Raw genomic sequence first — 115343 nt, 5'->3', positions numbered from 1 at the left:
GCTGCGACAATATAACGAAAGATATATTCAGCTAGTTCAACATGGTTTTCGGCGGCTTCTGGAGAAGCAGCCCAAACCGTTACTCCGTGATTTCTAATTAATAATGCGGGTACATCAGGAGTCGTATTCTTAAACCGTTGAATAATATTTTCTGCAATGCGAGGAACTTCTAAATAATTCTCAAAAACAGGCATATAAACTTTAGGGTTTTCTTCCCAAATCCCTAACCCTTTTAACATTTCAATGGGAGGTAAAGGCAGTTGTTCATGATCAATAAAATTGGATACTAATTTTGCTTCCACCGAATGAACATGATAACAAGCATTGGCTTCAGGAAATAAAGAATAAATCGCTTGATGAATACTGGTTTCTGCGGAAGGTTTATTCTGAGGAGAGGGATTTTCTAAGACTTCTCCCGTTAAAGAAATTCTCACAAAATCTTCTACAACTAATTTACCTTTTTGTTTACCACTGGCGGTAATCCAAAAACTATTATCGGGCATTTTAGCCGAAAGATTTCCAGCCGTTCCCGCCATCCAACCCAGTTGATAAAATTGGCGAGACGCATGAATTAAAGCTTGACGTGGATCGTTCATGAAATCAGTTATCAGTTATCAGTTATCAGTTATCAGTTATCAGTTATCAGTTATCAGTTATCAGTCGGGACAATTGATGAATTATCCTGACTTAGGGAGGGGTTGGGTTCTGTATTTTATTATTGATCAAATCATAGGGTTTTCAACCTGCCCCTATAAGGGATTACGATTGGTTAAATTTTTCTAAGGCGCGACGCAGGGCACTGTCGGGTAAGGTTTCCCAATTGAAAGATTGATCAGCCTGATAATAATCTAACGCTTGAAAGAACGCTTGAACCCCCGCAGAGGGGCCATCGGGATGATCCATAATTCCCGTTCCCGCATTGAGAATCACATCTTGGCCATAATCGTTGAGTGCTTGGGGGACAATTCCGGGGTGAATTCCCGCCGAGGGAACCGGAAAAACGTTGCGCGATCGCAAAATATCCCTAATTTTCTGTTCTTCGATTGGATCAAAGGGTAAACTGCCATAATGGGCCGGATATAACACCGCATCCGCCCCAGCATGGGCCATCAATGTTCCGAGGACGACGGAATAGGAAAAACCCGTATCACCAGAGGCACATAACGCCCCCGCCAAGGCAGGATGGGCGAAAATGGGAACATTTACCTCTGGATCGGCGGCAAGGGCTTCTAAGACCGAAAAACCGTAGGTGAGAACATTTAATAACAAAGCATTTGCCCCTTCTTGAACCAGAATTCGAGCTTTTTCTAATAGGGTTTGGGCGTTTCCAGTAACATTAATAGCATACAAAACCGTGCGTCCGGTTTCTTGTTTAATTTGGTCTAAAATTGGGCGACAAGCTCTTAACCGTTCTAGGGTGGGGGCTGTGTCTAAATCCCCCATAATTTCATCATCTTTAATAATATCTAATCCCGCCGTTGCCACTTGTTCTAAAATAGTCGCATGATCTGTAGCTGATAGTCCTAAAGCGGGTTTAAAGATTGCCATAATTAAAGGACGATCAACAACATTTAATTGTTGACGAATTCCGGTTATCCCAAATTTAGGGAACTGACCATAATTATTATCGAGTCTAACCGCAACTATTTTACCAACTCCAGCCATTGAATATTTACCAAAAATCATGGTTAACAAGCTGGAAATATCATTTTCAACGTTAATTTCAGGAAATCGAACCGTTGCAATATTATAACCTTGTTCATCGGTTTTAACGTTAATGACTTCGGCTAAATGCGATCGCAAACTATCTTCTCGATGGCTAAATCTTTCGTCCCAGGTTCCTGCGGTTTGTCCAATAGCAATCACTTTAGCCTGACGCAACGCATCAATATGAGGAGGAAAACGATAATCTACTTCAATCGTCATTGTTTTCTATTTTGGCAATTATTATCATTGCAGTAGAGACGTTGCATGCAACGTCTCTACAAATTAATTCAAAGCTAAGGTTTTTTTCGGTCTTCTGGAAAAAATTCTAATTTCTGTATCGGTATATTCAGGAGTCCAACCTTTTGTTGTGGTAAAATAACGAACAGCTTTAATCCGCCGAGTTTCTGTTAAGTAAAACCAATGTTCTGTATTTGCAGGAACGTTAATATATTCTTCCGCTTCAACGGTTAATTCTACTTGACTTCCATCGGGACGGACAAAGCCAAACACTCCTTCTCCATCAATAATATAACGCACTTCATCATCAGCATGAATATGACATTGTTCAAATTTTGCTAATAATACTTCTAAGTTAGGGGTATCAGGGTTAAGAACAATTAAATCACGGGACTGATAACCTGCTGTTTGTTTTAATTCTTCAAAATATTGATCTAAACCTTGCAAAACATCTTCTTTTTCTTCATCGTTTAATGCAGGTTGATTCAATAATTTAATTAATTCTGGATCTGTACCGACAGACCAATGGTTTAAATGAATATTCAGACCAGCTAATTCTCGCTGAATTTCATCTAATTCGGTGTAAGTTGTTCCGTCTTCTAATTGTAAAACTGCCATGTTTCACCTCGGTAGTATGAACCGTTTTTAATCATAAACTATTATACTAGCAAAAAAATTATGGTTGTTGGGCTTGAGTCCCTAGAAAGATAGGCTGAAGCCCAACAACAGACGAAGGTAGTTTATTGATAGCAGTTCAGACGTTCGGATAAATTACTTTTAAGCTTTGTGTAGCTAGACATTTTTGCTTACTTCCTAGGTTCTACTAGGGAACCCTGTTAGGTAGAACCTAGCAATGAGAAATACTCAATTAAGCCAAATTTTGGCTAAAAAACTTAATCATTTTTTGCTTTTCTTCAGAATTAACTGTTTCCCACTCCCTAGCAATATTCAAATCTTTATTAACCTTAGATAATTCCAATAAATTCTGCTTAATTCTATTTCGGTAATTTTTCTCGTTACATAACCAGTGCAATATATCGGATAAGTGCCAGATTGAAGGAGTTCCCCCATAGATAGGTTGTGGAGATTTGAGTTCATCCTTCATCATTAAATTACGAATATTTTGCCGCGTACATCCGAGCAATTTAGCAACCTCGGTTAAACTCACAAAATCTGGGCTAACTTCAGTCAAAACTGCCTGGGGAATAGCCCGTTTCACATCCCGAATTGCACTATAAACCGCTTCTGTTGCTGATGAAGATTCTCGGATAAAGTTGAGAGCAATTCTCCCCTTTTTCCCAATTCCAATTAAGGCATCATCACAACCTTCTGTTGCTAAAGTCTCTAAATAATGATCGAGATTAATTTGACTATCTGGAAGATTAAAGTTTAAAATAAAATCATATTCTGGCATTTGTTAATTCTCCTCTTCCTCTTGTGTTTGATGATGAACGGTGCAGTTATCAATAACACGACGAATTAGTTTAGCATGATTGCCTGCATTTTTAGGGGTACTCCAAACGCTGACAATACAAAATTCTCCACAGCGACAATCCTTGTTATTATAAGGACAGTAAATTTTTCCCCACGCATGAGATCCACCCACTTCAATACGCCATCCATTTTGTTCAGCATATTTCAAGGCTGCTTCAATATCTGGTTTAGGATGTTTTTTCCTAGACATAAAAGTTTGAGCTTGTATAAATTATAGTTTATTGTGTTTAAATTGTCAAGTGACAACTTATTATAACTGGGATGGAGTGAATAATTTTGCCCGGTTTTGTCTGGTTCCCTGGTAGAACCTAGCAACAAGAAAATTTAGGCAACTGACCATAATTATTATCAAGTCTAACCGCAACTATTTTACTAACTCCAGCCATTGAATATTTCCCAAAAATCATGGTTAATAAGCTGGAAATATCATTTTTAACGTTAATTTCAGGAAAACTAACTGTTGCAATATTATAACCTTGTTCATCGGTTTTAACATTAATAACTTGGGCTAAATGCGATCGCAAATTGTCTTCCTGATGGCTAAATCGTTCATCCCAAGTTCCTGCGGTTTGTCCAATTGCAATCACTTTTGCCTGACGTATTATATAGCGGTGTGTTGTCGGGTGAGGTACAACGCAAAAACCCGGTGTCTTAAACAATACCTGCGCCAAAATCCTAGAGAGTTGCGTAATTGTTGCCATTACCAGCGATATAATAATTAAACTGCGAGTTAAGTCAATATGCGAAAGAATATTTGGGCGAATCTACCAAAGGACATCTTGCTAGTCGGTGTTCTGAGCGTGGGGATGGGGACAGCCGCATCAGTGGTTTTTCCTGGGGGTGGTCTCGGAACTCCATTAATGGGAAGTACCGCCGGGGCGTTGGTTGGGACGGCGGTTTCTAGTAAACAGAAAGAACAAGAGCTTAAACGGAGTCTACAAGATTCCCAAGCCCAAAAAGATAAAGATTATCAACTGAGTTTACAAGACTTAAGCAAACGGAAAGACCAAGAGTATCAATTTCGTTTACAAGCACTGGAAAAACAACTCGACACACAACGAAATTGGCAAGAATATCAGACTAAATTGATTAGATTAAAAGATCAGGTAGAAAGTCTGGAACAAAAACAAACAAATTTAGGGGAAGTTCAAGGGAAGTTAACGCAAAAACAATCAGAATTACAGGAAGTTCAGGAGAAATTAACCCAATTAAATCAAGAAAAACAAGATTTAGAAAATCGTGTTTATACTTTGCGTCAAAATCCTCCTAATTTATCAGAATTAGAACAATTAAATACTCAAGTAGGTCAGTTAAGGCTAGAAAAAAGTCAATTAGAGGGTCAGATTACTGGTTTACAATCTCAGAATCAATATTTACAAGAAATTGAGCGATCACTTCGTGAAATTCAAGCTAATTATATTGTAAAAAATGCCGAATTGCAACAATTAATTGCTGATATTGCCAAAAAACAAGAGGAAACAAAAACCCTGGAACAAAGAACCGTACAATTAGAATTAATCCGAGCAACCTATGATAGTTTATCTCTGGAAACACAACAGTTTGAAACTCGAATTAAGCAACTCCGTCCTGAAATTGATACTTTAGAAGCAGAGAAACAAAGAATTCTGCAAGCAATTCAAAATCACACATTAGATTATCAACAAATAGAAAGAGATAGACAAAGAATTAGAAATTTGAGTTTTGAACTTCGAGAAAAAGAATCTCAAAAACGAGAACTTGAACAAATTGTACAGGAGTTAGAAGGACAGCAATCAGTAGTATTGGGAAAAATTCAAGGTCTCAAAGCAGAGAAAGAGGAACTTCAAGAAGAAATTAATCTGATGAAAAATTTGAGGGAAAGTACAGAAAATACGGCGGATTTTGCTTTGCGATCGCTAAAAGATCATCTATGGACACCGAATTCAAATCCAGAGTGGAATCCAAATCCAGCAGAAAACGTTTTTTTAGATGGGTTTATGCGGCATTTAGAAGCCAAAGGATTAGCATTTCCTCGGCGGGTTGTTTATGCGTTTCATACCTCTTTAAAAGTGCAAGATATTTCTGCTTTAGTGATTTTAGCTGGAATTAGTGGAACTGGAAAAAGCGAACTTCCCCAACGATATGCAGACTTTATAGGCGCACAACAGTTAACTTTAGCAGTTCAACCTCGATGGGATTCTCCTCAAGATTTGCAAGGGTTTTATAACTATGTGGAGAAGAAATTTAAACCGACTGATTTGATTCGAGGAATTTATCAATATAACCATGATCAAGCGATGAATAATCGGATTGTTTTGGTATTATTAGATGAAATGAACTTAGCCCGTGTAGAATATTATTTTAGTGATTTTCTCTCGAAATTAGAAAGCCGTCGTTCGAGTCCTACCTTTTTAGAATTAGATGTGGGTAGTTTACCAATTTCTGAAGCACAAAGAAAGTTAAAAATTCCCAAACAATTTTTATTTGTGGGAACTATGAATGAAGACGAAACGACTCAAACGTTATCGGATAAAGTGTTAGATAGGGCTAATGTTCTCACCTTTGGAAAACCTAAAACTTTACAATTAAGCAAGACGAGGACTACTGAAGGTCAACGTCCTGTGTATGTCAGCTATTCAAGCTTTGAACAATGGTTCAAAACGCCGGATCAAAATTCTGAGGTGGTTCAAAAAGTTAAAGATTATTTAGATCAGGCGAATAACATTATGGAAAGCATCGGACATCCTTTCGCCCATCGAGTCTATCAAGCAATTACTCAATATGTGATTAATTATCCTGGGGTTTCTGACTCAAATTCTGAGAAATTTCGCTTTGCTTTAGTCGATCAATTTGCTCAAAAATTGTTACCAAAACTTAGAGGATTAATGATTGATGATTACCCGGAAGAATTAAATAAATTTGCTAGTTTAATTGAACAATTGGGCGATACTTCCTTAACAGAAGCATTTATAAAAGCGCGAGGTTCACGTTCTCGTCAGTTTGAATGGAAAGGATTAATTTATCCAGAGGAGGAGTAAAGGCAAATGAAGTTATATTCTAGTATTTTTGATTATTTGAATCAACAACGTGAAGTTAGTATTGATCATCTTTTTGAAGCCAAAGATCGCCCCTATTTGGTATTGGAAACAGATGATATTTTATCCCGATGTCCTATGTTAATTGACCAAACCAATCAGGTCTATGAAATAGGTTTTCCTTGGTTAAATCCAACGGATTTAAAACATAATAATTGCCAACTTGAAACTCAGTTGAACTTGGAAATTAACTTGCAATTATCTGTTTTAAAAATTCGAGGTGAAGTGTTAGATCGTGCTACTATTGAAGAGGACAAGCAATTAGAAGAATGTAAAGATAAATTAGGCGATCGCTTAGATGACAAAGTTGCTCAACTATTACAAATTTTTACGGGATTATGTGAAAAGATTTTCACTGAAAAAGTAGGAAAAAATCAAAAAGTTCGAGTGCTGGAGTTACCCGAAAAGTTTCAACAATTCCAGACTGCTGATGCTGTTAAACCTTTAATTATTGCTTTATTAAATAAGTATAATTTAGACAAAAACTTACAAATTATTAGCCCTAAACTGAGACAACAACTCAGACGAAAAGCCGAATTAATGCCTGTTGGAAAGATTCAAGAAATGGATGCTTATTGTTTAAGAGATTATACCCGTCGTCCGGGTTTAACCGCCGCAGAAAAAGCCGGATCTCGACAGGAATTAATGGGGATAAAACGTCACCAAGATTATAATACACCTGAAAATCAGTTTCTGATTTATTTTGCCGGAAAAGTTCTTTACCGAGAATCAAATCTTTATAAAATTTATCCAGAATGTGAAAAATTTTATCAAACAATTAAACAGTTTAGACAACAACCAACTGTTCAACCGATTTTAAAAACTTTACACCGTTTTAAACCAGGTAAACCCAATTATGTGTTATTACAAAATCCCATCTATCATGGTTTTTATCAAGCCTATTTAGATTATATTGCCAAACGGTCAGAAAAAGAGAAGTTATGGACAGTCAGAAATCAACTGTTAAAGGATGTGATTTATTTAGCATTTACCACAACATTTTTGCGATTTAAAGATTCTTATGTTGAACCTTTAAGCTATTTAACAGGTTCTCTGAGTCCTAAACAGGGACAATATTTAAACCATCATGATCAATTTTTCCCTAAAATTCGTGTGTTTTTACGAGATAAAGTCTATGTATTTCAGATTCAAAAATCCAGAAATATCAAATTAGGAGATTACTTAATGACGGTGGAAGTTCATGATTTAAAAACATCGGAACTAAAAGTTAAAAAACTGCGATTTCCCATCTGGATATTCTGGTATTTTCCCTCACAAGAAATTCGGAAACAAGCTGCTTCATATATTAAAAGATTATCAGATATTGAATCAGCGATTATCTTGTATTTACATAAACCGCCTAATTCTGCATTAGAAAAAGGTAAAATTCAACGAATTACTAATCAAAAAATTTGGGTTTGTCAAATTCCTGACCCGATGTTAGCTAATGGGTTTGAGCAAACATTAAAATTAATAAGTATTTTAATCAAAAATAAATTATTAAACCATGATCAATAAACAGCAATTTTGGCAAGGATTAAAAGCACAAATTAACGATTTTGGAAATAACCCAGAATGGCGTTTAAGGTTGTTAGAACAGTTGGTTAAAACTCAAACTGAGTTAACATTACCGACGGAATTAATTGTTGAAACAATCTGTAACTGTGCGGTTTATTTACAAGAGCGATCGCAACTTAATTTTACCACAGTTCATCCCGTTTTACCGCTTTCTCCTCAACAAATCCAATCTTTAGAAATGGGATTATCTAATAGTCCGATTACGGTGATTTCTGGTTTACCCGCAACGGGAAAAACTCGCATAGCGTTGAATCTTGCGGATGCTGCGATTAAAGATGAAAAACGTATTTTAATTTTAAGTCATTATCCGAGTACATTAACTGCCTATCAACAATTACCTGGATATCCTTATTTATTGTCGAAAAATTCGAGGAATCAATCAGCAATAATTGAACGGATTTGCCGCGATCATTTAGCACAACCAAAACTCAATTATTTACCACTTTACTGTTTACCGGATACTGAACTAGAACAGTTGCGATCGCCTGCTAAACTAGAAAGATATTTACCCTTAATTACTACCCAATCTATCCCGCAACTCGCCCAAACTTTGAGCTTAGAATTTCCTGATTTAAGTGAATCAAGGTTAAATTGGTTTGCTTATCAACTCAAGAGACTAGAACCCTTATTAAGACAGCAACTTACTTTAGTTCAATCCTACCAAAATCTATCAAAAAATGCAAGAGAAACTCTGGTGCAGTATCTAAGTAAAAATCTCCTTAATCCTTGTTTAGCAACGGTTGAAGAATTTATGGGTGTTACTGGTCAAACCCTCTGGCAAAATTTCTATGATTTAATTATTATTGAAGAATCTCAACAGTTAACTTGGGTTGAATTAATCTTAATTTCAGGATTAACCAATAAATTAGTATTATTAGGTGATGAAAATACCGGGTTTATTCCTGCTTCTCGGAATCGAAAATTTTTCCAGCGTATTCTCTATGGTTTTCCTTGGTTATTGCAATATTTACTTCCTACTTATACTCTGCAACTTTCAGAACAATTTCGTTTACATCCCGAACTAGCAACTACAATTTATGACACCTTTTCCCCTGAATGGATACAAACAAATTTTCAACAGATGAGTGATTATTTTCCACAATGGGAATATCGGTTATGGTGGGAAGATATTCCTAATCAACAGGAAGGAGAAAAAATCTTAGAATTTTTAAAAAGTTTGGATTTAGAATTAATTCCCAAAATCGGAATATTAACCTTTTCGGAAACTCAGCGAGATCAGTTAATTGCTAATTGTCCGATTGAGTATACTTCTGTTATGATTAAAACAGTTACAGAATGGCAAGGAAAAGAAGCATCTATTGTCTTAATTTGTTGTAGTGGAAACCCTGAAATTATTCCTATAGAACATTGGAAAATTGCCTTAACCAGAGGACAAAGTTACTTAATTTTATGGGGAGACTATGAAAAATGGACTCATGCAGTTTCCCGATTAAAACGAATGAAATTACCTAGAATTCGTCAAGGAGTATTATCATGAAAATCCATTATCAAATTCAGGGAAAATTTTACCGTCAATTGGTAGAAGGAAACCTTTTATCTGATGTATCTTTATGGCAATTATTACAAGAAATTCAAGCAGTTGCTACCCAAACTCATCGACGAACTCCGCAGCTTTTACGTCAATCTTTTGGGTTAGAATTTATCCCTAATTCAGTCTTAACGGATTTATTAAAAATTGCTAATGGACTCACTCAGGAGGATCAACTTTATCAATCTTCTAGTTTAAAACTATTATTTTCTAGGGTGTCTAACTTAAAAGAAAGCATTGCTAACCGTTATATTTATCAATTTATTAGTTCAGAAATTACCTTGGATTTGTTAGCTGATGATCCTCAATTTCCTCTATTTAATGGCAGTGAAACTCAACAGGATGGGAGTTATACTGTTGTTTTAGATCAATCTTATTATCCAGGGTTATCCTTAGAAATAGCCGAAAAAATATGGCAAGAAGCAGAAACTTTTTGGCAGAATTTACCCAATTATCAAAAAATTGATCGTTTCTTGAGAAGCATTGATACTCAGGAGGCAGTTTTTAGAATTAATGACCAATTAAGATTAGGGATAAATTGGCAAGAATTACCCTTGAGTTTAAGAGAAGCAATGATTAGTTTACGAGAAGGAAATACGGACATTTTTGATCAGTCAGAATTAACTCAACAATTGATTCAAGAATATCAAGAGCATTATAGGATTATTGTTAGTCATTTTCCTGAAAATCCTCCTCTGAAACCTAATCTTTCTCCTGTCAATGAAATTTGGGTAAGTCGAAAAAATCGTCCTCTATTTCAAAAAATAATTGCTCAAGCGGAGAAGTTTTTACTAATTTCTAGCTATATCCTCGAAGATGAAGCATTAATTCATCAAATTTGTGAAAAATCAGCAACTCTACCGCAAGGAGTCTGGATATTAACAGATTTGCGGGATGAAGTTGTGGATAGAATTGATCAACAAGTGACGATTTCTAAGTATTTACCTGAACATTTTAAACGTGCTGATGAACGCAAAAAAGATTGTCTACGTCAATTGTTAGATGCTAAAGTTAAGATCAGAAGCGGTGCATTTCATTTAAAAACTTGCATTTCTGAAAATGATGGTTACTTAGGATCAGTGAATTTGACAAAAGGCAGTTTAGATGTTAATTTAGAATCAGGAATTATCTTTAAAAACAATGAAACTTACCAACAACTCATTAATGTATTTCGTTATTTTTGGCAATCTTCTAGTCGAGATCATGTAATTCCTGTATTGGGTTTTGATGGGTTTGAATTGCGAACTATCAAACGTTATCGTCAAGAACCTTATCCGGCTTCTTCTACTTTACTAACTCCCTCTCAATATTATAATGATCTTTTAAAAGAGTTAAGTGATTTTGAAGGAAAAGTCATAATTTTTAGTCGGAGTTTTCAAGCAACTGCTGAATTAAGATCCCAATTACAGCGTTTAAATAGTATAATTTATATTGACCAAGAAATGAGATTTTTAGATTCCACTATCAATATTAAAAGAGTGAAAAATATACACGCAAAAATCACAATATTAGGAAATAAAATCGCTTATATCGGCGGAATTAACTTTAATTTTTCTCTAAAACATCAAAAAAGTTATGATTTAATGTATAAAACTAAAGATTCTCAAGAAATTAGTCAAATTATTAACACATTAAAAGGTTCAAGATCATGACTCAACTCTTTAATTTAGAATCCTATATTAAATTATGTCAATATGCTTATCGGTTTGATAAAAATCCTGATGAGTTAATTCATTCTATGGGAAACTTACCCAGAAAATATAAACAAGAATTAATCACAGAATATGGAATGATTCCCTACCGAGTTGAGTCCGTTATTTTGAATCACCGTAGTCAACAATTAGAAATTAAAACTAATGAAAATAATTTTCTGGGTGAGAAGTTAACCCAAACCGGAATACAACGGTTATTTATTATTAGAGATACAATTGACTTGTTAACTTTAAGTACCAGTCAATTTTTAAATTATCAAGAAACTTATTTATATCAAAGTGCCTATTATTATTGGAATTATTATCAACAATTTAAACATCTAAATCCTGATAAACCGTTAATATTTATAGATTTAGATTGTTTGGAATGCGATCGCTTAATTCCCATTCAACGAGATCAGCAGAGAATTCCTATTCTTAATACAAAAGAACCGTTATTCATTCAAACGCCTTTTAATACTGTTGAAACATATAATCAAATTTGTAGAGATATTGCTATTAAAATTTTAACTAACTTTTTCCCAGATGGTAATTTAGAAGAAACTGCGATCGCTCATCTACAAAAATATTTACAAAAAATTGCAATAATTGAACAAATTCCCTATGGTTTAAAGACAGAATCAATACCTATTATTGTTGAAATTATGGATTCTGATCAAATCTATTATAAACAAGTCCAGTTAAAGCTGGCAGATCTTGAAAATATTGTTAATAATAGAGTTGATTTTTCCAGCTTAGAAAAAATAGTAGATCCTAATTTTCACTGGATTTTAATTTCTCAATATAATCGGTTTCCCATTATTAAACAGCGACTTCCGCAATTTTTATGTGTCAGTTCTGATCATCAAACTTTTCCTAGAGTATGGGAAATGAAACAAAACTCTAATTTTCCCTTATTTGGGATTTATTTAGATACCATTGAATTTGAAATTGGAAACAAAGATAAAAATAATAATCCTATTACCCAGTGGATAAAATTATCAGATCAAGCTATTTCCTATGAAGGTACTCAACAAACATTAATAGGAATTATCCCCGAAACCAATCAAAAAGTATTCCGTATTCCTAAAAATACTAATCCAGCAAGACTTCCCATCAAAGTTAATGGTAAAGACTATTTAAAAAATCAAGTTCCTCAAAGTTATGAAATTTTTATTGAAAACTTTCCGGGTACAGAAGATATTGAAATTGAAATTAAATTTATTCTCAAACCTGATGCACCTCCTAAACTTGAAGTCAGTGATATTAGCGAAACTTATAAAATTACCTCTAAACTGGTAGATCGAAAAGAAAAAGAAGTTAAATCTTTTAGTTATATTCCTTCTAAAGAGATTGATTCGACTAGAGAAAAAAAATCTTCAGAACAAATTAAAAAAATCACTAAAAGTCATCTAATTGCTCAATTAAAACCTGTTTTAGAGGAATTATTTAGTGAGTTAGAAATATTTGCTAGTAATCCATCGAGACCTATTAACTATAACACTATTACTCAAAAAATACAACAAGTTTACATGGCTATTCCTAAAAGGAAAAGCTTTCAATATATTAACGTTTTTTCTTCTGAAGCTGAAATCAAAGATTTAAGACAAATGTTTAACAATCCGATTTTAAAAAGAATTCCTGCTTTAATTATTCAATCCTATCCTAAACAGAAGAAGTTTATTGGTATATCTATAAAATTTATTGAAAAACTCTATGGTTTTTCAGAAACTTGTTCTTTATATGAAAATTTTAAAGATTTTATAGATATTAATATTTTAAGTAATAAAGAATTTAATTCTAAATATTCAGAATCTTTGGCTAGAACAGCTATCAGTGAATCTCAACAGCAACAATATTTTAGTCTATTTGATTCTAGCTATCGCTCCTCAAGTAATCAATATTTATGGGGATATGCTCGAATTTTATTGTGGTATTATAACTTTCAAGCAAAAGCTGAGAAATTCAACTATAAAAATCATTTTTTGTTAATAACTAACTATCTCCTGAGTAAACCCGCTAACCAATTTCCTTATCAATATAAACAAAATGCCTTTTTAGCTTTATGTTATTTGCTGACATTTCAAGAAATTGATCAAGATTTTTTTACAGCAGATTCTCAAGAAAAACAACAAGCAATTCAAGTCATTAAACACTTTGAGAATGAAAAACTGATGTTAAATCAAGTTAGTCGAAGAAAATCTTTAAATCAACTATTTTCCGAACTAATTGAAGGAAAAGCGTCTCAATCCGATATTGACGGAATGATCCAAGCAAGTTAAGTTGTAATTAATAGGGAAACTACACCGAAGTAGAACCTAGCAACAAGAAAACAGTTTGTTGTTGGGCTTTAGCCCCTAGAAAGATAGGCTGAAGCCTAACAACAGGCGATCGCTTTTCAACTACGTTACAATAAAATCCTGATCAAGATGTAGGTTATAATTATGACCCAAACTTCGTTAAAAACACTTTATGATATTGATTTTGCGCTGTGGATTGAAGATACCGTTAATCAGTTAAAATCTCGAAATATTGAAAATTTAGATTGGGAAAATTTAATTGAGGAGATTGAATCTTTGGGAAAGCGGGATAAACGGGAATTAGAAAGTCAGTTAACGGCATTATTTGAAGACGCTTTAAAACGGAATTATGTACTGTTACCAGATTGTTATCGAGGATGGGAAGTCACAATTAATAGAACTCAATCCAATTTAAGAGATATTCTTGCAGATTCACCGAGTTTGAGGAATTATTTACAAGAAATTTATTTTAATTGTTACCTGGAAGCGTTGAATAATATGCAGGTTGAATATGATGTAGAATTTCCTGATGTTTGTCCGTTTCCCCAGGATGTAGACAGTTTATTAACGGGGAAATTTTGGGAAACACCCCTATAAAACCCCTAATTCAAGGATTCTAAAAATGCTTGAACACTCCCATCCGGCTGTAAAACTAACCGAATTTTAGGGGTTTTTCCTGACTCCAAAGGAGACACAAAGGGTTTTCCTATTTCTGGGAAATCCAATTGTTTTTGACGATTAACCGCAGGTTGACCCACCGGGTTAATACTTTGTAAAGAACCATCCGAATTAAGGGTTAAACTATATTGTAATGTGCGTTTTAAATGTTTAGGCGGATACCAAATATTTTGGAAATAGTTTCTAACTTCTGCCACTTGCGGAATTTGATCAAATAGGGTGGTATCCTGTTGACGAGTAGCGGCAATACTGCGCGGACGTTTATTCAATTGAGCTAAATAATTTTCTTCATCAGTATTAGAATTTTCAGCAGAAAGATTTGACGGTTTTTCAGACGTTTTTTCAGGAGAAGGAACTTCTAAAATAATCGGGGTTTGTGCATTTTTTAAAGTGGGTAATTCAATGGTTTGGGGTGCAAAGAGTACCGGGGGAGATGGAGGCGGCGTTTGAGGTTGAGTAACTGCGACGGAGGGCGGTGGGGGTGCGGGTGCGGCGAGGGGTGGCGGTGGGGGAGGTACAGACCCATCCCTTGCTGGAGAGTCCTGGGGAATAATGATTAACCCTGGTTCCGAGGGGGTTAGGTTGGGGAAGGTTTGGGGGGATACTGAGTTGGGAAATAGGGGGGCGGGGACGGGGAGAGGGGCGGTATTGACGGGGGGTAAATTGGGGGCGACTTTGACTTGAGGCGCAGGGGGAACAGAGGGAACAGGAAGGGGGGCTAAGGTGGGAGGGGGTAAGGGAACAAGATTAGGGGGCGGAATTTGAACGGTTTGGGACGGTTGGGTGGCGGTTTGAGTTTGAGGTTGGCGATAGAGATTAATCAGTCTAATTAAACCTGTTAAACAACTAATAGAAATTATAATAAATAAAATCGTTTTTAACCATTCCGGTGTGGTTTTTTCTAAGGATTTTAGATTCGGTAATTGTTCGGCTTCCGTTGCATATTCGTCTAAGGCGGTGGCGAGATCAAAGAGTTGTAAAACGCTTAAATGAACTAAAGACTGGGCAGAATTATCGGATAAATTACCTAAAAATAAATTATGATATAATAAGCCATCGGGTTTAATGGTAATTTCAGAAGGTTCGCCGTCAAAAATTACATAAGCTGGGGTATTTTTAGTGGAAGAAGTCAGGGATAAAGTTTCAGATTGATGAGTAGATTTTGGAGAAAAATTAAGAAAATTTTGAATATAATTTTTAATAACTGTATAGAGGGTTTCTAGTTGGGTGCGATCGCCTTCAATGGTAATATGATCGGCATCGGGTAAACGCGGATCATCAAAGCAAAGTTTAAATTTAAACTGTTCTAAAATCGGTTGTTGTTTCAGACGAGATAGAAAAGAACGTTTCGCCTGAACTTCTAAGGTGCAAGTTGGGGGGGTATAGCGTCGAATAATCATCATAATATCTTAACCATTAAGGATAAACTAGACTGGCGACTCTATCAATGTTAACCATAATTGTTCATGGCTATCGGGTTTACTATAAAATAATAAATCAATCAGTAATTTAATGGCTAGGGTATCAAGGTCTAAGGGGGTTTGAGGGTTTGAGGTCATCCATTGTTGATAACTGTCATTAAAGGTATCTAAATATTCCCGTAGCAAGGTGACTTGACGAAATTCTGTTTTTTGATGTGCCATTTGTTCCACTAACCCTAATGCACGGCGAATTAACACTTGATCCTGTTGAGCAATATAACAAATAATCAGAACCAGCGATCGCATTTCTTCAATGGATAGAGGATTTTGGTCTGAATGTTTTTGTAATAATTGAATTTGATCAGGAACAGAAGCCTCTATTTTTAGCAGAGTTCCGACTTGTAAAATAGTTTCTAAGGCTATTCCGGTTAAGGCTTCAATGGCTAATAATGATAACTGAATTTTAACCGTAATTTCACCCCATTGTTCGGGTTGGGGATCAAGGTTTAAATCGTCTCTATTTGGGTTTGATTTTTGCTCATCATTAGCATCAGAATTTAGCATGGACTCAGGGAAAGAATTGTACAACAACCTCTTTTAATGAAAGGGTCGCCGTAGAGACGCGCCATGGCGCGTCTCTACAGGGGTTAACATCAATCATGGACATTTTACCCCTAAACAGTCAATGATTTAACCCAAAAATTAGCGATTTACTAAATAAGCAATTGTAACACCAACGCCCCCGTCATTTTGTGGAGCTAATTCAAATCGTTCTACTAATGGATGGTTGGTCAAAAATTCATGAACTCCCTTTCTCAGTTGTCCGGTTCCTTTGCCATGAATAATCCAAATTGCTCCAAAATCATGAATTTGACCTAACATTCGATCTAGTTCGATTTCGGCTTCCGAGGTACGTTTTCCTCGAAGATCAATTGTATTTTTAGACGTTCTAACAATAGGTTGTTCTGGTTTTTGTTCCTTTTCAGGAGTGGGTTCTTTTTTCCGTTCTGGGGGTTTAGGAATAGTCGGTTTTAACCCTTCTAAGGACTCAATTTCGGCTAACCCTACAGTCATTTTCATGATGCCAAAACGCACGGTAATTTCACCATCAGAAGTCGGTTCACTTAACACCTCAGCCGTTTGACCAAACCGGGGAATTCTAATCCGATCTCCGACTTTCGGTTTAAACTCTGGGGGCGGTTTAGGGGGTTCTTTTCGAGAGGGTAAATACTGTTGGGAAATTTGATTTAAAGCCTCCGTTGCTTGGGTGGTATCTTGACCCGTTGGGGTTCCTTGTTGTAAGCGCCGAATGACTTTGGCAATTTCCGCTTTTGCTTGAATTAATGTTTCTTGAATTGCCTGTTCTTGAACTTGCTTTAACTCCCGTTCTCGTTGTTTTAATGCGGCTGCTTTTTGGGCTAATTCCTGATGCAAACGTTCTGTATCTTTTAATAACTGACTAGCGGCTTTAGCTTTGGTTTCCTGTTGACGACGTTGGGCTTCTAACCCCGCAATAACTTGATTAACTTCCTCGGAACTTTCCCCGACATAACTCGCCGCTTGTTCGACAATTTCTGAGTTTAATCCTAAACGTTTGGCAATGGTTAACGCATTAGAACGCCCTGGAATTCCCCATAATAATCGATAGGTGGGTTGTAAGGATTGTTCATCAAATTCAACGGAGGCATTTTCAAACCGTTCATCTTCATATTTTAACGATTTCAGTTCGCCAAAGTGAGTGGTGGCAATAGTTAATAAGCTATGATCCGCTAAATATTGTAAAAGGGCGATCGCTAAAGCACTGCCTTCCGTTGGATCGGTTCCTGCCCCCACTTCATCTAATAGAATTAAACTCGAAGATCGAGTCTTTTCTTCAGTCTCACCTTGAGAATTAATCGCAGCTAAAATCCGGCTAATCCTGCGAATATGACCGGAAAATGTTGATAAACTTTGCTCAATGGATTGTTCATCTCCAATATCGGCTGAAACTTGCTCAAACCAAGGTAATTCTACGGGTTCTCTGGCTGGAATAAATAACCCCACTTTTGCCATTAATGCTGCTAATCCAATAGTTTTTAAAGTAACCGTTTTACCCCCGGTATTAGGGCCAGTAATGGCTACAACTCGAATTTTGGGATGAATTAAAACATCAATGGGAATAACAGGGAAGCCTTGTTCCTGTTGCTGTTGCCACACTAATAAAGGATGGCGAAGTTGTCGGAGGTTAATAGGATTTGAAGTTGCCTCTTCTGAGGATTCTACATCAATAAATTTGGGGGGATTCGCTTCTAACCACAGGCTATAACGAGCTTTAGCAACGGCTAAATCCAAAGTAGTGACAATGATTAATAATCGTTCTAAATCAGGTTTAACCGCTCCAACTTGTTCGCTTAAAGCTTGTAAAATAATTTCTTCTTCGGCTTTTTCTTGCCGTTGAATTTGTCGGAGTTGATTATTGAGATCAATGGTGGCTTTCGGTTCAATATAGAGGGTTGAACCGGTGGTTGAGCTATCATGAACAATCCCTGGAATTGCATCTTTTTGAGACGCTTTTACAGGGATAACAAAGCGATCGCTCCGTTGGGTAATTAATTGTTCTTGAACTGCATTAGATTTTCGTTGAATAATATTTTGTAGAATCCCATAAATTCGATCTCGAAGACTGCGTAACCGTCCCCGAATTTCTCCTAATTTAGGGCTGGCGCGATCGGCAACATCTCCCCGTTCATCAATACAGCGATGAATCTCCTGTTCTAATTCAGGATAGGTTCGCAATTCTGAGATTAAGTCTGTTAAAATAGGAATATCAGATTGGTTATCAATACTACGTCTTAACTGCCTTGCACCTGCTAAAGTCGTTGCAATATTAAGCAGTTCATTTCCTGATAACATTCCTAGGCGTTCTACCCGTTCTAAATAAACGCCAATGTCTTCAATTCCTTCAAATTTTAAACCCGTTTGTCGCAGTTCTAAGGTGTAAGCTTCTTTAGTTTGAGCTAACAGTTGCAGGGTTTGGTGTACAGTCGTGGGAATCTGTAAATGCTGCGCCGCCACAGCACCGAGTTTTGTCGCCGTAAAGGTGGATAAATGGCGACATAACCGTTCCCATTCTAATAGATCTAGGGTTTCTGTTTGAATCAATGCCTCAAAATTTAAAAGTGTAATGTTGACATACTACATCATTGTAACTGATTTGGGAATTTTCTTCAATCCTCCCTAGGAAGAGATAGGGTGGAAAGGCGGAAATCACGATGATTTTAACCTTAAAATTCTTTCTGCAACGGCGGGTAAAACTGGGATGACGGATAAACGATTTCCCCGTTTTACAACGCCAAATTCTTCAGAATTAAAGGTTTGTTTCAGGGTATTTAAACTAATCATACGCTGAAATTGCTCCACAAATTCAACTTTCACCGTATACCATCTCGGAGAATTGGGCATAGCTTTCGGGTCAAAATAGGGACTCTGAGCATCAAATTGAGTGGGATCAATCAGATGATTTTCAATAATTTTAGCGAGTCCCACAATTCCGGGAAGTTTAGTATTAGAATGATAAAAAAACGCCAGATCCCCAATTTGCATTTCTTTAAGGAAATTTCGCGCTTGGTAATTTCTAACCCCATCCCAGAGGGAAATGTGATCGCGTTTTAAATCCTCAATACTATAAACATCCGGTTCAGATTTCAGTAACCAATAATTCATCATCCTTAACTTTTTAAAGCCGTCTCCATTAAAATATCATGGGCGCATAATTCGGGAGCATTTTCAGCAGGACGACGTTGAATATATTGACCATCAGGTTGTAAATCCCAAGCTTTACGATTATCGGATAACATAATTCCTAAAATCTCTTCTAACTCTTTAGCAATATCAGGATCTTGAATGGGAGTTATCGCTTCAACGCGGCGATTTAAGTTGCGGGGCATCCAGTCGGCTGAACCAATATAAACCTCCTCCTGTCCGCCATTATTAAAATAGAAAATCCGAGAATGTTCTAGGAATCGTCCAATAATACTAATCACCTTAATATTATCACTAATTCCTTCTAAACCGGGACGCAAACTACACATTCCTCGGACAATTAAATCAATCCCCACCCCCGCTTGAGAAGCTGCATATAAAGCTTCAATAATTTCCGGGTCAACTAAGGAATTCATTTTAGCAACGATTCGACCTGTTTTACCTTGATGAGCGTGTTCGGTTTCTCGATCAATTAAGTCTAAAAATCGTTGTCGCATATTCACAGGCGCAACCAACAATTTCCGATAGGATTGTTGACGGGAATATCCGGTTAAAAAATTGAATAAATCTGTTAAATCTGCTCCCAGTTCAGGTCGGGCACTTAATAATCCTAAATCGGTATACAGTTTAGCTGTTTTATAATTATAGTTTCCGGTTCCAATATGAACATAACGGCGAATTCCGTCCGCTTCCTGACGCACGACCATCACAACTTTAGTATGGGTTTTTAGTCCGACTAATCCATAAACAACATGAACCCCCGTTTGTTCTAGTTTTTTCGCCCATTGAATATTATTTTCTTCATCAAATCGAGCTTTAATTTCGACTAAAACCGCAACCTGTTTTCCATTTTCTGCCGCATCAATTAAAGCCGTGATAATCGGAGAATCCCCGGAAGTACGATATAAAGTCATTTTAATCGCTAAGACATTCGGATCATGGGCAGCTTGATTAATAAACTGTTGAACTGTTGCCGAAAACGATTGATACGGGTGATGCACTAAGACATCTTTTTGTCGTAAAATCGCAAAAATATCTTTTTCATCTTCTCCTGATGTCGTTGGAATAATATCTTCACTATCCTTCATCCAACGCGGTAAAACCGCACTCCAAGGTTTATCTTTTAATTCGGGTAAGGGTAAACTGAGAAAAAACATTAAATCCCGGAGTCCCATTAACCCATCTACCGTATAAATATCTTCTGATTCTAATTCTAATTCATCGGCTAATAAACTGCGTAAATAATCGGGCATTGAACTATTAATTTCCAGACGAACAACAGATCCTCCAACGCGGCGTTTTCGCAATTCTTGTTCAATGGCTAATAATAAATCATCCGCTTCATCTTCTTGAACCGCTAAATCAGCATCCCGTGTAATCCTAAAAATGTAATAATCTTGAATATCCATTCCGGGAAATAACGATTCTAAATTATGGGCAATTACTTGACCAATGGGAACCCCAATCCAAGCCGCAAATTCCCCATTGGCTTGTCCTCGTAATTCTTTAGGTAAGGAAATAAATCGCGGAAAAGAACTCGGTACTTTCACCCGCGCAAATAATTCTTCTTTGGTTTCGGGATTTTTGAGAACAACCGCTAAATTTAAACTCAGATTTGATAAATAGGGAAAGGGATGGCTGCGGTCGATGGCTAAGGGCGTTAAAACCGGGAAAATTCCCTCTTCAAAATAACGCTGTAAATAGGTTCGTTGTTCTTGATTGAGATCAATATAATTTAATAAGTGGATTCCATTTTTAGTTAATTCGGATTTAATCTGTTGTTCAAAATATTGATGCTGTTCCGTGACCATCGGTAACAACCGTTCATGAATGGCATTGAGTTGTTGTTGGGGTGTCCGACCATCGGGAGTAACTTTATTCACTTGAGCTTCAATTTGTCGCTTAATTCCAGCAACGCGCACCATAAAAAATTCATCTAAATTAGAACTAAAAATCGCTAAAAATTTCAGTCGTTCTAACAAAGGTGTTCGAGGATCTAAAGCTTCTGCTAAAACGCGACGGTTAAACTCTAACCAACTCAGTTCTCGGCTGAGATAATATTGAGGAGCTTTAAGATTGATGTCTTTGGTAATTTTTGGCTCGGTTTTTTTAGATTTGGACATAATTGAAGATTTCAGATCGGGTAAACCTAACCTTTATTGTAATTCTTTAGGGTCAGAACCGTCGCAAAAACCCAGTTTTTTAAGAGAATGAAGTGATGGCAGATTCAGGAAGAGAATAAAAAGCTCAGTTTTTCGGGGTTAGTACGTCAGTTCTGAGGGTAAAAAGGGGCAAACATGAAGTTGACTTGAGAAAACTAGATCTATCTTAGTTAGATTCTGGTTAATAGGTGTTTAAATTTAGCAGGACATTACAACTTAAAATTCATCCCCACTATTTTATCAATGCTAGTTCAGCCAATTCAAAGCTTGACTAATTTGTTCGGCTAATTTTAAGGGTCGAAAAGGTTTTGCAAATACAGCCGCTACCTCCATTCCTGAAAAATTTTCTCGTTCCCACTGTTGAGCTTTTGCGGTCACTAAAATCACCGGAATATTTTGGGTATGGGGATTAGATTTTAAATATTCTAGTGTCACCCTGCCATCCATATCAGGCATCATCATATCTAATAAAATAGCATCGGGTTGATGGTTAGCAGCAAGGCTTAATGCTTCTTCGCCACAACAAGCCGTAATCACCTGCCAACCTGCCCCTAGTTCTAATCCTAATTTAGCGATCGCCCGGACATCGGGTTCATCATCTACAATTAAAATTTGTTTGTTCAGCATAACATTTATCCCTGTAATCTGATTAGTTTGCGTCCTTATTGGTGACAGAGTTAACTCCATATTTTAACTCAAAATCGAGAAAATATCGAGAATTTGTTTAGAGTTAATTCTAGGAGTGATTTTAACAGATAGGAAGCATCACATAAAATATACTTCCCTGCCCTAAATGACTTTCAGCCCGAATTTTTCCTTGATGTTGTTCAACCATCAGGCGACAAATTGCTAATCCTAAACCTGTCCCATTCTTGGTTCGAGAATCAGAAGCATCCACTTGTTCAAAGCGCTCAAAAATGATTTCTAGTTTATCAGTAGGAATTCCTCGACCCTGATCTTTAACTTGCAAACAAATGTAAGAAATTTGTGAGCCATTTTCCTTTAATTTTACCACTTGTGCGCTCATCCAAACCTTCTGTTTCGGTTCAGAAAATTTAATGGCATTACTTAATAAATTTGTTAAAATTTGAACGATGCGATCCGGATCTACCCACAGATAAAAATCAAACGGATCAACCTCAAATTTAATTTGAGATTGATCTGCTATGACTTGCATTGCTTCTTGAGCTTTAATCATTAAATCTGCTAAATTACAGTAAACCTTTTGTAAGGAAATTTTACCCGATTTCATTCGTTCTAAATCCAGAATATTATTCACCAGTCGAATTAATCGTTCTGTATTATTAATCGCAATGCTTAATAAATTTTTCCCTTGTTCTGTTAGCAGTCCTAACTGTCCCGATGCTAATAAATCTAATCCCCCCACTAAAGAAGTTAATGGAGTTCTTAATTCATGACTGACTAAAGAGATAAATTCATTTTCTAAACGGCGACGTTCATTAATATTTCGGGAAACCCCGACCACTAATTGATCTCCCTGAGCATCTTGAGAAACAGACCAATTTGAACTATACCAATTCCAGGTTCCATCTTGATGTTTAACCCGAAATTCAATATCGAATTCTTGTTTTCCGCTTGTAATGACCATTTGAAAGACAGTAAAAGTTTTCGATATATCCTGTGGATGGATAAAGAGTGTAAAGAGTTGTCCTTCAAGTTCATGAGGGAAATAGCCAGTTAATGTTAATAAATTAGGCGCGATATATAATAATATTCCTTCGGCATTCATTAAATAAATTATATCATGAGCCGTTTCAACAATTCGTCTAAATTTTTCTTCACTAGCTTTTAAATCCGCTTCGGCTCGTTTTTGATCAGTAATATCTCGAAAACACCAAACTCGACCAATAATCGTTTGACCCAACTTTTGAGGACAAGAGTAACGTTCAAAAACGCGACCATCCTTTAATTCTAATAAATCATAACTATCTTGTTCTGGTTGAGAATATAACTCCTTAACCTGTTGAAAAAAAATCTCTGAATCTTTAACTTGATTCGCTAAATATTGTACTCGTTTATAATGATTTTGTTCCTGAAAAAGCTCAGGATGAATTGACCACATTTCTAAAAAATGGCGATTATAGGTAATAATATTACCTTGATTATCAACCGCTAAAACTCCCTCTTGAATTGATTCAAAAGTCGCTTGTTGTAAGGATAGAGAATGTTTAAGAGCATCTTGAGCTTGTCGCCGTTCCGTCGCGTCGGTTCCAACGGACAAAATTTCTATCAGTTCACCTTTGGCATTAAAAATTGGTCGATTTGACCAAACAACCCAAGCGCGTTCACCCTGTTTACAACTATTTTCATTTTCATTTAAACTATAATTTTCACGATGATGACAAATATCATCCATTAAAGCCTGTAAATCCCGTCCTGATGTTTCCGTTTCAGGAACAATTGTTCCAACTACATTTTGACCGATAATTTCTTCAAGTTGGAATCCAAAAAAATTTTGTCCATAATTATTTAGAAATTTAATATTACCTTTTGCATCCCATCTCAAAATAATACAATTTGCGGTTTCGACTAAATCTCGATATTGAGATTCTCGTGCTTTTAACGCTTCTTCTGCTTGTTTTTTCTCAGTAATATTCCGTCCTAAAACTACTAATCCTTTACGCTTGCCATCCTGTTCAAATAGGGGGACTTTAATCATATCCCAAATCGTCAGATAACCATCGGAACGTAGAACTTTTTCTTCAATTCGATAAATATCAGCATTTTGCCAAGCTTGTTCATCAGTTTTTTGACAATGTAATAATGCCTCTCGATAATTGGGTTTTAACTCTGCTAATTCCAAATCCGTTTTGCCTTGATAAGGTACATTTTCTAGGTCTAAAAACTTTAAGTTTGCTTGATTAGATTCTAACCAATGCCCTTCTCCATCCTTAAAACAAATAATATCCGGTGTTGAATTAATCAAAGTCCGTAATCGTTCTTCACTTTCTCTTAAGGATTTTTCAATTTTTATCTGTTGAGTAATATCCCGAAAACTTAAGACTCGACCCATTATGTGTTCTCCCTGCCATTGCAGTTGACCATAACGCTGAAAAATTCGACCGTCTTTTAACTCAATGCGGTCTAAAATAACGGTCTGTGAGGGTTGAGTTGAAAAGTTTTTAATTCGCTCAATAAACCCCACTGGATCTAAGGTTTTTTCTGCTGCAAATTGTACTCGTTCTTGACTACGGTTTGGTTGCATTAAGGCTTCAGGCATTGACCAGATGTCTAAAAACTTTTGATTATAAACGGGAACGTCACAATCTTCCCCCACCACTAATATTCCATCGGCGTTTGCTTCTAAGGTAGCTCTTAATACTGCTTCGGTTTGGCGTAGAGATTGTTCTTTTTGTTGATATTGAAATTCTAACTGTTTAAAGGAAGTAATATTACGAATCCATAAAATTATGATTTCCTGTCCCTGAAGATTTAAAACCTTTCCTGAAATCCTTAAAAAAAATAGTTCTTCTCCTCGTTGTAGTTCATAATTGATGGGACAATGATTGCCCTTTTCTATTTCTGGGTTAAGATAAGTTGATGTTGAAATCGGTTTTCCGTTTTGGGTGAAGGGCAGACAATCATTTAAGGAAAGATCCACAAGAGAATTGAATGCAAAGGAATGATTTTCTCTACAGTCTAAAACCAACTCTTTAAAGGCTGTATTATAACCTTGAATTCGAGCCTCTTTCGTTAGCCAAACGCAAGCATCTGTTAGATAATCTAAGCTGATACTGAGAAGGGTTAAAATAGAGGATTCTGTTGCACATAAATCGGGCGATAAGGTAATCATAAATTTGACCCTGTTCATAGAGGTTCAAAATCAATTCCTGGTTTCTCAGAGTCTAATTTATTCCTCAATCGGTTTAGCCTGATTTATTAAGATCTGGGATTCTGACAAACAGATCCATTCTAATAATCTTGAGCTAAAATTCCACAACTTGCCACAGTCGAAGTACCATAGAAATTAGGGTTTATGTCAAACCAACCCCACTGAAAATCTAAGGTTTGATGACGTTGGCGGAGGATGAGATGGCAGTTAAATTGGAACGCCCAATTTTAATGGGAGGGATTGGACTTTCGTTAGGTCTGTGGCTGTTGCAAAGTCTTCAGCATTCAGCGTCCGAATTCGGACAAATGATGCTGTTTAGTTTAGCGTTAGGAAGCGCCGGACTGTGGTGGTGGAAGCAACAAGGGACAGAACCTCTGCAATTGTCGCCTCCTCCAGAATCGTTAAATCAGGAATTAGTGGAAAAAGCGATCACCCAAACCCGAGCTCTGATCCAACGTCTAGCCACTGAAACGGCAACTCAGGACAGCCGTTTAGAAGCCCTACAGCAGCAAACAGAACAACTCAAGACTCATCTGCAACGAACAAACCTAAATATCGCCCTGGTGGGTAACAAAGGCGTGGGAAAAACAGCTTTGTTACAACGGTTGCAGTCGGACTGGCTGACTCAACAGTCTCAAACTTTAAGTTTGACAGAAGTTTCAGCAACCGATCTCAATTCTCCTATCCCCAATTTAACGACTGCGGATGTGGTTTTGTTTGTGACCGGGGGAGATTTAACTGACCCGGAATTTAAAATTCTTTCTGGACTGGTGGCAAATTACCATCGAGTTATTTTAGTGTGGAATAAGCAAGATCAATATTTAGTCGGTGATCAACCTGTAATTTTGCAACAGTTAAAAACCACATTAACTGGGGTGTTATCCTCGGATGATATTATTGCGATCGCAGCGTCTCCAAATCCCGTCAAAGTTCGTCAACATCAAGAGGATGGAACCGTTCAAGAATGGCTAGAAGCGCAATCACCGATTCTCGATTTGTTAACAAAACACCTTGATTTTATTGTCACTCAAGAACAGCAAGCCTTAGTATTAGCAACAACCTATCGGGAAGCATTAGGATTGCGACAAGAGGCGAAAGAAATTGTTAATCAATTACGTCGAGAACAGGCGTTACCTTTGATTGAACAATATCAATGGATTGCAGCGGCGGCAACAGTAGCGAATCCAGTTCCAGCTTTAGATATGTTAGCAACGGCGGCGGTTAATGCTCAATTAGTCATGGATTTAGGGGCGATTTATCAACAAAAATTCTCCCTTCAGCAAGGTCAAGAAGTTGCAACGACGATTAGCACTCAGATGTTGAAATTAGGGTTTGTGGAAATCTCCACCCAAACTTTAACCTCATTGTTGAAAAGTAATACCGTGACGTTTATCGCCGGAAGCCTAGTTCAGGGGGTCAGCGCGGCTTATTTAACCCGAATTGCTGGGTTGAGTTTAATTGAGTATTTCCAAGCGCAGGATATCCAGTTAGAAGCCCCTGAAAATCCAAGCCTGAATTGGGATAACCTCAAGAAAACCCTGCAAACGGTCTTTCAGCAAAATCAACAAGCCAGTTTATTACAGTCCTTTGTGACACAGGCGATCAATTATTTTACGGTGCAATTCAAACCCAAGCAAACTGTTGAATCCTCCGTGTCTTAGGTTGTTTCCCCTCTGTGTTCCCCAGTCCTCAAAAAAAGTTTGGGAACTGGGTTTACATTTCTGGAGTTTATGCTATAGTTAGAAATTGTGAAACGCACTGCGGGTGTAGTTTAGTGGTAAAACTATAGCCTTCCAAGCTATTAATGCGGGTTCGATTCCCGCCACCCGCTTTCCCAAACACTATATCTATTCATTCCCTCTAACCCCTACGCTATATACAGTGCAGGGGTTTTCAGTTGATGGAGAATCCTTTGCTGTAGGGATAGATTGATGTCTTAATTTGATGTCTATTATGTATAACCCTTTCTCTTCTGCTTTGGGATCCCCCTTCCCATCCTGAAAAAATCCGTTATAATAACTTGTAAGGTTGTGCTGCGACGTTGGTGGCTTGCCGATATGTTTTTTTGATCTATAGCTTTAAGAATACGGGAACTAAGAAAGTTACAGACGGCAGTAAACCGAGCTTGTACTCGGAAACTTTAAGTCTGGTCGAGGTGCCCACCTGGTTTTAACCAGGTCAAAAGCTGAGGCGACACGGCGTTGCGGTTAACCTTATCAGAATTTTATAGCCTTGATCAGAGGGTTAGGTTTAGCAAGAATACCCAACCCTAGACTGTATTAAAATAAGAAATAACGCTGTGCCATCGGTAATATAGTTGCAGGTTCACAGGTTAATAATTGCCCGTCTGCTTTGACTTGATAGGTTTCAGGATCTACGTCAATTTTCGGTAAGGCATTATTTAATTTCAGATCCGCTTTACTAATATTTCGAGTTCCTGAAACCGCTACGCATTGTTTTTGTAACCCCAATTGTTCAGGAATTTTAGCGTCTAAAGCGGCTTGAGAAACAAAGGTTAAAGATGTCGAGGCGATCGCTTTTCCAAAACTTCCAAACATGGGGCGACTATGGACAGGTTGGGGTGTAGGAATACTTGCATTCGCATCTCCCATTTGCGCCCAAGCAATTAACCCCCCTTTAATCACTAATTCCGGTTTAACCCCAAAAAAAGCGGGTTTCCATAAACATAAATCGGCTAATTTTCCTTCCGCAATTGATCCGACATAATCAGAAATTCCATGAGTAATTGCTGGATTAATTGTATATTTAGCAATATAGCGTTTTACGCGAAAATTATCATGGGTTTCTTGAGAGTTTTTAGATTCAGGTAAAAGCCCCCGTTGCACTTTCATTTTATGGGCGGTTTGCCACGTTCTAATAATACTTTCTCCCACCCGTCCCATGGCTTGGGAATCAGAAGAAATCATACTAAATGCCCCTAAATCATGCAAAATATCTTCAGCCGCAATGGTTTCTCGACGGATTCGAGATTCTGCAAACGCGACATCCTCTGGAATATTTCGATCTAAATGGTGGCAAACCATTAACATATCCAGATGCTCTTCTAAAGTATTCATCGTATAGGGACGAGTGGGATTCGTAGAAGAAGGTAAGACATTTTCAAGACCACAAACTTTAATAATATCTGGCGCATGACCGCCTCCTGCCCCTTCCGTATGATAGGTATGAATCACCCGATTTTTAAACGCTTCAATGGTGGTTTCTACGAATCCTGCTTCGTTTAATGTATCCGTATGAATGGCAACTTGAACATCATATTCATCCGCAATATTTAAACAAGTATCAATTGCAGCAGGTGTAGTTCCCCAATCTTCATGGAGTTTTAAACCCATCGCCCCCGCAACAATTTGTTCAACTAAACCTTGGGGTTGACTACTATTTCCTTTCCCTAAAAATCCTAAATTCATGGGAAAGGCTTCCGCCGCTTCTAACATTCGATAAATATTCCACGCACCCGGAGTGCAAGTGGTGGCATTTGTTCCCGTTGCGGGGCCAGTTCCACCGCCGATCATTGTGGTAATTCCTGATGCAATGGCAGTCTCTATTTGTTGAGGACAAATAAAGTGAATATGACTATCAATTCCTCCCGCCGTGAGGATCATTCCTTCCCCTGCGATCGCTTCCGTTGCAGGGCCGATAATAATATCAATATGATCTTGAATATAGGGATTTCCAGCTTTACCAATTTTATAAATTTTCCCATCTTTTATCCCTACATCCGCTTTAACAATGCCCCACCAATCAACGATTAAAGCATTAGTAATTACTAAATCAACTGCACCATTTTCACGGGTAATGGGTGACTGTCCCATGCCATCTCGAATCACTTTTCCGCCCCCAAATTTTACCTCATCTCCATAGGTTGTATAGTCTCTTTCTACTTCAATGATTAATTCTGTATCCGCTAATCGAATGCGATCGCCCACCGTAGGCCCAAAGGTTTCTGCATAAGCCTGCCGATCCATTTTATAACTCATAAATCTTCCTGGGGTAATGATAAGTTTTCTAAGAATTCAACGAAGGGTTTAAAGCATTGAGGACATCTTTCAGCAAGATCCTGATAATTAGCTTTCCCTAAAATCAACGTTGAATCTACTGTTTTTTGATAAGTTTTATTATACTCTTTAAATAATCTTTCTACAATTCTACTCGGTGGCTGATCATGATTTTGATCTTCTACAGGAATTGTCCAAGAAATAGGGAAGTTCTGATCTTTTCTTAAGCCTAGACGAGTTTTAAGTTTAGTCTCCGAGGCTAAAACTAAGGTCTCTAAGTCATATTTAAAGCAAAAAACCTTAAATCGTTCTATTAATCGCTGATCATTAAGTCCTTTTTGAGTTAGTTCTTGATTAAACTTAGCTATTATCCCTGCTTTTAATTCTTGATAAGTTTTATGAGGAAACCCTTTATTGGGAGGGTATAAGTCAGGAATAACGGCAACAATTGAATCAGGATTATTTTTTAAAACATTAATTGCTTTTTTAGGAATTACTTCTAATAATTCTTTTTTAGCATCTCCGCCTCTTTGATTATCGCTTCCTTTGGCTGCAAAGAATTGAATTGTAATTCCTTGAAATTGCTGATTTTCAATTAAATCTTTTAACAGGGATTCCATTGCTAACTTATCTGATTTTCCTTCTACATAAACTATTACCTTCATATCAATTGCTCCAATTCATCAGAACGATGCAATTTTTCAATTTCATCTGCTCCAAAATCTTCTAACATATCAATTAATACGGGAAATTCGCAGGGTTTAAAAAATTTGGCTTCTCCCTGTTCTTTACGAATCACGGCAATTTTAGATAAATCAAACTGACTTAGGAAATAGGAAGAATGGGTTGCTAACAAAATTTGAGTCCGTTCTGATGCTTTCTCAAATAGTCCTGCTAAAATCGATAATGTCCGAGGATGTATCCCTTGATCCGGTTCATCAATACAGATTAAACTGGGCGGTTTAGGATGTAAACAAAGGCAAACCCAACAAATCAAACGTAAAATTCCATCGGATAAATCCGCTAAACTAATAGTTTCATCAACTCCCTTTTCTTGCCAAAATGCAATGACCTCGCCAGGGCCACCTCGCGCTTTTACCATTAAATTTTTAAACCCTGGAATCATTAATCCTAAAAACAACTGCAATTCATTAAAAATTTCTTGATGTTCCATTTGTAAGTAAAATAAAACAGAACTCAAATTTCCTGCATCTTCATGAAGAATCGGTTCCTGCTCAATTAACACTGATTTACGGATTTTCTGATTAGCAATATTAAAAGAGCTATAAAATCTCCAATTCTGAATATATTCTCTTAATTCAAATAATAATTCTAAACGTGGATTAGTGATGGTACTTAAAGCTAATTGATTGCGTTTAGATTGAATATCTTGCCCAATTTCTGTAGTGTCAAACCTCCCCGTATCTGGATTTTGAACTCGCCCTTGATTTCCTCGAATATCCATGAAAATATAAGGGTTTTTATATTGATCGTCAAAGGGTTTAGAGGAAACAACTGTTTCATGGGTAATTTGTGTTTTCCCCACAGGGCCGACCAGTTCACCTTGATAGAGCATAGAAACAGGTCTATTGGTATCAATTTCTAAATTCCATGTAAACTTTTCTGGCCCGGTCAGATGAAAAATTTGTTGACCGATTGATCCCTCTATAATTTCAGTGGGGATCTCTCGATACATACCATCTCGGAGAAATTTCAAAAATTCAAACAAACTGGATTTTCCAGCCCCATTAGCACCTACAATCACTTCTAAAGATTTAAAGTCAGCTTTAAAGTCTTTAAAAGGACGATACCCTTTAATATCAATCGATAATAATCTCATCATCAAAATTTCCAGAGACAATCAATTATTAAAGTTTAACTCATCTATTCTACTTCTTTTTTTTACCTTTTTTGGTTTTATCTTTCTCTTTCTTAGATTTTTTATCGGATGGTTCTGATGGGATGTTTTCGAGTTGACCTTCCACTAACTTATTAAACCCATAAATTTCTCGACTTCCGGCTATTGTCACTAACTCGATTTCCCGTTCATCTCCGGGTTCAAATCTAACCGCAGTTCCGGCTGGAATATTTAACCGCATTCCTTTGGTTTGTTCCCGTGTAAATTTTAAGGCTTCATTAACTTCATAAAAGTGATAATGTGATCCAATTTGAATCGGGCGATCGCCTGTATTCGCTACTTTAACCTTTAAGGTGGGACGACCAACATTGAGTTCAATTTCACCTGCTTTAACAATCAGTTCACCTGGAATCATGGGTTATTGCCTCTTGTGATGATTAATATTCTTAATTACCATACATTAGGGACAACTAATAAGGTGTTCTCTATCTAAATTTAATACAGCCTGACTCCCCACACTCACTCACGCCCCACCCCATAACCAATCTCAACATTAAGTTTTGATGAGTAGCAGCTTAGGATTTTTCCCACTCCTGTCTATTTTCTGATGAATACATCATTAGCCTCTAAGCCTTTCTGAATATGCGTTTGAGAAGTTTGTCGTCTGCTGAATAAATCAAAATTTTGCAGAAATTCGACTCGGTGCAGCCAATTTAAAAAAAAATCGCTAGGATAGAAATCAGGGTACTCAATCACTGAAAGTGAACTGAACCTTAAAAGTCAGTTGACACCCAGGTTGGTTGCCCCAAAGGTACTTTATTCAAGATTAATTATGGAATATTCCGATAAAAGGACAGACTGTCTGAAAGAGGTGGCAAAAAAATGTGATGTCCCAACATTTAACAAGCTGGATAATATTATCCCCGACTTAATTCGGTCAGATAATGATGTGCCCATGTTAGCCAGAACAGAAAAACAAACCTATCAACTGATAGACAACGCAATAAATCGTCTTAATATTGAATTAGATTCTCCCGTGGCAATGTCCTATATGTCTGCACACCCTATCGAATTATTAGAAGATTGCTTGAATTTGGAGAGCATATCTTGGCGTGGGCAAATTTTTATGAAGTATTTTAGCCAACAATTAGCTGAAGATGTGAAGCAAAGAATCAAGAAAGCAATTGACTGTTCCTTTGATCTGTCGGTTTTATATGGGAAAGAAGTACCCTCGCTCAGTCGAATTATTCTTGAACTTCTTACGATTGATCCCAAATTGGAGAAGTTAATTTTGGAACGTGCGGTTAAAGTTCATAAGGAATGTCACGTCTCAGAATTTCAACCTGAATATGTCATAGAGGGTGAAGAGTGGGGATTCCATTATCAAATAGTTATAGAAGGGTTTGCTAATGAATTTCGGCAGGATTTGATCGATGCAGTTCAAAATCATAATTTAACAGTTTTCAAAGAATTATTGTCTCGTGTTCCCTTATTGAAAAGTTTACCTCAGTTTAACTACAAACCTCAACGTCTGTCTTCTGTCTGATGAATCAATATTAATTCCCATCGGGTGCGTAAGCACCCGCCGAGAGTAAGGAGCGTAAAGTAGTAGGGTGCATAAGCACAGCGCACGCACCAAAAGTTTATTAATCAATCTATAAAGTAAGCGTAGCGCACGCACCAAAATGTTTGTTGTTAATTCATAAAAAATTGGTGCGTGTGGCTTTGCCTGACGCACCCTACAAATTGGAAGGATTTAAGGGAGTGCCACATCGTTTACAAAAACGGGCATCTTTATCATGAACTGACCACCCACAACCGACACAAATCGTATCAATATGATTAGCAGTTTTGACTAATTGTTTAATTAAATCTCCTAATTGCCAAGGGATTAAAGCAATTCCGGTTAATATCATTAATATGGTTAAAAATCGCCCCATTTCTGATAGGGGGGTAACATCTCCAAAACCTACGGTTGTCATGGTGACGACAGAAAAATATACTGCATCTAAGAAGGTTTTAAAGATTTCAGGATTAACAGGATGTTCAACTTGATAAATCAAGCCAGAAAATATAAAAACAATCGTTAATAGCGTAAAAATAATCCGAGCAAAAATCATCCCATCTTCAGTTTGAATTCTGAAAACAGATATTTTTACATCAATAAATCGGATTAATCGGAGAACTCTAAACCAACGGAAAATCCTTAAATAACTAATATTTAAAAACCTTAAAGATCCTTGTATTATAATCAATAAATCAATTAATGATAAAGGATCTAATACAAATTTTTTTTTATTTTCAGCCGCCCAAAATCGAATAACATACTCAATGGTAAATAAAATTAAAATAATAAAATCTAATAATTCTAAACGAGAACGAACATTCGGAGAAAGGGGATAGGTTTGAGCAATAAAACTAGCTAAGGAAATTAATATAATTCCCGTTAAGGTTAAATTTATAGTTTTCCCCAGGGGCGTTTCAATATCTTCTAAATAAAAGGCTACTTTCTTTCGTGTCTCTTCCCAAAACTCTAAATTAGATGGGGATAATTGTGGATCTTCCATAAATTTAAAGGATGCGATCGCCTATACAAACCGCTTTTGATCTTTGTTAATAATCTTTTTTCTTAAAAGCATGATGATTTCCTTCAGGATCTTCATCTTCTAACTCAAAGTTTGCCTCAGAATAAAGTTCCAAGCGTTGAATATTTCGCTCTCTGAACTGATGAGAACTTCTACTTCCTGACAAACGATTTCCTGATCGGCGTTGGGACTCAGAGGGGGACGTTTTGCGGGTAAAGGTTTTCCACGCCACGCGGATTCCGGTGAAAATACTTCCTGTGGTAGATTGCAATTTTCTGGCTTGTTGTTTAGCACTATCTAAGCCTAAATCCACTTGTTTAACAACTTGGCTGGCACTTTGTACCCCTTCGCTAACATCCTCCGTCAGTTCGGTAATTTCTAATCCAGTTAAACGAATCGATTCCAAAGTCGGTGGAAATTCACGCGAGAGGGTATCGGCTAATTTTTCCACACTTCTGGCTGCCCGTGCAATAGCTTGCACGGCAGGTAAGGCAACAACAACAACAGCAGTAAGGCTGACTGCCACAAAAAATAGTGACAGTGCAAGCCAAAACAAAGGTTCAGTCACTTGATTTCCATCAATAACAGTTTGGGGTTTATTCGCCTTCAAAGTATAGCGATTTTTAGGCGCAATCCCCCATTGTTAACGTTCCCGTATGATTTTTTGAGACTCTGGTAGATGGTTTTCAACTTCTAACTTCTGTTGGGTTTGTCGCTGTTGTTGGCTGGCTTCTAACCCGGCTGCAATGGATTCTTTAAGCCGAATTAAGGTTTCATCCCAATTGCGTAATGCAGACCCAGACAGTCGATTGGCCTGTAACTGAACGTTAGTGGATAGATCTTCTGCAAGTTCGGGTAAGGCATCGGCTGATTTTTTGAGTAACTGTCTCGTTTCTTTCCCAGAACGAGGGGCTACCAACAAACCGGCTACCGTACCCACGACAGAACCTAAGACAAAACCACCTAAAAATTGTCCTAACCGTTGATTTGACATATTGAACCGCAGTACAAATTCTATCCCCGTACTCTATTTATTCTATTAAGAAAATGGTTATAATAACCACTAATCCCTGAAAGGGATTGAAATTAATCAAAATCAACAGACAAGATTACCGATTAGGGGGAAGGGAGATTTTAAACCCCCAACTCCCCTTAAAAACCGCCACCATAACACCTATAACTTGGATTTAGTGTGTTGGCAATTGGGACAGCTTATAGTTTGTTCTTATCACCATAACAGTTGCTATCATTAAGCAACTTCCAGACGATGGGGTGTTAAAGTTCGGGTTGTTAAAGTCATGGAATGATTATTTAAAATTTGATGGAGTTGTTCAGCTTCTTCATCGGTAAATTTTAGAGTTTGATCACCCAAAAAATTGACAACTAACGGACTGCCCATTTCATGAGTTAAACGTTGCCAACAAATCACTGCATCAAGGCTAAATCCAAAATTTTTAACTTGAATAAAACGTGACATAGTTAATCTCCTATTTATAAAGTTATAGGGCAGATTCCTATAAAAATTAGGCTATGAATCTGTTAGCATTCTCTCCTAATAGAAAGACTTCTAAACAATTCTTATCTTGCTTTCCTATTCTTCCTAATTGTCACAGATATACACATCTAACTTAGGAAAGATTTTCCTTCACTTCCTGATTAGAATCTTAAAAACTCTCAGACAATACAATCTCAACGTTGTTAAATTATGTTTGTGAATAAAAATGTATTTCTAAGAAATTGTATTAAAAAATACAACAGGATTTGGAAAAACCTATTGGCTTATGGTCTGAAGACAGCTATACTGGCAACAGTAATGAATGATCAATCCATCTAGTTAGTAGCCCTCTATACTAAGGGTTCTTTCCGTTTTATGGTTTAATAACAGACTCAACTTGTCGTTAGTTGGAATGGTGTATTGCGCTTACAAGGTCTATGAAAAATATTCTGGTTATTATTCATCAACCTACCACCGAAACAGGGCGGGTGGGACAAATTCTAACATCCTATGGTTATAAATTGGATATTCGCCTTCCCAGTCAGGGGGATGCTTTACCCCATCATTTAGAAAAACATGAAGCTGTGATTGTTTTTGGGGGGCCAATGAGTGCCAATGATGAAAATACGTTACCTTATATTCGGACTGAACTGAACTGGATTTCCCTGGTTTTAGAGTCCCAAAAACCCTATTTAGGCATTTGTTTAGGGGCTCAACTATTAGCCAAAGTGTTAGGGGCAAAAGTCTCGTTTCATCCTGAAGAAATTCGAGAAATTGGCTATTTTCCCATTACTCCAACCGTCGAAGGACAAGGTTCTTTTAACGCTCTACAATACGTTTATCAATGGCATCAAGAAGGGTTTGAATTACCGTCTGGCGCAGTCTTATTAGCAACAGGAAACTATTTTCCTAACCAAGCATTTCGTTATGAAAAAACGGCTTATGGTCTGCAATTTCACCCGGAAATGACTGAAGAATTAATGAAACGGTGGATAGAGCGAGGAAGGGAACAATTAACCTTACCCGGAAGCCAATCTCTAACGGAACAACTTCATAAACATCATTTGTATGGAACTCAGGGGGAAAAATGGTTAAAAACCTTTCTTCCGAGTTGGATAAATTCGATTCACCCAGAACAAAACTTGCTGTTAGAACGACGCTCGGCTTAATTTAAAATAAAATTAGATCAGTTATTAGTTATAGCAGTGGTGGCAAAAACTAATACAGCAAACCTAGACTTGTGTTCCTCTTTTCCCTCCTGTTCCCTGTTCACTAATATAATGTAAACACCATTGGTTTTTGCCATTATTTTTAGCTTTATAAAGGGCTTTATCCGCTTCATAAATTAACACTTCAGGAGAAGAGTGTAACTCAGGAATTTGACTAGCAACGCCTAAACTCACTGTAACATATTTCTCGACTAAAGAAGTCTTAAGCTGTTGTGTATTTAAACTGTGATTATAGCATTACCTTTGTTTTTAAGTTTACGTCCCCATTTAATAGATAACTGTCCTTCATTTAAAAGCTGATGTAATAAACACTCTAGCTCATCAACTGATTTAAAGAGTCGATGAGCTATATATTCTTTAGCTGAATGCCAGACTAATTCAATTAAATTATAATCTGGACTATATGCTGGAAGAAATTCTAAATAGACATTCGGCATTTCTGCTTTAATTTTTTCTAGGTACTCTTCTTTTTTGTGAAAACTTGCATTGTCAAGAATAATCAGGATCTTAGCTCCTTTTTCTACAAATTCTTCTGCTTGATTTCCCGCTAATACCCATTCATAAATTAGCTCTTGATAAAAACTTTTTAACACTTGATAAAAATTATCTGCATTTCCTTTATCCAGAAATTCTACAAATCTTTTTTTATCCGAGTACCTCAATCCTCCCATCACATTAACTCTTCCTTTCCTCCTGTCTCCTCTAATCTGTTTCCTCTTCCCTTTTTTACACCAATTCTTTCTTTTTATCACTCTTAAATTAAATCCACTTTCATCCCAAAACCATACCTGTAATTGTTCTGGACTTTCTTTTGCTATTTTCAAATATTCTTCTATTTTATCTTTAAATAATTTTCTTTTTTCTGGATCTCTTTTCTCTTCTAAGCTATACTTTGCCCACAAATAAACATACTTTTTTTCCTTTAATATCTTTCTCACTTGTGAACTACTTAATTTGATTCCTGTGATTTGTTCTAAATAAGTTGCCAATCTTTCTCCTGTCCATCTCCCAAATTCATATCCTAATTCTTCCGGTTCTTTTTCTACTGTTTCTAATAATATCTCTATATATTTGTCTGTGGCTTTTCTATAATTTCCTTTCATTCTTTCATCTTTTAGGCTTTCTAATTTGTCAGGGTCTCCATGTACACACCAATAACATACTTTGTTTAATGAGCAGCCCAAAAACTTGGCAATTTCACTTTGCTTTTTACCATCATTTAGCAATAATAAAATCAAGATTCTTTCTCGGATTTGTCCATTTTCTTCCTCTTTCAATCTTTTCTGTAGTTTCTCTACTTGCTTTTCATTTAAATGATTTTTAGCAGGCATCTTTTGATTGATTTTTCTAAACTTGGTTTTTCATTATACCCTATTTAGATGCTTAACAGCTTATGAGGGATCTGAAGTTGTTGCACTTCCATATTAATTCGAGTTGCTACTTGTGAGGCATCAAATAAGGCGGTGTGGGGTAAAATAACCGCAAATTCTTCTCCACCATAACGCGCCACCACGTCAAAACCATTTCTGACAGCCGTTTTAATCGCTTGAGCTACTTGTTGTAAACAGTCATCTCCTTTTTGATGGCCGTAGGTGTCGTTATAGTTTTTAAAGTAATCAATATCGCATAAAATTAATGCTAAAGTGGTTTCAGTTATTAAATGTTGATTCCATACAGATTTCAGACATTCATTAAACCAATATCGATTTGCTAATTTAGTTAAACTATCTGTAATTGCCATGTGTTTTAATTCTTTATTGACCTCTTGTAACGTAATTTCAATCCGTTGACGTTCTTCAATTTCGGTTTTTAATTGTTGCATAGTCAATTCTAAGCGTCGGCTATTGGCTTCTAATAAACAACTATATTGAATCCCTTGAGAAACTTCTGCTAACATATCAATCACTAAATCCGCTTGCGGAAAATTTTTTAACTCCTCCACTCCTAACCAAGGTAAAGGTTTAATTAAATCGGGACTTTTCCAAATAATTTCAAACTGTTTAGATTCGGTTACTCGACCTATATAACAATGTTTCCATAAATGATGATTAGATTCAATTTTAACCAGTCCTCCCGGTGCTTCAAAGGTTTGATCATAAGCGGCTTTTTTAACGAAATTTGTTTCAAAACTATTGGCTTTTTCTACAGCATTTTTCCAAAGATAAACTTGAAAATAAGCAGCTTCAATGGGGTCAGAAGTAACTCTCTCGGTTCCATATAAAGCTTTAAAATTATTCACAAATTCTTGATTGTGGGGACTATTTAAGCTTTGAAAATAACTCCAACAAGCATAATGACCCACACTCGCTTTACCCATAGTCTGAACCTCTGATTCTGAAACACTCACTGCTACAATTGGCATCTCTGAGGGTGAAATTCCAGCTTCATAATAAGCTTGATAAAAATAAAAATTACTATCCCCATTTAAAGTATTAAAAATGACATCGGGTTTTAAATTTTTGATTTCATCAATAATATCGAAAAATCTTTTATCTCCCAAAGGAAAATAGTGTTCTCCAACAACAGTTCCGCCTTCTTGTTTCAGGAGGGACTTAATTAATTTATGGGCTGTCCGAGGAAATACATAATCTGCACCTAATAAATAAAATCGTTTTCCTAGGTTTTGGAGTACCCAACTCACCGCAGGTTGAATTTGTTGATTTAAACAGGAACCGGTATAAAAAATATTAGGAGAAGATTCTAACCCTTCATATTGAATGGGATACCAAAGTAAAACATTATATTCTTCCATTAAAGGTTTCACTGCTTTTCGAGAAGCCGATGTCCAACAGCCAAATATTGTGCTGACTTGATCGATTTCTAGTAATTTTTTGGCTTTCTTTTCAAACACTAAAATATCAGACGCACCATCTTCAATTACGGGTTCAATTTCATGTCCTAAAATTCCTCCTTGGGCATTAATTTCTGTAATTGCCATTAAGGTTGATTCTACCAAGGGTGTTGCACTCATTGCCATTGTTCCGCTTAAGGAATATAAAATACCAACTTTTATTTTTTTCATAGGTTTTAATATCCTTTAGAATCTCATAGAGTCTGGTGTTACTGAGAATCTGAACATCAATCATTACATCGGTTTAATTTTGACAGAAAGCGGATCAATTTTTAGTTCGTTTGAATACCCTTACTCAGGAGGGAAAAGGTGTTAACGAGTTTCTAGGGTTAACTCATACTCAAAAGGTTGAGAAGAGTTAGACACAACTACAAATTCATAATCACCCGAATCTTGTAAGCGACCTGACCAACGAGTCCTAGGAGAATCTTCTAATAAAGATTGGGATTGTTGTGTTATACCAGGGGTATAAATTGAAAGTAACGTTGAGGGTTTTGGAGACTTGAGATGGACTTGCAAAACTTGATTTTTATTAAAGCGAGCAATATAGGCTTTTCCTTCTCCGGGTTTTAGGGTTTCTTTTAACTTTTTTCGAGTTTTTTGCGAGGCAAATTCCACTCGTTCCCAATTTAATCCCGCTTGTAATTGATGAACAACATCATCGGTAAAAGCTTGCCAAACTTGTCCTATGGGCAACCCTAATAAATTTGCTGTTCTTGATTGTTCAGGAAATAAATAGAAAAATTTGGCATCTGCTAAATCATACAAGGATTGATGACTTAACTGTAATTGATTAACCGTTGCTTTCCAGTGATCAAGATCATCCAAGCTATAGGTTCCTAATTTCAGCCGAGATTCCTCACTTAATTGTCCGAGACGTTGCAAGAATTCATCGGCAATTTGATGCCATCGTTGTCGCCAAATGGCATCGGAGGAACTATCTGTCAAGGTTCTTCCTTGTTGTTCAGGATAGCGAGTATAAAATTCTTCATTTACTAAATCAACAAAAAAGTTAAAATTAATCCCTAATAAACGTCTTTCATCCCTTAAGGCTTCTTGTCGTTCTTGTTCTGTCCCCGGAATTTGATGTAAATCTGCATAATGGTTTAACCAATAGCGTCCTCCTAACCACCCGAACCCTCCCAGGATTAAAATTGAAATAAACATTAATAAAGGCATTTTAAGACTCGCAGATATTCTTCCTGGAGTTGGAGAAACTGGGGAAGATAAACTTTGGTTTTGGGTTAAGGAAACTGTTCCCTGAGTCAGGGGAGTCGAGGGTTTTGGAAAAGACTGAGTTAGGGGAGAATTTAGGGTTGAAAGTGCTGTTAGAACATCCTGAGCCGATGGAAAGCGATCGCTTTGATGATAAGCTAACATTTTCTCTAAAATAGCCCCAAATTCTGGACTTAAATTTGTGTATTTTTTCCAATTCCAAATTAACGTTTGGGGATCAATTAATTGTTGAGGTTCCTTTCCCGTTAATAACACCAATATTGTAGCGGCTAACCCATATAAATCACTGTGGGGATAAACTTTTCCTAAACGCATTTGTTCATCGGGAGCATACCCAACTTTTCCTAAGCGAGTGGGGGTCGGATTTTGACCTTGTTGTGCAGCTAATTCTGATTCAACTTTAGCTTGAATTAATTTAACACCCCCGAAATCAATTAATATGGGTAAACCGTCTAATTGACGTTGAATAATATTGTCGGGGGAAATATCTCGATGAATCACACCATAGCTGTGAATATAATCTAAAACGGGTAACAGTTGGAGTAAAAATTGAATCATTTCTGCTTCAGTAAAGGGCAAGCATTGGCGTAAGCGTTGATTCAATAAACTCCGATAATTCAATCCTTCAACATAATCTTGGACTAAAAATAAATAGCCTTTATTATCAATGGTTTCTCGAAATAACTCTCGAAACTGAGGAATTTGAGGATGTTTTAATTTATAAAGAATTTCTGCTTCCCGTTCAAATAATTCCTGAGATTTTTTTAAGGCAAAACTTCCTTGTACCTGGGGGGCAAATTCTTTTAAAACGCAAAGTTCATCAAACCGATGTTGGTCTTGTGCTAAATAGGTGCGTCCAAAACCTCCATGTCCTAACTCACGGACAATGGTGTAATGGTTTCTCAGAACAATACCGGGGTAAATTAATTGACTCATTCGGTGTTAGGGTAAAAAAGGAATGCTGAACGGTTCAAATCTGTCTAAATTGAGAGTAGCAATTTATTAGGACTGTAACATGGGTCAACTCAGAGACGAACAACGCCAACGGGCAATTTCAGCGTTAAACGGCTTTTTATCTACACCCTTATCTGATTTAATTCAACCCTCGCCAGATAGAGGGGTTACTTCTGTTTTACAATTATTTCAACAGGTTGTCACAACTGTTCCCGCCTATCAACGATTTTTAGCAGAATATTATCAGTCTATTCCTAACATTAAAACCCTTGAAGATTTCCAAACTCTTCCTTTAATTACTAAAGAAAATTATTTACGCCAATATTCATTATCCCAATTGTGCCGTAACGGACAATTAGAAACCTGTGATTTAATTGCTGTTTCTTCTGGTTCCACTGGAAACCCGACATTTTGGCCCCGGTTTATTAGTGATGAATTGCAAATTGCCACTCGGTTTGAACAGATTTTTTATGATAGTTTTCAAGGGGATCAATGTCGGACTTTAGCAGTTATTTGTTTTACCTTGGGAACCTGGGTTGGCGGACTGTATACAACGGCTTGTTGTCGTCATTTAGCCACAAAAGGCTATCCCATTACGGTTATTACCCCTGGAAACCAAAAAACCGAAATTTTTCGAGTGATTCGAGAATTAGGGGAACAGTTTGAGCAGGTGGTTTTATTAGGCTATCCTCCGTTTATTAAAGATGTTATTGATACGGGAATTGCTGAAGGCATAGAATGGCAAAAGTATCACGTTAAATTGGTTTTTGCAGGAGAGGTTTTTAGTGAAGAATGGCGCAGTTTATTGGGGGAACGAGTTGGCTCAACACAACCCTATTATGATTCAGCAAGCTTATATGGAACAGCAGATGCAGGCGTTTTAGGAAATGAAACCCCGTTAAGTATTTGTATTCGTCGGTTTTTAGCAGAACATCCAGACATTGCTAAACAATTATTTGGAGAATCTCGATTACCGACTTTAGTGCAATATGACCCCAAAAGTCGATTTTTTGAAGTCCAAAAGCAGGAAGATTCGACAACGGGAACCTTATTATTTTCAGGAGATAATGGCATTCCTTTAATCCGTTATCATATTGCGGATCAAGGTGGAATTATTCAATTTCAGGAGATGTTAGACTTTTTAAAACAATATAATTTTGACCCTATTTCAGAATTACAGAAATTAGGAAATCGAGGTATTCATCAATTACCGTTTGTATTTGTGTTTGGGCGATCGCAATTTGTAATATCCTATTTTGGTGCAAATATTTATCCTGAAAATGTTACTGTAGGGTTAGAACAACCTTTAATAAAAGAGTGGGTAACGGGTAAATTTGTCATGTCTGTGATAGAAGATTCTGATCAAAATCGATTTCTATCAGTGGTGGTAGAATTAGCTCCCGGTGTTGAAGAAACAGAGGATAAAAAAGAAGCGATCGCCACTTCTATTTTAACTCAATTAAAGCGCCTCAATAGCGAATTTGCTAATTATGTACCCCCTGAATATCAAACCCCTCAAATTACCCTCAAATTAACCGGAGATCCTGAATATTTTCCCCTAGGAGTAAAACATCGTTACACCCGGAAACAGTAGGACAGGGGAATAGGGGTTTGAGAGCCTACTTTTAGACCCATATCCCGCCCCCTACCCGTTAACCATCAAGGTCAACCCCTGACTGTTTCCAAATAACTCCAGAAGGTATTTTGTAATAACATCGCAACGGTCATGGGGCCAATACCGCCGGGAACTGGGGTAATATATTGGGCGATGGGTTGAACACTATTAAAATCCACATCCCCGACCAGGCGAGATTTACCGTTAGCATCGGTTATTTTATTAATCCCAACATCGATAACAATAGCACCCGGTTTCACAAAATTCGCCGTGATCATTTGCGGACGTCCAACGGCTCCCACTACAATATCAGCATCACGGGTAACTTTTGCTAAATCTTTCGTTTTTGAATGGGCAATTGTTACGGTACAATCTGCTTCTAAGAGCATCAACGCCATCGGTTTTCCCACTAAAATACTACGACCCAAAACAACGGCGTGTTTGCCTTTTAACTCAATATTATACTCTTCAAATAGTCGCATAACTCCGGCGGGAGTACAACTTCTTAACCCCTTTTCCCCCCTAGCTAACCGTCCTAAATTTTCTGGGTGTAAACCATCAGCATCTTTTTGGGGATCAATTTCATACAATAACCCAACAGCATCTAAATGGGGAGGTAAAGGTAACTGCACTAAAATTCCATCGACCTGTTGATTTTGATTCAAGGTATGAATCGTTTGGGTAAGTTCTTCTTGAGTAGTTTCTGCGGGAAAATGTTGACCAAAGGAAGCAATACCGACCTTAGCACAAGCTTGTTCTTTATTGCGAACATACACCGCACTGGCTGGGTTATCTCCCACCATAATTACCGCCAAACCGGGAGGACGCCCTACTTTCGCTTCCCACGTTTGGACTTGTTCTTGAAGTTCAGCTTGGATTTTTTTCGCTGTAGATTTACCGTCTAATAGATTATCCATAATTCGTTGTCTCGTCGTTCACTCTATTGCAATCGTCTCTATTTTTAGCAGTTAAGCTAGGATTGGAGATAATTTTACCTATAAATTTAATCTTTTTCTCACGAAAGGTTATAGGCTTGAGAAAAGAATTTTATTTGAGATTCCAGACTCTATGACCCTTGCATTTCCAGTGAAGTTCACCCCAAGGTTGCCCCTGAGTATTGTATTACTATTTGTGACCGGATTAGTCGGTTGTGGGAGTATTACTCCTTCGGAAACTTGGATTAATTTGAACACTGCTAAAATTGATCAACTTCAACAAAGGCAGAAAATCGGTGCTAAAGTTTATCTACGAGGTAAAGTGGAAAGCCATGCACCATTTTTAGGTGCAGGTGCTTATCAACTCCAAGATAATACAGGTTCTATTTGGGTATTCACAACTCAACCCTTACCCCCCCTTAACCAAGACTTATTAATTCAGGGTAAAGTCGAATATAAAAGTATTTTACTTAAAGATATGAAAGGCAAAGATATTGGAGAAGTTTATCTTAAAGAAATTAAACGAGAATAACTGATAACTGATAACTGATAACTGATAACTGATAACTGATAACTGATAATTATGATTCAAGTTTCTTTGGCAATTCTTTATCGAGAAGGAAAGTTTTTATTTCAATTGCGAGATAATATTCCTGGAATTATTCATCCGGGGGTTTGGGGATTATTTGGCGGACATTTGGAAGGGGAAGAAACGCCAGAATTGTGCTTGAAACGAGAATTAATTGAAGAAATTGGTTATCAAGTTTCTGATTTAGTTCTGTTTAAAGAGTATGGTGATTCTCTGGTTAATCGTTTTGTTTTTTATGCTCCTTTAACGGTTGATTTAAGTCAATTAGTCTTAAATGAAGGATGGGATATGGGTTTGTTAACCACCGAGAATATTAAAGCTGGAGAATGTTATTCTCACAAAGCAGGAATGGTGAGGTTAATTGGAACTCCTCATCAAAGGATTTTGTTAGATTTTATCACTCAGAAGTTAATTTAACCTACAATCGGAACACTGCCATCATTGGGTAAAATAGAACGAGGATTAATAGATTCGCCATTAGGTTGACGGACTTCAAAATGCAGATGAATGGAATAGCCTCCGCCATCAATTTCTAATCCTTCATAACCAAACCCTGAACCTCCTCGCACCCCTATCCATTGACCTTTGGTAATATTTTGACCCACTTTAACCCGAATCGATTGTAAATGAAAATAAACGTGTTCCCAACCATCGGAACGTTTAATATAAATTGCCCGACCTTCTGCACCACTGCAATCATTTTTAATATAATCCACAATACCATCACTGGCAGCATAACATTCATCAGGTGTATATCCGCCAATATCAACTCCTGCATGAAGTCTGCCTCTAGCATAACCAAATTCTGCCACTGAACCCATACTGGTTCCTGTCATCGGCCATATCCACTCGGAATTAGAAGTAGCAAAGGAAGCCGAAGAAACTGAACGAGAGGTGGTTAATTCTTCATCATTTTCTAAAAGTTTAACTTGATGAGAAAGAACAAACCAAGTGGTCATATTTTTGGGTTTTGGAGATAAGAAATTAACCTTTAAATGGTTTTCTTCTGCTTCAGAATAACTTTCGATTTCAAAGATTGTATCACAATGAACCCCTATTTTTTCGTTATAAGAGATAGCTTCAGCAGTAACGGGATGAAGTTTAAAAACCGTATGTTCTATAATTTGTAATTTCATGGTAAATTATTCCCTATGAGTTTGTTTTTATAAATTGCCTTAAAGCGGGAATTAAATATTGCGTTAAGGTATAGGCATCAACCCCTAATTCCGTGCGTTCTTTTGCTGCTAAAATTCCAGCTTGAGAATGCCACCAAACTGCACTATTAACAATTGATTCTACAGGTTTTTCCGCTAAAATAATAGGGGGTAACAGCCCTCCTAATAATCCCGTTAAAACGTCACCGCTTCCCCCTCGACCTAAAGCCGGGGTACTATCAGGATTAATCCAAACTTGATTTGGGGTAGCAATACAGGTTCTTGCCCCTTTTAAGACAATAATGGTTTGGGTTAATTCAGCAGCTTGTTTCGCTAAATTAATTTTATTTTTTTCTAATTCTATTAATTCAGGGAACAAACGTTTAAATTCTCCTAAATGGGGGGTTATAATCGTGGTAGATTGACGAGAAGATAGGGTAAAAAAGGGATTGAGTTTAGATAAAATATTAAGAGCATCTGCATCTAAAATAATCGGACAATTTGCTGTTAAAATCGTTTCAACAATAAGGTGAGCTTCTGGGGTTAATCCAGGGCCACAGGCAATAGTTTGATACCGCCTTAAATCGATATCTTCTGGAAGTTTGAGAATGGCTCCATTTTCCGTTTCAGGACAACCGATAATTAAGGCTTCGGGTAATGTCGAACTGAGTAAGGATTTAATCGAATTCGGAACAGCAATGGATAACATTCCAATCCCGCTTGCTCTGGCTCCCAGTCCGGCTAAAATAGCGGCTCCGGTATATTGTTTTGAACCTGCTATGATTAATAAATGACCATTTTTATATTTATGGGAATTGGCAGAACGGGGGAGGGGTAAAGTCTGAATTGCTGTTGAGGAAGTGATACGATTTAAAAAGGAAGATTTCCCTAAAATTTCTTGAATATCTGTTAAGGGAATATCAAAATCAATCAGTTCTGCTATTCCAATATAATCTAATCCGACCTCTTGTAAAAAGGCTTGTTTCCATAAACCCAAACAGAGAGTTAAATCAGCGCGAATTGCGGTTCCTAATATTTCTCCCGTATCGGTATGAATTCCCGATGGTAAATCAATACTAATAACCCATTTATTCCCAGTGTTAATGGTATCAATAGCGTTAGCAAGTTCTCCAGCGATAGGTCGTTCTAAACCAAATCCAAATAAGCCATCGATTAAAACATCACAGGTTTGTAATTCTTCAATATTAGAAGAAACTGGAATTCCTAAACTAACGGCATAGTTAGCATGAGCCTCGGTTAATTCTTTTCGTTTAGAAAAAGGGCTATAAATAATAATAGGATACCCTAGAAAATATAATTCTCTAGCGACAACTAACCCATCACCACCGTTATGTCCTGGCCCTACTAATATCCCGATTTTATTTGAGGAGGTTATTGAGTTTTCCGATAAAAACTTCTGTAAGCGTTGGGTAATTTTAAGAGCCACTTTTTCCATTAACGCAGCCACAGGCATTCCCGCAGAAAAAATCCGATTTTCAATAGTTCGCATTTGTTCTGCGGTAACAACAATTTGTTGAATTTTTTCGGATCTTATTTCAGAATTCATAAAATCATAAACTATGTAATATCACCCTATTATAATATCGTAGGGGCTTGTGCCCCTTCCCGCCCAAAATTATCTCCCAAAATAAATCGTAGCACGAGGTAATCCTGAACTTTTGAGGTAATTTTCCCATTGTTGTGCTAACTGTTGATTAGCAAAGGGGCCAACAGCAACGAAAGGATTAGAAGCGGCTTGTTGCATCTGAACACTTTGAGAAGGAACTCCCAACGCCACAATATTTTGAGCCATAGCAACCAGTTGATTCCGTTGACTAGGAATTAAAATAAAATAACCGTTGGTATTGCCTAAACCCAAATTAAAATTAGGCTGAGTTGGTACAACATTGGGAACAGTCGGAATACTCGCTAAAAACGCTTGTAATTGCGCTGTACTATTAATAATAGTCGAAGAAATTCCAGCTAAAGCCAAATTTTGTTGGAGTTGATTGGCATTCGACAAATTAACAAAACTTCCCGCTTGAATCACAGATTGCCCTTGATAAGTTAAAGTTCTGGCATTCGGAGAAAGTCGGCGCACAGCACTTAAAGAAGTAGTTGTTGGACTCACAAAAACTTGATATAATCCCAAGTCTGTTGTCACGGGAACTTGACCGGGAGGAATAGAAGTGGTAATCACTTTTACATCTGTTTGGTCTAGGGGAATAATCATCGGATTTACCGTTACCGGATTATTAAAATCTTCTCCGGTTTTAAAGTTAATAATATTTCCTTGAACGCCTTGTTGTTTTAAGGTTTCAATCAGTTGTTGAGCTTCACTTTGATTAAAATAAATTCCCAGATCAATAATACTGCGATTATTATAGCGTTGCATTATGGCTCCGGGTTGAACTTGTTGCACCACTTCTAATAATAAAGGGCTATCTCCATTGACATAAACCCCATAACGTTGTTCGGCTAAAACGGGGTTGGCTATCCATCCATATCCCCCCAATAGCATTAGGGTAGAAAATAGGGGAATTTTCAATAAAAAATTGATCAACCCATTTGTTTTTTTCTGTATTACAATAGAATAGACTGACATTTTAACGTCCTCCCGGTTTGAGTGAGTTCGATTGATGTTGGCAAGTTAGTGAATCCAGAGTAATCAGAACTGACAGATCAGTCAACATTAAAATTAAAGTTAAGTGAGTTTCTTGAAATTGGCAAGTTATTCTGATGGGATCATGAGCAAAGTTGTTGTTGGTCTTTCCGGTGGAGTCGATAGTTCCGCCGCCGCCGCCTTGTTACACAACCAAGGCTATGAGGTGGTGGGGTTAACCCTGTGGCTAATGAAGGGAAAAGGACAATGCTGTTCTGAAGGAATGGTGGATGCAGCGTCTATTTGTGAACAATTAGGAATTCCCCATCATATTGTTGATAGTCGAGAGTTATTTCAAACCTATATTGTAGACTATCTGGTGGATGGATATCGAGACGGAATTACACCCTTACCTTGTTCTCAATGTAACCGCGCGGTGAAGTTTGGGCCGATGTTAAATTATGCCCGTGAACAGTTAGGAATTGATCGGATTGCAACGGGTCATTATGCTAGAATTAACTATGATGAAACTCGCGATCGCTATCAATTAAAACGAGCCGTAGACCGCAATAAAGATCAATCTTATTTTTTATACGACCTCACCCAAGATTTACTCGCTGGAACGCTATTTCCCTTGGGAGAAGTCCTCAAAACTGAAACCCGTAAAATTGCCAGTCAATATAACTTAAAAACCGCCGATAAACCCGAAAGCCAAGATTTATGTTTAGTGGAAGCCAATGGTTCCATGCAAGCGTTCTTGGATAAATATATTACCGGGAAAAAAGGCGATATTGTTGATACAACGGGGAAAGTTTTAGGACACCATGAAGGCATTCATCATTATACCATTGGACAACGAAAAGGATTAGGAATTTCTGCCCCCAATCCGTTATATGTTGTGGGAATTGATGCAGGTCGAAATCAAGTGATTGTTGGGGATAGAGATAGTGCTGTTCAAACAGAATGTCTGATTAAACGAGTCAATTGGGTGTCGATTTCACCACCCGATACCCCCATTCGCGCCGAAGTGCAAATTCGTTATCGGTCACAACCTCAACCCGTTACCGTTGTTCCCCTTAATTCCCCAGAAGCAGAAGAACTTGATCCCAATATTGGGTCTTGCGTTAAACTCATTTTTGATGAACCTATCTTTGGGATTACTCCGGGTCAAGCCGCCGTTTGGTATGACGGAGATTTAGTCTTAGGAGGGGGAATTATTGAACAGCAAAAATAAGTTTTACCTAGAGGGTTAAATTGAATTCAATTTAACCCTTTTAAGATGTTGAGAAATAACAGCAAAACTGATTCCTTGCGTAAGAGTACGGAGCAATTTAAAAAATTGTATCCTAAACAACTGTAAGATTACATAGGATTTTACTGGGTTCACTGATACCGATGCTCAACATCAAAACATAATTCCAAAAAATCACGGATTACAAATAGGGGTCTATTTGTGCTAAAAAGTGCAGTAACGCCGATCTTAATCCCCAACCACAAAGGAAAACAGAGGAACTGTGACCCAAACTTTAATTCCATCCACCACCATTCGTAATGTCCATCGCACCGTTCTCGATAACGGAATTGTGCTGCTTGTCACCGAAAATCCGGCGGCTGATATTATTGCAACTCGTTTATTTTTGCGAACGGGAAGCCGCTGGGAACCCCAGGAAAAATCAGGACTTTCCCATCTATTAGCCACTGTATTAACCAAAGGAACCAACCAACTTTCCTCCTTGGAAATTGCCGAACAAATTGAATCCGTTGGAGCTAAATTGAATGCAGACACGTCAACGGATTATTTTTTAATCAGTCTAAAAACTGTTGCTTCCGATTTTGAAAATATTTTAAATTTAACCGCGCAATTATTACGGTTTCCCTCTTTTCCCGAAGACGAAATCGAACTCGAACGCCGCATCACCATTCAGGGAATTCGCTCACAACGGGAACAACCCTTTTCTGTCGCTTTTGAACAACTGCGACACCAGATGTACCAACATCACCCCTACGCTTTATCGACCCTGGGAACCGAAGCCAGCGTTTCCCAACTCAGCCGCGCCGACCTGCAAGAATTCCATCAAACCTATTTTCGTCCTGATAATTTAATTATTTCCATCGCCGGACGCATTACCCCAGAAGCCGCGATGGAACAAATTGAACGGGTATTTGGCGACTGGATAGCGCCTCAAACTTCTTTACCGACATTATCCTTACCCACCTTAACCCCTCATCCTCAAAGCGCCATTACCCCTCAAGAAACCCAACAGTCCGTTGTCATGTTGGGCTATTTAACCAGTTCTGTCAACCATGAAGACTATTCAGCCTTAAAAGTCTTAAATACCTATCTGGGAAATGGCTTATCGAGTCGGTTATTTGTGGAATTGCGGGAAAAACGAGGATTAGCTTACGATGTATCTGCCTTTTTTCCCACTCGCCTCGACCAGTCTCAATTTGTCGTGTACATGGGAACCGCACCCGAAAATACCGATATTGCCATTGAGGGGTTACGCACAGAAGTTGAACGTCTCGTCAATATTCCCTTAACGCCAGATGATTTGCAAGTGGCTAAAAATAAACTCTTGGGTCAATATGCTTTAGGAAAACAAACCAACTCCCAACTGGCGCAAATCTATGGCTGGTACGAATGTTTAGGGTTAGGGATAGAATTTGATACGGAATTTCAGACTAATATTGCGGGGGTGACTTCAGCAGAAGCTTTACGAGTCGCTAACCACTATTTCATTGAACCTTATCTTTCCGTCGTTGGCCCCGAAGCCTTTGTAAGTTCCCAGTCCTAGGCTTTTTCCGGCTTTCAACTCCTTCCTCTGGCTGGTACAATAACCAGGCAGAAATCTTAAAGTTAAGGTGGGAGGAGGATTGTTATGCAGCAACAGAATCATCAAGGGTTTAAGTTCAAGATTCACCGTTATTTACCCATAGCCTCCGTATTTGTTATCGGGTTAAATTTGATACCGTCAGCAATTGCCCAAACCCCGAATCTATCTCCGGTAAAAATTGCCGTAGAAGTCAGTCGCCCGGTATTGCAAATGGGGAGTCGGGGAAAGGACGTTTCTGAACTGCAAGCGACCCTAAAATTATTGGGATATTATCAGGGGGCTGTTGATGGCATTTATTCGGAAGCAACAGCAAAAGCCGTTTCTGAGTTTCAAACCTTCGCCGGGTTAACCGCAGATGGCATTACGGATAGTACAACCTGGAACCGTTTATTTCCCCCTGTAACTTCCACCGCTACATCAGTTACAAATAATACCGTTTGTCAGCAACCTGTTGTCAGTAATTCTACGGATACAGCAACAGCAGCGACTACACCCGATAACCCTAGTTTTCCGATATTGCGTCTGGGAATGCAAGGAATAGCAGTCACAGGGTTACAAGAACGTTTGAAAGCGAAGGGATTTCTCAAAGGTGACGTTGATGGGGTATTTGGCCCGGAAACCCAATTAGCGGTTAAAGCCGCCCAAACGGAATTTAAACTCAAATCCGATGGCGTTGTTGGGTCGGAAACTTGGATGGTTCTGTTACGTTGATAGGATAATTGTAGGGCGCTCCATTACGAACCCTAGAATTATAAACCCTCAAAAAATAGGAATTCACAAACCCAATTTCTATTCTATTTCCCCAAATATCCCCTCGGTGTAATCATCCAATTTTCATAAATACCCGTGCTTTGATTTCCGATTAATACTGTTGTTAACATATCCACCGCATCAGGATTAAACTGTTCTAAAGTAGTTATAGTAATTTCCTCATCACAACGATAGGCAGAACGAACCATTGCGACAGGAGTATTGCCAGAACGAGCTTCTAAAAAAATGCGTTTAGCAGTGTGTAATTGCTCTGTGCGGGTGCGCGATCTCGGATTATATAAAATACACACAAAATCTGCTTGGGCTGCCGCTTTTAATCGGTTTTGAATGACCTCCCAAGGGGTTAATAAATCACTCAAACTAATCGCACAGAAATCGTGCATTAAGGGAGCTCCCACCCGACTTGCTGCCGCCTGTAACGCACTAATCCCCGGAAACACTTGCACCATCGGAGTTTTGCCATCCCAACTCCTAGCGCGTAACTGTTCAAACACTAACCCCGCCATACCATAAATGCCACAGTCCCCCGATGATACCACCGCCACCGTTAACCCCCATTGAGCCAAATCAATCGCCCGTTCTCCCCGTTGACGTTCTTGGGTAATGGGATAGGATTCAACAATCTGACCGGGACGAAATAAAGGCCGAATTAAGTCTAAATACAAGGAATATCCAATGACCACATCCGCTTGGACAATGGCTGTTTGAGCCGCAGGAGTGATTTGATCCAATTCACCAGGGCCAATTCCAACTAATAATAACTGTCCCGTGCGTCCAGTATATTCCTGTTCAGCTTGGGCAATAGCCACCGTTACCGCCTGTCCGATGCGGTTGGAAGTTGAAGCACTTGGTAACTGATCTCGGTAAATTTGCTTAGAAACGAATAACGTTTTTACTCCTGCGGCTTGTAATGCGGAGGCTTCAGCGACGCTAGGGGTTCCCACTTCGGCTTCAACAACCTTAGACGGGTTAGGCACTTTTATCTCCCGCAGAACTTCCGAGGGAAAGGTGCGTAACGGCCAATGCTTGGCTTGACACAACTCCACTAACCCCGGTTCATCTCCTTTAATATCCAGAGTGGCGATTCCTGCGATCGCTTCTTCCGCTAAATTATACTGTTGTAAAGTTTGCTCAATAGCCTTCTCAATCAATGCTCTAGGGGTGTTGCGTTCACAGCCTATTCCCACCCATAACACCCTGGGAAACCACTGAACTTGAATTGTATCTGATAATCGACGTTGAGAACTAATACAGATGTGAAATTTCGCCTCTGAATTCGGGGTAAAATCAAAAGGATGAGCGGGGGGTAAAGTTGTTTGCCATAACGTTGAACCCACCTCCTGAAACACGTTAACTTGTTCTCCCCTGGCGATCGCCCCACTTACGGCTGTCCAATCTCCTGGCCCCTGTCGCCAACCAAAGGGAAGCCCTAATAAATCTAGCGCTGGTAATCCTAAAGCGTTAGTCGCCCCTGTAATAATAGGTGTGGCGTTCAATTGTCGGGCAACTAAACGAGTTAGTTGATCAGCGCCGCCTTGATGTCCACTACAGAGACTGATGACAAATTTTCCGGTTTGATCCAGCACTACAACCGCAGGATCACTGGATTTATGCTGTAATAAAGGAGCGATTAATCGCACCACAGCACCAGCGGCTAAACCAAAAATAAACCCTCGGTGACTTGACCAAAGCGTTGCTAGGTGTTCCGATAGAGAGCCGGAATAGACTTGTGTTCCAGGTAAGGGGTGGAGTGTGTTGGGTATCCACAAAATGGCATTTAAACCTTGACAAAGGGGTTGAAGTTGTTGTAGAGCCTGGGGGGTGGTGGCAATAGCAGCAATGGGTTGAAACGATTGAAATTGGGAAAAACTCATCGGTTGGGGTGACAACTATAGATTAGAATAAAGAACTTGTTTCTTTTTGATTGTAAATTGGGAAGACTCTGATTGATTCACAAAAAGTTAAGTCTTGATCAAGTGTTGAACGGGACAAAGCCTAGGATCAAGTTATCAATATTTTATTTTAGGTAAAAAGGCGGAGCATCTGTAATGGATCAGAAAACGGAATTATTATTAAAGTTAGATATTTTTAGAGAATTTTATACAGAAGAAGTCGAACTGATTAGTGAGTATTTTTCGATTCACAAGTTCTTTGATTTACAAGTGATTCTGCCCCAAACAGGTCAGGATTCCTCCTTTGGGATTATTCTCTCTGGGGAAGTCAGCGTTATGGGAGATCAGATGGAAAATACCAGTCGCACCCCAGGAGATATTTTAGGGGAAATGGCATTTATCCAAGGTCGTCGCTCAGATTTTATTGCGGCCAGTGATGGAGCGATCGCGATTATGACTTTTGATGATATTGAAAAGTTAAAATTAAAACAACCCTATGTCGCCGTTAAATTAATCAGTTTGGCAACTCGGAATCTGGTGAATAAATTACGCAAAAATCCCCCCGAAAATACAACAGAAATCATACTATTATTAGCGGATAATAATTTATTTTCCGATTTGATTAATTTAGTCAAGGATCATCTTCATATTATTGAAAAATTTTCGATTATTACCTCTGATAAATTCAAGATTTTTTTAGAGGATACAACAAATTTAACCGTTAGCGAAGTCATTGAATCTCATTATTTAATTTTAGGAGAAACAGCCATTGGTTCCCGAATTTTATTAGATCAGGTTAAAGCGATTGTGTATCTACGCGATCCGACAACAAGCGAATCTAATCCCCCAGCTATTGAAGCTTTATCGAGGTTATGTGACTTGCAGCAAGTTTTGTTTGCTACCAATTTATTAACGGCTAATGCAGTTTTTCAATATTTAGAATAAAGGACATTAACCCTTATGAACAAGCGAGTTTTAATTCTAGGAGGTCGAGGACGGATTGGCAACAGTGTTGCTGAGGATTTAGCTCAACATACTTCTGCTGAAATTACCATTACTGGACGGAAACTGACGGGAAATAGAGCGATTAATCCTCGGTTTAAGGTTTTAGAATTGGATTTAGAAGATCAACAAAAATTAGAAACTGCGATCGCAAATTCCGATTTAGTCATCCACTGTGCAGGGCCATTTCATTATCGAGATACTGGGGTGTTGCAAGCTTGTATCCAACAGAATGTTAATTATATTGATGTGAGCGATAATCGTGGCTTTACAAGTCGGATTTTAGAGCATTCGGAAGCTGCTAAAAAAGCTGGAGTTACTGCTATTATTAATACCGGTATTTTCCCTGGTATTTCTAATAGCATGGTTCGTCAAGGCGTTGAACAATTTGATCAAGTTGAAAAAATCCATTTAAGTTATGTCGTTGGGGGGTCTGGCGGTGCAGGAATGACGGTGATGCGAACCACATTTATCGGGTTACAACGTCCGTTTGAAGTGTGGATAAATGGAGAATGGAAAACCATTAAACCCTATAGTGAACGAGAAACCATTGAATTTCCTCCCCCCTACGGAAAAACAGGAGTTTATTGGTTTGATATGCCGGAATGTTTCACTTTAGTAGACTCTTTTCCAGCTAAAACAGTTATCACAAAATTCGGTACAGTTCCCGATTTTTATAATTATTTAACCTGGAGTGTTGCCCATTGGTGGCCGGCGAGTTGGTTACAAAATCCAGCCGTAATTGAGTTTCTATCCCAAGTCAGTTATCGCATGACCAATGTTACGGATATTTGGAGTGGAATTGGGGTAGCAGTTCGGTCTTGTGTCACCGGAATTAAACAAGGAAAAACCGTTGATTATTGTTCAACAATTGTTCATGAAAATACCGCTACCATTGCGGGAATAGGAACTGGAACAATTGCAGAATTATGCTTAAACGGAGAACTGCAAAAACCCGGTGTTTGGCCCGTTGAACAAGTATTATCAACTCCCTTATTTGAAGCCGCCATGAACAACCGAGGCATTAACATTAGACATCTCCAAAATAGAAAAAAGGAGGGGTAAAAAGATGATAAAATTAAATTTTACCCCGGATTAGAGATGAGTAAATTAAGAGACTATCTGGACAAGAATCCCCAGCAAGCAAAAAGGCTATTAGGGATGGAATATGAACAGATGATAGAACTCATTCAAGCTGCGGAGTTATTAGAAGAAGAAAAACGACAGGAAAAAGAAAAAACTAAAATCAGGTTGATTAAAGCAGGTGGGGGTCGTCGGCAGAAATTATCTGTGGAGGAACAAATCTTACTGACTCTAATTTATCTGCATCAAATGCCCACATTTCAAATGTTAGGGTTACAGTTTGAAGTCAGTGAATCAACAGCGAATGATATTTTCCATAACTGGATAAAAATCTTGAGAGAATTACTACCAGCGAGTTTGCTAGAGCAAGTAAAAAAAAACGAGAGTGATTGGGAGTGGGTAGAAAAAATTCTGGTGGAATTTGAGTTAGTAGTAGATAGCTATGAACAGCCCAGGGAAAGACCAACAGACAATGAAGAGCAGAAAAAATATTACTCAGGAAAGAAAAAGACACATACCTTTAAAAATCAAGTCATTGTCATGCCAAATGGAAAAGAAATAGTGGATGTAGCTGTGGGTTATACCGGAGCAACAAGTGATCTGAAATTGTGGAGAGAAAGAAGCCAGGAATTGGGGAATAATCAAAAATACAGAGGGGATAAAGCTTATGTAGGAGAAACAGCAATTAATACACCACATAAGAAACCGAGGAATCAAGAGATATCGGCTGAAAAGCAAGAAGAAAATCGATTAAAAGCTAAACAAAGGATTGTAGTCGAACATTTAATAAGACTGATAAAAATTTATCGAGTTGCTTCAGAAAGATTTCGGTTAAAGAGGCAAAATTATGAAGCAATAATCTTGACAGTATGTGGATTAATAAGATGGCGAATAGGAGCGATTGTATTACCATCTAAGAATTGCCCAGAATTCTTTTGAGAAATGATTGCATATCAGAGATAAAATTCATTAGTTATTATTAATGTGACTGAAAAAGCCTATGAATCCGTTACTTTTGGAGAAGCCGGCACAGGAGTGCTAGAGATTCCAAAAGTAGCGATAGAGGGCATTTGGAGATTTTCGGAGATGTCTATTCAAACCTCGTAGGGTGCGTAAGCAAAGCGCACGCACCACCCTTAAATTTATCGTAACTCTTTAAGACGCTCTAACGCATCTTCATAAGAAGCTTTTCGACCTAATTTATCATAAAGTTCAGCAGCTTTTTGGAAATCAGCGATCGCTTTTTCTTTATTATTTAATTGCAAATAAGCTAAAGCTCGATTATAATAAGCATCAGCAAAACCCGGATTTAAACGAATCGCTTCGGTGTAATCTTCTATCGGATTAGGAGCGCGAGTCGGTTCAATAATTCGAGTCGCTAAAAGAGTGCGGGCAATGCCTCGATTAAAATAAGCTTCTGGAGTATTCGGGTTTAATTCAATCGCTTGATTAAAAGAATCAATTGCATCCCAAGTTTCCCCTTGATCTAATAAGGTTAATCCTTGAAAATAAAACGCTTGATAACTTTGGGGATGATCCCAGGAAAGCGGATTAACTTCTGGCGGTTTTTCATCAATGACTAAATCCGATGATTTTAAACCCGTTTCTAATAGTTTTGCCATAAATAAATTAATCGGAATTGCCGCATTAAATCCTGTTTTAATCGGAGCCACATCACCGGAACTGGTTTGAGCAAAGCCAAATTCTCCCTGTCCATGTAAGCCAACAACACGGGCTTCCGAATCAAAAACTGGCCCCCCACTCATCCCACTCCAAGTCACCGCTTGATAGCGTAAATTATAGCCTTCTGGACGATTTTTCGGGCGACTGGTGACTAATCCAGGGGATAATTCCGGTTCCCGTTCAACACCTGTTAATCCCCCCGTTGCTGGGTATCCATAAACATAAATTTGAGCACCAATTACGGCTTGTTCAGAATTACCTAATGTTGCCACCGGATACTGTTGAGAACTCTCAAATTTAATAATCGCTAAATCCGGTTCTTGATCATCATTTTGTAAACGAATAATCTTCTGACTCGGATGATTTTTTCCATCAGAAGTTCGCACACTATATTCCACAGTTGGATCTTCGACAACATGATTAACAGTCAACACCGTGTAAATATTACCATTTTTAGCAATAATCACCCCAGAACCATCTCCTAATTGACTATTAATTTGTACGGTAATCGGTTCGGCAATTTCTGCTACCTGTTGCGCTGTTTTTGCCATCACAATTGTTGATTGACTGACAACGATAGCCGCCACCGTTGCTGTTCCGGTTACGAGATAAAGAAAAGAGTCCGACGCAAACCACCCTAAACCCATAATTCAAATCCTCGATAATAAAGCCACTTGATTTGCCATCATCCGTTACCTACTACCCATTAAAAACTCGGCTGAAATTCATAAAACGACAATTTGATCAATAGACGTAATTTCACGAGATTTTGTTCATCCTTTTTGTAACTTCTATTTTAAGCTAATATCAATGAGGGGGTGATGTTGTACTCTAATATTAGCAAACCATCAATTTTAAAGTTATTTAACAAACAATTAGCAGGCAGAAACATCTGCTGCACAAATCAAATAATTAATAATGGCTTGCGTTAATCCTTCTAAGGTATATTCTTGAGGTTCAACATCTACCCGTCCTAATAAATTGATACAACTTTTAGAGGTTTGGGGGCCAATGGAAGCAATACAAATCGAGTCTAAATAATTGGGGGGTAAAGTGTGTTCAGGGAGGGATTGAATTAACTGGTAATAATTTTTAACGGTTTTAGAACTCGCAAAGGTAATCACATCAATTTTTTGACTTTGTAACGCCTCTAAAACGTCAGGAGAAATACTCTCAGGACAGCCAGATTCATAAGCTGCTACTTCCACAACCGTTGCTCCTTTTGTGGTTAATTCCTGAACTAAAACCTCTCGTCCTCCCGTTTCTACTCTGGGGAATAAAATTCGTTTACCTTCTAAAGATTCGGGGAAATGTTCAACGAGGGAATCTGCCACAAAATCTGGGGGAATAAAATCTGGTTTTAAACAACGTTCTTGCAAACTGGCTGCGGTTTTTTTCCCGACAACGGCTATTTTAGTTTGACCTAAACTGCGAATATCTTTTCCCAGGTTTATTAAGCGATTAAAAAAGTATTCAACGCCATTAGAAGAGGTTAAAATTAACCAATCAAAATGATTTTCAGAACCTTTTTCTAACTGTTCAATGGCTTGATCTAAACTATCCCAACTGGAGGGAGGAGTAATCACTAAAGCAGGCATTTCTATCACCGTTGCGCCCTGTGCTTTTAATAAGTCGCTAAATTGACTGGATTGTTCAGCAGAACGAGTGATTAATATGGTTTTTCCGAATAAAGGTAGATTCATAGTATCCAGATTTAAAATAGAATTTTCTAGGGGTTGATTTGGTTGCCAAGAGTGTTGGGCAGGGTTAAGGAAATCTCGCAAGCGCACGACTTCACCTACTACAATTACACAGGGAGATAAAGATTCATGGGCTGTTATTTCTACAATATCATTTAATGTACCGATCCAGACTTTTTGTTGAGGACAACCCCCAGATTTAATAATAGCAATGGGGGTTTGGGGTAGTCGTTCATGGCGTAGCAGTTGATGGACAATTTCAGCTAAATTTCGTCCTCCCATTAAAATGACTAAGGTTTCAATTTGCGAAACAATTTGCCAATCTAAGGCTTCTAAATCATGGGCGGTCATGACTGCAAAGCAACGACTCATCACCGGGTCTGTTAGGGGAATAGAAGCGAGAGTTGGTGCAGCTAAAGCGGATGAAAGTCCGGGGATGACTTCAAAGTTACATTGAGATTCAATTAAGGCTTGAATTTCGGAAGTGGTACGTCCAAAAATAAACGGGTCACCTCCTTTTAAACGAATGACTTGTTTTCCTCTCAGGCAATATTCGACTAATAATTGATTAATTTCTGCTTGGGGAGTGCTAGGCTGTCCGCCTCGTTTTCCGACATTAATTTTTAAACAATTTGCTGGAATTAATGTTAAAATAGAGTCATCAACTAAAGCATCATAAATTATGACTTCTGCTTGGGAGAGTAATGCTTGAGCTTGTAAGGTTAGATAAGCAATTTCTCCTAACCCTGCTCCCATTAAATAAACTTTTCCTTTTTGCCCAATCATTGGTAGAATTTTAGAGAAGTGAAGGTTTGAATTTAATTTTATCCTAACTCAAGGGTATGAAGCTTTAAGAAGTGTCACAGTGGATATCAAAATATTATTATTTTTCTTCATAATCGGGGAACAGAAGTGGGGTGGATTGACTTTGTGATGGTCAATGGTCATGACCTTTAAAACATTTAGGGTTTGTGGTGTGTGCGCGGAGCTTACGCACCCTACTAATTATTGAGGAGAGTTGAATCTTTATGAAAATACAGTTTAATTATGGTGATTTCGGTTTAGGATTAACCGTAGTTCTCTTACTCACCTTTAGTGTTTTGCACTGGTTACATATTCCGGCGGGAAGCTTTTTAGATTGGGTCATTGGTTGTGCCGTTTTTTGGTGGTTATTGTTAATTGTAACGGTTCCTTGGAATATTCATTTTGAGGCGAAAGAAGTTTTAGCCGAAGCCGAAGAATCGAGAAAAAAGGGGATTTTTGTTGAAGAACAACAAGTGCAATATGTCACTCAGTTAGCTCAACGTTCTCTTTGGGTTGCTTTGGGTTTACATTTGTTATCCACTATCGGACTTTATGGGTTAGCTTGGTTAGGAATTAGTGTGGTGGGTTATTGGGGTGCAGGTGCGGCTTTACTGTTAACGATTTTACGGCCTTCGGTGCGTGCTTATCAATATTTAGCCACTCGATTAGCAATGGTTCGTCGTCAATTTTCCTATCCCCGTGAGGATGTTGTAGAATTGCGAAATCGCTTTGAAATTTTGGAAACAACCTTAAAAGAGTTAGAGCGAAAATTGAACCTAAAATATCCTGATTCTTGGGCAACTCAACAAGAACAAAAATGGCAAGCTATTCGTGAAGAGTTAACTCATTTAACGGCTAATTTAGAAACCTTGAAAGCGACGAATCAATCGGAACATCAGCGTTTAGAAAGAGAAGCAAAAAATGCGATCGCTCAATTAAGTGCTGATGGGCAATTTCTTAATCATGTTCGAGAAATTATTCGATTTGTCAAAGAGGCGTAATGGGTTGGTTGTTGATAGTAATATTCCATCCCTTCATGATCCCCCAAAAACTCCTTTTGTTAAAGGGGTTAGGGGGAATCATCTATAGCATTTATAATTAGATTTCATATAATATAATCTATACAAGGAGAAAAAAATGAAAAGTGTTACACCAAAGGAATTACAAGGTAATCTTGACAATTTGCTCGACGAGATTTTAAGAACAGGGATACCTTTGGAAATTGATCGGGGGGGGAAACGTCTTCGCATTGTCCCCGTAGAAAAGTTAGAGAAGTTACAGAACTTGGTATATCGTCCTCATGTTATTTTAGGAGAACCGGACGATTTGATTGATCTTAATTGGGAGCAGGAGGTCAATCTTGATCTACCTTGATACTCATATTGTAGTTTGGCTGTATGCAGGATTAACGGACAAATTGAGTGATTTAGCGAGGTCTTTGATGAATACTCATGATCTCTACATTTCACCGATGGTACGTTTGGAGTTGAAATATCTCTACGAAATTGGACGAATTTCAGAACAGCCAGATCCCATTATTGCTGATTTGGGCAATCTTATCGGTTTGAGAATTTGTGAGCAAGATTTTAATAAAGTGATTGGTTATAGTCTGGGATTAGATTGGACTCGTGACCCCTTTGATCGCCTTATTGTTGCTCATGCAGGGGTAAATGGAAATATTTTACTGACAAAAGACAACATAATTTTAGCGAATTATGTTCAAGCGAAATGGGAATGATTGATAATCAATAGAGATTATATCCCAGATATTGAAGGATGGAATATAAATATGTATTTAAACTTTAGGCTAATAATCGCACATCGCTATATTTCCCATCCCATTATAATAATCCTGATAGTTCATAGAGTCTTCTAACTAACGCTAAAATTTGCTCACCGTAGGTGGGATCGTCTGACCAGCGACCGCTTAATTGTTGTAGATAGGGGGCGATTCCTCTGGTGACAAATTCAAACCGAGGATCGACAATATCTTGAACTAAAGGTTCATGACTGGCGTAGGCTTTTAAATGTTGAATATGGGCTCTGATTCCAATTTCTGCTGTGGGGAAAGACGCACTTTCCGAAGCGCCTCCTAAACTTCCTAAACCGCCGAAATTATGTTGTTCAGGTTTGAGAATTCCCCCAAATTGTAAAAAGTTGGTTTCTAAACACATTTGACAAAAGGCAATATCATGATTAACTCCTTCAATACTGGCTTCTTCTCGATAGATTTTGGCAATTTGAGGAACGCTATTGATTAGATTAGAATCATGAGTTTTGATAAACATAATCAGTTGCACTTCCGTTGTTAACCCATTACCCATAATTTGATCCATTTGACTATTATAGGGACGAATATTAGAACGCAACACAACACTACGATTGGGATTATCCCAACTCACGGAAATACCACAATTTCTTAAATCTATCGCACGAATATAAACAATATTATTGTATCGAATTCTTCTGACTCTATTAGAAATTTGAGATAAATTTAATCCTAATTTATCGACTAAATCAATGGGAATAAAGGCATTTCCATTTACTAAAATTCCATTTTCTCCATAGCGACGACCATTAATATTAATCCCAATAGAACCATAAACTGGTGTACCGGGAGGAACGGTTGGAATCGGATTTGTAGAGTCCTGATTTAACCAACTGATTAATCCATTGGTAATTCCAATGGCAATATCTCGTCGTCGGGTTTGAATTAAAGCCCGATCAGTGGGATTGGTTAGAAATCCTAATTCTAAGTAGAGGGAAGGAATCGCAATCCAACGAATAAAAATTAAGCTTCCTAATCCCGTTTCAGTGTCGGGTTTTGCGCCTCGATTGGGAAGTTGAGGAACTTGTTGCAAAAGGGATAATAAAATGGATTCCGCTTGTTTTTTTCGTTGGGAATTTCCCGCAATATAAAAAGCGGTTACTCCCCGAATTGAAGGGTTAGATGATCCACCCATTTGCAGTTCTAAAGCTACATCTCCAAATTGAGAATGAGCATTAATCCAATCAATCGTTTGAGTTTGGCTGAGATCATCAGGAACCACAATCACTTGAAACCCCTTTGATCGTAATTCGCTGACGACTAAATCTCGAATGCGAATCATTTCTTGGGCTTCCGTTGTCCCGCCTGCAACGGTACCCGGATCTCTTACACCATTTTCAAATCCTCCATGACCTGCGGATAAAAAAATTCGTCCCATTGTTTAAGCTCTCGACTTTAAGTTTAATATTGAGGGCAATTGCGTGATTAAATTTTTACTTCCCTTTATGGTTTTACACTGCCAAGAGGCTTTTGTCACCCTTGCTGACCCTAAAATCGAAATTCTGGTCAACTTTTATACCCACTTGTTGGGAATAGAACCCGTTTCGCATATTCCCCATCGTTATGCAGAATTTCAGTTACCGAGTTTAAGATTGGGAATTTTCCAACCTAAACCGACCCATATTTCTGAATTTTCTTCAGGGGGGAAAACAGGAATGAGTTTGTGTTTGGAAGTTCAGGATTTAGAAGCAGCGATCGCCCATTTAAAACGTCTTGGATATCCACCGCCTGGAGACATTATAACCGCTTCTCATGGTCGGGAAATTTATGCTTATGATCCGATGGGAAATCGTTTAATTTTATATGAAATTCCCGACAATTTTTCATCCGACTAAATCAATTAAGGTGTAAGCACTCAGAATTAATAATACGATAGCTAAACCTTGGGTCAGTTGCAGATGAGGGGAAGGAGTCAGAGCTTCTCGAATTAACATTGATGTGGATGATCCCGCAACATAACTCAGAGACAAAACCAAATAAGGCCACTGTGCGGTTAAACTCCAAAGGAACAGTAAAAGAATTCCTAAGAGTAACATCAAGAGCTCTACAAACTGAGGGGGATTATATTGGGTTGAAAAGACAAAAGTTTGCCACCAAAAACGCCAACTTCTCATAATGGTTAATCGAGAACTATAAATTGTTATTCATTGTAGCCAGATTTGGTGTTGCAGTTGCGATAAGGCGGTTTGGGTTTCGACTTGCTCAAACTCTTCATAAAACCGACTGACATTAAAAAACGGATGGGGAGTTTCTAACACAATCACGCGATCGCACCATTCCTGCATATAAGGCATTAATTCCAAGGGCGCGACGGGAACACAAATCCAAATTGCCAGGGGTTGATGAGCTTTTAAGGCTTTCACCGTGACGGCCATTGTCATTCCAGTGGCAATACCATCATCGACCACCAGCGCCAAAGCTCCGTGAGGTGTCACCGGGGGACAACTGGGAGATAACTGTTCCCAGGCTTGCTGCGCTTTTGTTTGAGCCTCCTGTAACATCCTCTGTTGCAAACTCAAATTCAGGGGTTTTCGTTTTGACCACAGAACCTGACCATCGGATGTAACTGCACCCAAAGCCAATTCTGGGTTATCGGGGAGGGTAATTTTTTTAGCAACAATCACACTCAACGGACATTGTAAACGTTGAGCAATGGGAACCGCAACGGGTACACCCCCACGAGGTAAGGCATAAACAACAATTTTCTGCTCCTCCTGGGGGCTATCAAAACTCATCTGTAACACAATCTCTTTTGCGAGTTCCTCACCAGCATGAGTTCGATCTCGAAATAGGGGTGTGGATAACATCAACTGCTTGCCCTCGGCAATCGCATCACCTCTATAATGACGGTTACAGTCAAGAGTTGCAACATCAGAAATTCCGCCTGCCATTAAAATAGTGTTGGTTGTCGGTGAAAAACCAACCGTCAACAGTCAACCGTCAACACCCCTACTATGTCTAATCACGAACAATTGAGTTTATTCGATTTCAACAATTCTGAACCTTCCCCTCCGTCTGTGTCATCGAATTTTAATCGAGATTTAATTCCGACTGATGCTAAAATTGAAATTCCTGTAGGAACTTATCAAACTTTAGAAGAAATTTCTAACCATTGTAATCATTGTTATCGGTGTGAATTAGGACAAAATCGCACCCATGCGGTCATCGGTCGAGGTCATCTGCAAGCACCGATTATGATTGTGGGGGAAGCACCCGGTCAAAATGAAGATGAACAGGGTTTACCCTTTGTCGGACGTTCAGGACAACTGTTAGAAAAAATTTTAGAATCCGTTGGTTTAAGTACCGATCAAGAGGTTTATATTTCTAATGCAATTCGCTGTCGTCCTCCCAATAATCGCACCCCAACGCCTCAAGAAATGGAAGCTTGTAAACCTTATTTATTAGAACAAATTCGTTTAGTGAATCCCAAAATTATTTTATTAACGGGAGCAACGGCGGTAAAATCTATTTTAGGCGATAAACGGGGAATTACTAAAATTAGGGGGCAATGGATGGAATGGGAAGGGCGATTATGTATGCCGATTTTTCACCCTGCTTATTTATTAAGAAATCCTTCCCGTGAAACCGGATCACCGAAATGGTTAATGTGGCAAGATATTCAAGCAGTTCGTGATAAATTAAATGAATTAATCTCTCTTTAAAATTAGAGGGTTGGCAGGCCCAACCCCTACGATAAAATATTACAACCTCGGCGTAGATTGCTAGATGTCAGATTGAGTCAACAGGATTATGGGTCTTTCTATTCTGAGTTTAGTTCAATTAAGTTGTCGTTCTTTATTAGGCAATCCCGTCCGTTCTTTCTTATCAGGAATCGGGGTATTTATGGGAGTCGCTGCGGTGAATGCAACTTTGCAAGTCGGTAATATTAGCCGTGGGGTCATTGAGCAACAATTAGCTGAACGAGATGCACCACAAATTCGTATATTTCCAGATTGGAATCCTCTTACAAAAGAGTCTGCACAACTGACTTTAGAAGATCTAAAAATATTAAAACAACAGTTGAAATCTTTACGCTCTATTAGTGGCATAAATTGGATGAGAGATCAACAGGTTGTTTTTCAAAATCAGCAAGCTAATCCTTCTGCTATAGCTACAACAATCGATTTTTTAAACACATCAGGACGTAAGTTAGTGGCTGGACGTGATTTTACGTCTAATGATTTTGAAACCTATCAACCAGTGCTAATTATTGATCAATTTTTGGCTGATAAACTCTTTGAAAAAATAAATCCTTTAGGAAAAAGTATTTATCTTAATTTTAGACCTTATACTGTGATTGGGATTGTTGCTACTCAACAAAGCCAGGAGGAAGAACCAACGGGTTCTCTGTATGTTCCGATGGCAATTTATAGTGCAATTACAGGCAGAAAAAATATTAGAATGATGTGGTTACGTCCCTATGAAATTGAAGATTTAGAAACTTTAGAGGAACAAGCTAAAAAAATATTAGAACAACGGTTTATTAGGTATAAGTTTAGAACGTGGAATACAATTGAGGATATTTTAGAACAGCAAAAAACCTTAGATTCTGTTTCTAAAGCGTTATTAGTTGTCGGTGTGATCGCGTTAATTGTCGGAGGGGTTGGTATTGCTAATATTACCATTGCTTCAGTCATAGAACGGACTCCAGAAATCGGACTACGACGTGCGATAGGAGCAACCCAATTAGATATTATGTTGCAATTTATTTTAGAAGCCGCTATTTTAAGTTTAATCGGAGGAACAACTGCCATTGTCACGGTTCATGGGGCGACGGTTGTTATCGCAGAACAATTTAAGTTACCCTATAAATTTGAACGCCAAACCGCTATATTTTCCCTAAGTTCAGCTATATTAGTGGGAGTGGGAGCCGGATTTTTCCCCGCTTTACGCGCCAGTCAACTTGACCCAGTAAAGGCTTTAAGAGGAGAATAGGGCAGAAAGAATATAAATTCTTAACAAAACGAGGGTTTGAGGGTTATGAAGGAACCGGAAAATTTAGAGTTAGAATCATCACCCAACCCTGAACCTGGGGAAGAATCTGAACTCTTAAATTTGTTACCTTTGGGGATTATTCTAACTTTAATATCAGGTTTAGGGGGAATTGTAGTAATGGCACTTCCTTCTAAACCTGAAAATCCTGAATCTTCTGGTCTTTCCTCAAAGCTAGAATGGTTTTCTCCCCCAATTTCCACTTCCCAATCTCTACCCACTCTTAATCCAATTTCTAAACCGATTTCGGGGGATCTTCTACCCTATTTTAGGGGAAATTTAATCCCTGCACCTAACGTTCAATCTAACCCTTCCCTTCCATTATTAGAAGAACTTAGCCTTAATCAATATTCCTCCATACCTCCTAATTTATTAGATGAGAATATTAATATTTTAAATCCGAGTCCTCAAGCTTTAACTAGCAACAATAATGTTTCTGAAGTTGAGACGACTATTGAAAGTATTGAGAATAGTATGACCCCTTTAAATTTAACGGCTAGTTGTCCTCAATACCAAATGTTGACCCAACAGCCGTCTAATCTTCAACCTGCTTCCCCGGTTCCGGTTGTTTCTGAACAAGATGGCGTTGAATTAACCTTGCAGGATGTGATTATTTTAGCGTTAGAAAATAACCGCACGATTAAAAATCAATATTTAGAACGAGTGGTAGAACGTCAAGATTTAGCCGTTGCTGAAGATAAATTTAATCCTGATTTTACACCCAGTTTAGCGATTGGATGGGATAATATTACTCAGGGAAATCTAACAACAATGACTCGTGGTTTAATATTATCAGCGAAAGTCTTTGTTAGAATTCCCACCGGAGGAGCACTTAATTTGGAGTGGACTGGACAAAGACAACAGAGAAATTATCAAGGTTCAGGGTTTTCTGATCAAGATGTTTTAAGACAAAATTTAGCAGTCGTTTTTAACCAACCTTTATTAAGAGGCGCAGGTGAAAAAGTTAATCGAGCTTCCGTTGAAATTGCTCGAATTCAAGAAACAATTAATTTACTTAAATTAAAATCAATTTTAATTGATAAAATTACCGAAACAATTTTAGCTTATCGCAATTTACTACAAGCGCAAGAACAACTTAAAATTGAGCAACAATCTTTAATTATTGCACAACAGCAAGTCGAAAATACCCAAGTTTTTATTGAGGCTGGACGCAGACCGAGAGCCGACTTAATTACTGTACAAACTCGCGTTGCTAATCAAGAAATTTCTTTGTTAAATGCCCAAAATAATTTAAACCAGCAACGACTGAATTTATTGGAATTATTAGATATTGATGAGAATGTTAATATTATAGCGTCTGAAAATTTAGAAATTCAACCCCAAACCTTGGAGCCTAGTGAAGTTAAACAGTTAGGCTTTGAGAACCAGCCCAATTATTTACAAGCCAGATTAGATTTAGAAAAATTTAAAACCCAATTAGTTGTTGCTGAAAATAACCGTCGATGGAATATCGATTTTAGAACGGAGGTAAGACATGAACCAGCACCGGATATTATTGACAATCAAACGGATTTAAGAGCCGGATTAGTTTTTAGTAAAACCTTGGGTGATCAAACCTTAGAACGTGATTTTCAACGCAGTCGTATCGATGTTTTACAAGCCCAAAATAACTTAACAGAAGCGACTCAAAAAATTGAGATTGATGTGAGTCAGAGGTTACAAGATATTGAAGCTACTTGGAAAAAAGTTGAGTTATCTAAACGTGCAACCCAGTTAGCTGAAGAACAACTTCGCAACGAGAAAGATAAAGTTGAGTTAGGCGTAGCTGGATCTTCCCTTGTCGATTTAGTTCGATTTCAATCGGATTTAACCCAAGCTCAAAATGATGAATTAAATGCTAAAATAGACTATCTAAACGCCTTAACCAATTTATACCAAAGTTTGGGTATAACCTTAGATAAATTAGAGATTACTCTGGAAAAATAACCTTTGCAAAATAATGAATGATTCCACTTTAATTCAGTTAATGGTAGATGCGGAAAATTTACCTCCCGATCAACAAAATCGACGGTTAGATTTGTGGTTATCTCAACAAATTTCTGATCTGTCTCGTTCTCGGATTCAAACCTTAATTAGTCAGGGATGGGTGAAAGTTAATGAACAAGTTTGTACCACTAAAAAACTGTCTGTGCAAACGGGCGATCGCTTAGAAATTATTCTTCCCCCACCCCAACCTTTAGAACTGGAAGCTGTAGATATTCCCTTGGATATTTTATATGAAGATGATTGTCTATTAATCTTGAATAAACCTGCGGGGTTAGTGGTTCATCCCGCACCGGGACATCAGAATGATACTTTAGTTAATGCGTTATTAGCTCATTGTGATCAATTAGCAGGAATTGGCGGGGTACAACGTCCTGGAATTGTACATCGTTTAGATAAGGATACCACCGGGGCGATGGTGGTGGCCAAAACGGATTTTGCTTTGCAAAGTTTACAAGCTCAAATTAAAGAAAAAACTGCCCGTCGTCAATATTTAGGGGTGGTTTATGGCGTTCCAAAAACCGAATCAGGAACCATTAATCAACCCATTGGTCGTCATCCGATTGATCGCAAAAAAATGGCAATTGTTCCCCTCGAAAAAGGAGGGCGAGAAGCCATTACCCATTGGCAAATTCAAGAGCGCATCGGGAACTATACGTTAATGTTATTTACCTTAGAAACGGGACGTACCCATCAAATTCGGGTGCATAGTGCGTTTATGGGAAATCCCATTGTCGGTGATCCTGAATATAGTCGAGGAAAAGCAATCAAGGTGAATTTACCTGGACAAGCTCTTCATGCTTGGAAATTAACGTTAAATCATCCGATTTCGGGAGAAAAAATTGAAGCGATCGCCCCTATCCCTCATCCGTTAACTACACTTTTAGAGGTCTTACGCCGTCGTTAGAATCCGAAAAGATCATGATAATTTATAACGGTAGTGTGACGGTAAATATTGTTCCTTTTCCGACTTCACTTTCAACTTTAATTTGACCTTGGTGTAAATCAACAGCTTGTTTCACAATGGATAATCCTAACCCCGTCCCCTTAATATTACCCACGTTAGAAGCCCGTTCAAATTGTTGAAAGAGTTTAGCTTGATAATCCATCGGTAAACCAATGCCTTCATCTGCGACTTCAAACCAGATAAATTGACCATCTTGATGAATTTTTAAGCTGACTGTACCCCCATTAGGGGAATATTTAATCGCATTCGATAACAAATTCATCAAAATATGGCGCAGTAAAGGTTTATCTAAATTTCCGTGTATGACTTCTTGAGAACTCATGAATAAAACTCGATGTTCAGCCTGAGAAAGCGGTTTTATTTCTTCGATAATAGATTGACAAAATGTCACAACTTGAGTCGGTTCTGGGTTAAAGATTAGTTTTCCAGATTCAGCCCGACTTAAAATTAACAACTCTTCTAAAAGATTGTTCATATTGCTGACCGACGTTTGAATCCGATCTAAATGTTTTTGTTTTTTATCTTCCGTCCATTTATCACTATAATCTTTTAACATTCCGGCAGACATTTGAATGGCGGTTAAAGGAGTTTTTAAATCATGGGAAGCAATGGATAAAAACCGAGATTTTTCATCGGTAACAGCTTGCGCCTCTTTTAAAGATTCCTGCATTTTTAATGTAGATTGATGTTTTTTTAATGCAATTTTAATAGCGGCATGAACTTCTCGCTCTTTAAACGGTTTTAGAATATATCCATAGGATTCTGTTTCTTCGGCTCGTTCTAAGGTTTCATCATCGGCATAAGCGGTTACATAAATAACGGGAATATTAAATTTTTCCTGAATGAGTTTTGCCGTTTCAATTCCATCTAAATCTCCCTTGATGACAATATCCATTAAAATTATATCTGGTTGAGTTTCTTCCACTTTTTGTAATGCTGATTCACTCGAAGACGCAATTCCAACGACAACATATTCTAATTTTTCTAATTTTTTTGCTAATCCCTTGGCAATTAGCAACTCATCTTCCACGATCAAAATTCTGATGTCTCCCATTTTTCCCCCAGTTTATAACAGGAATGTTGGCAATTGATTTGATTTTCTGAATTTTATATGCTTATTACTTTTAATAACCATATTAACATCTTCTTCCAGTACCTCCGCCTCTCCCCATCTCCCCATCTCCCCATCTCCCCATCTCCCCCTCTCCCCATCTCCCCCTCTCCCCCTCTCCCCATCTCCCCTTCCCCGTTCCCTCTTCCCTATATAGTTGGCTAATTTCCACAGATGCGCTACAATCCCAGAACCAAAGGTAGACTATGCTAAAACGATTTGATCGTTATAGTATGGGCGATAGTATATGGTGGGGAGTTAGCAATCACACAATGAATCTAACGCAGGAAATCGTTCTCCAGAACGGCAAATATCGGATTGATGCTGTTCTGGGTCAAGGGGAGTTTGGTGTGACCTACCAAGCCATGCACCCTCTCACTCATCAAACGGTTGTGATTAAAACGCTGCATCCTAAATTCATCACCTCCGTTGATTTTCCCCAAATCAAACAGCAATTTGCAACAGTTGCCAAGCGTTTAAGCCAGTGTCAGCATCCTAATATTGCCCGTGTGCTGGACATCTTTGAAGAAAAGGGTTTACCGTATTTGGTGATGAATTATATTGCGGGTCAAACCCTAGAAGAAACCTTACGCGCGCATTCTCCGTTATCGGTTCATCAGGCGCTGCAATATATCCGCCAGATTTCTTCGGCCATGAGAACCCTACATCAACACGGTTTACTTCACTGTAACCTGCAACCGAGGAATATCCTGCGCCATCAAGGGACAGACATCCTCACGTTAGTTGATTTTGGCTTAACCAGTGGCTTTATTGAACCGAGTGTCAAGTTTCCCATCCGTAACCGGGTTTTATCCGTCGGTTATGCGTCCCTAGAACATTATCTCCCCCATCAACACCTAACTCCCGCCACGGATATCTATAGTTTGGCAGCGACGTTCTATTGTTTGTTAACGGGTGAACCTCCCTTAGAAGCTCCATTGCGAGTGAATGAAGCCACACAACAGTTACTCAGCGCGTCTAAACCGACTTTAAGACAAATTCAACCTACCTTGAGTCCCGTTGTAGAACGATTAATTTACTGGGGATTAGAAATTGAACCCTCCCGACGTCCTCAAAGTGTTGACCAATGGATTGCTTTTTTACCCATTGAAGACATTGCGACAACGATTCAATCTCCTAATACTGTGATTCAACCTCAAAATTCTAGTGTTGTTGAACTTGTTCCCCCCAAATCTGTAGCGGTAAAAGCAGTTGTTGAAACCCCCGTTTCTGTTCAGGAAAAACCTTTAACTTCCGTTGCGACATTACCCAGTTTTCCCCTCAATTCCCCACCCCCACAAATTCAACCTGTTCCTGTTGCGATTCCGACTTGGGAACCGGAAGAAACGATACCTTCCCTGGGTTTTTTACTGCCGATTTTATTCTTAATTACATCCTTATTTTTTGGTTGGGTTGGATTTGATCTTACCCGTCGTTATGGCTACATTATTAGTCAGAAAACCAATATTCAATTGAATCATCCCTTTAATAATTTAGATTCCACAGAACCGATGTTTGAAAATCCTTCTGTTGAAACTCAAAATCCCAAGGAAGTCGCGGCGGAACGTTCCACAGAACAACCTTTAGAAGAGGGATATGACTCAACAGTAGAACCTTCCGATGCAGAAGCAAAAACCGAAGAAACTTCACCCGTTGAGCAATCTAGTGATACTAGCATTGCTACTGAAATAGAAGGGAAAAGCTCATCAACCTCAGAATCTCAATTAGAAGAATATTTACTTTCTCCGCCAGAACAAAGCAGTTCTCCTGAAGTAGGATTAGAACCGAATGTTACCGACTCCTCGGCTTCGGCTCCTGTAACAAACTATTCCGGTGATAATGATTCAACAATTTCACCTTCTACAGAGCCAGAATCCAATTATTCTCAAGATGGGAATGGGACGTTACCAACGGAGACGACACCGGGGGGCGGGGGAGGTTTATTACCAGAAGAACCTGTTCCTAATTCTTATTCTGAACCCACGGTTCCTGTAGAACCCCAATATCCCGTTTCTTCTGAAGAAACAACCCCGATGACTTCAACGCCTAACTATGGAACAGAATCTAATATTCCTACATCCCCTTTAACTTCTCCCATCAGCAACTAGCTAATTTTAAATAAGTTTTGAAAAATCAGTTTTCTCTTAATTTAATTAGGAGGAAAGGTGTATTTTTCAAGTTCTGTTGTTGTTTTTAAGGCTCCTTTATCATCAAAAATTTGCCATTTAATTGGCCCAATCAAATTTCCATACCACACCACTTTTTTAAAGGGTGTTCCGGCTTTTGTTCCATTAATTTCGAGTTTAAACGTTGAAAATTTTCCGGCGGGAACTTCAATATCCTCCGTTCCAACAACTTCATAATTTTCTTTTACTTCTGTGGTCATCACCGCAATTTCTTGACCTTCCCAAGTCCAAGTCTCCCCAGGAGAAGGAGGATTTTTGAGAATCGTTTTTGGCGGTTCTAAGCGATATTCTGTGTTATTTCCCCCAAAGGTATACAGTTGTCGATATTCTTTTACGAGTCCACTGGGTTTAGCATACCAAATATAAAACGGTGCAAACCCTAAATTATTTTCGGTTTTATAAAGCGTTGTTCCATCGGTTTGAGTTTCTAAACCTTCAACTTTAACAGTTAGTTTAGATTGCTTCCCATCAGCCGTTTTTGCTTGGTATTCCCAGATTCCCCCCACAGGTAAAGGAAAATAATCGTGGGGTGGTGTTTCCGCAAAGGTTTTGAACCCTATCATCACCAAAACAATCGTTAGAAATAATCCCAAAAAGCGTTTCCGGTTGAACATTATTTTTCTCTCAACACTCTGTTACTTTATTAAACCCTAATACTCAAATTGTAAAACATAATTGGGAACCGTTTCAGGCTCAGGTTGCATCTCTCAGCGAATGATCAAGCTAAGTCGCTACTCTAGGATAGATTTTAATCCGTAAATAAACAATATTCAAGTGTAGAACAATTCAGTCAGTTGTTAAGACTTTGATTAATTTCCAGATTATCAAACAATTGCACTGCCAATATTAATCATAATCATCCATGATGAGGCTGAAAGATGAACAGAATTCCACCCCAAATTTTGTATTGTTTTCGACATCCAGCGATCCGAACAAGTCTATTAATATTGTGTTTCGGGGGAATGGTGCGATCGCTTCCTTATCTTGCGCCGATTCATGCAGAATATATTCAACAAAAAGATGTGGCTTTTGAATTTAGCGATCGCAATAATTTACCTTTAGGAACTGTTCTGAGTTCTAATCAAAATCATACCGCAATTGTTCGTTTAAGTCAAGTTTCACCGGATTTTATTAACGGGATTATTGCCGCCGAAGATAAACGCTATTATCAACATGGGGCGGTTGATTCTATTGCTCTGATTCGCTCTATTTTAGAAGCATTTCAAGCCAAACAAATTGTTAGCGGTGCGTCTACCGTTACGATGCAATTAGCCAGGTTATTAGAACCTGCACCCCGCACATTACCGAATAAGTTTAGTGAAATTTGGTTATCTTGGCGACTGACCGCCGGAATGAATCAACAGGAAATATTAGAAGCTTATATTAATCGTTTACCGATGGGGGGGAATTTGTATGGTGTTGAAGCGGCTGCAAAAATCTATTTTAATACCTCAGCATCGGAGTTAAATTTAGCCCAAGCTAGTTTATTAGCAGCCCTTCCAAATGACCCCACAGATCTAAATCCATACCATAATTTATCTGCGTTAAAAAAACGTCAAAATTATGTATTAAAGCGTATGGTTGAAGATGGATATATTACTTCTATTCAAGCGGAACGCGCCTATCAAGAAAAATTAGCCTTTCAACCCCAACAACAAGGAATTATCGCCGCACCTCATTTTCTATTTTGGCTAACGGAACAATTAACAAATTCCGAGGTTATGACTCACAAGGTAGAAAAGTCAATCCATAATATCAAAACCACAATAGATCGTCCGTTACAACAATTTATTGAAGCCCAAATTCAGCAAATTTTGAGTAGTTTAAAAGACCATAACGTTCATCATGCTGCTGCTATTGTCCTTGATAATAATACCGGAGAAGTCTTAGCTTATGTCGGTTCTCCCGATTATTTTAATAGCGATCAATTAGGGCGAAATGATGGCGTTCAAGCGTTGCGACAACCCGGCTCAACGTTGAAACCTTTTTTATATGAATTAGCGTTAGCAGAAGGGATAATTCAACCCTATACAATTTTAGCAGATGTTCCGACTTATTATGCAATTCCGGGGGCAAAGCTTTACAGTCCAACGGATTATAGTGAAACTTTTTTAGGCCCAGTACGGGTGCGAGTCGCGTTAGCAAATTCGTTAAATGTTCCGGCGGTAAAAGTATTAGAAAAAGTAACCGTTCCTGTATTTTTAGAACGATTAAAAAAGTTAGGTTTTCAACATTTAACTCATTCTCATAATTATTATGGTTTAGGATTAACGTTAGGAAGTGGGGAAGTTAGTTTATGGGAGTTAGCCCAAGCTTATTTAATTATGGCAAATCAGGGTAAAATTATTAAACCTAATGTGATGCTGAGTAGAATAAAACCTCAAAATAATAATTCACAGTCTATTGATACTGTTGTCACTTGGCAATTAATCACGAATATATTAAGTGATGCTCATGCAAGATCTCATTCTTTTGGGATTGATTCTGTGTTAAATTTACCCTTTCCAGTTGCGGTGAAAACAGGAACATCTTCTAATTATCGAGATACTTGGACGGTCGGGTTCACAACAGATTATACCGTTGCAACCTGGGTGGGAAATTTTGACGGTGAAGGGATGCAAAATGTCTCTGGGGTAACGGGTGCAGCACCCTTATGGAATCGAATTTTATTGCATTTACATGAAACAAAAGAACCGGGTAATTTTCCCAAACCTGAAGGGTTAGTTGAATTACCGATTTGTGCAACAACTGGGTTACGTCCGACAGAAGATTGTTCAGGAGGAACTGTATTAGAATATTTTAATCCTAAAGCAATTCCTGAATACTATAAAAATTCTCCTCAATTTGCGTTAAATTCTGAATATAATGAATGGTTATCTCGACAACCTCATCCTCAATTAACCCAACATCAATTAAAAATTATTTCGCCTCAACCGGATGATTATTTTGTGATGAATTCGGGAGATGCTTCTCAATTAGAATTTAAAATTATTAACCCTTCTCAAGAGTCTGTGGAATGGTGGTTAAATGGTAACAAATTAAAGGTTCAGTCTGCTAACTCTTTATTTTGGCAATTGCAACCGGGACAATGGACGTTAACCGTTAAACAGGGAACTCAACAGAATACTGTTCAATTTCAAGTGCAAATAGCGGATAAAAAACCCTATCGTCGAGGTTTTTCAGTGGTTAATACTAATAAATAGGCTTAGATAATTAATAACTCTAACCTGAAACCCGGTTTCTCAGATCATTAAATTGTAGTTGAGAATACAAATTTTCAAGCTTTACAAAGTTTTTATAATTTTCGAGCAACTCTTTTCAAATCCTTTACCTAATTATTGATTGAGATTTGTAAAGTAGAAACTAGGAAACCGAAAACAACACGGCAAAATTGTCCCCTAACAAGTGGAGATGCTTATGCGTAACTTGATCTGTGATCTGCTGAACCCTCTGCGTCAATGGTTAGATAATCTGGAAATTCATAACCCTGATGTAGCACTATTTTTATATCGGGTAATTCCAGCACAATGTCCCTTTGCACGGGATATTAAACTTTTTGGATATACCGTTTTGCATATTCCTCCCTTGTGCAAACTCAACCCTTTTTATGAACAATTAATGGGTTTACGGTTTCGGGCAATGTGTTATTTAGTTGATGAATGTGGCATGACTATTTAACCGTTGAAATCGATTATTTTTTAATTGCAGGTCGCACTAAAATGACGGTACAGTGACAATTTTTAGCGATCGCTTCTGGAATATTTCCCTGAATCACTTGTCTTAACATTCCTTCTCGACTTGCGCCTAATACAATCACATCACACTGATCTTTATCTGCTAAATCAATGACCGCTTCTGATACGGAATTAGAACAAACAGTGGTAAAAATGACATCCGTATTTAAGCGATGACTTAAATCTTCTGAAGCTTGCTGAAATTCTCTAATTTCCTGTTTAGAAAGAACTGTTTTAACGACCCGACAAAGACGAATTTGAGGAGATAAACTTAACTTAGTTAATGCAGGTAAAAGAGGGACAGAAACGGAATGTTCTAAGGTATCTCTCACGGGAACTAACCAACGCTGCCAACCCAAAACCGGACAAGCCGCAATATCTAAATTCCCATCAATTTGAGGATCATCTGAAATTTGATGTTTCGCCCATTTAACTAACATAACTTGACAGGGAACTTGACGAATAACCGCATCCATCACATTACTAAAAATCCGATCTGGGGCTGATTTATCCCCATGCCAACCCATTAATAATAAATCTATATGTTCATTTTGAGTGGTTTCTAAAATTGCTTGGGCGACATCATGGGCAACTCGAATTTGAGTATGAACAGAAATCTGTAAATTTTGTCCTAAACGTTCAGCTTGTTGTAATAAACGCCGGCTTTTAGTTAACCGAACTGAAGTTTCTGAAGGAGATTGACTGTAGGGAATTGTAATCACCGTTAAACATTCTAATTCATAATTACGTTCTTGAGCGATCGCGATCGCAACTTTTAATAAAGTTGGGGCAGTTTGAGGGTTATATAATGAGACTAATAAACGACCATTTCCGGTTTTTGGCCCCCTGGTTTGATAGGCAATATAAGACGCTTCATGATGTCGCCCCACTTGGGTTGCTTCCCCGCTAATTTGACCTAATTCGGCACGAATAATATCACTCCGAGTAATAATTCCCACTAAATGATGATGTTCTACAACGGGTAAACGACTGAGTTTATAATGACCCAATAAATATAAAACATGAGTTAAATTATCATCAGGGCCAACGGTAATGGGTTGGGTTGTCATTAACTGATCAATGGGGGTATGATCAGGGAATTGGCGACTACTAATTTGAGTTAAATCTGTTTGGGTAATAATTCCCACTAACTTACCCTTTTCTACGACAGGAAATCCGCGATGGTGAGATTTTGCAAAAGCTTCAATCACTTGTTCTAAAGTGAAATTATCGGGTAAGGTTTCAACATTTCGTTGCATCACATCCGCAGCCTTTAGTTTCTCTAAAGTCCCATCAATGGGTTGATTAGGTTTGAGTTCAATTCCACTTAATTTTAATAACTGATCATACAGTGATTCAGAATCAATTTTTTCAGAAATTAAATAGGCTACAATAGAAGAAATCATGAGGGGTAAAACTAATCCGAAATCCGTTGTAATTTCAAATACAATGACAACGGCCGTAATCGGTGTTCGCGCCACAGCACAGAAAAAAGCCCCCATTCCTGCAAAAGCAAAAATCGTGGGTTGGTCAATTCCTAACATGAATTCAGATTCCCAACTTCCCACTAAATGCCCTAACGCCGAACCCAAGACTAAAGAAGGGGCAAATAATCCTCCAGGTGCGCCGGAACTGGCTGCAATTGCGGTTAGAATAAAATGGGCTGTAAATGCTAAAGCACTGGTTTGCCAGGGCAATTCCCCACTTAAAATTAATTCTCGAATTCCGGTATTATTTCTAAAGGAAAGAGGCAAGAAAGATACGACTAAACCGGATAATAAACCAGCAACCGCCATGCGTTGTGGCAATCCCCACTTTAACACCCGACGATTAAATTTTGAACCCGCAATAATACTGCGACTAAAAATTGTTCCTAAAACTCCGGCTAGAATTCCTAAGATAATAAATAAAGGGATTTCTCTAGCATATAGTAATCGATCCTGTACCGTTTCTAATATAATTGTTCTTGTGACATAAACACTGAGTTCTTGACCTCCTAATAAGCGGGAAACCACCGCCCCAAGAAAAGAGGCAATAATCGCAGGGCCAAGGGTAATTCCTGACACATCATGTAGGAGTTCTTCAACTACAAATAACACCCCCGCAATAGGCGCATTAAATCCAGCAGCTAACCCCGCAGCGGCTCCACAAGCAATTAATTGTCGGCGATAATTGGGAGAAGTGGGAACCCAGCGACTAATCCAAGCGGCTAAAGCGGCACCGATTTGCACCGTTGGCCCCTGACGTCCTAACGTTAAACCGCAGCCCATCGTAAACATCGTCCCGATGAGTTTAGAAAATGCCACTCGAAAATCAAGAGAAATGGGTTCTCCTGCTAAGGAGGCTTTGACTTGGGGAATTCCACTTCCGGCCGTTTCTGGCGCTAATCTTTCCACCAAAAAACCGGTTAATAAACCCCCGATTAATCCCACACCCGGAAGAAAAATCCAAGCGGGAACCCCAGCATTTAAGGATTCTGAAATTCGCCAAGACCCTAACCATCCAGCCCCTTGTTTTAATAAGAATGCAGCTAAACCAGACACTAAGCCTATTAAGCAAGCTTCAATAATGGCATAACGTTTAGGGGTGGTGGGTGATAAAATTTTAGAGTTCAGAACTGAAATTTCTCTGGGGATAGAGATGCGCCGCATAAAGACAATAGAATTTTTGGCTATTGTTTAGAATAGCAGTGAAAACACCCGTATTTCGATCAATTAAAATTTGTCGTTAAACTAACAAAACTTACTAATATAACTTCAAGAATTTTGTTGTTAGGCTTCAGCCTACTTGAAGCTAAAGCTCAACAACGATTTCTCTCGTTTCTAGGTTCTACCTAGAAATCCTATAAGGTGGCTCTGCCACCTCATTTCTAAGAGGCGGAGCCTCTAGCAGACGTTCCCTGGTAGAACCAGGGAAACTAGGAAAAAAGCAAATTATTCCTCAGAATTTTTACCGAGTGTTTCTTGTGCAGCGTGTCGGATATGAAGAATACGAATGATTGAACTTTCTGGATTTTCAAGGATTGTAAATAGGATACGATAAGAATTTCGTCCATGACCATAAAGAAGTTGACGGATTTCTTGACTAAAATATTCATTTTCTCTAGCCAAAGGGCAACGCTTTGGCATTTGTAAAAGAGATGTAATCGATTTTAATAGCCCTTGATACCATTGTTTTGCCTTTTCTGGAGATGTAACTTGAGACATCCAGAGGAACGTTTGATCAGCTTCTGCTTCTGCGGTACTAGAAATTTCAATGCGATATTTCATCAATCAATAGATAGATTATATTTACGACGTTGTGCTTCAGCAAATTGATCAAAATCTCTAAACCGCCCCTGTTCAAAATCCTCTAATCCTCGTTGAATTCCCTGAATGGCTTCTTCTGTATCATGGGTTTCCCATAATAAAATTTGATTGAGTAGTTCTGTCACCACAAAATCAATATTTTGACCTTGTTTAGCTGCTTTTTCTCGGAGTTTTGCTTCCAGTTCGGGAGTCAGTGTCACAACAATTGACATAGATGTTTTTTGATATTGTTAACCTTTGGAGGTTATTATAACAAGAAATTCAGGTGATTGTATGATTTAACAACCGAAGAACGATTAATTAAGGAACTCTAACCTAATTATGATTAATTCATCTAAATCTCAATGCCACAGCTTAAAACATTTAAGCCCTGGAATCAATTTCAGGATAGCTAATTTTTAAGGGTTTGAAGTTGAGTGCGGAGCCCCCGTCACCCCCTCACACAAATGTCTATCCTCCTCACTCACACTTGAACTATTCTCCAGATAATCCTTCATCCATTCACAACCCCAAACCATTAATTGATCTAAATCCAAACTAATCGTCCACAGCTTGATTGTGTTGTCCCAACTGCTGGAAGCTAGGGTTTGGTCGTTGGGACTCCAACTCACATCGGTGACTGAGCTATTGACTTCCAAACTATTTGATCGAGGGATTCGATTATAAGATAACCCAAGAGGTTTTTACCCCAGTCAAACCCTAACTTTAAATACTATCTTTTGGGTGAGTGAATCTGTAGAGCGATCGCGCAAACTAAAATCAAGCGAGGATTAAACAGACTAATCTCCGCCGTCGTTAACCCAACAAACAGGAGCAATAACGTGCCTATTGAACACATAGTCGGGATGAGTTCCACATTGAACGGAAAAGTACCCACTTTATTATTAAGTGATATGACTGTTCCTCTGTGGGGTTTAGCTATTTTCATTCTGTGGACAATTTTTATTGTTCTACTGTTACTCGCTGTCAGAATTCGCCATCTGGCGGCGGGTGGCTCTGTGAAAGATTTTGGCACACCGAATGATGAAAGTTTGCTTTGGCGACTGTTTCGGGTTCACGCAAACTTAATTGAGAACCTACCTTTGTATCTGGGGGTGGTTTTCCTGCTAACTGTTCGGGGTATTTCTGGAACAACGATAGATGTGCTAATTGTTGTGTATATCGGATTTCGTCTCCTACATTCACTGATTCATATTGCAGGCTTAAATCCTAAGTTTCGGCTGTTCAGTTTAGTCATTCAGTTCAGTTGTTTAGTTGCTTTAACTGTCTTGGCATTATTGTAGTTGAGGAATTTCAAGGAGGTTTAATTATGACAATAGAAAATAGGAGATTATCAGCAGGTCAGATTATCCTGGCAATTATTTATATTCTTATAATCCCCCTATTACTTCTACTTTTTTCAGGAGATTGGTTATGGCTTGAAGGATGGATTTTTGGAGTTTGGTTAATTATAATTTCTGGAGTTACTGCCATTTATTTATATCGAAAAGACCCGGAATTACTGGTAGAAAGATTTAAACAACCCGGATCAGATAATCAAAAAGTCTGGGATCAATATTTTCTCTATGGATTTGAACTTTTATTTTTAGCTTGGATTATAATCATGCCTTTAGATAGCAAACGATATCAATGGACAACAAATTTCCCCTGGGAGCTAAAAATTTTGGGAGGGATAGGATTATTGATTTCATTTTTCTTTTTATACCGAGCTTTTACAGATAATACCTTTTTATCGCCTCTGGTCAGAATCCAAACCGAACGAAATCACCACGTCGTTTCCACTGGTGTTTATGGCTTTGTTAGACATCCTATGTATCTAGGAGCGATCTTTTTATTCCTGGGAACACCAATATTATTGGGTTCTCAATATGGGGTTTTAATCGGTGTTATAATATCCTTGCTTCTCGTTGCTAGAATTAGGGGAGAAGAAAAGATGTTAGTTGAAGAATTAGAAGGATATCAAGATTACACAAATCAGGTGAAATATAGATTAATTCCTTTAATTTGGTAACGCATCGTGCTACGCGCCATATTATGAAATTGATTTAGAATCCCTCATATATTCCCTACAATTTCATCGTTAAGCTAATCCGTTTTAACTTCTCATTAACTTCCATCACCCGCACTTTCACCACTTGACCCACTTTAACAAATTTATTCGGATCATCGACAAATTGATCTGCGATTTGAGAAATATGAACTAACCCATCTTGATGCACTCCAATATCAACAAATGCACCAAACGCAACTACATTCGTGACAATTCCTTCTAATTCCATACCGATTTTTAAATCCGTTATTTCTTTAATCCCTTCTTTAAACGTGGCATATTTGAACTCCGCACGGGGGTCTCGTCCCGGTTTTTCAAGTTCGTTAATAATGTCTTTTAAAGTTGGAATTCCAATGGTATCAGTAACATATTTATCCAGTTTAACGGATTTAATTTTATCCTTAAATTGGCTAATATTATTTAAGGAAATGCCTAAATCTTTCGCCATGACTTCCACCACCTTATAACTTTCGGGATGAACGGCGGTATTATCTAAAGGATTAACCCCCCCTCGGATTCTTAAAAATCCTGCCGCCTGTTGAAAGGCTTTAGGGCCTAATTTTGCCACTTTTAACAGTTCCTTACGGGTTTTAAAGGCTCCATTTTCATTACGATAATTGACAATATTCTGCGCCACTGCTGGGGTAATTCCTGAAACAAAGGTTAATAATTCTTTTGACGCGGTATTTAATTCCACTCCCACATAGTTCACACAACTTTCAACCGTATCATCCAGTTTTTTCTTTAATAATTTTTGATCGACATCATGTTGATATTGTCCAACTCCTATGGATTTTGGATCAATTTTAACTAATTCTGCTAACGGATCTTGTAACCGTCGTCCGATACTAATTGCACCCCGTACTGTTAAGTCTAAATCAGGGAATTCTTGTCGCGCTACATCACTCGCAGAATAAATCGATGCACCAGATTCATTCACCATAACTTTAATCGGTTTTCGGTCTAATTTAGCGATAATTTCGGTTATAAATTCATCGGTTTCTCGTCCGGCGGTTCCATTTCCAATGGCGATTAATTCAATATTATATTTATCGATTAATTGTTTAACTTTTTTCGCGGCTTCTTGACGTTGACCTTCTGCTTGATGAGGGAAAATCGTATGATATTCACAGAATTTTCCGGTTTCGGATAAAACTGAAACTTTACATCCGGTTCTAAACCCTGGGTCAATGGCTAAAGTGGGTTTCATTCCCGCAGGTGAGGCGAGTAATAATTCTCTTAAATTGGCTTCAAAGGTTTTAATGGATTCTAAATCAGCGTAGGCTTTGCGATCGCTTCTGACTTCACTCATTAAGGACGTTTTCATTAACCGATTAAAAGCATCTTTTAACATCGGTTGATAAAATTTGCGAATCACCGGATTTTTCGTTTTAATTTCCTGAGATTCTAAATAAGACTGTACAAAATCATCATCAAATTCTATCTCGACTTTTAAGATTCCTTCCGCTTCTCCCCGAAATAAAGCTAATAAATTATGAGGCTTAATATCCTGTACATTTTCTCTATATTGACGGTACATTTCAAACTTAGTCGTTCCTTCGGGGTAATCTTCTTTCACCTGGGATAAAAATACCCCATCATTCATTAAATATTCTCTCAAATACGCTCGTAAATTCGCTTTCTCAGACACAATTTCTGCTAAAATATCAGAGGCTCCATTTAAGGCATCTTCAACGGTTTTCACACCTTTTTCTTCAGAAATATATTTTTCGGCTTCCCCTTCTAACGCAACCGTCGGGGAATTAGGTTGATTAAAATTAGCAATAAATTGAGCGAGAGGTTCTAATCCTTTTTCTTTCGCAACAGTCGCGCGAGTTCGTCGTTTAGGTTTATAAGGTAAATATAAATCTTCTAATTCCGTTTTTTGTAAACAATTTTCGATTTTTTCTCGCAGTTCATCGGTGAGTTTATCTTGAGATGCGATCGCGTCTAAAATGCTTTTTTTCCGGTCTTCTAATTCCGTTAAATAGGTATAACGTTCTGAAAGATCTCGCAGTTGAATTTCATCTAAAGACCCGGTGAGTTCTTTCCGGTATCGCGCCACAAACGGAATCGTTGCTCCCTCAGAAAACAATTGTAGCGCGTTTTCTACTTGAAAGGGTTTAAGAGACAGTTCTTGAGCGAGAATTTGGGGAATATTGAGCATGGGATTCAAAACCAACAGATGTTCCATCTAAGTTTGATTTTATCATATTTGTTTGATATTAAGTCAATCTGGGTACAGTAAAAGCTGAGAGTCCATCCTGATTAGGTATTTGTCTTTGTCATTAATTTTGTGTGATATGATATTAGATTAGATATCTTGAAATTAGGCAAAATTCATGGAAAAGCTATCTCAATATCAATCTCTCTATGAAAAAGATTATTATCTCTGGCTACAAAAAACTTCAGAAATCTTAGATACTCGTCAACTTAATCAACTAGATATTGATAATTTAAAAGCAGAAATTAAAAATTTAAAATTCAATGTTAAAGAAAACTTAAAAACCAGATTAAAAACATTAATTGGAAATTTGTTAAAATTAAAATATTGGACAAGCGAAAAAGAATATAATGCCAGAGGATGGCTCAATAACGTTATAGAACAACGATTAAAAATTGAATTATCCTTAGAAGATAGCCCAAGTTTAAGGACATTGTTAGATGAAATATTCCTCGATTGTTATGACCAAGCTAGAACCGATACTTTAAAAACTCATCAGTTACCTCGTGATTTATTTCCTCTCAAAACTCCTTTTTCCTTAGAAGATATTCTTAATTCTGATTATTTACCCTAATGTTAACTGTTTGATATCTACAAACTTTTTACCCATCACCCCTAAAGGATAAAATAATGCTAAAACAATTACTCCTAATATTATTATTAACCTTAACCTTAATTCTAAGTCCTGTTTATTTCCCAGCATTAGCTGTTAATCTGGATACGGGAGCGAAAATATTTGAAGCGCAATGTGTGGGATGTCATGGGGGAGGAGGAAATATTGTCCGACGAGGAAAAACTTTAAAGAAAAAAGCTTTAGAACGCAATCATGTTAATACTTTAGAAGCAATTTCAGCGTTAGTTACTAATGGCAAAAATAATATGTCTGCTTACAAAGATCGTTTAACAGATGCAGAAATTCAAGCGGTTTCTGCTTATGTTTTAGAACAGGCGGAAAAGAATTGGAAAAAATAGCAGAAACTGGGTTGATAACAGTTATTAACCCAGTTTTGTTGACTTCATTTAGATTACCTTGGCGTTTTAATTTTTAATTCTGCCATCTTCTAACGTCAAAATGCTATCAGCTACATCCATAATTCGGGGGTCATGGGTCACCATTAATACCGTTGTCTCTCCTTGTTTGGCCAAGGTTTTTAACAGATCAATTACACCCCGACCACTACTCGAATCTAAGGCTGCGGTGGGTTCATCAGCCATAATTAATGGGGGGTCTCCTGCTAATGCTCGCGCCACAGCAACCCGTTGTTTTTGACCTCCCGATAAATCTTGGGGTAACAGATGAATTTTATCTCCTAAACCCACTTGTTCTAAACGTGTTTTCGCTTCTTCTCTGGCATTTCTTTTGCCCATTCCTTTAAGATGCAGAGCTAATTCCACATTTTCTAAAGCGGTTAAAGCGGGAAATAAATTAAATCCTTGGAAAATAAACCCAATATTATGTAACCGAAACTCTGCCAATTGAGTCCGAGACAATTTTGTAATTTCTTCACCCAATAAAAACACTCGTCCCGCCGTCGGTGTCAAGAGTCCGGCAATAATAGATAGCAATGTTGTTTTTCCCGAACCACTCGGCCCCATCAACAGTTGAATATCCCCTTGTTCGACTTCTAAATTAATATTTTGCAGCACTTGAACCGTTTGCCGCCCCGATTTATAAGCCATTTCAACACGACAAGCTTGAATTCCAATCGGCTTAATTCTAGCATTTGGTGAATAGTATGCAGCCTGATTGGGAGATATAGTGGATTTTGCCTCGCTAACTTGAGTGCGTATCATCGTTCCAAATTAATAATGATGTGGGCTTCTAACAAGAATTGACGGATCTAATAAACTAAATTACAGAGGAGTATTGTCAGTTTACTGAAGAAATCGGGTAATTCCAGAGAAGGAGGGCTGACCATGAACTATCCTGAACCGTTTAGTTCCACTATTTTAAACTCAAATGTTACCGATTGCCTGTGATCTAATACCATTTGGTTACAAAAAGTGACTGGCATCAAGCTTTAAATACAATTGCTGGATCTACCTTAGTGACTTTCTGAATGGCGAAAAATGCCGAACCCGTACACATCGCAACGGTTAACCCGAATACCCCTAAAGCCGATAAAGGGGTAATTAAAATCAAAATGCCTTGGGTCGCGCCAGCCCAGGACGCTACACCTAAACACAGTGCCATACCTGGAATATAACCTAAAACAGCCATCCAGAGTGCCTGTTCTAAAATAATTCCGTAGATCACCCAGTCGGATGCACCCATCGCCTTCAGGGTTCCAAATTCCTTTAAGTGGTCAGTCACGGAGGAATAAAGAATTTGTCCGACCACCACCATCCCGACTAACACTCCTACCGCCGCCCCTAAACTGAGAACAAACCCAACCCCTGTGCGTTTTTGCCAAAAGGTTCGCATTACCGTAGACATTTCTTCACGGGTCAAAACTTGAACATCATCAGGTAAAGCATCGTCTAGTTTTTGCTTCAGTTGAGTTAAATCTTGACCGGGTTTTGCCTTAATTAAAACATAGGTGATCGGATCAGCTAAATTTAAGGCTCTTGGTGGTGGAATATCGGTAGATTTTTGATTAGAGGATTGATCTTCATAACTTTGAGTACATTGAAAATCCTCATTATCTTGGACTTGACACCGGGTTTGAGTTTTTACAGGACTATTAACATAAGCATTAGCATTTTTTAACGAGGTGAACACAAAACTATTGCTCACAATAGATTGAGTTCCTTGCGTAATTCCCCCTAATTTGGCTTCTAATCCTCCGAGTTTGGCAATATCACCGATATTTTTAAGTTTGAGAGCGTCTAATTTACTCTCATCAACCATAATCGTATAGGGTTGTTTTAAAGCATTGATATCTCCTTTAATAATATTCCAGGGGGAAAATAATTCCCCTTCTGGATCAGAACCCACGACTGTTACCGCATGAATTTTATTTTCTACAGGATCGCGCCAACGCGCATTTCTAAAAATAAAAGCTTCGGCTTGTTCAACACCAGAAACCGTCTGAGCTTGGGTGACTCGTTCTAAAGAAATGGGCATCGTTAACTCTAAATGAATCATATCTTTAGAAGCGATCCAAATATCTGCTTTTGAGTGATCAATTAAGACCGAAGAAGACCGAATAAACCCGGTTAAAATCCCATTTTGAATGGTAACTAAACTGACTGCAAACATAATCCCAGCTTGAGCCACCAAAAAACGGGGAATATCCTCAAATAGGTTTTTTCGAGCAAGAGAAGCCATAGGGGAGGAGGGAAGGGGAGAAGGGGAGAAGGGGGACAGGGGGACAGGGGGACAAGGGGACAGGGGGATAGGGGGACAGGGGGACAGGGGGACAGGGGGACAAGGGGACAAGGGGACAGGGGGGATAGGGGAGTAGGGGGATAGGGGAGTAGGGGGAAATTATTAACTTCTAACTCCCTCACCGTAATCTTTAGGTTGCACTGTGCATTGGGATCTTTTTCCTGACAACTGACAAACCACACTCCTATTGTATACGGTCTTTAAGCAGTAGCTTGTTGGGGGAAAAGTTGGCTGAGATTTTGACGGGATAAGGGTTTTACCCAGGAAAACCAGGGGGTTACGGGTTTAAAATCAACCGATTGATAGAGCTTTGTTGCCCCTGTTAAACTATCAGCATCAACGCTTAGTTTGGCAGTGGTTACACCCGCTTTCTGTAGTTGAGATAAACCTGCCAAAAGGATGGTTTTTCCTAATCCTAATTTCCGAAATGTTCGTCGTGTTCCTAACCATTCAATCCAACCAATTTGATCAGAATTTAAGTGACATCTACAAAAAGCCGCAAATGTTCCATTCGGTGCAACTGCAACTAAATCTAATTCAGGTTGATAAATCGGTTGATTTTGCCAATATTCGGCTTGTTCTAGGGTTAATTCATGATGATCCCAATGGTCAATAAAGGATTCATTAAACAAATCAACCCAAGCTGAAAGGTCTTGTTTACCCTGAATATAAGATAATTTAAAACCGGATGGAAGTTCGGGAATAGATACAGGATATTCTAAGGATTTCGCCATCGTAATAAACTGCCGATCTACTTTAAAACCTCGTTGTTTGAGTAACTGATTTTGTTCGGTTTGTTGTTCTAAACTGTAGGTTCGCAGTTGTACAGGTTGTCTTTTTTGTTGTCCGATTTCTCGAATACGGCTTTCACACCACCGCATCATTTGTTTGCCTAAATTGCTGGATCGGACACTAGGATGAATATACAATCCAAAATATCCATCAATTCCAATTTTAGAGGCTTGAGGTTCAATTCCAACTAATCCCAAAAGTTGACCTTTTACATCTGTCCAAAGACGGATATCTTTTTCGGGGTTAACCGTTGGAGAAGAGAGTCCTAATTTTAAGTCTGCTAAACTTTCATCTTCTGTGAGATGATCAACGGTTTGACAGGCTTGAAATAAATTAAAAATTGCAGACCAATCTTTTTGACCTTCGTAGGGTTTAATGATTAAAGAATTCATAACAAATTGTTCCGAAAATTCGGAAGTTTTGACTTAATCTCGAACGGATAAATTTGCACCAAAAACTAGAGGTTGTTCTTCAATACAACCTTTATCAATTCTCCATTCAATGTTGATAATAGAGAATTTAAACCAAACTCTATTTGAGCCGAAAACCCTTTAAAACCAAGGTGTTACGACTAAAATCAGGATAGCTTTAGGGTTAAAAGTTAATGATGACGATAAAACTCTGTTTCCTGTGGGTAACACAGAAATCTTCAGGTTTTATCAAATTAGACACTCATAAAAAAGGGTTAATAAATCAATTAAATTTTGTTCTCTAACTTGACTTCTGCATCAGCTAAATGGATATTGCCAGTTCGACCACTGGCTCTTGGAAAGTCACCAAACCGAATGCAAGAGTCTTGATCATTTGATTAAATAGGTTTTGTCCCGCTAGGTAAAGAAGAATTTCACCCCCAATGAGGTCGTATTGTTAATTCACCCTCAGACCTGACAACCGCAGGCTGGATGACTCCATTTGAGTGTGATTGGCTAATGGCGGACGTTCCTAATCTAAGGATAGCCGATCCCCCCAATGCCTTGTCAAGTTTCCAGGGTTAAGCTTTGGTTATGATGTAGTGAGTCCTAAAGGACTCAAAGCCCTGAAGGGCTTACTACTGTTAGATGATTCAGTCTTAATGCTATGATTTGAGTTGTTTGTAGAGTTGTAAAATTATTATCACTGATTAAAATTAGCGATCGCCCTGCTTCGGGTAAGGGAGAACCCCAAGTTAATCCTTCAATATTATCAACTGCAATATTTAAACGGCTTAAATTCAACAATAAAGTTTTTTCTGCGGGTATAATCTCAGAATTTGTTGCTTTTAAACTGGGCAAATCTTGAATAGTATCCGCTTTTTCTAAAGAAACTAGAAATAATTTTATGGTATATCCTAAGCCTAAAGAAAAAGATCGTTCTAAACTAATTAAATGAGATTCATCAATAGCTAATAAATCGACTAAACCTTGTCTGTTATATTGTTCGGCTATAAAAGAAGAATTTGCTAAAGGATCAGTAATATACAAAAACTCTCGATCCGGTTGATTGGTTTGCAAATTATATCGCAAAATTCGACAAGGACTTTTCTGATCTAAATTCGCTATTCCTCCATCTTGAATTAAGGCGTTTTCATTCGCGGTAAACAAATAGGCCTTATCGGGTGTCACCGTTAAACTTTCAAAGGCTAAATTAGAACGAACACCTTGGTTTTGATTTCCATTTCCATCAAAAAACTTTTCAGGAATTGGTAAACTTCTCAATATTTTGCCGTCCCTGGAAAATTCTTGAATAAAAGGGGAAATATTTTGATAAAGGTTACCTTCTGAAGCAATAAAAACACTATTTTTAAAAAACGCAATTCCTTCAGGATCAAGGCTATTTTTAGGAAAGGGTTTTCCCGTTTCTGTTAATAGTGTGGTAGCCCCGACTACACTCACCCCTGTTTCTGAAAGGTAACCGGAACTTAAATCAATTTTGAGAGTATAAAATCGGGCTTTATTTTTATCACTGGGATCATCGGATATAGCATAATAAACTTGTTGTTCAGGATTATAAGTAATGCCTGATAAACCACCAACTTCTGTGTTATTATAGAGTAATCCTGTCGGTAAAGTGGCTTGTCCAATTAAATCAATTACTGTTGAAATCGCCACACTAGATGTGCTAAATATTAAAAAGGAAATTAAGGTTGAGATTAACAGCAGACAAGATAATAAAATTCTCATTAGATTTGCCTGTTTTAATAAAGTTTAGGGACAAAAAATTAATAAGCTATTATTTTCTATTCTAATATCGAAGATTGATTAGAACTTTAGTAATAAAGGGTAATGTATTTTGATTTTGCAGATTTAAAGAGTTGGAAACAGTTTTCCGGGGTAAATCTCGACGGAAAAATAATGGTAAACTCATTAATCCTAAAATAATCACAATCACTGTCATCATCCAAATTAATAAACGGTTGGGTTTATAATTGGCTTGTTCAATTTGCCAAAAAACTTGATTATAATTCCAAGCTGCAATTACAGTAATCATCATTCCAGTAATGACTAAAATAATCCCCATATTATCAGAATTAAAAATAGGATGACTAGGGGGAATTTTTTCGGTAAATGAGGTTTGTAATTGACGTAAAAACAAACTAAATCGAGCGATCGCAAAACCCAAAGCAATTAAGGAAATAGATGTTCTTAACCAAGCTAAAAATGTCCGTTCATTGGCTTGATGTTCTCGCTGACGATCAATTTTTTGTTCTTGATTCATAGATTCTATATCTCTTGAAAATTTTTCTTCATAAACTCCATTTTGGGGATTAAGCATTAAGAAATTCTGTTAACCATTCTTTAACATGAAATGTAGCACGACAATCATCTTCATTATATTGAACAATAGCATCTAATAAGGTGCGATCGCCTGTTTTTAACCATTGTTCATACCAACAAACAGATTGAGCACCATTTGCTTTGGGATCTCGCCATTCAAACCCCAACCATTTCGCTACAGGTTTCAGTGCATAACTTTCCACAGGAAGTGTTACCGTTTCTGTCATTTTTTGATGGAGATCAATAAATCGTTTTAATACTGGTTTCCAGCAATAATCTGGCGTATTATAAATTGTAGCTAATCGTTTAATGGTTTTAGGTTCATAATCGCAAAAATGAAAAACAGGAGCGATCGGATAAGCCCAAACTAACTCTAAAAACTGCTTCCAAATTAATTCTTCTTGGGTTTTATCTTCCGCTAAAAAGGGATAAAATTTCTGTTGATTAGACCGCCGATCTATAACTAGAAGACCATGCAAATAATCTAAATTCAATTCCGGTTGTGCTTCAATATCAAAATAAATCTCAACCGGAAATTCTTTTAATTTGGTTTGATAGCTATCTTGAAAATTATCTAACCAATAGCTAGAATTAAAATTTTGTTTAAAACTGATAAATTCTTCTTGACGTTTAATTGCTTTACTTTCTAAATTAGATTCAGCTTGCTTAATAATTTGTAAAGCAATTCCCTCTGCAAATTCAGGATAAACTTCTAATTGCTCTGGGGTAGCTTCCACCAAGGTTTCAACGGTTGTTAAATTCAATTCTTTTAACCGTAGATAGCGAGTGGGAGTAACACCCGGAATTAAAGAAATATGATTTTGCGATCGCGCGACCTCCAAACAATAACTATGCCATTGACACAAATTACATTTTTGTCTCGCAATAAAAACCTCCGGTTCATCACGAGATAACGCCATGTTTAAATAATCATTTAAAACCTGGTACATTTGCGGAATACGTTGTTCTAAATTAACCGAATAAGGAGCTTTATCTCGTAAAATTAACCAACCTGTTTCCGGCTGGATTCCTTGAATTCCTTCTAATAAATAAGCATGAAAAGCCGAAATAATTTGATAATCGAGTTTAGGGCGTTTCCCTAACTTAATATCTTGAGAAACATAAACCCAATCTCCAAATTGAGAATATCCGGGCTGTTTCACTAATAATTCAGGAGAACTCACTAAAGTAATCTGAATCATTTCATCAGATTCTATCACCGATCCATCTAACATAATTTCAGAAAGGTTAAGTTTCTCTACTTTCAGCAAAACCCCCTGATAAATTCGGTCAACTCCTTGCTGCATTAACTCTAGGGTTTGTTTAGCACCCAACTCCCAATTTCCAAAAAAAGGATCGAGTTTAGAATAAGGATAATGAGATAAAATACTATTTTGATAAGCAGAACTATCCTGCATCAATTTTAGTAAAAAATCGCTGGGAGGATCTTGTTGAGAACTATCTCCATAACGCTCTAAAAATGCACGCCTCTGACAGCGTTGATAAAGCAACAGTTGTTTATCGGTGATTAACATAATTATTTCGGTGTCAATGATCAATGATGAGTTAGATATCCTCTTCACCTTAAACTTAAAAGTGTCCTTTGACGAAACATAACGAACCCTTAATATTATGACAACTCCTTCCCTAGAAACCCATCGCCAACAGTTTCCCGCCTTAGCCAATAAAGGCTATTTTAATTATGGGGGACAAGGGCCATTACCTCGGATATCGATGGATGCTATTATTCAAGGGTATAACGAGGTGCAGTGTTCTGGCCCTTTTTCGGGTAAAATTAACCAATGGCAAAAGCAAGAAACCCAGTTAACTCGCAATTTGGTCGCCACTGAGTTAGGAATTTCTCCCGAAACCCTGTGTTTCACCGAAAATGTTACCGTTGGTTGTAATATTGCGCTGTGGGGAATCGATTGGCGACCGGGAGATCATCTGTTAATTTCCGATTGTGAACATCCGGGAATTATCGCAACGGTTCAGGAACTTCAACGTCGCTTTGATTTGCAAGTTTCATTTTTTCCCCTCAGAGAAACCTTAAACCAAGGTGATCCAGTCGAGATGATTTCTGAGTATTTAAAACCCCATACTCGCCTATTAGTGATCAGTCATATTTTATGGAATACAGGTCAAGTTTTACCCTTAACAGAAATTGTTAACCTGTGTCATCAAAATTATAACACAAAAGTATTAGTCGATGCGGCTCAATCCGTTGGCGTTTTACCGCTTCAATTAACAGAAACAGGCGTTGATTTTTATGCTTTTACAGGTCATAAATGGTTGTGTGGGCCAGATGGATTAGGAGGATTATATATTAGTGCGGAATCTTTATCCGAATTATCTCCAACCTTTATTGGATGGCGAAGTATTATTAACGATACACAGGGAAAACCCGTTGCTTGGATACCCGATGCTAGAAGGTATGAAGTCGCCACTTCTGCCTATCCATTATATGCAGCATTACGCCATGCCATTACCCTGCATCATCAATGGGGAACTGCAACAGAGCGTTATCAACAAATTTGTCAAAATAGTCAATATCTTTGGCAAAAATTATCAGAAATTCCGCAAATTCACTGTCTAAGAACCTCTCCCCCCGAAGCGGGTTTAGTTTCATTTCAACTCACCAATGGAAAATCCCATCAATCCTTAGTCAACGCTTTAGAAAACCAGGGTATTTTCCTGCGAACTCTCCTCGATCCCAATTGCGTTAGAGCCTGCGTTCATTACTTTACCCTTCCCTCGGAAATGGATCAACTCCTAGAAGCGATAGCAGGGAACAGGGAATAGGGAACAGGGAACAGGTAGGAAAAGAGCCCTAAATTTCCCTTTTTGTCCAAGTATTGACTGTTAACGGTTAACCCCAGTCAACAGTCAACAATCAACTTTTTCAAATTTTTCTTAACTGATAACTGATAACTGATAACTGATAACTGATAACAAGCATTATTGAACAGCAACCGCCGTATTCCCGACCACTTCACCTTTTAACATTCGTCCGGCTGCTTCTAATAACTGTTCTTCTAAATAAGGCTTGGTAAAGTAACCTCGTGCCCCCAAATTAAACGCCATTTGACGGTGACGATCCGCGCCCCGCGACGTTAACATGGCAATGGGTAAATTCGTTAGGATCGGATCTTTTTGCATCCGCGATAATAACTCCAACCCATCCATCCGAGGCATCTCAATATCGCAGAACACGATATCACAGGGTAAACCCGATTTCAGTTTTTCCCAAGCTTCCTTACCATCTCGCGCCTCTTCCACGCGATAACCGGATTTTTCAAATGTAATCGATAATAGCGATCGCACCGTAATCGAATCATCCACAATCAACACCGTCGGTTCAGATTTCTGAAGTTGGGGTTCAGCCACCGCATTGCCCATCTGCCAAATCTTACCAGCAGCATCCTTGCGAATCCGACCCATGGCCAAATCAATCAATTCCAGCACATCGGCGATCGCCACAATTTGACCATCCCCTAACACCGTCGCCCCTGCAATGCCAATCGGTTTCGGCACAGGCCCTTCCAAAGGCTTGATCACAATTTCCTGTTCAATCAACACCTGATCCACCTGTACCGCCAAATAACTACTCGAAGACCGCAGGACAATCACCGAAATCATGTCTTCCTCAGCCGTAGCCCCATAGACATTTCCCCGACCCAAATGACGGTGATAAGTTAACAATTCCCGCAGATGACGTAAAGGTAAAATCGTTCCCCGCCATTCTAAAGCCTTACTGCCATCGTCCATCGCTCGAATTTGTTCACGGGGAACATCAATCATGTCTTCTACCCCATCCATCGGGAAAGCAATCCGCACCCGATCGCTCACACAGCACAACGCCCTGGAAATACTCATATTCAAGGGTAAGCGAATGGTGAACGACGTCCCGCGTCCCAACGTCGAATCCGTCGTAATCGTGCCACGAATATCCGTTAAACTGGTTCGCACCACATCCATCCCCACGCCCCGACCTGCGTATTCATCCGCCACATCCTTTGTACTAAAGTTCGGCAGGAATAACAGATCATAAATCTCTGGATTGCTCATACTCTCAGCTTCTTCAGCCGTAATCAACCCCTTCTGAATCGCCTTATTTTTGACACGATTGACATCAATCCCACCGCCATCATCGGAAACCGCAATAATCGTTTGATTCCCCTGGTGAAATACCCGAATTGTAATCCGACCCACTGCCGATTTTCCTGCTGCTGTCCGTACATCCGCAGGTTCAATCCCGTGAGTAATGGCATTATTGACCAAATGGATCAACGGGTCATGCAGCTTACCCAATAACATCTTGTCAATTAAAGTATCTCGACCCTCCACAAACAATTCGGCCTGTTTGCCACATTTAATCGAAATATCCCGCACTGGACGCTTCAAAGCATCCGCTTCAATCGCAAAAGGTTCCATCCGTGCCCGATTTAACCCCTCCTGCAACGCCGTCGTAATCCGTCGCAACTCACGGGTGACTTGATCCGCTTCTTCCACCAAAAATTCAATATCGGCTGACGACTCCCGCACCCGGACAATTAACTCAATAATCTCTTGAGAGAGAGTATGGAACGGCGTAAACCGATCAAGTTCCGTTGAATCTAAATCCGTATTGGAATCATCATCATGAATTGACGACGTTTCATTAAACCAGAACGGCTTGCGACGGTGGGACAGGAGGGAAATTTCTAAGAGCGATCGTTCATAGAAATCCTGCATCCGTTGGCCTACATCCCCCAGCAAAGAAACTTGGTGTAGCAAGTTATCCAAAAACTGCCGCATCCGTTCTTGGTCTTGTTCCAAACTGTTGCGGTTGACCACCAGTTCCCCCATTAAGTTACTGAGGTTATCCAGTTGTTTGACAGGAACCTTAACAATGGGTTCAGCGATGGGTTTGGCAAAGGTTCCTCTGGGAACCGATGCTGAACGAGATCGAGGAGCATCTTCAATTAATTGCAGCAACTCTGTAAATTCCGAATCTTCGTCGGAGGATGGCGATGCTTTACTAACAGGGGTTCGTCCACTGTCTGAGGATTTTGGAGTTGAGGTTGACTCCACTGCATCGGGGGACTGTAACAGTTGATCTAAATTTAAGAAAATATCTTCTTCTACCGTCTGGTTAGCAGCCATGGGCTGACCTTGTGCACCTTCTTCATTCAGTAAAGCATCTAAACTGGTAAAATCATCATCCGGTAGTTCCAGGTTGGGGGCAGTAAGTCCCATCGCTTCTAAGTTTTGAGATATCCTTGGGGTTAACACCTCAACACTGTCCTGAATAGTTGCACCTTGCTCTTCTCCAAATTGCATCAAATCATCTAAGGAAGAAGGAGTCGATGTTTCGGGTACGATGCCCATTTCACTTTCTAATAGTTCATCAAACCAATCTTCACTTCGGTAAGGCTCTGTGACTGCTTCGGGGGCTGCTTCCCCGGTTAAGGAAGAACTGGGTTTTGCCGTTTGGGGTTTGGGTTCGGGAGACACTTGAGCCTGCTGGTCAAATTGGTCAAACAGTTCATCCAAACTTTCGGCATCCTCTAATAAATCGTTGATTTCATCCGGGGAAACAGATGTAGAATGCTGGGCTGATCCCGATGAAACTTCTGTTTCGGGATTTATGTCTAATAGTTCATCAAAGAAATCCTCAAAACTGGCCAATGGTTTATCTTGTGCCATCTTGACTGTCGATGGTGGTTTGACGTTTGGGGTTTCCACCATTGGAATATCCGTATCACTGAGATTATCAAAGAAACTGGCTAGATCATCATCAACACCAGAGTTAGCAGGTGAAATCCCCAGGTTATGATGTCCCCTTTGGGGAGTTTCTTTGGGGGATTTTTTGTTTTTAGCTTCTGTTTTGTTTAACCCGGTTTGTTTTTCGTCTAACAAATCAAAAAAGTCGCCTTGTAGGAGGTCTGCTTCCATTCCTCCCTGTGCAGGGGTTTCCCCGACTGTTTCTTCAGAAGCCTCATGATCCCATTCATCCAAACCTTCAAATAAATCTCTGAGGCTGTTATATTCTTCGGGGGTAATTTCGGGGCCGTTTGGTAAACGAGTTGGGGTATTACTGGCGTTCGTTGCTGAATCCGACCAGTTTGTATCGAGTAGGGGGTTCGTGAGGGTTGAAACATCTGGGGATTTCTTCTTACTATTTCCTGACTTCGCGGTCACTGAGCCTTGCCGAAGTGATGCAGTCGCTTTCGTCGCAGCTGCTGATTTTTTAGACTCGGCTTCTCCCAGTGTCCGGGATTTAGGAGATTGACCGGAGGATTTTGAGGGACGTGATGGCAGGGTCGATTGGGTTGTCTGAGATTTGGATGTTGGGGCTTTTGCAGAGGTTACGGACTTGGGTAACAAGCGGGTAATAGCTTCGGTGACGACAATTTCAGTCTCTCTATTCGCTAAAACGAGATCTTGAGCTTCTTTAATCGCTTTAATAACAACGGGAGCTAAACTCCGATAAGTATTCTCCGAATTAGCGATCACTTGTTCTACATTTTCGATAAATTTAACCCAATTCGGTAAATCAAACAGTTCTCCCGCCCGGGCTAAACTTCGGCAAGTTTCAATTAACACTTGACGGGTTTGGGGGGTTTCGGGTTGTTTGAACTGTTGCAACATTTCCCGCAACCGTTCAGGGACATCACTACCAAAGACCAAATCTTTAGCACTGCTATGTCCCGTTTCTTCACGCGGTTTCGATATCGACGGAGATGGAGCGCGGGTTTGTACAGGCGTACTATAATCCGTTTCTACGGGCCGTTTACCTGTCCCCTGTTGCTGTACAACATTTTTAATATGGTAATTTAAGGCTTCAAAAACAGGCTCAACATCCTGCAAAATGGCACTCGCTGCTTCTTCTGTTAACCCATAGGGCCCTGACAATTGATCAATCAAGGCTTGTAAGGTATCAAAAACTTGTAAAAATAACGATTCTAATTGTTGATCGAGGAATTGAGTCGGAAGACGGTTTTCTTTGAGAATTTTAAAACTATCTTCTAATCGGTGAGCCGTTTGTTGAATACTATTGAGTCCCAACATCGCGGCTCCCCCTTTAACCGAGTGGGCCGCTCGGAAGACTTCATTGAGCAGTTCTGGATCTTCAACGGTGGTTTGTAGATTCAGTAATCCCTGTTCAATGGTATTGAGGTGGTCTTTAGCCTCCTCAATAAAATAGCCCATGATCCGTTGTTGCTGTTCAAGTTGCATATCATTAATCAGTTATCAGTTATCAGTTATCAGTTATCAATTAATCCTTGGTCACTTGTTTTCACGCACTTCCTCCCCTGCCTTTCTTGCTCCCTAAGATTTTTCTGAAGCATCAACGCGGAAACGTTCCACGGAAGTCAAGAGATCTCGCGCCACACCGACCAGTTTGGTTAATGCACTAGAAACTCCTTGGGCTTCTTGGGAGGTTTCTTGAGCGCTATGTTCAACGGCTCGCATCACCTGGGCGACGGCTCGTGCCGTTTCGTTTTGTTCCACCGTATCGGCGGTAATTGAACGCACCAGAACGTCAATCCGGTTCGTCACTTGGATAATGTCATCCAAGGCTCGTTTGGCTTGTTCAGCTAGACGAGTTCCTTCAATTACCTGTTGATGACCTTGAGACATCGCCATCATCACGGTATTGGTCTGGCTTTGGATTTGCATCACGATTTGTTCGATATCTTTTAAAGATTTCGCTGACTTATCCGCTAACTGTCGAACTTCATCGGCAACAATCGCAAATCCTTTGCCTGCTTCCCCAGCCCGTGCCGCCTCAATACTGGCGTTTAACGCGAGTAAGTTGGTTCGGGAGGCAATCTGAGAAATAATGGCTACAATTTTAGAAATTTCTTGAGAAGATTCCCCTAACCGCTTGACTTCTCGACTGGTTTCTGCAACCGTTTCCCGAATTTTGAGAATCCCAGCTACGGTCATTTGTACCGCTTCTCCCCCTTTAGTCGCTACCGCCGCCGCCGAACGGGCAACTTCTTCAGCTTCCCTGGAACTTTCGGCTACCCGTTGAATGGCATCGGTGAGCACCTGTATCGAGTTTAAGGTGGCAGCTAGTTCCTCCGCTTGGCGGAAGGCATCTCCGGCGACATCCTTGGCAAACGTCGCACTATCCGTTGCCCCCTTACTGACTTGACGGGCGGCTTGCTTCACCTGAACCACAATTTCCCGCAGGTTTTGGATGGTTAAGTTAAAGGAGTCGGCTACCGCCCCTAAAACGTTAGCGGTGACTTCTGCGGTGACTGTTAAATCTCCCCGGGCTGCCCCTTCGACATCATCCAAGAGCCGAATCACCTGACGATGTAAATCATCTCTGGCATCTTCTTGTTCCTTGGCTTTGCGTTGGGCTTCGCGGGTAATATTTTGAATAAATTGAGCCGCATGGTTGAATTTGGCGGACATTCTCCCAAACTCGTCCTCGGCAAAAACCGTAGCCCGGGCATCTAAGTTGCCTTTACCAATGGCATCAAATTGAGCTTGTAAATCGTCTGTGGCTTTTGTAATTTGTTGGGCTGTAATCCGACCTAATCCCCAGGCGGTGATAAAACTCGTGGCTCCGGCTACGGTGGTCATAAACCAACCTGTAACTCTTAGATAATCCACAACTTCTCGTTTGTTATCTAAGGCAGCGGTGCGGGTGGCAATATTAGTTGCTGTTGCCACTAATATCAATGTTACCAGTCCCGTTCCTAGGGCGGTGTAAAAGGGTTTGCGGTTGAGGGAGGCATTTTCTAAAAAGGAGAATGGCCCTTGATCAGATGCGACGACGGTATCCATCACATCCCCTAAATCTGGACTTAAGGTGGTAACAGCCGATGCGGTATAGGCACTATTAAAAATCTCATCATCCCGAATCGATGAACTATCACTATCGAGGGTGCTATTGTTGTAGGTCGTGCTCGGAAATTTACTATCTAAGTTGCCAAAGTCTGAATCAACATATAGATCATTATCCCCACTGGCTGCCATATCAAAATCGGCAACATCATCAAACTCTTCAAAACTATCTAAGAAATCATTTTCCACGCTTTGGGGGGCCTTGCCATTGGGAGAACGACCATTGAGATCTGTCATCTCCGGTGTTATATCAAAGGAGTCCCCAAAGGTATCCTCATTTAAAGGTTCGAGATCAAAACTATCGGGAATATCCGTGGCATCAAAAACGATATCATCTTCTTCCTCAGCCATATCCAACGCTCCATAAGCTGAGGATGGGGTAGCTTCACCCCGGGTATTGGAAAAATACGACTGATTCATCCTGTTATTGGTCAACAGGGTTTCCTCTTCGTTGCTTTCTTCTGCATCCAAAACATTAAAGTTCGCCGTCATGTTAGAAGGGTCAGGGGGTAAGGGAACAGAATCATCAGCATCATCAACGAAGGGTTCCACAGAAAATGTAAAACCGGACAGATCAGGGTCAAACTCCTCTTCTTCTTCTGGCTCAAATAAAGGAGTTGACGCACCCGACATCATCCCATTGGAGGATACCGGATCAGGGTTAACGAACTCCCCGGATGAATCTATCTCTTCTAGGGGGGCAAAAATATCATCGAGTTCTTCTTCAAAACTCATGGGGGCGACGGAAGGAGATGAAGGAAAAGGGGTTTGGGGGGAAGACTCAGGAGTCTCCATCAATTCCTCGTCTTCCTCGGCTCCCCTGGGTTCCCCAAACTCTCCTTCACCCTCTAGGTCATCCAGGTCAAGGAACTGAGTCGGTTGATGTAGATAATCCATCTCTGACTCATCCAGGGTTTCCTGGGAATTGAGTGAATGCAGGTCATCCTCAGTGCTGGGGTTTGAGGAATCGAGAAGATGGAATTGGTCATCCTCGGAGGAAAATAAATCCCCGGTTAACTGTTCAAGATCACTAACACTCACCTCATCGGTCGCTAAGGGGGTTATGGGTTGTGATTCATCTTCTTCTAGTGTAAACGGATCTTCATCGAATTGGGTCAGGGAACCCGCCTCATCCAAGGGATTTAAAATTTCTGTTCCTTCCTCTAAATCATCCTCTAAGGCAAAGGGATTATCGGCTGTAAAGCTGAGGGGAGATTGGCTACCATTAGAGTGTAAATAGTCTTGATTATCCCCTAGATGTTCTAACCCCCTTTCATCGATCGCATCATCGAGATCAGGAATTGATAAGTTTAATTCGGAGTCCTCTAATCCTTGAAAATCAAAGTGATCTTCGGTTCCGCTAAAATCCTTCAGGTCTATCTCAGGGTTTGACCCATTGATCAAATTGCCATTGCCTTGCCGATGGGAATCATCAGCAAGGGATTTCTAAATCATTTAATAAATTCATTGAGGATGTGCCATTGGCGAAACCATTGGTTTCTTCGGCGACCCACTGTAAATCTTGAGTTAAATCAACTTCTGTAGAATCAATTTCTTCATCGAGAAGGGCATTAAAAACCGCTTGGGAATCGGGGATATCGTTCAACTCACCTGAAGGGGAGGCGAGTTCGTATTGGTCAGTATCGGCTAAAGCTTGATGCGCTTGTTCGAGTAATTCCGCATCACTGGTCAAATTTAAGACCGCCATATACTGATCACGAGCCACATCATACTGCTGTAACCCATAGCCATAGATATGACCGCATAAAAGACGGGCGGAAGGATCTTCTGGATAATCTTCCACCAGTTGATAAACCAGCGCCGCCGCCTCTTCGTAATTTCCCTGACAGTATGCTTCCTCCGTTTGCTGATATTCTTGTAGGAAGTCTGTGCTTGTTGCCATGAGCGATTCCCCTTTTGATTTTAAAGTTTAGTGTGGTATGGCTTAAACGTTAAGAGTTCAATGTAAGAAAGGTTTAACTTAAACAGTTTTATAATCAATTGATGCTGGGCGGGCTGTGACATTTTTGGGTATGAACCTTGAGTTTGATGGATCACGTTGCCCAGCGAGCCGATCGCAAAATTGCTACTTGGTCTAAGAGTCGCAGAACGTTCCCTGTATTTGCCAATTGCCATTCTCCTTTAATAAAAGGAGCCATACTATCACTGACTTGAGTGGGCATTTGCATTTTATCAGGGTCAAGCCATGCCATATCATTGAGAGCATCAACTGCTAACCCTAATATAATGTCTTGGTCTTCTACGGCAATGACATGGATCTCTGTGCGGTCTGTATTCAAGGGAGTGGTATCCCCTAAAAATTGGCCTAAATCAGCTACCCAAATCACCCGACCTCGAAGGTTGAAGGTTCCCAGTAATAGAGGGGAAACGTTAGGGATGGGCGTCATCCGGTCTGGAGATTGAAACAGTACCTCTCGAATTCCGATGGCAGGAAGGGCAAATTCATTGCCTGAAGGCACAAAAAACCGGAGGTGGGGTTCCCCTTCGGGAGTTTCCAACTCTTGAAATTCTGGGCCATCTGTTCCTTGCCCGGTTAAAAAATCTGGGTTTCCGACCATTATTGTTTACACCTACCCTCTGAGCAATTGTTTAACAGTTCCGACTAATTCGGTCGGCTGGAACGGTTTAGCGATATAAGCATCTGCCCCCTGTTTCATTCCCCAATAACGATCAAATTCTTCCCCTTTAGAAGAACACATCACAATGGCAATATTGCGGGTTTTGGGATCGGATTTGAGGCGACGACAAAGTTCATAGCCGTTCATCCGAGGCATGACAATATCGAGCACCATTAAATCGGGGCAGCTTTTTTGGACTTGTTCTAATGCTTCTACACCATCACTGGCGACACTGACCTGTAAGCCACTATCTTTGAGAAGATTAGAAATCATCTCCCGTTGGGTGACACTATCTTCCACCACCATAACTTTATTCATCTTTCTTCTCCCTGGGAAACTCCCGAATTATTGATAATCCGGTTAGGGGTAAGAGTCCAAGGAGTAAGGGGTTTATGCTGCTGCATTAGAAATTTATCGTAAAGTGTCAACAAAACCTTTGCGCCTCAAAAGAGGTCATTCTTTCTGGCATACCTGTTGGCATTACAGGACAGAGGCTATTTCTATGTTCTCAAAGACCCGATCAGTGGGTGTTTAATTGAAGGGCGAATCGGCGGCAGGGTTTTGCATCGGATCGCTCCGGGTTTGTTTAGTTGTCAATCCCATCGGCATTGTTATGATAACTTAGTTTTTTTAACATCTTGTTTAATTTCAAGTATAGTTCCCGACTCTATAAACCCATAGAGCCAGTTTTTACAGCATTGTGTATCTTGTCGGCTAGAGTCCTATTTAATTATACAAATCTTTGACCGCCTGGATTGATCTAGTCTGGGGTGTTCTAGGGGGGAGTGTTAAAGGGTTTCTAACTCACTCATGAACTCCTCTTCTAATTTAGACTCTTTAGCTGTATTCGTGAGTTTCCCTGGCCCAATATAAGTTTCCACTAAGGTTAATAACTCAGCATCCCCAAACGGTTTTGTTAAGTAGTTGGTGGCTCGAATCATTCGAGCTTTGAGGCGATCAATAAATCCATCAATTCCCGTTAACATGACAATGGGAGTTTGACGAAAAGCCGTCGAATTTCTTAACATGGCACAGATTTCATAACCGTTTAATTCAGGCATGGCAATATCACACAAAATTAAATCCGGTTTGAGTTGAAAAACTAAACTCAATGCTTTTAAAGGATTGCCAATGGCAGTTGCTTCATAGCCATGTTCTTTTAAAATAAATTCAACCGTTTGTCGAATCACGAGATCATCATCAATACAGACAATCCGAGGGCTACGATTTCTATCGGTGAAGGGTTCTAGTGTGGTTAACGGATTTTCGGGATGGGGGGCTAATAGTTGTACTAATCCCTGTTGTACAAACGGATAAATGGCTTTTGTCACCATGACAATATCTCGATGTAAATGACGGGCAATTTGACGAATCGAGGTTTGGCCATCAGCCCAACGATTCAAGGTTTCAAACACTTGTGGTCGGACGGTCTCTTGTAATTTTGATCGATCTGTGATCAACGGACATTGATTGGGGGAGGTAATATGGGGATGGAATTTTTTCCATTCTTGGACTTGTTTGAAAATATTGGCTAATAACGGGCTAATTTCTAAGGTGGTTAATTGGGGAGCTAAGGCAGATCCCATTTCAAAAATAAAAGCGCCTTGATGTAAACTCAGTAAATCAAACAAGGTTTCCTGAACCATACAATGAACAATATTACGGGCGATGGCTGGGGTAATCACTTGATGTTCAAGTAATACCCACAAGTACCCATATTCGGGAGCATTGACCGAAGCAATGGAGGGAACTTCTAACTGAGCGAGAACGGTTTCAGCTTTATAGCGTCGTAAATAATCGCGTAATCTCATCAGGCTGCCTTCGCTTTGACCTGCATAGATAATGCGACCGTTCCAAGAAAACACTAACCAACATTGTCCGGTTAAACGGCTGGGATGGCGTTCGATTTCAGTGGCCATCTGGGATGAACTGTAAGCTTCGACCATGAGTTCCCCTGTTCTCTGGCCAAGCTCAATCAGTTGCAAAATACTGCGAATATCAATTTCGTTTAAAGAGCCTTGCATTTAGCAAGTTGCCTCCTGCAAATGGGTTTGAGTTGAGGTACATCCTAGAGATGAAAAATAAGGCACTATCGTGATGATCAAATCACGGCTTCCCTTATATTCTAGGGGAGACAGCCACTTATGCACCCGATAGTTAGCGATTAAGGATTAACTAACGGTATATTAGGCTTCAGGATTAACTGTTTACCTGCGACTCCCAGAAGGTTTTATGATTAAGACAGCGAACAAATAGTGCTTGAACACCTCAAGAGGATAAAGGGCTGATGCTCTATTTAGCGGAAGTACAAAAGCAGAGTAGCAAATTTGGTCTGGGCGGCGGTAGGACTGAACTCAAGCTATTGGCTTGTCAGCGAGGTGAAAACAATTGGAGTGCTGTACCCGGAGATGAAATCATCCTTGCTGATGATGCGAATAACTTTAAGGACGGAACGTTAGTATTAGTCGATCTGAATACGGGTAAGCAGGTACAGCGTATCCAAGAAGCTGCCCGCCAACTCGTGGGGATTCTCCAAGATTTTTCTCGGTTGCAGGAAAAGTTTAAAACCCAACAGGAAGAAATTGAACAGTGGAAGGAGTCGTTGACTTACCAAAGTCAGGAATTAAATCGCCGGGAAATGGAAATGGAAGCCCGACGCGAACAGATGGAACAATTGGAGGAAGAATTAGAACGGCTCGAACAGCAACGTCAAGAAATTGAGCGTTCCCGAGATGAAAGTAACCATTTACGGTCTCAAATTGACCAGGCTCGTCAAGATATTGAAACCACTCGACAGCAGTTACGAGATCAACGCAAACAGCTTGAAGAACAACAAGCTCAATTACAGTCGTCTCCTTCCTTGAGTGCCGAACAATCTGAACTCCTCAGTAACTTACTCAATCAATTGTCTAACCCTGTTGAAATTTCACCGTTACAGACAAAACTTCATCAGTCCTTAGAACAAGTGACTAGCGCTGAGAGTTTACTGGCACAACATCAGCAACGATTACAAGAACAACGTTCTGAGGCTGAACGTCTTCAACAAACCCTAGAAACGACAACCAGCAGCATTAAACAGCAATGGCAACAGTGGCAGCAAGCGCAGGATACGTTAATTCAAAATCGCTCTGAGTTAGCCTCCCAGCAACAGTTAGTCCAAACGAAACAGGACTATGCTCAAACGTTACAAACCCTGATCCAAAGCCGTCAAACTTTATTAGAACAGTTACAAGAGTTGGCTTCTCGTCAATCGCAGGATGAACCCGCCGCAGTGAGCGTGAAAGTGGATATCCAAGCCTTGGAGGCGATGCCCTTAGAACAATTACAAGCGGAAGTCGAACAATTAAAACAGGAATGGGATCGCTGGTCTGGTTTTGTTAAAGACCAAGAGGAGGAATTAAAATACAAACTCGAAGAGATTGGGGAAATTCAAGAGGAACTCAAAACGGCAAATGATGGAGATCGAGAGAGTTTACAGACGAAATTAGCTGAGGAGCAAGATGCCTATCAAATGTTGAATGAAACATTGGTGGGTCAGCGCCGTACCCTCAAAGAGCGGGAAGACCATAAAACTCAATATGAAGGAGTGTTAAATCGTCGTCGAGGTTTATCTCCGGCCACCGCAGGGGGGCCGACTGATTTGAAATCGGTGATTGCGAATTTGGAAACCCAACAACAGGAACAACAACAGCAACTCCAAACTTTGGAAACAGAACTCCAACAATTGCGCTCTACCTTTGCCCAAAGAGAGACAGAGGTAAATGCTCAAGTTCAACAACAAGAACAAACCCGTCAACAGTTAGAAACTCAGGAGCAAAGTTGGATCGAACAACAACGCATGGTGGCTGAACTTTGGGGGCGGATTAATTTGTATCAGGAAATGTTACGACCTGTTCAAGATTCGTGGAATCAAGTTCGGCAGCAGTTGCAGGAAACAACGACTCAACTGAATCAACTGTTAGATTTGTCCAACTCCCAAACCCAGGCAACAACACAGTTACGGCAGGTTTTATCAGGAATCAGTAATCACTAATTAGTCTAAGGTTTGATCAGTTATTAGTAAACAGTTTAGAGGCTCGGAGTTCATCAACAGATGATTATTTATTACTAATAACTAATAACTAATAACCAATAACTAATAACTGATAACTGATAACTGATAACTGATAACTGATTATTCTTCTTCAAATCCTGCATCGTCTTCTAAATCCAATGCGTTGTTGTAGTTTTGAGATTCAATGGGAATACAAATTAAGTTATCGTCTTGAGTATAAACTAAGCCTTGTTGACGCAGTTTTCCCATCAGCCGAGTTACGGTAACTCGTGTGGAACCGATGGCACTTCCGATTTGAGAGTGGGTTAATGACCAAGGTAAACAATAGCCTTTAAACCCATCTTCCCCAGTACCACTGGCATAATATTCCCCGTATTCTTCAATGAGTAAGGTTAAAAATCCTAAAAGCCGGTCAATGGTACGACGTTGACCCAATGTACTTAACCAAAGTAATTTCCGTTGATGTTGATATCGAAACGCATCGAGAACTTCCCGACGAAAATGGGGCCAATTATCTAAATCGTGCCAATACATCCATAACACGGTCGTATCATCGGCATGGCTATAGGCTTGTAGACTAAAGGGAGACTGAGCCACCAGTTCAAAGGGTTGACCTGCACCGACAAAACCGAGAAAGGCTTCATCTAAATTGCGATTGCGGGGTTTGGAATTGGGTTTACCCTTCGCATATTCCAGTTGAGCGCTCCCAACTAATCGGACTGCACCCCGTTGGACTAAATACAGTAACCCTGGACGCGCCGGAATCCGCTCATCTTTGCTGAAACTGCGGCAACGGTAATGTTCCTGTGCCCAGTCTGTAATCCGCTGCCAGGTTAGGAAAGGTCGATTGGAATCGGTCGGAATAGGAGATGATTGCATCATGAGATCAGGTAATAAACAATTTTTAGTCAAAGGTCAAGACAAGATGCTCATACACCTCCACATCCGTCAAGTGTTGAATGGGTTCACAGAATTGCTCGCCTATCCTGAAGGTGTATTTTATACTTGAGAGAGAAGGGTTTAAGATCCTTTAACCAAAGTAACAAAAAACACATCTCTTTTGAGTAAACTCATCAACTATTTTAGACAATCAATTTCAAAAAATTCTGTCAGGGTATTGACTTAGTATGCTGATAATAGCCAATGTGAGCTTGTTTGGGATGGAGTTTGAAGGTTATGCTTGCTTTGGCAAAGGTATTGACGGTACAACTGGGAAAAAGTTTACGATTTCAAGGGATTGATACGGTTGATTCTCAGGAAATTCCCGTAAATCACATTAAACATGAGACTCAGATCACATACGGATCGGCGATCGCACTGAAACTTTCATCCCGCTTGCATCAACCGGCTCTGGATTTGGCGGAGGCTATCTGTGTTAGCTTAAAGACCTTAAATGCAGAGGAGCAGTGCGGTTTTGGGCAAATTCCTACAGATGTGACGGTTTATCCCTTGTCGTCAGGGATGTTGCAATTTATTTTTACGGATGTGGGAATTGCGACTTGGTTAGAACAACTTCTTCGCCACCGATGGACACTAACTCCGCTTCGGAATCGGGAAATTTCCCTGGATCAATTTGAGGTTCAATATAGTCATGCTCGCTGTTGTTCTTTATTAAGTTTGGCTGACCGGGAGCATTTAATTCAGTTAGAAGAAACCAATTTAAGGGCTGTATTACCCTTAAAAATTAGCTTTACTTCTTCTCCGATTCCTTGGTTAACAGATCAAGGACAATTACAATTTACTCAAAGTTATGACTATCAACTTTTAATGCAATTGGTGAAGACTGTAGATGCTCTTTTTTTCCCTTTAAGTTCTCCTCATTGGCTCAAACTTGCTGTTCAATTAAGCGAAAATTTCCAACAGTTTTATCGTCACTGTCGGATTTGGGGAGAGGTCAAACAACAGACCCCGGAGTTAGCTCAAGCGAGACTGGGTTTGGTTTTAATTACGCAAGTGATTCTTCAAATTTTATTAGAAGAAAAATTAGGAATTATGGCTCCTTTTGAATTATAAGTAAATTTTTTAAGATAAAAAGTCTGTTAGAACTTCATCGGGTTCATCATCATCATCATCATTGGTTAAAAGTTGAGCAAAGGTAGAATTAGGAATAATAGGAACTTCTGGAATAATTATTTTTTCTAGGGTTACTATTTTAGCTTCTAATTTAGCGACTTGATGTAATAAGGGTTCTAAGGATTGAACTTTTTGCTGTAAAATTAATAATTCTTGATGAAGGTTTGAAGCATCTAAATTAGCGGAATTAGAAATAGAAGAAAATTGAACTTTTTCTAAATAATGTCCGATAGCTTCATGAACTAATTTGTCTACAGAATGTCCTGTTTCTGCGGATAATTGATTCAATTGACTAGCCCATTCTTTGGGAATAGAGGTTTCTATTTTTATATTTTGTAAGCTCATAGATAGGGAACACCGAACTGGGAATAGGGAACAAAGATAATACTTCTGGCTGTTTTATGTCAGTTGTAAATTATTACGAGCGATTTGGGATTGCTATAGCAATCTTATTTGGCTTGAATCTGATTAATGGAGACTTGCTAACTCATTTTCCCCTGTAATTTTTAAAATTTTAGTTGTTTTTACAGGGGATAATTACCTTCTAGTTATGTTCTGGATTGGGGAACGTGCGTTTAAACTCTTCGATTAATTCATCAATTTCTTCTAAGGCTTGATTAACATCAATTCTGAGGGTTCCTAAATTAGGTCTTTCTAACAACTTAACCAGAGATTCCCGTTTTTGCTCAATTAAAGCAACTCGTTCTCGAATCGTATTGCTGTCCATGTTTAATTTCCTGCCTGAGTAAGTGAACGATCAATCTATTAATAATATAGCGATAATTGCTCAAAGTTGCAATTGAAAAAAATCATTGATTAGATAAAAAATAGTGGGATTGTGGGGTTATATTCTATCCTTCAATGTTGACTATAAATAATGGATCGGGTGGCTAATCACCTTTTCCTATCCCCTATTCCCTCTTTTCTATTTTCTTTTCCCCCTGTTCCCTGTTCCCTGTTCCCTGCTCCCTTTTAACGATTAGAAACGGCATAATGAACTAAAGCCGCCATGCGTTTTCTGAGGGTTTCTAATCCTAACGCTTTAGATGCAGAAATATAAACGGCTTGGGGATATTTCTCTTGTGCTAATCGTAAGGTATCGCCATCAGTTTGATCAATTTTATTAAACGCTAATAATCCAGGGCCCGGAGTAACAGGCATTTCCCTTAAAATCTGCATCACCGACTCAATTTGACTTTCCCAAGCGGGATGGGATAAATCGACTAAATGAATTAACGCATCCGCATCGGTGACTTCCTCTAAGGTAGCGCGAAAGGCATCAATTAAAGGCGGGGGTAGCTCATGAATAAATCCCACTGTATCCGTAATCACCACCGTTAAGGGTTCCTCGGTCATCGTGTCAGGAATCTCTAAACGGCGAGTGGTGGGGTCAAGGGTGGCAAAGAGTTGGTCAGCCGTGTAGACTTCCGACTGGGTAAGAACATTTAATAACGTCGATTTTCCAGCGTTGGTATATCCCACTAACGCTAAGGTGGGGACTTCTCGAACTTGACGATTTTGGCGTAAACGAGACCGATGCGCTTGGAGTTGGTTCACTTCCTGCTGTAACCGGGAAATGCGCCGTTGAATGGCCCGCCGTTCCGTTTCCAATTTTGTTTCCCCTGGCCCCCTGGTTCCAATTCCACCCCCTAACCGAGACATCGCCCGACCTCGACCTGTTAAGCGAGGTAAACTATATTCAAGTTGGGCCAGTTCCACTTGTAATTTTCCAGCCCCCGACTGAGCTCGTTGGGCAAAAATATCGAGGATAACTTCAGTTCGGTCTACAACCCTTACCCCAATTTGGGTTTCTAGGTTACGAACTTGGGCGGGGGATAAGTCCCGGTCAAAAACAATTAAATTCGCACCGATAGTTTGGGCGACGAGGGCGATTTCTTGGACTTTTCCTTCGCCGACAACGGTTTGGGGATGAGGTTGCGATCGCTTTTGCCGCAGGGTTTGTAACACTTTACCCCCGGCGGTATCGACTAAACGCACCAATTCCGCTAACCCATCTTCAAAACGTTGGGGAGAGATTTTTTCCGTTTTGACTCCGACTAAGAGGACTTTATCTTGGCTAGAATCAACTTCACGGGCGACAAATTCCCGTTCAAATTCTGCCTCTAAGCCGTTAACCAAATCGAGAAAATCCTGTTGGGAAAGGATATCCAAACTCATGGGCAAGGACAAATAATAGGGAATGGCAGAAAAACCATTATCAATGTGTTGATTATTTGCCGTGTCCATTTCTGGGACAAGGTGAGCGATATAGGTATCTTTGACATAACCTGTTTCACCTCCTCCTCGTCGTTGAAACCCGCTTCCGGTTAACGTTAGAACTGCGAGAACATCTAACCGTTGAATGGCCATTGCAGTGAGGGCTGATTCTTTGGGGGGTTCGGCGGTGGTTTGGGTCGCTATACAGCGAATCCCACTCAGCCGTCCATTGCCATAACGGGGCAGTTCTAAGGGGGGAATTTGGGTCTGGCGCGGGCTTCCGACTCCCACACGCATGACTTGTCCCCGACGGTTAATATAGGCGCACAGAGGTTGTTCAACTTCTGTACTAATAGCCGCCAGTCGCTGGGCAAATTCTGCGGTTGTAATGCGATCGCCCGGTAATCTTTGATGATACAGGCTTTGCAACCGTTTAAGCTGACTGGGTTTTAGACCTTGGAGTTGACCATAAATCGTTTCGATAGGCACATTTAACCAGTTTCCTGGCCCTCCATAAACGATAGGGGTTGATTTGAGATCATGATAACGTTAATCACCCGTTATAGCGCTATCCACTCTTAGAATAGGGAACAGATGGGAAAAGAAAATTGAGTTAGGCGTTAATAAACAAGAAATCCTCTGACGTAATCAAGTTTGTTTCTATCCCCTCTAAAATAGCCAGAACTTGTTCCTCAAATTGGATCAATGTATTGTTTCCATTTTGGGTAATTATCAAGTCTTCAAAAGAAATAAAATTATCTAAATTTTCATTTAAAATTACCAGAATTTGATCTTGACTATCTTGAAAGTCAATTATTGTATTCTCGCCTTGATTAACCCTAACAACGAAGAGATCGCTTCCTGTTCCCCCTGCTAAAGTATTGTTACCTTGATCGCCTAGTAAAGTATCATTTCCTGCGCCACCGATGAGGCTATCATTATTTTTACCTCCAAACAAACTATCATTTCCTAGGCCACCATTTAAGGTGTCTTTTCCTTCGTTTCCGAACAGAAAATCATTTCCTTCGTCGCTACAAAGTAAATCTTCTTCTTCTCCCGAACTCGCTTCTGTTTTTGAACCTAAGCTTCCATACAGTGTATCTTCCCCTTCACCGCCGCAAAGGGTATCATTTCCTTGATCACCCAATAGTAAATCATCACCTGCATCACCGGACATCAAATCATCATTTTTCCCGCCATACAAACTATCATCTCCCGCTTCTCCTGAGAGAGAATCATTAGCTTGATTTCCGAAAATTAAATCATTTCCTTCATTCCCGAATAATAAGTCTAGCCCATCTTCGCTGGGATTAGATGGATCGTTAATTCCACCCAATAAGGTATCATCTCCATTTCCTCCTAATAAGGTATCATTTTCTTCATCTCCCCAAATTTGATCATTTCCTTCGTCTCCCAAAATTAAATCATCTTCTTTTCCCCCATAGAGTGTGTCTTCTCCTATTTTACCGATTAATAAATCTGCGTTTTTATTTCCCAATAAAATATCGTTTTGTATTTCTCCAACCAGGGTATCTTGTCCATCTAAGCCGATTAAAGTGTCATTCCCACCAAAGCTTTGTAAAAAGTTATTTCCTTCTGTACCTAATAATTTTTCATCGGGTTCCTTACCTACAATTCTATCTATAGGTTGAGTTAAATTAACATCAGGAGGAGTCGGGAAAGAGGGACAAAGACAGTCTGGATCTTCTGGTTCTGGTGTAGGTGTAGGTTCTGGCGTGGGTATGGGTGTAGGAGTGGGTTCTGGCGTAGGTTCTGGCGTAGGTTCTGGCGTGGGTATGGGTGTAGGAGTGGGTTCTGGCGTAGGTTCTGGCGTAGGTTCTGGCGTGGGTATGGGTGTAGGAGTGGGTTCTGGCGTAGGTTCTGGCGTGGGTTCTGGCGTGGGTATGGGTGTAGGAGTGGGTTCTGGCGTAGGCGTTGGTGTAGGTGTGAGTTCTGGTGTAGGTGTAGGTTCTGGTGTGGGTTCTGGTGTGGGAACAGGTTCGTCGTTATCGATAATTTCAACAATTGAACTATTTTGAGGATTAATGATTGTTCCAATACTTCCATTGGCTAGTGTTAATGTCAAAGTTTCGTTGTCTTCGGTTAACGTATCATTATTAATGGGAATGGTTACAGTTTTAAAGGTTTCTCCTGATGCAAAGTTAACTAAAATCGAAGTGTTATTAAAGTCTATCCCCGTGTCAAGGTTAGTTCCTCCGGTTGCTGTTCCATCTGTTAATTGAACCTCAATACTGGATGAACTTGCGGTATTTCCGGTGCGATTAATTGTAATAGCATTACTAACAACAGTTCCATCTTCATTCAGTTGATAATTTCCTTGAGAAAATTCAACACGGGTTAAGGGATTAACTTTTTGTCCCCCTGAAAATTCTGAGGTGCTGTTACTGGGATCTGTGGCGGTGGTGGTAATAAATTTATTGTCAGTTTGAGAAGATAAAAAGCTTTGATCAAAGCTGATATTTCCCGTTGAATCAGTTATGACGTTGGCAAATCCTAAAAATTGTTGACCTTCTCCGAATGTGGTGGGATCTAAAATATCATTAGCGAAAAATTCAACCCGAAAAGTTGTGTTAGGCGTACTATTTAAGGTTCCAGAAATAGTTGTATTAGTTCCATCGGAAAGGGCTGAATTAATAACAGGAAAATTTTGCAAGTTGTTACTTCCGGTATCTGTATCTCCTAAATCATTTGCTGTGGTTCCTGCATCATTAATTAGAGGTGAACTCAAATCAATTCCTAACTGACTGTTAGAGAAAATAGCATTCGATAAAATAGAATTTCCTGTACTGCCATTTCCAACAGATACCCCATCTCTGCCATTAAAAGCGATCGCATTTCCTTCTCCTGAATTTGTTCCACCAATACGGGTATTGACACCACCTGATCCAATATCTATTCCAGAATTTGTATTTCCTAAAGAACTAATACCATCAATTTTAGTCCCAATAAAATTACCAATAATTTGATAATTTGGGGCATCCAAAGAAATTCCATTTCCCCCATTTCCAGAAATCAAATTTCGTTCTGTTGGCGTTGTACCCCCAATAATCCCATTAACCGGAAACGCATCTGTACTAATTCCATGTTTGGTATTAGAAATTGCAACGGTTCCCGTAAAATCTGTACCAATAAAGTTTCCTAAAATTCGAGTTTCAGAGGAAGCTAAACCAAGATCAATTCCATTTCCATTATTCCCAGAAATTAAATTTCCAGATCCAGCAATTGTTCCGCCGATAATATTATTAGGTGCTGCCAATAAACTGATACCATCAGAAGCATTTCCTAAATCTATAGATCCGTTAATAGTAGTACCAATATAGTTTCCTAAAACTTGGTTATTGGTGGCATTAAATTGAATACTAACTCCCGAACTATTATTACCTGAAATAATATTTCGTTCATCAGCAATAGTTCCACCAATTCTATTATTTTTTGCAGATTGGGCAATTATAATTCCGGTTTCACTATTGCCTAAAGTTGCGATTCCATCAATATCTGTTCCAACGAGATTTCCAGTAACAATATTATTATTGGCATTGCTACTTTGAATTAAGATTCCATCTCCAAGATTTCCTGAAACTAAGTTATCTTGAATGGTATGACCAGAACTTTCAATTCTGACTCCTGCTACTGAACCATTTCCTAAAGCAATTTTACCTGTAACATCTGTTCCAATTAAGTTACCAATGACTTGATTATTGGTTCCAGTTTGGAGAAAAACACCACTAAAACCATTACCTGAAATTAAATTAGCTGCACTAAATGCGGTTCCGCCAATAATTGTATTAGACGCATTAGATGAAATTAATATCCCATTATTAATATTGCGAATCGCAACA

At 39.0% G+C, this 115343-nt stretch carries 94 protein-coding genes, 1 tRNA gene, 1 other RNA gene and 1 pseudogene (2 of these 97 cut by a window edge); 38 read left to right on the top strand and 59 right to left on the bottom strand.

Features of this window, described 5'->3' with window-relative positions:
* The 6 genes from mtnB to NMK36_RS00630 form a co-directional block, all read right to left on the bottom strand.
* Nucleotides 1-596, bottom strand: partial view of a methylthioribulose 1-phosphate dehydratase gene (gene mtnB / locus NMK36_RS00655; RefSeq protein WP_072718925.1) — the 5' portion only. Its footprint begins 31 nt before the window's first position; only the first 596 of its 627 coding nucleotides appear in the window; the start codon lies at nt 594-596; its stop codon lies beyond the left edge, outside the window.
* A 163-nt stretch (nt 597-759) separates the two neighbouring features.
* Nucleotides 760-1926 carry a RuBisCO large subunit C-terminal-like domain-containing protein gene (locus NMK36_RS00650; protein ID WP_254172765.1) on the bottom strand — a complete coding sequence of 389 codons (1167 nt, stop codon included), beginning with the start codon at nt 1924-1926 and terminating at the stop codon, nt 760-762.
* Between the two features lie 63 nt (nt 1927-1989).
* Nucleotides 1990-2562 carry a 1,2-dihydroxy-3-keto-5-methylthiopentene dioxygenase gene (locus NMK36_RS00645; protein WP_254172764.1) on the bottom strand — a complete coding sequence of 191 codons (573 nt, stop codon included), beginning with the start codon at nt 2560-2562 and terminating at the stop codon, nt 1990-1992.
* A 250-nt stretch (nt 2563-2812) separates the two neighbouring features.
* Nucleotides 2813-3358 carry a helix-turn-helix transcriptional regulator gene (locus NMK36_RS00640; RefSeq protein WP_254172763.1) on the bottom strand — a complete coding sequence of 182 codons (546 nt, stop codon included), beginning with the start codon at nt 3356-3358 and terminating at the stop codon, nt 2813-2815.
* A 3-nt stretch (nt 3359-3361) separates the two neighbouring features.
* Nucleotides 3362-3628 carry a hypothetical protein gene (locus tag NMK36_RS00635; RefSeq protein ID WP_254172762.1) on the bottom strand — a complete coding sequence of 89 codons (267 nt, stop codon included), beginning with the start codon at nt 3626-3628 and terminating at the stop codon, nt 3362-3364.
* 118 nt (nt 3629-3746) lie between these two features.
* Nucleotides 3747-4139, bottom strand: coding sequence for a hypothetical protein (locus NMK36_RS00630; RefSeq protein WP_367997159.1), 393 nt, complete (start codon nt 4137-4139; stop codon nt 3747-3749).
* Between the two features lie 39 nt (nt 4140-4178).
* On the opposite strand from NMK36_RS00630, the gene NMK36_RS00625 reads away from it, so the two are divergent.
* The 6 genes from NMK36_RS00625 (at nt 4179) to NMK36_RS00600 (ending at nt 14227) form a co-directional block, all read left to right on the top strand.
* On the top strand, nt 4179-6455 hold the full coding sequence (locus tag NMK36_RS00625) for an McrB family protein (RefSeq protein ID WP_254172761.1): 2277 nt from the start codon (nt 4179-4181) through the stop codon (nt 6453-6455).
* Nucleotides 6456-6461: 6 nt separating this feature from the next.
* On the top strand, nt 6462-8030 hold the full coding sequence (locus NMK36_RS00620) for a DUF2357 domain-containing protein (RefSeq protein ID WP_254172760.1): 1569 nt from the start codon (nt 6462-6464) through the stop codon (nt 8028-8030).
* The gene (locus tag NMK36_RS00615) at nt 8020-9588 is read left to right on the top strand and encodes a hypothetical protein (RefSeq protein WP_254172759.1); all 1569 of its coding nucleotides are present in this window, start codon (nt 8020-8022) and stop codon (nt 9586-9588) included. The genes NMK36_RS00620 and NMK36_RS00615 overlap by 11 nt, the downstream gene beginning before the upstream one ends.
* On the top strand, nt 9585-11291 hold the full coding sequence (locus NMK36_RS00610; protein ID WP_254172758.1) for a phospholipase D-like domain-containing protein: 1707 nt from the start codon (nt 9585-9587) through the stop codon (nt 11289-11291). The genes NMK36_RS00615 and NMK36_RS00610 overlap by 4 nt, the downstream gene beginning before the upstream one ends.
* Nucleotides 11288-13612, top strand: a complete 2325-nt coding sequence (locus NMK36_RS00605) for a hypothetical protein (protein WP_254172757.1) — start codon at nt 11288-11290, stop codon at nt 13610-13612. The genes NMK36_RS00610 and NMK36_RS00605 overlap by 4 nt, the downstream gene beginning before the upstream one ends.
* 162 nt (nt 13613-13774) lie before the next feature.
* The gene (locus tag NMK36_RS00600) at nt 13775-14227 is read left to right on the top strand and encodes a DUF29 domain-containing protein (protein ID WP_254172756.1); all 453 of its coding nucleotides are present in this window, start codon (nt 13775-13777) and stop codon (nt 14225-14227) included.
* Between the two features lie 5 nt (nt 14228-14232).
* Here NMK36_RS00600 and NMK36_RS00595 read toward each other — a convergent pair whose 3' ends face one another.
* From NMK36_RS00595 to NMK36_RS00565, 7 genes are all read right to left on the bottom strand, one after another.
* On the bottom strand, nt 14233-15711 hold the full coding sequence (locus NMK36_RS00595; RefSeq protein ID WP_254172755.1) for a DUF4335 domain-containing protein: 1479 nt from the start codon (nt 15709-15711) through the stop codon (nt 14233-14235).
* A gap of 24 nt (nt 15712-15735) precedes the next feature.
* A complete protein-coding gene (locus NMK36_RS00590) occupies nt 15736-16293 on the bottom strand; it encodes a DUF3038 domain-containing protein (RefSeq protein WP_254172754.1) in 558 nt (185 codons plus the stop codon).
* 138 nt (nt 16294-16431) lie between these two features.
* Nucleotides 16432-18870, bottom strand: coding sequence for an endonuclease MutS2 (locus NMK36_RS00585; RefSeq protein WP_254172753.1), 2439 nt, complete (start codon nt 18868-18870; stop codon nt 16432-16434).
* Between the two features lie 105 nt (nt 18871-18975).
* The gene (locus tag NMK36_RS00580; RefSeq protein ID WP_072719121.1) at nt 18976-19431 is read right to left on the bottom strand and encodes an EVE domain-containing protein; all 456 of its coding nucleotides are present in this window, start codon (nt 19429-19431) and stop codon (nt 18976-18978) included.
* A 5-nt stretch (nt 19432-19436) separates the two neighbouring features.
* Nucleotides 19437-21593 (bottom strand): polyphosphate kinase 1, encoded by a 2157-nt coding sequence (gene ppk1 / locus NMK36_RS00575; protein WP_072718915.1) that lies wholly within the window; start codon nt 21591-21593, stop codon nt 19437-19439.
* A gap of 285 nt (nt 21594-21878) precedes the next feature.
* The gene (locus NMK36_RS00570; RefSeq protein WP_072718914.1) at nt 21879-22259 is read right to left on the bottom strand and encodes a response regulator; all 381 of its coding nucleotides are present in this window, start codon (nt 22257-22259) and stop codon (nt 21879-21881) included.
* Nucleotides 22260-22380: 121 nt separating this feature from the next.
* Entirely contained in the window at nt 22381-25446 is a 3066-nt protein-coding gene (locus tag NMK36_RS00565; RefSeq protein ID WP_254172752.1) for a PAS domain S-box protein, read from the bottom strand.
* Between the two features lie 239 nt (nt 25447-25685).
* Here NMK36_RS00565 and NMK36_RS00560 point away from each other — a divergent pair, with 239 nt between their 5' ends.
* The 3 genes from NMK36_RS00560 (at nt 25686) to ssrS (ending at nt 27699) form a co-directional block, all read left to right on the top strand.
* Nucleotides 25686-27146 (top strand): slr1306 family protein, encoded by a 1461-nt coding sequence (locus tag NMK36_RS00560; RefSeq protein WP_254172751.1) that lies wholly within the window; start codon nt 25686-25688, stop codon nt 27144-27146.
* Nucleotides 27147-27245: 99 nt separating this feature from the next.
* A tRNA-Gly gene (locus NMK36_RS00555) sits at nt 27246-27316 on the top strand.
* Between the two features lie 196 nt (nt 27317-27512).
* Nucleotides 27513-27699, top strand: a non-coding RNA gene (gene ssrS, locus NMK36_RS00550) — 6S RNA.
* A 65-nt stretch (nt 27700-27764) separates the two neighbouring features.
* Here ssrS and ureC read toward each other — a convergent pair.
* The 4 genes from ureC to NMK36_RS00530 are packed head-to-tail and all read right to left on the bottom strand — an operon-like array spanning nt 27765 to nt 31774.
* The gene (ureC, locus tag NMK36_RS00545; RefSeq protein WP_072718876.1) at nt 27765-29483 is read right to left on the bottom strand and encodes an urease subunit alpha; all 1719 of its coding nucleotides are present in this window, start codon (nt 29481-29483) and stop codon (nt 27765-27767) included.
* The gene (locus NMK36_RS00540; protein WP_254172750.1) at nt 29480-30166 is read right to left on the bottom strand and encodes a DUF4276 family protein; all 687 of its coding nucleotides are present in this window, start codon (nt 30164-30166) and stop codon (nt 29480-29482) included. Before NMK36_RS00540 ends, ureC begins: the two co-directional genes overlap by 4 nt.
* The gene (locus NMK36_RS00535) at nt 30163-31344 is read right to left on the bottom strand and encodes an AAA family ATPase (RefSeq protein ID WP_072718874.1); all 1182 of its coding nucleotides are present in this window, start codon (nt 31342-31344) and stop codon (nt 30163-30165) included. The genes NMK36_RS00540 and NMK36_RS00535 overlap by 4 nt, the downstream gene beginning before the upstream one ends.
* 46 nt (nt 31345-31390) lie before the next feature.
* The gene (locus NMK36_RS00530) at nt 31391-31774 is read right to left on the bottom strand and encodes an urease subunit beta (protein WP_254172749.1); all 384 of its coding nucleotides are present in this window, start codon (nt 31772-31774) and stop codon (nt 31391-31393) included.
* A gap of 417 nt (nt 31775-32191) precedes the next feature.
* On the opposite strand from NMK36_RS00530, the gene NMK36_RS00525 reads away from it, so the two are divergent.
* Nucleotides 32192-32905 carry a hypothetical protein gene (locus NMK36_RS00525; protein ID WP_254172748.1) on the top strand — a complete coding sequence of 238 codons (714 nt, stop codon included), beginning with the start codon at nt 32192-32194 and terminating at the stop codon, nt 32903-32905.
* 193 nt (nt 32906-33098) lie between these two features.
* Here NMK36_RS00525 and NMK36_RS00520 read toward each other — a convergent pair whose 3' ends face one another.
* From NMK36_RS00520 to NMK36_RS00505, 4 genes are all read right to left on the bottom strand, one after another.
* Nucleotides 33099-33926, bottom strand: a complete 828-nt coding sequence (locus tag NMK36_RS00520) for an ion transporter (protein WP_254172747.1) — start codon at nt 33924-33926, stop codon at nt 33099-33101.
* Between the two features lie 46 nt (nt 33927-33972).
* On the bottom strand, nt 33973-34512 hold the full coding sequence (locus NMK36_RS00515) for a DUF948 domain-containing protein (protein ID WP_254172746.1): 540 nt from the start codon (nt 34510-34512) through the stop codon (nt 33973-33975).
* A 75-nt stretch (nt 34513-34587) separates the two neighbouring features.
* The gene (locus tag NMK36_RS00510) at nt 34588-34938 is read right to left on the bottom strand and encodes a YtxH domain-containing protein (RefSeq protein WP_254172745.1); all 351 of its coding nucleotides are present in this window, start codon (nt 34936-34938) and stop codon (nt 34588-34590) included.
* Nucleotides 34939-35193: 255 nt separating this feature from the next.
* Nucleotides 35194-35421, bottom strand: coding sequence for a hypothetical protein (locus NMK36_RS00505; protein WP_072718870.1), 228 nt, complete (start codon nt 35419-35421; stop codon nt 35194-35196).
* 455 nt (nt 35422-35876) lie between these two features.
* Here NMK36_RS00505 and NMK36_RS00500 point away from each other — a divergent pair, with 455 nt between their 5' ends.
* Nucleotides 35877-36608 (top strand): glutamine amidotransferase-related protein, encoded by a 732-nt coding sequence (locus tag NMK36_RS00500; RefSeq protein ID WP_072718869.1) that lies wholly within the window; start codon nt 35877-35879, stop codon nt 36606-36608.
* A 63-nt stretch (nt 36609-36671) separates the two neighbouring features.
* On the opposite strand, the pseudogene NMK36_RS00495 reads toward NMK36_RS00500, so the two are convergent.
* The 4 genes and pseudogenes from NMK36_RS00495 to NMK36_RS00480 form a co-directional block, all read right to left on the bottom strand.
* Nucleotides 36672-36872: pseudogene (locus tag NMK36_RS00495) on the bottom strand (diguanylate cyclase domain-containing protein); the annotation flags it as partial.
* A 14-nt stretch (nt 36873-36886) separates the two neighbouring features.
* Entirely contained in the window at nt 36887-37999 is a 1113-nt protein-coding gene (locus tag NMK36_RS00490; protein WP_254172743.1) for an IS630 family transposase, read from the bottom strand.
* A gap of 44 nt (nt 38000-38043) precedes the next feature.
* Nucleotides 38044-39690 (bottom strand): transporter substrate-binding protein, encoded by a 1647-nt coding sequence (locus tag NMK36_RS00485; protein WP_254172742.1) that lies wholly within the window; start codon nt 39688-39690, stop codon nt 38044-38046.
* 141 nt (nt 39691-39831) lie between these two features.
* The gene (locus NMK36_RS00480) at nt 39832-41691 is read right to left on the bottom strand and encodes a serine/threonine-protein kinase (RefSeq protein ID WP_072718867.1); all 1860 of its coding nucleotides are present in this window, start codon (nt 41689-41691) and stop codon (nt 39832-39834) included.
* A gap of 79 nt (nt 41692-41770) precedes the next feature.
* Between NMK36_RS00480 and NMK36_RS00475 the strand changes: the two genes are divergently transcribed.
* Entirely contained in the window at nt 41771-43303 is a 1533-nt protein-coding gene (locus NMK36_RS00475; RefSeq protein WP_254172741.1) for a phenylacetate--CoA ligase family protein, read from the top strand.
* 71 nt (nt 43304-43374) lie between these two features.
* On the opposite strand, the gene folD is transcribed toward NMK36_RS00475, so the two are convergent.
* Nucleotides 43375-44241, bottom strand: coding sequence for a bifunctional methylenetetrahydrofolate dehydrogenase/methenyltetrahydrofolate cyclohydrolase FolD (gene folD, locus NMK36_RS00470; RefSeq protein ID WP_254172740.1), 867 nt, complete (start codon nt 44239-44241; stop codon nt 43375-43377).
* Nucleotides 44242-44392: 151 nt separating this feature from the next.
* Between folD and NMK36_RS00465 the strand changes: the two genes are divergently transcribed.
* Both NMK36_RS00465 and NMK36_RS00460 read left to right on the top strand, forming a co-directional pair.
* A complete protein-coding gene (locus NMK36_RS00465) occupies nt 44393-44791 on the top strand; it encodes a hypothetical protein (RefSeq protein ID WP_072718865.1) in 399 nt (132 codons plus the stop codon).
* Nucleotides 44792-44842: 51 nt separating this feature from the next.
* On the top strand, nt 44843-45265 hold the full coding sequence (locus tag NMK36_RS00460) for an NUDIX hydrolase (RefSeq protein WP_072718864.1): 423 nt from the start codon (nt 44843-44845) through the stop codon (nt 45263-45265).
* On the opposite strand, the gene NMK36_RS00455 is transcribed toward NMK36_RS00460, so the two are convergent.
* From NMK36_RS00455 to NMK36_RS00445, 3 genes are all read right to left on the bottom strand, one after another.
* Nucleotides 45262-45984 (bottom strand): M23 family metallopeptidase, encoded by a 723-nt coding sequence (locus NMK36_RS00455; RefSeq protein WP_254172739.1) that lies wholly within the window; start codon nt 45982-45984, stop codon nt 45262-45264. The two genes, NMK36_RS00460 and NMK36_RS00455, sit on opposite strands and share 4 nt — an antisense overlap.
* A gap of 13 nt (nt 45985-45997) precedes the next feature.
* The gene (locus tag NMK36_RS00450) at nt 45998-47569 is read right to left on the bottom strand and encodes an NAD(P)H-hydrate dehydratase (protein WP_254172738.1); all 1572 of its coding nucleotides are present in this window, start codon (nt 47567-47569) and stop codon (nt 45998-46000) included.
* 69 nt (nt 47570-47638) lie between these two features.
* A complete protein-coding gene (locus tag NMK36_RS00445; RefSeq protein WP_254172737.1) occupies nt 47639-48607 on the bottom strand; it encodes an SPOR domain-containing protein in 969 nt (322 codons plus the stop codon).
* 142 nt (nt 48608-48749) lie between these two features.
* Here NMK36_RS00445 and mnmA point away from each other — a divergent pair, with 142 nt between their 5' ends.
* From mnmA to NMK36_RS00430, 3 genes are all read left to right on the top strand, one after another.
* Nucleotides 48750-49838, top strand: a complete 1089-nt coding sequence (gene mnmA / locus NMK36_RS00440) for a tRNA 2-thiouridine(34) synthase MnmA (RefSeq protein WP_072718860.1) — start codon at nt 48750-48752, stop codon at nt 49836-49838.
* A 280-nt stretch (nt 49839-50118) separates the two neighbouring features.
* Entirely contained in the window at nt 50119-51399 is a 1281-nt protein-coding gene (locus NMK36_RS00435) for a M16 family metallopeptidase (protein WP_072718859.1), read from the top strand.
* A gap of 84 nt (nt 51400-51483) precedes the next feature.
* On the top strand, nt 51484-52149 hold the full coding sequence (locus NMK36_RS00430) for a peptidoglycan-binding domain-containing protein (RefSeq protein ID WP_072718858.1): 666 nt from the start codon (nt 51484-51486) through the stop codon (nt 52147-52149).
* Between the two features lie 83 nt (nt 52150-52232).
* On the opposite strand, the gene cobJ is transcribed toward NMK36_RS00430, so the two are convergent.
* Nucleotides 52233-54083: a precorrin-3B C(17)-methyltransferase gene (gene cobJ / locus NMK36_RS00425; protein ID WP_254172736.1), complete on the bottom strand. Its 1851-nt coding sequence runs from the start codon at nt 54081-54083 to the stop codon at nt 52233-52235.
* Nucleotides 54084-54257: 174 nt separating this feature from the next.
* On the opposite strand from cobJ, the gene NMK36_RS00420 reads away from it, so the two are divergent.
* Genes NMK36_RS00420 through NMK36_RS00410 form a run of 3 tightly spaced genes read left to right on the top strand, consistent with a single transcriptional unit; the run spans nt 54258 to nt 57125 of the window.
* Nucleotides 54258-55046 (top strand): cyclic nucleotide-binding domain-containing protein, encoded by a 789-nt coding sequence (locus tag NMK36_RS00420; RefSeq protein WP_072718856.1) that lies wholly within the window; start codon nt 54258-54260, stop codon nt 55044-55046.
* Between the two features lie 15 nt (nt 55047-55061).
* Nucleotides 55062-56168 carry a saccharopine dehydrogenase family protein gene (locus NMK36_RS00415; RefSeq protein ID WP_254172735.1) on the top strand — a complete coding sequence of 369 codons (1107 nt, stop codon included), beginning with the start codon at nt 55062-55064 and terminating at the stop codon, nt 56166-56168.
* A 36-nt stretch (nt 56169-56204) separates the two neighbouring features.
* On the top strand, nt 56205-57125 hold the full coding sequence (locus tag NMK36_RS00410; RefSeq protein WP_254172698.1) for a transposase: 921 nt from the start codon (nt 56205-56207) through the stop codon (nt 57123-57125).
* Between the two features lie 203 nt (nt 57126-57328).
* Here the strand turns inward: NMK36_RS00410 and NMK36_RS00405 are convergent, their stop codons facing one another.
* Both NMK36_RS00405 and cobA read right to left on the bottom strand, forming a co-directional pair.
* Nucleotides 57329-58516, bottom strand: a complete 1188-nt coding sequence (locus tag NMK36_RS00405) for a tetratricopeptide repeat-containing S1 family peptidase (RefSeq protein WP_254172734.1) — start codon at nt 58514-58516, stop codon at nt 57329-57331.
* Between the two features lie 228 nt (nt 58517-58744).
* Nucleotides 58745-60355, bottom strand: a complete 1611-nt coding sequence (gene cobA / locus NMK36_RS00400) for a uroporphyrinogen-III C-methyltransferase (protein WP_254172733.1) — start codon at nt 60353-60355, stop codon at nt 58745-58747.
* A gap of 242 nt (nt 60356-60597) precedes the next feature.
* On the opposite strand from cobA, the gene NMK36_RS00395 reads away from it, so the two are divergent.
* The 3 genes from NMK36_RS00395 to NMK36_RS00385 all read left to right on the top strand — a co-directional run bounded on the left by NMK36_RS00395 (nt 60598) and on the right by NMK36_RS00385 (nt 62111).
* On the top strand, nt 60598-61374 hold the full coding sequence (locus tag NMK36_RS00395; protein WP_254172732.1) for a hypothetical protein: 777 nt from the start codon (nt 60598-60600) through the stop codon (nt 61372-61374).
* Nucleotides 61375-61510: 136 nt separating this feature from the next.
* Complete coding sequence (locus NMK36_RS00390; protein WP_072718851.1) at nt 61511-61747, top strand: type II toxin-antitoxin system Phd/YefM family antitoxin; 237 nt, start codon at nt 61511-61513, stop codon at nt 61745-61747.
* Nucleotides 61734-62111: a type II toxin-antitoxin system VapC family toxin gene (locus tag NMK36_RS00385; RefSeq protein ID WP_072718850.1), complete on the top strand. Its 378-nt coding sequence runs from the start codon at nt 61734-61736 to the stop codon at nt 62109-62111. The genes NMK36_RS00390 and NMK36_RS00385 overlap by 14 nt, the downstream gene beginning before the upstream one ends.
* A gap of 103 nt (nt 62112-62214) precedes the next feature.
* Here the strand turns inward: NMK36_RS00385 and tftA are convergent, their stop codons facing one another.
* Nucleotides 62215-63579, bottom strand: a complete 1365-nt coding sequence (gene tftA / locus NMK36_RS00380; protein WP_254172731.1) for a hormogonium tapered terminus morphoprotein TftA — start codon at nt 63577-63579, stop codon at nt 62215-62217.
* A 67-nt stretch (nt 63580-63646) separates the two neighbouring features.
* Here tftA and NMK36_RS00375 point away from each other — a divergent pair, with 67 nt between their 5' ends.
* Nucleotides 63647-64036 carry a VOC family protein gene (locus tag NMK36_RS00375; RefSeq protein WP_072719118.1) on the top strand — a complete coding sequence of 130 codons (390 nt, stop codon included), beginning with the start codon at nt 63647-63649 and terminating at the stop codon, nt 64034-64036.
* On the opposite strand, the gene NMK36_RS00370 is transcribed toward NMK36_RS00375, so the two are convergent.
* Both NMK36_RS00370 and NMK36_RS00365 read right to left on the bottom strand, forming a co-directional pair.
* Nucleotides 64025-64315 (bottom strand): hypothetical protein, encoded by a 291-nt coding sequence (locus NMK36_RS00370; protein ID WP_072718848.1) that lies wholly within the window; start codon nt 64313-64315, stop codon nt 64025-64027. The two genes, NMK36_RS00375 and NMK36_RS00370, sit on opposite strands and share 12 nt — an antisense overlap.
* Nucleotides 64316-64345: 30 nt before the next feature.
* A complete protein-coding gene (locus NMK36_RS00365; protein ID WP_072719117.1) occupies nt 64346-65008 on the bottom strand; it encodes a phosphoribosyltransferase in 663 nt (220 codons plus the stop codon).
* 147 nt (nt 65009-65155) lie between these two features.
* Here NMK36_RS00365 and NMK36_RS00360 point away from each other — a divergent pair, with 147 nt between their 5' ends.
* From NMK36_RS00360 to NMK36_RS00345, 4 genes are all read left to right on the top strand, one after another.
* The gene (locus NMK36_RS00360; RefSeq protein ID WP_072718847.1) at nt 65156-65863 is read left to right on the top strand and encodes a uracil-DNA glycosylase; all 708 of its coding nucleotides are present in this window, start codon (nt 65156-65158) and stop codon (nt 65861-65863) included.
* 88 nt (nt 65864-65951) lie between these two features.
* Nucleotides 65952-67136, top strand: coding sequence for an ABC transporter permease (locus NMK36_RS00355; protein ID WP_254172730.1), 1185 nt, complete (start codon nt 65952-65954; stop codon nt 67134-67136).
* A gap of 45 nt (nt 67137-67181) precedes the next feature.
* A complete protein-coding gene (locus NMK36_RS00350) occupies nt 67182-69140 on the top strand; it encodes a TolC family protein (protein WP_254172729.1) in 1959 nt (652 codons plus the stop codon).
* Nucleotides 69141-69180: 40 nt separating this feature from the next.
* A complete protein-coding gene (locus NMK36_RS00345; RefSeq protein ID WP_245824240.1) occupies nt 69181-70104 on the top strand; it encodes an RluA family pseudouridine synthase in 924 nt (307 codons plus the stop codon).
* Nucleotides 70105-70126: 22 nt separating this feature from the next.
* Here the strand turns inward: NMK36_RS00345 and NMK36_RS00340 are convergent, their stop codons facing one another.
* Entirely contained in the window at nt 70127-71218 is a 1092-nt protein-coding gene (locus NMK36_RS00340) for a hybrid sensor histidine kinase/response regulator (protein WP_072718843.1), read from the bottom strand.
* Nucleotides 71219-71547: 329 nt separating this feature from the next.
* On the opposite strand from NMK36_RS00340, the gene NMK36_RS00335 reads away from it, so the two are divergent.
* A complete protein-coding gene (locus NMK36_RS00335) occupies nt 71548-73383 on the top strand; it encodes a serine/threonine protein kinase (RefSeq protein WP_072718842.1) in 1836 nt (611 codons plus the stop codon).
* A 41-nt stretch (nt 73384-73424) separates the two neighbouring features.
* Here the strand turns inward: NMK36_RS00335 and NMK36_RS00330 are convergent, their stop codons facing one another.
* A complete protein-coding gene (locus NMK36_RS00330) occupies nt 73425-74075 on the bottom strand; it encodes a TapB family protein (RefSeq protein ID WP_072718841.1) in 651 nt (216 codons plus the stop codon).
* A gap of 264 nt (nt 74076-74339) precedes the next feature.
* Here NMK36_RS00330 and pbpC point away from each other — a divergent pair, with 264 nt between their 5' ends.
* Nucleotides 74340-76664, top strand: coding sequence for a penicillin-binding protein 1C (pbpC, locus tag NMK36_RS00325; RefSeq protein ID WP_254172728.1), 2325 nt, complete (start codon nt 74340-74342; stop codon nt 76662-76664).
* 214 nt (nt 76665-76878) lie between these two features.
* Nucleotides 76879-77139, top strand: a complete 261-nt coding sequence (locus NMK36_RS00320; protein WP_306341361.1) for a Mo-dependent nitrogenase C-terminal domain-containing protein — start codon at nt 76879-76881, stop codon at nt 77137-77139.
* 13 nt (nt 77140-77152) lie between these two features.
* On the opposite strand, the gene NMK36_RS00315 is transcribed toward NMK36_RS00320, so the two are convergent.
* From NMK36_RS00315 to NMK36_RS28895, 4 genes are all read right to left on the bottom strand, one after another.
* Nucleotides 77153-79846: a chloride channel protein gene (locus tag NMK36_RS00315; protein ID WP_072718838.1), complete on the bottom strand. Its 2694-nt coding sequence runs from the start codon at nt 79844-79846 to the stop codon at nt 77153-77155.
* A 282-nt stretch (nt 79847-80128) separates the two neighbouring features.
* The gene (locus NMK36_RS00310; RefSeq protein WP_072718837.1) at nt 80129-80464 is read right to left on the bottom strand and encodes a type II toxin-antitoxin system RelE/ParE family toxin; all 336 of its coding nucleotides are present in this window, start codon (nt 80462-80464) and stop codon (nt 80129-80131) included.
* Nucleotides 80464-80715 (bottom strand): hypothetical protein, encoded by a 252-nt coding sequence (locus NMK36_RS00305; RefSeq protein ID WP_072718836.1) that lies wholly within the window; start codon nt 80713-80715, stop codon nt 80464-80466. Before NMK36_RS00305 ends, NMK36_RS00310 begins: the two co-directional genes overlap by 1 nt.
* A 186-nt stretch (nt 80716-80901) precedes the next feature.
* Nucleotides 80902-81141: a WD40 repeat domain-containing protein gene (locus NMK36_RS28895; protein WP_072718835.1), complete on the bottom strand. Its 240-nt coding sequence runs from the start codon at nt 81139-81141 to the stop codon at nt 80902-80904.
* A 183-nt stretch (nt 81142-81324) separates the two neighbouring features.
* Between NMK36_RS28895 and NMK36_RS00300 the strand changes: the two genes are divergently transcribed.
* Nucleotides 81325-81786, top strand: a complete 462-nt coding sequence (locus NMK36_RS00300) for an MAPEG family protein (RefSeq protein ID WP_245824231.1) — start codon at nt 81325-81327, stop codon at nt 81784-81786.
* A gap of 26 nt (nt 81787-81812) precedes the next feature.
* Nucleotides 81813-82514 carry a methyltransferase family protein gene (locus tag NMK36_RS00295; RefSeq protein WP_072718834.1) on the top strand — a complete coding sequence of 234 codons (702 nt, stop codon included), beginning with the start codon at nt 81813-81815 and terminating at the stop codon, nt 82512-82514.
* 55 nt (nt 82515-82569) lie between these two features.
* Here the strand turns inward: NMK36_RS00295 and NMK36_RS00290 are convergent, their stop codons facing one another.
* Nucleotides 82570-84720, bottom strand: coding sequence for a Tex family protein (locus NMK36_RS00290; protein ID WP_072719115.1), 2151 nt, complete (start codon nt 84718-84720; stop codon nt 82570-82572).
* A gap of 175 nt (nt 84721-84895) precedes the next feature.
* On the opposite strand from NMK36_RS00290, the gene NMK36_RS00285 reads away from it, so the two are divergent.
* Both NMK36_RS00285 and petJ read left to right on the top strand, forming a co-directional pair.
* Complete coding sequence (locus NMK36_RS00285; RefSeq protein WP_072718833.1) at nt 84896-85351, top strand: DUF29 domain-containing protein; 456 nt, start codon at nt 84896-84898, stop codon at nt 85349-85351.
* Between the two features lie 56 nt (nt 85352-85407).
* Entirely contained in the window at nt 85408-85749 is a 342-nt protein-coding gene (gene petJ / locus NMK36_RS00280; RefSeq protein WP_072718832.1) for a cytochrome c6 PetJ, read from the top strand.
* Between the two features lie 66 nt (nt 85750-85815).
* Here the strand turns inward: petJ and NMK36_RS00275 are convergent, their stop codons facing one another.
* The 6 genes from NMK36_RS00275 to NMK36_RS00250 all read right to left on the bottom strand — a co-directional run bounded on the left by NMK36_RS00275 (nt 85816) and on the right by NMK36_RS00250 (nt 93188).
* A complete protein-coding gene (locus NMK36_RS00275; protein ID WP_072718831.1) occupies nt 85816-86571 on the bottom strand; it encodes an ABC transporter ATP-binding protein in 756 nt (251 codons plus the stop codon).
* 220 nt (nt 86572-86791) lie between these two features.
* The gene (locus tag NMK36_RS00270; protein WP_254172727.1) at nt 86792-88048 is read right to left on the bottom strand and encodes an FtsX-like permease family protein; all 1257 of its coding nucleotides are present in this window, start codon (nt 88046-88048) and stop codon (nt 86792-86794) included.
* A 260-nt stretch (nt 88049-88308) separates the two neighbouring features.
* Complete coding sequence (locus NMK36_RS00265) at nt 88309-89292, bottom strand: GNAT family N-acetyltransferase (RefSeq protein ID WP_072718830.1); 984 nt, start codon at nt 89290-89292, stop codon at nt 88309-88311.
* A gap of 636 nt (nt 89293-89928) precedes the next feature.
* Complete coding sequence (locus NMK36_RS00260) at nt 89929-91059, bottom strand: esterase-like activity of phytase family protein (protein WP_254172726.1); 1131 nt, start codon at nt 91057-91059, stop codon at nt 89929-89931.
* 61 nt (nt 91060-91120) lie between these two features.
* Nucleotides 91121-91594 (bottom strand): YidH family protein, encoded by a 474-nt coding sequence (locus NMK36_RS00255; RefSeq protein ID WP_072719113.1) that lies wholly within the window; start codon nt 91592-91594, stop codon nt 91121-91123.
* 49 nt (nt 91595-91643) lie between these two features.
* Complete coding sequence (locus NMK36_RS00250) at nt 91644-93188, bottom strand: TM0106 family RecB-like putative nuclease (RefSeq protein WP_072718828.1); 1545 nt, start codon at nt 93186-93188, stop codon at nt 91644-91646.
* A gap of 97 nt (nt 93189-93285) precedes the next feature.
* On the opposite strand from NMK36_RS00250, the gene NMK36_RS00245 reads away from it, so the two are divergent.
* A complete protein-coding gene (locus NMK36_RS00245; RefSeq protein ID WP_072718827.1) occupies nt 93286-94455 on the top strand; it encodes an aminotransferase class V-fold PLP-dependent enzyme in 1170 nt (389 codons plus the stop codon).
* Between the two features lie 156 nt (nt 94456-94611).
* Here NMK36_RS00245 and NMK36_RS00240 read toward each other — a convergent pair whose 3' ends face one another.
* From NMK36_RS00240 to NMK36_RS00215, 6 genes are all read right to left on the bottom strand, one after another.
* Nucleotides 94612-98874 carry a hybrid sensor histidine kinase/response regulator gene (locus NMK36_RS00240; protein ID WP_072718826.1) on the bottom strand — a complete coding sequence of 1421 codons (4263 nt, stop codon included), beginning with the start codon at nt 98872-98874 and terminating at the stop codon, nt 94612-94614.
* 93 nt (nt 98875-98967) lie between these two features.
* Nucleotides 98968-101904, bottom strand: a complete 2937-nt coding sequence (locus tag NMK36_RS00235; protein WP_254172725.1) for a methyl-accepting chemotaxis protein — start codon at nt 101902-101904, stop codon at nt 98968-98970.
* A gap of 28 nt (nt 101905-101932) precedes the next feature.
* Nucleotides 101933-102403, bottom strand: coding sequence for a tetratricopeptide repeat protein (locus NMK36_RS00230; protein ID WP_254172724.1), 471 nt, complete (start codon nt 102401-102403; stop codon nt 101933-101935).
* Nucleotides 102404-102554: 151 nt separating this feature from the next.
* Entirely contained in the window at nt 102555-103079 is a 525-nt protein-coding gene (locus NMK36_RS00225; RefSeq protein ID WP_072718824.1) for a chemotaxis protein CheW, read from the bottom strand.
* 12 nt (nt 103080-103091) lie between these two features.
* Entirely contained in the window at nt 103092-103457 is a 366-nt protein-coding gene (locus NMK36_RS00220) for a response regulator transcription factor (protein WP_072718823.1), read from the bottom strand.
* Between the two features lie 470 nt (nt 103458-103927).
* Nucleotides 103928-105163: a response regulator gene (locus NMK36_RS00215; RefSeq protein WP_072718822.1), complete on the bottom strand. Its 1236-nt coding sequence runs from the start codon at nt 105161-105163 to the stop codon at nt 103928-103930.
* 263 nt (nt 105164-105426) lie between these two features.
* On the opposite strand from NMK36_RS00215, the gene hmpF reads away from it, so the two are divergent.
* Complete coding sequence (hmpF, locus tag NMK36_RS00210) at nt 105427-107172, top strand: pilus motility taxis protein HmpF (RefSeq protein WP_072718821.1); 1746 nt, start codon at nt 105427-105429, stop codon at nt 107170-107172.
* Nucleotides 107173-107313: 141 nt separating this feature from the next.
* Here hmpF and NMK36_RS00205 read toward each other — a convergent pair whose 3' ends face one another.
* Nucleotides 107314-108072: a Crp/Fnr family transcriptional regulator gene (locus NMK36_RS00205; RefSeq protein WP_072718820.1), complete on the bottom strand. Its 759-nt coding sequence runs from the start codon at nt 108070-108072 to the stop codon at nt 107314-107316.
* A gap of 297 nt (nt 108073-108369) precedes the next feature.
* On the opposite strand from NMK36_RS00205, the gene NMK36_RS00200 reads away from it, so the two are divergent.
* Nucleotides 108370-109206 carry a DALR anticodon-binding domain-containing protein gene (locus NMK36_RS00200; protein ID WP_072718819.1) on the top strand — a complete coding sequence of 279 codons (837 nt, stop codon included), beginning with the start codon at nt 108370-108372 and terminating at the stop codon, nt 109204-109206.
* A gap of 9 nt (nt 109207-109215) precedes the next feature.
* Here NMK36_RS00200 and NMK36_RS00195 read toward each other — a convergent pair whose 3' ends face one another.
* The 4 genes from NMK36_RS00195 to NMK36_RS00180 form a co-directional block, all read right to left on the bottom strand.
* Nucleotides 109216-109611, bottom strand: a complete 396-nt coding sequence (locus tag NMK36_RS00195) for a hypothetical protein (protein WP_072718818.1) — start codon at nt 109609-109611, stop codon at nt 109216-109218.
* A gap of 199 nt (nt 109612-109810) precedes the next feature.
* Nucleotides 109811-109993, bottom strand: a complete 183-nt coding sequence (locus NMK36_RS00190) for a hypothetical protein (protein ID WP_072718817.1) — start codon at nt 109991-109993, stop codon at nt 109811-109813.
* A 245-nt stretch (nt 109994-110238) separates the two neighbouring features.
* Nucleotides 110239-111780: a GTPase HflX gene (gene hflX, locus NMK36_RS00185; RefSeq protein ID WP_367400312.1), complete on the bottom strand. Its 1542-nt coding sequence runs from the start codon at nt 111778-111780 to the stop codon at nt 110239-110241.
* A gap of 316 nt (nt 111781-112096) precedes the next feature.
* On the bottom strand, nt 112097-115343 hold the 3' portion of the coding sequence (locus NMK36_RS00180) for a DUF4347 domain-containing protein (protein ID WP_254172723.1). The gene runs 1310 nt beyond the window's last position; 3247 of the gene's 4557 nt are visible here — the last part of the coding sequence; its start codon lies off the right edge, out of view — the gene reads right to left on this strand; its stop codon occupies nt 112097-112099.

Origin of the sequence: Planktothrix pseudagardhii (assembly GCF_904830925.1) — a bacterium.
Lineage (GTDB): Bacteria > Cyanobacteriota > Cyanobacteriia > Cyanobacteriales > Microcoleaceae > Planktothrix > Planktothrix tepida.
This window is presented reverse-complemented; position numbering and strand designations above follow the sequence as displayed.

Excerpts from the sequence above, each read along its gene's own strand:
- cobA (WP_254172733.1), bottom strand. The coding sequence starts at position 60,355 with ATGATTGGGCAAAAAGGAAAAGTTTATTTAATGGGAGCAGGGTTAGGA.
- NMK36_RS00365 (WP_072719117.1), bottom strand. The coding sequence starts at position 65,008 with ATGTTATCCACACCCCTATTTCGAGATCGAACTCATGCTGGTGAGGAA.
- NMK36_RS00335 (WP_072718842.1), top strand. The coding sequence starts at position 71,548 with ATGAATCTAACGCAGGAAATCGTTCTCCAGAACGGCAAATATCGGATT.
- NMK36_RS00525 (WP_254172748.1), top strand. The coding sequence starts at position 32,192 with ATGGAATATTCCGATAAAAGGACAGACTGTCTGAAAGAGGTGGCAAAA.
- NMK36_RS00375 (WP_072719118.1), top strand. The coding sequence starts at position 63,647 with ATGGTTTTACACTGCCAAGAGGCTTTTGTCACCCTTGCTGACCCTAAA.
- ppk1 (WP_072718915.1), bottom strand. The coding sequence starts at position 21,593 with ATGTCCAAATCTAAAAAAACCGAGCCAAAAATTACCAAAGACATCAAT.
- NMK36_RS00505 (WP_072718870.1), bottom strand. The coding sequence starts at position 35,421 with ATGTCACGTTTTATTCAAGTTAAAAATTTTGGATTTAGCCTTGATGCA.
- NMK36_RS00290 (WP_072719115.1), bottom strand. The coding sequence starts at position 84,720 with ATGCTCAATATTCCCCAAATTCTCGCTCAAGAACTGTCTCTTAAACCC.
- NMK36_RS00320 (WP_306341361.1), top strand. The coding sequence starts at position 76,879 with ATGCGTAACTTGATCTGTGATCTGCTGAACCCTCTGCGTCAATGGTTA.
- NMK36_RS00225 (WP_072718824.1), bottom strand. The coding sequence starts at position 103,079 with ATGGTCGGAAACCCAGATTTTTTAACCGGGCAAGGAACAGATGGCCCA.
- NMK36_RS00355 (WP_254172730.1), top strand. The coding sequence starts at position 65,952 with ATGGGTCTTTCTATTCTGAGTTTAGTTCAATTAAGTTGTCGTTCTTTA.
- NMK36_RS00230 (WP_254172724.1), bottom strand. The coding sequence starts at position 102,403 with ATGGCAACAAGCACAGACTTCCTACAAGAATATCAGCAAACGGAGGAA.
- NMK36_RS00195 (WP_072718818.1), bottom strand. The coding sequence starts at position 109,611 with ATGAGCTTACAAAATATAAAAATAGAAACCTCTATTCCCAAAGAATGG.
- NMK36_RS00450 (WP_254172738.1), bottom strand. The coding sequence starts at position 47,569 with ATGAATTCTGAAATAAGATCCGAAAAAATTCAACAAATTGTTGTTACC.
- NMK36_RS00645 (WP_254172764.1), bottom strand. The coding sequence starts at position 2,562 with ATGGCAGTTTTACAATTAGAAGACGGAACAACTTACACCGAATTAGAT.
- NMK36_RS00540 (WP_254172750.1), bottom strand. The coding sequence starts at position 30,166 with ATGAAGGTAATAGTTTATGTAGAAGGAAAATCAGATAAGTTAGCAATG.
- NMK36_RS00475 (WP_254172741.1), top strand. The coding sequence starts at position 41,771 with ATGGGTCAACTCAGAGACGAACAACGCCAACGGGCAATTTCAGCGTTA.
- NMK36_RS00260 (WP_254172726.1), bottom strand. The coding sequence starts at position 91,059 with ATGAGAATTTTATTATCTTGTCTGCTGTTAATCTCAACCTTAATTTCC.
- NMK36_RS00605 (WP_254172757.1), top strand. The coding sequence starts at position 11,288 with ATGACTCAACTCTTTAATTTAGAATCCTATATTAAATTATGTCAATAT.
- NMK36_RS00190 (WP_072718817.1), bottom strand. The coding sequence starts at position 109,993 with ATGGACAGCAATACGATTCGAGAACGAGTTGCTTTAATTGAGCAAAAA.
- NMK36_RS00530 (WP_254172749.1), bottom strand. The coding sequence starts at position 31,774 with ATGATTCCAGGTGAACTGATTGTTAAAGCAGGTGAAATTGAACTCAAT.
- NMK36_RS00240 (WP_072718826.1), bottom strand. The coding sequence starts at position 98,874 with ATGCAACTTGAACAGCAACAACGGATCATGGGCTATTTTATTGAGGAG.
- NMK36_RS00370 (WP_072718848.1), bottom strand. The coding sequence starts at position 64,315 with ATGAGAAGTTGGCGTTTTTGGTGGCAAACTTTTGTCTTTTCAACCCAA.
- NMK36_RS00595 (WP_254172755.1), bottom strand. The coding sequence starts at position 15,711 with ATGATGATTATTCGACGCTATACCCCCCCAACTTGCACCTTAGAAGTT.
- NMK36_RS00625 (WP_254172761.1), top strand. The coding sequence starts at position 4,179 with ATGCGAAAGAATATTTGGGCGAATCTACCAAAGGACATCTTGCTAGTC.
- NMK36_RS00510 (WP_254172745.1), bottom strand. The coding sequence starts at position 34,938 with ATGTCAAATCAACGGTTAGGACAATTTTTAGGTGGTTTTGTCTTAGGT.
- NMK36_RS00330 (WP_072718841.1), bottom strand. The coding sequence starts at position 74,075 with ATGTTCAACCGGAAACGCTTTTTGGGATTATTTCTAACGATTGTTTTG.
- NMK36_RS00310 (WP_072718837.1), bottom strand. The coding sequence starts at position 80,464 with ATGAAATATCGCATTGAAATTTCTAGTACCGCAGAAGCAGAAGCTGAT.
- NMK36_RS00255 (WP_072719113.1), bottom strand. The coding sequence starts at position 91,594 with ATGAATCAAGAACAAAAAATTGATCGTCAGCGAGAACATCAAGCCAAT.
- NMK36_RS00640 (WP_254172763.1), bottom strand. The coding sequence starts at position 3,358 with ATGCCAGAATATGATTTTATTTTAAACTTTAATCTTCCAGATAGTCAA.
- cobJ (WP_254172736.1), bottom strand. The coding sequence starts at position 54,083 with ATGAGTTTTTCCCAATTTCAATCGTTTCAACCCATTGCTGCTATTGCC.
- NMK36_RS00485 (WP_254172742.1), bottom strand. The coding sequence starts at position 39,690 with ATGAAAAAAATAAAAGTTGGTATTTTATATTCCTTAAGCGGAACAATG.
- NMK36_RS00650 (WP_254172765.1), bottom strand. The coding sequence starts at position 1,926 with ATGACGATTGAAGTAGATTATCGTTTTCCTCCTCATATTGATGCGTTG.
- NMK36_RS00270 (WP_254172727.1), bottom strand. The coding sequence starts at position 88,048 with ATGGCTTCTCTTGCTCGAAAAAACCTATTTGAGGATATTCCCCGTTTT.
- NMK36_RS00535 (WP_072718874.1), bottom strand. The coding sequence starts at position 31,344 with ATGATGAGATTATTATCGATTGATATTAAAGGGTATCGTCCTTTTAAA.
- pbpC (WP_254172728.1), top strand. The coding sequence starts at position 74,340 with ATGAACAGAATTCCACCCCAAATTTTGTATTGTTTTCGACATCCAGCG.
- NMK36_RS00415 (WP_254172735.1), top strand. The coding sequence starts at position 55,062 with ATGAACAAGCGAGTTTTAATTCTAGGAGGTCGAGGACGGATTGGCAAC.
- NMK36_RS00285 (WP_072718833.1), top strand. The coding sequence starts at position 84,896 with ATGGAAAAGCTATCTCAATATCAATCTCTCTATGAAAAAGATTATTAT.
- mnmA (WP_072718860.1), top strand. The coding sequence starts at position 48,750 with ATGAGCAAAGTTGTTGTTGGTCTTTCCGGTGGAGTCGATAGTTCCGCC.
- NMK36_RS00490 (WP_254172743.1), bottom strand. The coding sequence starts at position 37,999 with ATGCCTGCTAAAAATCATTTAAATGAAAAGCAAGTAGAGAAACTACAG.
- NMK36_RS00265 (WP_072718830.1), bottom strand. The coding sequence starts at position 89,292 with ATGAATTCTTTAATCATTAAACCCTACGAAGGTCAAAAAGATTGGTCT.
- NMK36_RS00200 (WP_072718819.1), top strand. The coding sequence starts at position 108,370 with ATGCTTGCTTTGGCAAAGGTATTGACGGTACAACTGGGAAAAAGTTTA.
- NMK36_RS00245 (WP_072718827.1), top strand. The coding sequence starts at position 93,286 with ATGACAACTCCTTCCCTAGAAACCCATCGCCAACAGTTTCCCGCCTTA.
- NMK36_RS00610 (WP_254172758.1), top strand. The coding sequence starts at position 9,585 with ATGAAAATCCATTATCAAATTCAGGGAAAATTTTACCGTCAATTGGTA.
- tftA (WP_254172731.1), bottom strand. The coding sequence starts at position 63,579 with ATGGGACGAATTTTTTTATCCGCAGGTCATGGAGGATTTGAAAATGGT.
- hmpF (WP_072718821.1), top strand. The coding sequence starts at position 105,427 with ATGCTCTATTTAGCGGAAGTACAAAAGCAGAGTAGCAAATTTGGTCTG.
- petJ (WP_072718832.1), top strand. The coding sequence starts at position 85,408 with ATGCTAAAACAATTACTCCTAATATTATTATTAACCTTAACCTTAATT.
- NMK36_RS00305 (WP_072718836.1), bottom strand. The coding sequence starts at position 80,715 with ATGTCAATTGTTGTGACACTGACTCCCGAACTGGAAGCAAAACTCCGA.
- NMK36_RS00565 (WP_254172752.1), bottom strand. The coding sequence starts at position 25,446 with ATGATTACCTTATCGCCCGATTTATGTGCAACAGAATCCTCTATTTTA.
- NMK36_RS00500 (WP_072718869.1), top strand. The coding sequence starts at position 35,877 with ATGAAAAATATTCTGGTTATTATTCATCAACCTACCACCGAAACAGGG.
- NMK36_RS00390 (WP_072718851.1), top strand. The coding sequence starts at position 61,511 with ATGAAAAGTGTTACACCAAAGGAATTACAAGGTAATCTTGACAATTTG.
- NMK36_RS00220 (WP_072718823.1), bottom strand. The coding sequence starts at position 103,457 with ATGAATAAAGTTATGGTGGTGGAAGATAGTGTCACCCAACGGGAGATG.
- NMK36_RS00460 (WP_072718864.1), top strand. The coding sequence starts at position 44,843 with ATGATTCAAGTTTCTTTGGCAATTCTTTATCGAGAAGGAAAGTTTTTA.
- NMK36_RS00345 (WP_245824240.1), top strand. The coding sequence starts at position 69,181 with ATGGTAGATGCGGAAAATTTACCTCCCGATCAACAAAATCGACGGTTA.
- NMK36_RS00480 (WP_072718867.1), bottom strand. The coding sequence starts at position 41,691 with ATGAGTCAATTAATTTACCCCGGTATTGTTCTGAGAAACCATTACACC.
- NMK36_RS00630 (WP_367997159.1), bottom strand. The coding sequence starts at position 4,139 with ATGGCAACAATTACGCAACTCTCTAGGATTTTGGCGCAGGTATTGTTT.
- NMK36_RS00250 (WP_072718828.1), bottom strand. The coding sequence starts at position 93,188 with ATGTTAATCACCGATAAACAACTGTTGCTTTATCAACGCTGTCAGAGG.
- folD (WP_254172740.1), bottom strand. The coding sequence starts at position 44,241 with ATGGATAATCTATTAGACGGTAAATCTACAGCGAAAAAAATCCAAGCT.
- ureC (WP_072718876.1), bottom strand. The coding sequence starts at position 29,483 with ATGAGTTATAAAATGGATCGGCAGGCTTATGCAGAAACCTTTGGGCCT.
- hflX (WP_367400312.1), bottom strand. The coding sequence starts at position 111,780 with ATGCGTGTGGGAGTCGGAAGCCCGCGCCAGACCCAAATTCCCCCCTTA.
- NMK36_RS00600 (WP_254172756.1), top strand. The coding sequence starts at position 13,775 with ATGACCCAAACTTCGTTAAAAACACTTTATGATATTGATTTTGCGCTG.
- NMK36_RS00635 (WP_254172762.1), bottom strand. The coding sequence starts at position 3,628 with ATGTCTAGGAAAAAACATCCTAAACCAGATATTGAAGCAGCCTTGAAA.
- NMK36_RS00360 (WP_072718847.1), top strand. The coding sequence starts at position 65,156 with ATGTCTAATCACGAACAATTGAGTTTATTCGATTTCAACAATTCTGAA.
- NMK36_RS00615 (WP_254172759.1), top strand. The coding sequence starts at position 8,020 with ATGATCAATAAACAGCAATTTTGGCAAGGATTAAAAGCACAAATTAAC.
- NMK36_RS00275 (WP_072718831.1), bottom strand. The coding sequence starts at position 86,571 with ATGATACGCACTCAAGTTAGCGAGGCAAAATCCACTATATCTCCCAAT.
- NMK36_RS00430 (WP_072718858.1), top strand. The coding sequence starts at position 51,484 with ATGCAGCAACAGAATCATCAAGGGTTTAAGTTCAAGATTCACCGTTAT.
- NMK36_RS00395 (WP_254172732.1), top strand. The coding sequence starts at position 60,598 with ATGAAAATACAGTTTAATTATGGTGATTTCGGTTTAGGATTAACCGTA.
- NMK36_RS00205 (WP_072718820.1), bottom strand. The coding sequence starts at position 108,072 with ATGCAATCATCTCCTATTCCGACCGATTCCAATCGACCTTTCCTAACC.
- NMK36_RS00620 (WP_254172760.1), top strand. The coding sequence starts at position 6,462 with ATGAAGTTATATTCTAGTATTTTTGATTATTTGAATCAACAACGTGAA.
- NMK36_RS00445 (WP_254172737.1), bottom strand. The coding sequence starts at position 48,607 with ATGTCAGTCTATTCTATTGTAATACAGAAAAAAACAAATGGGTTGATC.
- NMK36_RS00315 (WP_072718838.1), bottom strand. The coding sequence starts at position 79,846 with ATGCGGCGCATCTCTATCCCCAGAGAAATTTCAGTTCTGAACTCTAAA.
- NMK36_RS00590 (WP_254172754.1), bottom strand. The coding sequence starts at position 16,293 with ATGCTAAATTCTGATGCTAATGATGAGCAAAAATCAAACCCAAATAGA.
- NMK36_RS00410 (WP_254172698.1), top strand. The coding sequence starts at position 56,205 with ATGAGTAAATTAAGAGACTATCTGGACAAGAATCCCCAGCAAGCAAAA.
- NMK36_RS00465 (WP_072718865.1), top strand. The coding sequence starts at position 44,393 with ATGACCCTTGCATTTCCAGTGAAGTTCACCCCAAGGTTGCCCCTGAGT.
- NMK36_RS00405 (WP_254172734.1), bottom strand. The coding sequence starts at position 58,516 with ATGGGTTTAGGGTGGTTTGCGTCGGACTCTTTTCTTTATCTCGTAACC.
- NMK36_RS00215 (WP_072718822.1), bottom strand. The coding sequence starts at position 105,163 with ATGCAAGGCTCTTTAAACGAAATTGATATTCGCAGTATTTTGCAACTG.
- NMK36_RS00420 (WP_072718856.1), top strand. The coding sequence starts at position 54,258 with ATGGATCAGAAAACGGAATTATTATTAAAGTTAGATATTTTTAGAGAA.
- NMK36_RS00570 (WP_072718914.1), bottom strand. The coding sequence starts at position 22,259 with ATGCTGAACAAACAAATTTTAATTGTAGATGATGAACCCGATGTCCGG.
- NMK36_RS00340 (WP_072718843.1), bottom strand. The coding sequence starts at position 71,218 with ATGGGAGACATCAGAATTTTGATCGTGGAAGATGAGTTGCTAATTGCC.
- NMK36_RS00560 (WP_254172751.1), top strand. The coding sequence starts at position 25,686 with ATGGCAGTTAAATTGGAACGCCCAATTTTAATGGGAGGGATTGGACTT.
- NMK36_RS00455 (WP_254172739.1), bottom strand. The coding sequence starts at position 45,984 with ATGAAATTACAAATTATAGAACATACGGTTTTTAAACTTCATCCCGTT.
- NMK36_RS00520 (WP_254172747.1), bottom strand. The coding sequence starts at position 33,926 with ATGGAAGATCCACAATTATCCCCATCTAATTTAGAGTTTTGGGAAGAG.
- NMK36_RS00580 (WP_072719121.1), bottom strand. The coding sequence starts at position 19,431 with ATGAATTATTGGTTACTGAAATCTGAACCGGATGTTTATAGTATTGAG.
- NMK36_RS00350 (WP_254172729.1), top strand. The coding sequence starts at position 67,182 with ATGAAGGAACCGGAAAATTTAGAGTTAGAATCATCACCCAACCCTGAA.
- NMK36_RS00295 (WP_072718834.1), top strand. The coding sequence starts at position 81,813 with ATGACAATAGAAAATAGGAGATTATCAGCAGGTCAGATTATCCTGGCA.